General features: G+C 50.5%; 104 protein-coding genes (2 of these 104 running past the window's edge). 74 read left to right on the plus strand and 30 right to left on the minus strand.

Annotated features, from left to right (window positions below; all coding sequences use genetic code 11):
- From AC1VOR_RS11630 to AC1VOR_RS11665, 8 genes are all read left to right on the plus strand, one after another.
- Positions 1-687, plus strand: the 3' end of a protein-coding gene (locus tag AC1VOR_RS11630) for a DUF2339 domain-containing protein (RefSeq protein WP_482617966.1). The gene continues 1899 nt to the left of window position 1, outside the view; 687 of the gene's 2586 nt are visible here — the last part of the coding sequence; the start codon falls outside the window, past its left edge; it ends in the stop codon at positions 685-687.
- Positions 688-775: 88 nt separating this feature from the next.
- Positions 776-1828 (plus strand): dual-specificity RNA methyltransferase RlmN, encoded by a 1053-nt coding sequence (rlmN, locus tag AC1VOR_RS11635; RefSeq protein WP_482617967.1) that lies wholly within the window; start codon positions 776-778, stop codon positions 1826-1828.
- Positions 1829-1840: 12 nt separating this feature from the next.
- On the plus strand, positions 1841-2530 hold the full coding sequence (locus AC1VOR_RS11640; RefSeq protein WP_482617969.1) for a copper homeostasis protein CutC: 690 nt from the start codon (positions 1841-1843) through the stop codon (positions 2528-2530).
- 101 nt (positions 2531-2631) lie between these two features.
- Positions 2632-3081, plus strand: a complete 450-nt coding sequence (locus tag AC1VOR_RS11645; protein ID WP_482617970.1) for a MarR family winged helix-turn-helix transcriptional regulator — start codon at positions 2632-2634, stop codon at positions 3079-3081.
- Positions 3082-3189: 108 nt separating this feature from the next.
- Positions 3190-3588, plus strand: a complete 399-nt coding sequence (locus AC1VOR_RS11650; protein WP_482617972.1) for a DoxX family protein — start codon at positions 3190-3192, stop codon at positions 3586-3588.
- 39 nt (positions 3589-3627) lie between these two features.
- Positions 3628-4260: a nitroreductase family protein gene (locus tag AC1VOR_RS11655; protein WP_482617974.1), complete on the plus strand. Its 633-nt coding sequence runs from the start codon at positions 3628-3630 to the stop codon at positions 4258-4260.
- Positions 4261-4297: 37 nt separating this feature from the next.
- Positions 4298-5248 carry a ring-cleaving dioxygenase gene (locus AC1VOR_RS11660; protein ID WP_482617975.1) on the plus strand — a complete coding sequence of 317 codons (951 nt, stop codon included), beginning with the start codon at positions 4298-4300 and terminating at the stop codon, positions 5246-5248.
- The gene (locus AC1VOR_RS11665) at positions 5245-5868 is read left to right on the plus strand and encodes an alpha/beta hydrolase (RefSeq protein ID WP_482617976.1); all 624 of its coding nucleotides are present in this window, start codon (positions 5245-5247) and stop codon (positions 5866-5868) included. Before AC1VOR_RS11660 ends, AC1VOR_RS11665 begins: the two co-directional genes overlap by 4 nt.
- A 58-nt stretch (positions 5869-5926) precedes the next feature.
- Here the strand turns inward: AC1VOR_RS11665 and AC1VOR_RS11670 are convergent, their stop codons facing one another.
- The 4 genes from AC1VOR_RS11670 to AC1VOR_RS11685 form a co-directional block, all read right to left on the minus strand.
- Positions 5927-6559, minus strand: coding sequence for a polysaccharide deacetylase family protein (locus tag AC1VOR_RS11670; protein ID WP_482617977.1), 633 nt, complete (start codon positions 6557-6559; stop codon positions 5927-5929).
- A 144-nt stretch (positions 6560-6703) separates the two neighbouring features.
- Positions 6704-7534, minus strand: a complete 831-nt coding sequence (locus AC1VOR_RS11675) for a carbohydrate ABC transporter permease (protein WP_482617979.1) — start codon at positions 7532-7534, stop codon at positions 6704-6706.
- A complete protein-coding gene (locus AC1VOR_RS11680; protein ID WP_059050158.1) occupies positions 7534-8412 on the minus strand; it encodes a carbohydrate ABC transporter permease in 879 nt (292 codons plus the stop codon). The genes AC1VOR_RS11675 and AC1VOR_RS11680 overlap by 1 nt, the downstream gene beginning before the upstream one ends.
- A gap of 75 nt (positions 8413-8487) precedes the next feature.
- Positions 8488-9810, minus strand: a complete 1323-nt coding sequence (locus AC1VOR_RS11685) for an ABC transporter substrate-binding protein (protein WP_482617980.1) — start codon at positions 9808-9810, stop codon at positions 8488-8490.
- Between the two features lie 224 nt (positions 9811-10034).
- On the opposite strand from AC1VOR_RS11685, the gene AC1VOR_RS11690 reads away from it, so the two are divergent.
- Positions 10035-11789: a cache domain-containing sensor histidine kinase gene (locus AC1VOR_RS11690; RefSeq protein ID WP_482617982.1), complete on the plus strand. Its 1755-nt coding sequence runs from the start codon at positions 10035-10037 to the stop codon at positions 11787-11789.
- A gap of 15 nt (positions 11790-11804) precedes the next feature.
- Positions 11805-13355, plus strand: coding sequence for a response regulator (locus AC1VOR_RS11695; protein ID WP_482617983.1), 1551 nt, complete (start codon positions 11805-11807; stop codon positions 13353-13355).
- Positions 13356-13365: 10 nt separating this feature from the next.
- On the opposite strand, the gene AC1VOR_RS11700 is transcribed toward AC1VOR_RS11695, so the two are convergent.
- Positions 13366-14376, minus strand: a complete 1011-nt coding sequence (locus AC1VOR_RS11700) for an LLM class flavin-dependent oxidoreductase (RefSeq protein ID WP_482617984.1) — start codon at positions 14374-14376, stop codon at positions 13366-13368.
- Between the two features lie 161 nt (positions 14377-14537).
- On the opposite strand from AC1VOR_RS11700, the gene AC1VOR_RS11705 reads away from it, so the two are divergent.
- The 6 genes from AC1VOR_RS11705 (at position 14538) to AC1VOR_RS11730 (ending at position 23995) form a co-directional block, all read left to right on the plus strand.
- Positions 14538-16274 carry a sensor histidine kinase gene (locus AC1VOR_RS11705; protein ID WP_482617985.1) on the plus strand — a complete coding sequence of 579 codons (1737 nt, stop codon included), beginning with the start codon at positions 14538-14540 and terminating at the stop codon, positions 16272-16274.
- 103 nt (positions 16275-16377) lie between these two features.
- Positions 16378-17952: a response regulator gene (locus tag AC1VOR_RS11710; protein WP_482617987.1), complete on the plus strand. Its 1575-nt coding sequence runs from the start codon at positions 16378-16380 to the stop codon at positions 17950-17952.
- A 400-nt stretch (positions 17953-18352) separates the two neighbouring features.
- Positions 18353-19273 carry an ABC transporter permease gene (locus tag AC1VOR_RS11715; protein ID WP_482617989.1) on the plus strand — a complete coding sequence of 307 codons (921 nt, stop codon included), beginning with the start codon at positions 18353-18355 and terminating at the stop codon, positions 19271-19273.
- 22 nt (positions 19274-19295) lie between these two features.
- A complete protein-coding gene (locus tag AC1VOR_RS11720) occupies positions 19296-20231 on the plus strand; it encodes a carbohydrate ABC transporter permease (protein WP_482617991.1) in 936 nt (311 codons plus the stop codon).
- A gap of 92 nt (positions 20232-20323) precedes the next feature.
- The gene (locus tag AC1VOR_RS11725) at positions 20324-21898 is read left to right on the plus strand and encodes an ABC transporter substrate-binding protein (protein ID WP_482617993.1); all 1575 of its coding nucleotides are present in this window, start codon (positions 20324-20326) and stop codon (positions 21896-21898) included.
- A gap of 12 nt (positions 21899-21910) precedes the next feature.
- Complete coding sequence (locus AC1VOR_RS11730; RefSeq protein WP_482617994.1) at positions 21911-23995, plus strand: beta-galactosidase; 2085 nt, start codon at positions 21911-21913, stop codon at positions 23993-23995.
- A 136-nt stretch (positions 23996-24131) separates the two neighbouring features.
- On the opposite strand, the gene AC1VOR_RS11735 is transcribed toward AC1VOR_RS11730, so the two are convergent.
- Genes AC1VOR_RS11735 through AC1VOR_RS11750 form a run of 4 tightly spaced genes read right to left on the minus strand, consistent with a single transcriptional unit; the run spans position 24132 to position 27916 of the window.
- The gene (locus tag AC1VOR_RS11735; protein WP_482617996.1) at positions 24132-24965 is read right to left on the minus strand and encodes a carbohydrate ABC transporter permease; all 834 of its coding nucleotides are present in this window, start codon (positions 24963-24965) and stop codon (positions 24132-24134) included.
- Entirely contained in the window at positions 24962-25936 is a 975-nt protein-coding gene (locus AC1VOR_RS11740; protein WP_482617998.1) for a carbohydrate ABC transporter permease, read from the minus strand. Before AC1VOR_RS11740 ends, AC1VOR_RS11735 begins: the two co-directional genes overlap by 4 nt.
- A gap of 35 nt (positions 25937-25971) precedes the next feature.
- The gene (locus AC1VOR_RS11745) at positions 25972-27444 is read right to left on the minus strand and encodes an ABC transporter substrate-binding protein (protein ID WP_482617999.1); all 1473 of its coding nucleotides are present in this window, start codon (positions 27442-27444) and stop codon (positions 25972-25974) included.
- 28 nt (positions 27445-27472) lie between these two features.
- A complete protein-coding gene (locus AC1VOR_RS11750; protein ID WP_482618000.1) occupies positions 27473-27916 on the minus strand; it encodes a helix-turn-helix domain-containing protein in 444 nt (147 codons plus the stop codon).
- 356 nt (positions 27917-28272) lie between these two features.
- Here AC1VOR_RS11750 and AC1VOR_RS11755 point away from each other — a divergent pair, with 356 nt between their 5' ends.
- On the plus strand, positions 28273-29292 hold the full coding sequence (locus tag AC1VOR_RS11755; RefSeq protein ID WP_482618001.1) for a LacI family DNA-binding transcriptional regulator: 1020 nt from the start codon (positions 28273-28275) through the stop codon (positions 29290-29292).
- Between the two features lie 20 nt (positions 29293-29312).
- On the plus strand, positions 29313-30017 hold the full coding sequence (locus tag AC1VOR_RS11760) for a histidine phosphatase family protein (RefSeq protein ID WP_482618003.1): 705 nt from the start codon (positions 29313-29315) through the stop codon (positions 30015-30017).
- Positions 30018-30079: 62 nt separating this feature from the next.
- On the opposite strand, the gene AC1VOR_RS11765 is transcribed toward AC1VOR_RS11760, so the two are convergent.
- Positions 30080-30979: a sugar phosphate isomerase/epimerase family protein gene (locus tag AC1VOR_RS11765; RefSeq protein WP_482618005.1), complete on the minus strand. Its 900-nt coding sequence runs from the start codon at positions 30977-30979 to the stop codon at positions 30080-30082.
- A 238-nt stretch (positions 30980-31217) separates the two neighbouring features.
- On the opposite strand from AC1VOR_RS11765, the gene AC1VOR_RS11770 reads away from it, so the two are divergent.
- Both AC1VOR_RS11770 and AC1VOR_RS11775 read left to right on the plus strand, forming a co-directional pair.
- Positions 31218-32168, plus strand: a complete 951-nt coding sequence (locus tag AC1VOR_RS11770; RefSeq protein WP_482618008.1) for a helix-turn-helix transcriptional regulator — start codon at positions 31218-31220, stop codon at positions 32166-32168.
- A 64-nt stretch (positions 32169-32232) separates the two neighbouring features.
- Entirely contained in the window at positions 32233-32601 is a 369-nt protein-coding gene (locus AC1VOR_RS11775) for a VOC family protein (RefSeq protein WP_482618010.1), read from the plus strand.
- Positions 32602-32698: 97 nt separating this feature from the next.
- Here AC1VOR_RS11775 and AC1VOR_RS11780 read toward each other — a convergent pair whose 3' ends face one another.
- The 4 genes from AC1VOR_RS11780 to AC1VOR_RS11795 all read right to left on the minus strand — a co-directional run bounded on the left by AC1VOR_RS11780 (position 32699) and on the right by AC1VOR_RS11795 (position 36234).
- Entirely contained in the window at positions 32699-32866 is a 168-nt protein-coding gene (locus tag AC1VOR_RS11780) for a Spo0E family sporulation regulatory protein-aspartic acid phosphatase (RefSeq protein ID WP_482618012.1), read from the minus strand.
- A gap of 51 nt (positions 32867-32917) precedes the next feature.
- On the minus strand, positions 32918-34312 hold the full coding sequence (locus tag AC1VOR_RS11785; RefSeq protein ID WP_482618014.1) for a helix-turn-helix domain-containing protein: 1395 nt from the start codon (positions 34310-34312) through the stop codon (positions 32918-32920).
- 204 nt (positions 34313-34516) lie between these two features.
- Positions 34517-35347, minus strand: a complete 831-nt coding sequence (locus tag AC1VOR_RS11790) for a carbohydrate ABC transporter permease (RefSeq protein ID WP_482618016.1) — start codon at positions 35345-35347, stop codon at positions 34517-34519.
- Positions 35347-36234, minus strand: a complete 888-nt coding sequence (locus AC1VOR_RS11795; RefSeq protein ID WP_482618017.1) for a carbohydrate ABC transporter permease — start codon at positions 36232-36234, stop codon at positions 35347-35349. The genes AC1VOR_RS11790 and AC1VOR_RS11795 overlap by 1 nt, the downstream gene beginning before the upstream one ends.
- 189 nt (positions 36235-36423) lie before the next feature.
- On the opposite strand from AC1VOR_RS11795, the gene AC1VOR_RS11800 reads away from it, so the two are divergent.
- From AC1VOR_RS11800 to menA, 12 genes are all read left to right on the plus strand, one after another.
- Complete coding sequence (locus AC1VOR_RS11800; RefSeq protein ID WP_482618318.1) at positions 36424-38253, plus strand: cache domain-containing sensor histidine kinase; 1830 nt, start codon at positions 36424-36426, stop codon at positions 38251-38253.
- On the plus strand, positions 38246-39895 hold the full coding sequence (locus AC1VOR_RS11805) for a response regulator transcription factor (protein ID WP_482618019.1): 1650 nt from the start codon (positions 38246-38248) through the stop codon (positions 39893-39895). The genes AC1VOR_RS11800 and AC1VOR_RS11805 overlap by 8 nt, the downstream gene beginning before the upstream one ends.
- Positions 39896-40044: 149 nt before the next feature.
- On the plus strand, positions 40045-41373 hold the full coding sequence (locus tag AC1VOR_RS11810; RefSeq protein ID WP_482618021.1) for an ABC transporter substrate-binding protein: 1329 nt from the start codon (positions 40045-40047) through the stop codon (positions 41371-41373).
- A 95-nt stretch (positions 41374-41468) separates the two neighbouring features.
- Positions 41469-43574 carry a glycoside hydrolase family 36 protein gene (locus tag AC1VOR_RS11815; RefSeq protein WP_482618319.1) on the plus strand — a complete coding sequence of 702 codons (2106 nt, stop codon included), beginning with the start codon at positions 41469-41471 and terminating at the stop codon, positions 43572-43574.
- Between the two features lie 144 nt (positions 43575-43718).
- On the plus strand, positions 43719-44696 hold the full coding sequence (locus tag AC1VOR_RS11820) for an aldo/keto reductase (protein ID WP_482618023.1): 978 nt from the start codon (positions 43719-43721) through the stop codon (positions 44694-44696).
- 139 nt (positions 44697-44835) lie between these two features.
- Positions 44836-45402, plus strand: a complete 567-nt coding sequence (locus AC1VOR_RS11825) for a TetR/AcrR family transcriptional regulator (protein ID WP_059050136.1) — start codon at positions 44836-44838, stop codon at positions 45400-45402.
- A gap of 201 nt (positions 45403-45603) precedes the next feature.
- The gene (locus AC1VOR_RS11830) at positions 45604-47100 is read left to right on the plus strand and encodes an MDR family MFS transporter (RefSeq protein WP_482618024.1); all 1497 of its coding nucleotides are present in this window, start codon (positions 45604-45606) and stop codon (positions 47098-47100) included.
- Positions 47101-47325: 225 nt separating this feature from the next.
- A complete protein-coding gene (gene hemH / locus AC1VOR_RS11835) occupies positions 47326-48360 on the plus strand; it encodes a ferrochelatase (protein ID WP_482618026.1) in 1035 nt (344 codons plus the stop codon).
- A gap of 126 nt (positions 48361-48486) precedes the next feature.
- Positions 48487-49035 (plus strand): hypothetical protein, encoded by a 549-nt coding sequence (locus AC1VOR_RS11840; RefSeq protein ID WP_482618028.1) that lies wholly within the window; start codon positions 48487-48489, stop codon positions 49033-49035.
- A gap of 144 nt (positions 49036-49179) precedes the next feature.
- Positions 49180-50037, plus strand: coding sequence for a helix-turn-helix transcriptional regulator (locus AC1VOR_RS11845; RefSeq protein ID WP_482618030.1), 858 nt, complete (start codon positions 49180-49182; stop codon positions 50035-50037).
- A 131-nt stretch (positions 50038-50168) separates the two neighbouring features.
- Positions 50169-51041, plus strand: coding sequence for an SDR family oxidoreductase (locus AC1VOR_RS11850; RefSeq protein WP_482618031.1), 873 nt, complete (start codon positions 50169-50171; stop codon positions 51039-51041).
- A gap of 238 nt (positions 51042-51279) precedes the next feature.
- Positions 51280-52224, plus strand: a complete 945-nt coding sequence (gene menA / locus AC1VOR_RS11855; protein ID WP_482618033.1) for a 1,4-dihydroxy-2-naphthoate polyprenyltransferase — start codon at positions 51280-51282, stop codon at positions 52222-52224.
- A gap of 93 nt (positions 52225-52317) precedes the next feature.
- Here the strand turns inward: menA and AC1VOR_RS11860 are convergent, their stop codons facing one another.
- On the minus strand, positions 52318-52827 hold the full coding sequence (locus tag AC1VOR_RS11860) for a hypothetical protein (RefSeq protein WP_082672984.1): 510 nt from the start codon (positions 52825-52827) through the stop codon (positions 52318-52320).
- A 213-nt stretch (positions 52828-53040) separates the two neighbouring features.
- On the opposite strand from AC1VOR_RS11860, the gene AC1VOR_RS11865 reads away from it, so the two are divergent.
- Complete coding sequence (locus AC1VOR_RS11865; protein WP_482618035.1) at positions 53041-53217, plus strand: hypothetical protein; 177 nt, start codon at positions 53041-53043, stop codon at positions 53215-53217.
- A 74-nt stretch (positions 53218-53291) separates the two neighbouring features.
- Here AC1VOR_RS11865 and AC1VOR_RS11870 read toward each other — a convergent pair whose 3' ends face one another.
- A complete protein-coding gene (locus AC1VOR_RS11870; protein ID WP_482618036.1) occupies positions 53292-54116 on the minus strand; it encodes an aldo/keto reductase in 825 nt (274 codons plus the stop codon).
- Between the two features lie 194 nt (positions 54117-54310).
- Here AC1VOR_RS11870 and AC1VOR_RS11875 point away from each other — a divergent pair, with 194 nt between their 5' ends.
- Together AC1VOR_RS11875 and AC1VOR_RS11880 are read left to right on the plus strand one after the other, a co-directional pair.
- Positions 54311-55093, plus strand: a complete 783-nt coding sequence (locus AC1VOR_RS11875; RefSeq protein ID WP_482618320.1) for an ABC transporter ATP-binding protein — start codon at positions 54311-54313, stop codon at positions 55091-55093.
- 3 nt (positions 55094-55096) lie between these two features.
- Complete coding sequence (locus AC1VOR_RS11880) at positions 55097-56734, plus strand: hypothetical protein (RefSeq protein WP_482618038.1); 1638 nt, start codon at positions 55097-55099, stop codon at positions 56732-56734.
- Between the two features lie 79 nt (positions 56735-56813).
- Here the strand turns inward: AC1VOR_RS11880 and AC1VOR_RS11885 are convergent, their stop codons facing one another.
- On the minus strand, positions 56814-57836 hold the full coding sequence (locus tag AC1VOR_RS11885) for an ABC transporter substrate-binding protein (protein WP_482618039.1): 1023 nt from the start codon (positions 57834-57836) through the stop codon (positions 56814-56816).
- A 313-nt stretch (positions 57837-58149) separates the two neighbouring features.
- On the opposite strand from AC1VOR_RS11885, the gene AC1VOR_RS11890 reads away from it, so the two are divergent.
- The 7 genes from AC1VOR_RS11890 (at position 58150) to AC1VOR_RS11920 (ending at position 67175) form a co-directional block, all read left to right on the plus strand.
- Positions 58150-59559 (plus strand): cytochrome ubiquinol oxidase subunit I, encoded by a 1410-nt coding sequence (locus AC1VOR_RS11890; RefSeq protein ID WP_482618041.1) that lies wholly within the window; start codon positions 58150-58152, stop codon positions 59557-59559.
- Positions 59546-60562 (plus strand): cytochrome d ubiquinol oxidase subunit II, encoded by a 1017-nt coding sequence (gene cydB, locus AC1VOR_RS11895; protein ID WP_482618043.1) that lies wholly within the window; start codon positions 59546-59548, stop codon positions 60560-60562. The genes AC1VOR_RS11890 and cydB overlap by 14 nt, the downstream gene beginning before the upstream one ends.
- A complete protein-coding gene (cydD, locus tag AC1VOR_RS11900) occupies positions 60562-62298 on the plus strand; it encodes a thiol reductant ABC exporter subunit CydD (RefSeq protein WP_482618045.1) in 1737 nt (578 codons plus the stop codon). The genes cydB and cydD overlap by 1 nt, the downstream gene beginning before the upstream one ends.
- Positions 62295-64127: a thiol reductant ABC exporter subunit CydC gene (cydC, locus tag AC1VOR_RS11905; protein WP_482618047.1), complete on the plus strand. Its 1833-nt coding sequence runs from the start codon at positions 62295-62297 to the stop codon at positions 64125-64127. The genes cydD and cydC overlap by 4 nt, the downstream gene beginning before the upstream one ends.
- A gap of 292 nt (positions 64128-64419) precedes the next feature.
- Positions 64420-65331 (plus strand): glutamate biosynthesis transcriptional regulator GltC, encoded by a 912-nt coding sequence (gene gltC / locus AC1VOR_RS11910; RefSeq protein WP_482618048.1) that lies wholly within the window; start codon positions 64420-64422, stop codon positions 65329-65331.
- Positions 65332-65547: 216 nt separating this feature from the next.
- Positions 65548-65982, plus strand: coding sequence for a DUF1641 domain-containing protein (locus AC1VOR_RS11915; protein ID WP_482618050.1), 435 nt, complete (start codon positions 65548-65550; stop codon positions 65980-65982).
- 14 nt (positions 65983-65996) lie between these two features.
- Positions 65997-67175, plus strand: a complete 1179-nt coding sequence (locus AC1VOR_RS11920; RefSeq protein WP_482618053.1) for an NAD(P)/FAD-dependent oxidoreductase — start codon at positions 65997-65999, stop codon at positions 67173-67175.
- An 83-nt stretch (positions 67176-67258) separates the two neighbouring features.
- Here AC1VOR_RS11920 and gdhA read toward each other — a convergent pair whose 3' ends face one another.
- Together gdhA and AC1VOR_RS11930 are read right to left on the minus strand one after the other, a co-directional pair.
- Positions 67259-68635 (minus strand): NADP-specific glutamate dehydrogenase, encoded by a 1377-nt coding sequence (gene gdhA, locus AC1VOR_RS11925; RefSeq protein WP_482618055.1) that lies wholly within the window; start codon positions 68633-68635, stop codon positions 67259-67261.
- Positions 68636-68956: 321 nt separating this feature from the next.
- On the minus strand, positions 68957-69607 hold the full coding sequence (locus tag AC1VOR_RS11930) for a nitroreductase family protein (RefSeq protein ID WP_482618057.1): 651 nt from the start codon (positions 69605-69607) through the stop codon (positions 68957-68959).
- Between the two features lie 476 nt (positions 69608-70083).
- On the opposite strand from AC1VOR_RS11930, the gene AC1VOR_RS11935 reads away from it, so the two are divergent.
- Complete coding sequence (locus AC1VOR_RS11935) at positions 70084-71058, plus strand: Gfo/Idh/MocA family protein (RefSeq protein ID WP_482618059.1); 975 nt, start codon at positions 70084-70086, stop codon at positions 71056-71058.
- Positions 71059-71281: 223 nt separating this feature from the next.
- On the opposite strand, the gene AC1VOR_RS11940 is transcribed toward AC1VOR_RS11935, so the two are convergent.
- Together AC1VOR_RS11940 and AC1VOR_RS11945 are read right to left on the minus strand one after the other, a co-directional pair.
- A complete protein-coding gene (locus AC1VOR_RS11940; protein ID WP_482618061.1) occupies positions 71282-71965 on the minus strand; it encodes a CidB/LrgB family autolysis modulator in 684 nt (227 codons plus the stop codon).
- Positions 71962-72333: a CidA/LrgA family holin-like protein gene (locus AC1VOR_RS11945; protein ID WP_482618321.1), complete on the minus strand. Its 372-nt coding sequence runs from the start codon at positions 72331-72333 to the stop codon at positions 71962-71964. The genes AC1VOR_RS11940 and AC1VOR_RS11945 overlap by 4 nt, the downstream gene beginning before the upstream one ends.
- A 330-nt stretch (positions 72334-72663) precedes the next feature.
- On the opposite strand from AC1VOR_RS11945, the gene cidR reads away from it, so the two are divergent.
- From cidR to AC1VOR_RS11975, 6 genes are all read left to right on the plus strand, one after another.
- Complete coding sequence (cidR, locus tag AC1VOR_RS11950; protein WP_482618063.1) at positions 72664-73563, plus strand: cidABC operon transcriptional activator CidR; 900 nt, start codon at positions 72664-72666, stop codon at positions 73561-73563.
- Positions 73564-73704: 141 nt separating this feature from the next.
- Positions 73705-75120 carry a branched-chain amino acid transporter BcaP gene (bcaP, locus tag AC1VOR_RS11955; RefSeq protein WP_482618065.1) on the plus strand — a complete coding sequence of 472 codons (1416 nt, stop codon included), beginning with the start codon at positions 73705-73707 and terminating at the stop codon, positions 75118-75120.
- A 142-nt stretch (positions 75121-75262) separates the two neighbouring features.
- A complete protein-coding gene (pdaA, locus tag AC1VOR_RS11960; RefSeq protein ID WP_482618066.1) occupies positions 75263-76039 on the plus strand; it encodes a delta-lactam-biosynthetic de-N-acetylase in 777 nt (258 codons plus the stop codon).
- 434 nt (positions 76040-76473) lie between these two features.
- On the plus strand, positions 76474-76950 hold the full coding sequence (locus tag AC1VOR_RS11965; protein ID WP_059050117.1) for a MarR family winged helix-turn-helix transcriptional regulator: 477 nt from the start codon (positions 76474-76476) through the stop codon (positions 76948-76950).
- A 20-nt stretch (positions 76951-76970) separates the two neighbouring features.
- Entirely contained in the window at positions 76971-78704 is a 1734-nt protein-coding gene (locus AC1VOR_RS11970) for an ABC transporter ATP-binding protein (protein ID WP_482618070.1), read from the plus strand.
- Positions 78701-80602 (plus strand): ABC transporter ATP-binding protein, encoded by a 1902-nt coding sequence (locus AC1VOR_RS11975; protein ID WP_482618071.1) that lies wholly within the window; start codon positions 78701-78703, stop codon positions 80600-80602. Before AC1VOR_RS11970 ends, AC1VOR_RS11975 begins: the two co-directional genes overlap by 4 nt.
- A gap of 190 nt (positions 80603-80792) precedes the next feature.
- Here AC1VOR_RS11975 and AC1VOR_RS11980 read toward each other — a convergent pair whose 3' ends face one another.
- Positions 80793-81506 (minus strand): Crp/Fnr family transcriptional regulator, encoded by a 714-nt coding sequence (locus tag AC1VOR_RS11980; protein WP_482618073.1) that lies wholly within the window; start codon positions 81504-81506, stop codon positions 80793-80795.
- A 322-nt stretch (positions 81507-81828) separates the two neighbouring features.
- Between AC1VOR_RS11980 and AC1VOR_RS11985 the strand changes: the two genes are divergently transcribed.
- On the plus strand, positions 81829-82284 hold the full coding sequence (locus AC1VOR_RS11985; RefSeq protein WP_482618076.1) for a V4R domain-containing protein: 456 nt from the start codon (positions 81829-81831) through the stop codon (positions 82282-82284).
- A gap of 637 nt (positions 82285-82921) precedes the next feature.
- On the opposite strand, the gene abc-f is transcribed toward AC1VOR_RS11985, so the two are convergent.
- Entirely contained in the window at positions 82922-85027 is a 2106-nt protein-coding gene (gene abc-f, locus AC1VOR_RS11990; protein WP_482618077.1) for a ribosomal protection-like ABC-F family protein, read from the minus strand.
- Between the two features lie 517 nt (positions 85028-85544).
- Here abc-f and AC1VOR_RS11995 point away from each other — a divergent pair.
- From AC1VOR_RS11995 to AC1VOR_RS12010, 4 genes are all read left to right on the plus strand, one after another.
- A complete protein-coding gene (locus AC1VOR_RS11995) occupies positions 85545-86393 on the plus strand; it encodes an amino acid ABC transporter substrate-binding protein (protein WP_482618079.1) in 849 nt (282 codons plus the stop codon).
- Between the two features lie 92 nt (positions 86394-86485).
- Positions 86486-87154 carry an amino acid ABC transporter permease gene (locus AC1VOR_RS12000; protein ID WP_482618081.1) on the plus strand — a complete coding sequence of 223 codons (669 nt, stop codon included), beginning with the start codon at positions 86486-86488 and terminating at the stop codon, positions 87152-87154.
- 13 nt (positions 87155-87167) lie between these two features.
- Positions 87168-87923: an amino acid ABC transporter ATP-binding protein gene (locus AC1VOR_RS12005; protein ID WP_482618083.1), complete on the plus strand. Its 756-nt coding sequence runs from the start codon at positions 87168-87170 to the stop codon at positions 87921-87923.
- A 121-nt stretch (positions 87924-88044) separates the two neighbouring features.
- Positions 88045-88512: a hypothetical protein gene (locus AC1VOR_RS12010; protein ID WP_482618085.1), complete on the plus strand. Its 468-nt coding sequence runs from the start codon at positions 88045-88047 to the stop codon at positions 88510-88512.
- 106 nt (positions 88513-88618) lie between these two features.
- Here the strand turns inward: AC1VOR_RS12010 and AC1VOR_RS12015 are convergent, their stop codons facing one another.
- Genes AC1VOR_RS12015 through AC1VOR_RS12025 form a run of 3 tightly spaced genes read right to left on the minus strand, consistent with a single transcriptional unit; the run spans position 88619 to position 90517 of the window.
- Positions 88619-89572, minus strand: a complete 954-nt coding sequence (locus AC1VOR_RS12015) for a DUF4097 family beta strand repeat-containing protein (protein WP_482618087.1) — start codon at positions 89570-89572, stop codon at positions 88619-88621.
- On the minus strand, positions 89559-90194 hold the full coding sequence (locus AC1VOR_RS12020) for a DUF1700 domain-containing protein (RefSeq protein WP_482618088.1): 636 nt from the start codon (positions 90192-90194) through the stop codon (positions 89559-89561). Before AC1VOR_RS12020 ends, AC1VOR_RS12015 begins: the two co-directional genes overlap by 14 nt.
- Positions 90191-90517 carry a PadR family transcriptional regulator gene (locus AC1VOR_RS12025; RefSeq protein ID WP_482618090.1) on the minus strand — a complete coding sequence of 109 codons (327 nt, stop codon included), beginning with the start codon at positions 90515-90517 and terminating at the stop codon, positions 90191-90193. The genes AC1VOR_RS12020 and AC1VOR_RS12025 overlap by 4 nt, the downstream gene beginning before the upstream one ends.
- Positions 90518-90752: 235 nt before the next feature.
- Here AC1VOR_RS12025 and AC1VOR_RS12030 point away from each other — a divergent pair, with 235 nt between their 5' ends.
- From AC1VOR_RS12030 to AC1VOR_RS12070, 9 genes are all read left to right on the plus strand, one after another.
- Positions 90753-91142 carry a Fur family transcriptional regulator gene (locus tag AC1VOR_RS12030; RefSeq protein ID WP_059050105.1) on the plus strand — a complete coding sequence of 130 codons (390 nt, stop codon included), beginning with the start codon at positions 90753-90755 and terminating at the stop codon, positions 91140-91142.
- On the plus strand, positions 91124-91948 hold the full coding sequence (locus AC1VOR_RS12035) for a winged helix-turn-helix transcriptional regulator (protein ID WP_482618093.1): 825 nt from the start codon (positions 91124-91126) through the stop codon (positions 91946-91948). Before AC1VOR_RS12030 ends, AC1VOR_RS12035 begins: the two co-directional genes overlap by 19 nt.
- 148 nt (positions 91949-92096) lie before the next feature.
- Positions 92097-93347, plus strand: a complete 1251-nt coding sequence (locus tag AC1VOR_RS12040) for a methyl-accepting chemotaxis protein (RefSeq protein ID WP_482618094.1) — start codon at positions 92097-92099, stop codon at positions 93345-93347.
- A gap of 58 nt (positions 93348-93405) precedes the next feature.
- Positions 93406-94242 (plus strand): uroporphyrinogen-III synthase, encoded by an 837-nt coding sequence (locus AC1VOR_RS12045; protein ID WP_482618096.1) that lies wholly within the window; start codon positions 93406-93408, stop codon positions 94240-94242.
- An 877-nt stretch (positions 94243-95119) separates the two neighbouring features.
- Positions 95120-96568 carry a DEAD/DEAH box helicase gene (locus AC1VOR_RS12050; protein WP_482618322.1) on the plus strand — a complete coding sequence of 483 codons (1449 nt, stop codon included), beginning with the start codon at positions 95120-95122 and terminating at the stop codon, positions 96566-96568.
- Positions 96569-96779: 211 nt separating this feature from the next.
- On the plus strand, positions 96780-97715 hold the full coding sequence (locus AC1VOR_RS12055) for a M15 family metallopeptidase (RefSeq protein ID WP_482618098.1): 936 nt from the start codon (positions 96780-96782) through the stop codon (positions 97713-97715).
- A gap of 231 nt (positions 97716-97946) precedes the next feature.
- Positions 97947-98807: an ABC transporter ATP-binding protein gene (locus AC1VOR_RS12060; RefSeq protein WP_482618100.1), complete on the plus strand. Its 861-nt coding sequence runs from the start codon at positions 97947-97949 to the stop codon at positions 98805-98807.
- A gap of 36 nt (positions 98808-98843) precedes the next feature.
- Positions 98844-99647 carry a (2Fe-2S)-binding protein gene (locus tag AC1VOR_RS12065; protein WP_482618102.1) on the plus strand — a complete coding sequence of 268 codons (804 nt, stop codon included), beginning with the start codon at positions 98844-98846 and terminating at the stop codon, positions 99645-99647.
- 152 nt (positions 99648-99799) lie between these two features.
- Positions 99800-100621 (plus strand): formate/nitrite transporter family protein, encoded by an 822-nt coding sequence (locus AC1VOR_RS12070; protein ID WP_482618104.1) that lies wholly within the window; start codon positions 99800-99802, stop codon positions 100619-100621.
- 134 nt (positions 100622-100755) lie between these two features.
- On the opposite strand, the gene AC1VOR_RS12075 is transcribed toward AC1VOR_RS12070, so the two are convergent.
- Positions 100756-101079, minus strand: coding sequence for a hypothetical protein (locus AC1VOR_RS12075; RefSeq protein WP_482618106.1), 324 nt, complete (start codon positions 101077-101079; stop codon positions 100756-100758).
- Between the two features lie 215 nt (positions 101080-101294).
- Here AC1VOR_RS12075 and AC1VOR_RS12080 point away from each other — a divergent pair, with 215 nt between their 5' ends.
- From AC1VOR_RS12080 to AC1VOR_RS12090, 3 genes are all read left to right on the plus strand, one after another.
- Positions 101295-102515, plus strand: a complete 1221-nt coding sequence (locus AC1VOR_RS12080; protein ID WP_482618107.1) for an MFS transporter — start codon at positions 101295-101297, stop codon at positions 102513-102515.
- Positions 102516-102576: 61 nt separating this feature from the next.
- Entirely contained in the window at positions 102577-103065 is a 489-nt protein-coding gene (locus AC1VOR_RS12085; RefSeq protein WP_482618109.1) for a GNAT family N-acetyltransferase, read from the plus strand.
- Between the two features lie 101 nt (positions 103066-103166).
- Complete coding sequence (locus AC1VOR_RS12090) at positions 103167-104948, plus strand: glutamine--tRNA ligase/YqeY domain fusion protein (protein ID WP_482618111.1); 1782 nt, start codon at positions 103167-103169, stop codon at positions 104946-104948.
- A gap of 106 nt (positions 104949-105054) precedes the next feature.
- On the opposite strand, the gene AC1VOR_RS12095 is transcribed toward AC1VOR_RS12090, so the two are convergent.
- Positions 105055-106272 carry an MFS transporter gene (locus tag AC1VOR_RS12095; protein WP_482618113.1) on the minus strand — a complete coding sequence of 406 codons (1218 nt, stop codon included), beginning with the start codon at positions 106270-106272 and terminating at the stop codon, positions 105055-105057.
- 416 nt (positions 106273-106688) lie between these two features.
- Between AC1VOR_RS12095 and AC1VOR_RS12100 the strand changes: the two genes are divergently transcribed.
- From AC1VOR_RS12100 to AC1VOR_RS12135, 8 genes are all read left to right on the plus strand, one after another.
- Positions 106689-107384: a TorD/DmsD family molecular chaperone gene (locus tag AC1VOR_RS12100; protein ID WP_482618115.1), complete on the plus strand. Its 696-nt coding sequence runs from the start codon at positions 106689-106691 to the stop codon at positions 107382-107384.
- A 387-nt stretch (positions 107385-107771) separates the two neighbouring features.
- Entirely contained in the window at positions 107772-109280 is a 1509-nt protein-coding gene (cls, locus tag AC1VOR_RS12105; RefSeq protein WP_482618117.1) for a cardiolipin synthase, read from the plus strand.
- Between the two features lie 15 nt (positions 109281-109295).
- Positions 109296-110324, plus strand: a complete 1029-nt coding sequence (gene fni, locus AC1VOR_RS12110; RefSeq protein WP_482618118.1) for a type 2 isopentenyl-diphosphate Delta-isomerase — start codon at positions 109296-109298, stop codon at positions 110322-110324.
- Positions 110325-110396: 72 nt separating this feature from the next.
- Positions 110397-110954 carry an ECF-type riboflavin transporter substrate-binding protein gene (locus tag AC1VOR_RS12115; protein WP_482618120.1) on the plus strand — a complete coding sequence of 186 codons (558 nt, stop codon included), beginning with the start codon at positions 110397-110399 and terminating at the stop codon, positions 110952-110954.
- Positions 110955-110983: 29 nt separating this feature from the next.
- A complete protein-coding gene (locus AC1VOR_RS12120) occupies positions 110984-111463 on the plus strand; it encodes a GNAT family N-acetyltransferase (protein ID WP_482618121.1) in 480 nt (159 codons plus the stop codon).
- 82 nt (positions 111464-111545) lie between these two features.
- Entirely contained in the window at positions 111546-112646 is a 1101-nt protein-coding gene (gene ychF / locus AC1VOR_RS12125; protein WP_059050085.1) for a redox-regulated ATPase YchF, read from the plus strand.
- Positions 112647-112766: 120 nt separating this feature from the next.
- Positions 112767-113111: a TM2 domain-containing protein gene (locus AC1VOR_RS12130; RefSeq protein ID WP_482618323.1), complete on the plus strand. Its 345-nt coding sequence runs from the start codon at positions 112767-112769 to the stop codon at positions 113109-113111.
- Positions 113111-113536 (plus strand): NINE protein, encoded by a 426-nt coding sequence (locus AC1VOR_RS12135; RefSeq protein WP_482618123.1) that lies wholly within the window; start codon positions 113111-113113, stop codon positions 113534-113536. The genes AC1VOR_RS12130 and AC1VOR_RS12135 overlap by 1 nt, the downstream gene beginning before the upstream one ends.
- Positions 113537-113590: 54 nt before the next feature.
- Here AC1VOR_RS12135 and AC1VOR_RS12140 read toward each other — a convergent pair whose 3' ends face one another.
- Positions 113591-114868 carry an MFS transporter gene (locus AC1VOR_RS12140; RefSeq protein WP_482618125.1) on the minus strand — a complete coding sequence of 426 codons (1278 nt, stop codon included), beginning with the start codon at positions 114866-114868 and terminating at the stop codon, positions 113591-113593.
- A 96-nt stretch (positions 114869-114964) separates the two neighbouring features.
- Positions 114965-115343 carry the 3' portion of an isochorismatase family protein gene (locus AC1VOR_RS12145; protein WP_482618127.1) on the minus strand. It continues 374 nt past the right edge of the window, so 379 of the gene's 753 nt are visible here — the last part of the coding sequence; its start codon lies beyond the right edge, outside the window; it ends in the stop codon at positions 114965-114967.

Consider the following 115343-nt stretch of genomic DNA (forward strand, 5'->3'; position numbering starts at 1 on the left):
AGAATGCTGCTGATTGCCGGGGTCACGATGGGAATGGCGTATGGACTGGCCAAAATCCCACTGCTCTATGACCGTTTTGTCAAATATTACGCTTTGTCTTTGCATGGTCTAAGCCTGTTATTGAACTTTGCTATCACGGTGGGTCTGCCGACCTTGGCCGAGCAGTCGGCTCATAATGGCGCAGCAGAATATATCGCTCTGATCGTGCTGATTGCCTTCAACATCGTCGCCTTCTTTAGCGGCCGTGACTTACTATTTGCCGCGCTTAACCGTAATTACCAGAGCACTGAGTTATATCCACTCATTCTGGGCGTGTATCTACTTGCGGTAATTACGGCCTTTCTCGGCGTTCAGTTCCAGCTTGGAGATGTGGGGCTAGCGTTCAGTCTCGTGTACTTACTGCTGGCCGTAGGTTACATTGTGTATGGCTTTAGCCGCAGATATGTGAAGATTCGCTGGATGGGCCTTGGCCTGACCTTATTCTCAACGGGGAAAATGTTGCTGTACGACCTGTCCTTGCTCACGCTCGGCAGCAAAATTATCGCTTATTTCTGCTTTGGCGTGCTGCTATTGGGCATTTCCTACATGTACCAGCGGGTATCCAATCGTCTGGACGAACGGGACCGCGCGTCCGATCAGAAGCAACCTCCGGCTCAATTGCCAGAAGGGCAAGATGTGACGGAATAAGCGTGCGCTTTTTTACCTGTGGCAATCAGGTAATCAGGTTCTGTATAATGAGAGGATAAATTCAAGATAGGCTAGAAAGAGGACTTGCATGAACACACAACAATCAATTTATGGATTAACAAGGGATCAGCTTGCTGCATGGCTGCTGAATCATGGACATAGAAAAGGGCGGGCCGAACTGCTGTGGGATAGCCTGTACCGCAAACGGCTGACGACGTTCGGGAAGATGGATGAGGTTCACCCGGACTGTCTCCGGCTGGTGGAGGAGCATTTTGCCATTGAAACGCTGGAGGAGCACGTCCGTCAGGAGTCGGTGGACGGGACGATCAAATTTCTGTTCCGGCTACAGGATGGCAATCTCATCGAAACGGTGCTGATGCGCCATAAGTTTGGTCTGTCCGTTTGCGTAACGACGCAGGTCGGTTGCAATATTGGCTGTAGCTTCTGCGCTAGCGGGCTACTGAAGAAGAGCCGGGACCTGACTAGCGGTGAGATTGCGGAGCAGGTGATGAAGGTGCAACTGCATTTGGATCGCCAGGGTAAAGACGAGCGGGTCACTCATATCGTCGTCATGGGTATCGGTGAACCCTTCGACAACTATGAGAATGTCACCGACTTCCTGCGCGTAATTCAAGATCCCAAGGGACTGGCGATCGGACCGCGTCATATCACGGTATCGACGAGCGGCCTGGCCGACAAGATTATAGAGTTTGCGGATTCTGATCTGCAAGTGAATTTGGCCATTTCGCTTCATGCTCCCAACAATGAGTTGCGCACGCGAATCATGAAGATTAATCGGGCTATCCCGCTGGAGAAGCTGATGGCTGCGATTGATTATTATCTGGATAAGACCCGGCGCCGGTTAACGATTGAGTACATTTTGCTCAAGGACGTTAATGATGGCCAGGAACAGGCTCTCGAACTGGCAGAGCTGCTTGGCGAACGCTTCGTCAACGTTAACCTGATTCCTTATAATCCGGTCGATGAACATGGACAATATCAGCGGAGTGAACATAGCTCGGTGTTGGCCTTCTACGACGTGCTGAAGAAGCAGGGGCTTAGCGTCAGCGTACGGCTGGAGCATGGCGCCGACATCGATGCGGCTTGCGGTCAATTACGGAGTAAGCAGCTTAGCAGCTAGGAGTGTGAAAGTATGATTTTGGAGGTCATTGCAACCTGTGCGGAGGATGCGGTCGTCGCGGAAGCTCATGGAGCGGATCGATTGGAACTGATTACGGCGATAACGGAGGGCGGTTTGACGCCCGGCATCGGCTTGGTGCGCCAAGTTGTCAAGTCCGTAAATATCCCGGTTCATGTAATGGTGCGGCCGCATAGCCGCTCCTTTGTATACAGTGAAGCAGATATCCAGACCATGGAGGAAGAGGCTCGGGCGGTGGAAGATGCAGGAGCCGCGGGTATTGTGTTTGGAGCTTTAACGGAAGAACGACAGATCGATGAGGTTGCCTTGGCAAGAATATTGGCAGCAGCGGGGGGCCTGAATGTGACGTTTCACCGTGCCTTTGACGAGTTGAAGGATCTCCCGGAAGGTTTACATACCCTGTTGAAATACCCCCAAGTGAACCGGGTGCTCACCTCAGGTGGACCCTTGCCTGCACCGCAAGCGACTTCCGAGATCAGGCAATTGGTGGAACTGGCCGACGGCCGCTCACTGACCATCTTGGCAGGTTACGGCCTGACACTGGAAACGGTGGACCGTTTCATTACCGATACACAGGTCACGGAAGTTCACTTCGGTTCAGATATCCGCTTCGGGGGAAAAGGCTTGTCTCCCATCGACACGGATAGACTAAGTGCGTTGTCCAGTCGGTTGAAACTTTACTAGATATTTTAAATGGCGACTTGACAGTCGCTTGATTTTGAATTATCTTAATATAAAGATAAATTAAATCGAGATAAGTGAATGGCCACGGAGGTGAGTAATTGATGAGCCGCGACCGAGACAAGAATGATGCACTTCATCTGTTCGTTGTATTGTCCCGAGCCAGCGAGTGGGTTCATGCCCATAGCGATCAGGCGATTCGCAAGTATGGATTAACCCGAACCGAATTTGGTGTGTTGGAGCTGCTCTACCATCGAGGACGCCAGCCGATTCAGCAAATTGGCAACAAAGTGTTGATGAGCAGTGGTAACATTACGTATATTGTTGACAAGTTGGAGAAGAAGCAGTTTGTAACGCGCCAATCCTGCGCAGAGGACCGCCGTCTGGTCTATGCCGAGATTACGGAGAAGGGCAGAGAATTTATTGAAGAGGTATTTCCACAGCATACCCAAGTGATTGAGCAGGCGGTTAGCGGACTATCCCCTGAGGAACGGGAGATTACCGCAACTCTATTGAAGAAACTGGGTAGGTCAGCTCAGGAGGGATATAAATAGCCCGGGCAAGTTCACATAGCCGAAACAGGTTCGGGCGGCCGCTTTTTACGACTAATATCTTAATTTTAAGAATCTTGATATTATATTATAATAAAGGAGTTTATGGAGATGAGCATAGATACTGGATTACTTATTATTCGTTTGGTGTTAGGCTTGACGATGATGGCGCATGGTGCGCAGAAGCTGTTTGGATGGTTTGGGGGTTACGGTCCCAAAGGTACGGGGGGCTGGATGGAATCACTGGGCATGAAGCCAGGAGTGCTTATGGCCGTGATGGCCGGATTGTCCGAATTTGGCGGTGGATTGCTGATTGCTGCGGGCTTGTTCACTCCATTTGGAGCCGTATTGCTTATGCTGACCATGTTGGTAGCGATCTTCACCGTGCATGCCAAGAACGGCTTCTGGTCGACGGGCAACGGATATGAATATAATTTACTCATTATCGCCGTGTCTCTTGGCTTGGCCTTCACCGGAGCAGGCAGCTATTCCCTTGATGCGTTATTGTAAGAAATATACTAGCTACCATATCCCAGGAGGAATCAGAACATGAATCAACATGACTTTACCGCTATTGTGAAATCCCGTCGCTCAGCCAACAAATTTGTGACCGGCGTAGAGATTGAAGATCAGGAACTGAATGAGATTTTCAATCTCGCCAAATTCGCCCCCTCCGCCTTCAACTTGCAACACACTCATTATGTCGTGGTTAAGGACCCCGGGATGAAGGAACGGATCTATGAGGCTGCAGCCAAGCAATATAAGGTTCGCACCGCATCGGCAGTTATTCTCGTCTTAGGCAAGCTGGATGCACATAAAGACGTGGCTACGATGAATGAGGGACTGCTGAATTTAGGCATCCTTAGTAAGCAGGAATACGACGCATTGGTTACAGATACCATTGGTTTCTACGAGAGCCGCGGAGCGGAATTTATGCGGGATGAAGCCATACGCAGTGCAAGTCTCTCTGCCATGCAGATGATGTTGATTGCCAAGGACAGGGACTGGGATACTTGTCCAATGATTGGCTTTGATCCAGAGGCGATGAGCCAACTGCTGCATGTACCGGATAATTACGTTCTGGCGATGATGATTGCCATTGGCAAGGAAGACAATTCCAGCCCGCGCCAGCGCGGCTACCGGAAGCCGGTTGGCGAATTTGTCAGCTATAACCGCTTCTAATATACATTCATGGTTTATATAAAAAGGAGGAATCCAGATGATACGGCCAACTTCGGGCATTCACCATATTACGGCGTTTGCTTCTGACCCTCAAGCTAACGTGGATTTCTATGCGGGAGTGCTCGGGTTACGATTAGTGAAAAAAACGATAAATTTTGATGCTCCCGAGGTGTATCATCTCTATTTTGGCGACGAGTCCGGCAATCCGGGCACAATTATCACGTTCTTTCCATCACGGGGGGCACGCCGTGGCCGGGTCGGAGCAGGTCAGGTGGGGATTACCACCTACGCTATTCCTGTAGGAAGCATGGATTTTTGGCGTGACCGTCTACAACGATTCGGCATCTCGACAACGGAAGTGGAGCGGCTAGGAGAAGCTTATCTACATTTCCGGGACCGCGATGGCTTGCAACTTGAACTCGTTGAGCGTAGTGAAGGACCTCTCAGCACCTGGAGCTTTGGTGGCGTATCTCAGAGTCATGCAATCAAGGGCTTCGGAGGTGCTGTTCTATACAGCGCCGCGCCAGAGAAGACGACACATTTGCTGGAGAAGGTGCTGGGCCTGAACAAGCTTGCTGAGGACGAATATTATGTCCGCTTCAAGGCCGGGGGTGAACTTGGCGATATCATCGATGTGAATGTGAAACCCATGGAATACGGAGCTGGGGGAGCAGGAACTGTTCACCATATTGCCTGGCGGGCACAGGACTTTACCGAGCATGAGGCTTGGCGGGAGCATGTGGCCGGGTATGGCTATCGTCCGACGCCAGTGGTCGACCGGCAATACTTCCACGCCTTATATTTCCGGGAAGAAGGCGGAATCTTGTTTGAGATTGCCACAAATCCCCCCGGCTTCGCCAATGACGAAGCACCGGAGCATTTGGGCGAGAAGTTGATGTTGCCTGCGTGGTACGAGCCGCATCGTCAGGCCATTGAACAAAATCTGGACCCGTTTGAAGTACGGGTGCTGAAGGAGGATTTGTCATGATGCAGCATTTGTTTAGGTCGGCAGCAGAAGGGGATGCTTCCAAGCGGCCGATATTGCTGTTGCTTCACGGTACAGGTGGAGATGAGCGGGACTTACTGCCGTTGGCTGAGTTAATCGCTCCTTCATCCACTATCCTCAGCGTAAGAGGAAATGTACTGGAGAACGGTATGCCCCGCTTTTTCCGCCGCTTTCCTAACGGAGCATTTGATGAAGAAGACTTGTTGTTTCGGACCTCGGAGTTGCATGGTTTTCTGGATGAAGCAGCAGCCCAATATGGCTTCGACCGAAATCACATCGTAGCTATTGGTTACTCCAACGGGGCAAATATTGCGGCGAGTCTGCTATTTCATCATCCCGGCACTTTGCGGGGAGCCAGCCTGCATCATCCCAAGGTACCGCGCCGTGGGATAGAGTTGCCTGAAATGAAGGAACTCCCGGTATTTATCGGCGCTGGACGGCAGGACCGAATCTGCCCTCCTGAAGAGACTGAGGAACTGGATCAATTGTTAAGCGCGGCAGGCGCCCAGGTAGAGGTACACTGGGAACCTTACGGCCATCAACTGACCGAGACGGAAGTCCAGGCTGCAGCGAATTGGTTTGAACGGAATTTTTCTAAATAAGGTAGCAATATTAGATCGATAGCAGCATGTGCATTGAGCTGCGGCACTAGGTATAAAGCTAATTCATACCTGCCAACTTTAACAACTCGCTGACGGTTACCAGCTTATAGCCTTCGGCAGTCAAATCTTCCGTCAGGATGCGTACCGCCTCAATCGTTTGCGAACGATCGCCGAAGCCGTCGTGGAACAACAAAATGCTTCCGGGCTGGATTTCCTCCCGAGTCTTCTCAACGATATGCTGTACACCAGGCATCTCCCAGTCGGTAGCTGCGCCGTTCACGGCTCCGATAGCTGGATAACCAAATTCCCCTCGGCTAATGGCTGCAACTTGCTCACTGAAAGCCACATAAGGGGGACGAAATACATGAGGCTTGCTTCCGGTCACTTGAGTAATCAGGGATTCTGTCCGCTGCAGTTCCTCGCGGCATTGCTCGGGGGAAATCTCCGGTAAGCTGGGGTGAGAGTAAGTATGATTGCCGATTTCATGGCCCTGGATATGGACGGCTGCTGCTGTGTCCGGGTTCTGCTCGATCTGTTGACCAATCATGAAGAAGGTCGCTTTCCCTTGGCACTTTGCGAAGATATCCAGCACCTGTGGGGTATACAGTGGATTAGGACCATCGTCAAAGGTGAAAGCCACGGCCTTTTCAATAGTGGGCACACGGGTAATAACATCGTAGCTCGAAGACATACGGCTGCAACTCCTTTTAATATGAATGGATTCGTAGTCTTGTCATAGGTGGTTTGCTTCATCTTATCATAGGTATTTAATAAATTATGCCAAAAACGCGGGTCATGAAGATTTCTCCATGACCCGCGTTTCTTTACAAATTGATTATCCCTTCACCGCACCCGCGGTCAAGCCGCTGACGATGTATTTCTGTCCGAACAGATACAGAATAAATACCGGCAGCGAGGTGAGCACGAGGTTGGCGAAGATGAGATTCCAATCCCGGCTGTATTTGCCGTAGAAATTATAAATCGATAACGGCATGGTCCAGGTGGAGCTATCCGTTAGGAAGTACAAAGGAATCGTGATGTCGTTCCACACTGACATGAATACCATGATGGCTACCGTAGCATTTACCGGCAGAATCAGTGGTGTGACGATGCGGAAGAATACACTGAACACATTCGCTCCTTCCAGGAAAGCGACCTCGTCGAGCGCTTTCGGAATCGTCTTGATGAATCCGCTATACAGGAACACGCTGAATGCGGTGTTCAGGGAAGCGTAGATCAGAATAACGCTGGACATGCTTCCGTAGAAGCCCAACCATTGCACGATGCGAATCGTGGTAATCGTCGACATGGGAGCAATCAGGCCCATGAAGAAATACATGTACAAGGTGTTGGCAAATTTCGTATCCCGGCGAGCCAGAATAAAGGAAGCAGCCGAAGAGGCGATAATGTTGATGATCGACGAAATCCCGGTAATGATTAAACTGTTCATGAAGGCCCGGGGAATACCCCCTTCTTCAAACACCCGTGCATAGTTGGAGAACATCCATTTCTCCGGAAGTGCCAGGGAGAAGCTGAGTACCTCGGCGCTGGTCTTGAAGGAGCCAAAGATCATGATCAGGATGGGAAAGATAATCAGTAGTGAAGCCAGCAGCAGCAAGGCCTCCACGATATAGTTGCGTATTGCCAGTTTGCGTGTGAATCCCATTATTCAGAGACCTCCTTACGTCGCATGAAGATCAGCAGCGGGATAGCGATGATGGTCACGGCTACGAACAAGAGCGTGTTGATCGCAGTCCCAAGTCCCCAACTGCCTTCGCCAAAGGAACGCAGGATAATCGTACCCACGACCTGTGAGGCATTTCCGGGTCCACCGCCCGTCAATACGAATACTTCGGAGAAGACCTTGAGCCCGCCGATTAAGGTAAGCATCAAGTTGATATTGATAGCCGGCAACAGTAGCGGCAACGTGATGTTCGTAAATTTATTCCAGGAGTTAGCCCCGTCAATGGTGGCGGCTTCGTAATAATCCTGGGAGATGGATTGCAGTCCAGCCAGATAGATAGCCATTTGGAAGCCCGCATGTTGCCAAATGGAGATGATAGCAATCGTCCAGATAACAATCGCTGGATTGGTTAGCCAGGCCTGGCTAAGTCCATGCAGCCCAATAGCTTCTAACAGGCGGTTAACCGTACCTTCAGTACGCAGCATCGGGGTGAACACAATCCCGATTACCAGAATACTCAGAATAGAAGGGGAATAGAAAATAGCACGCAGCAGGTTTCTCGTCTTCAAACGCATGTTCAATCCGACGGCCAACAGTATCCCGATCAGATTTTTGCCTAGTACGGTGACTACGGCAAAGATCAAGGTGTTCTTCAGTGCGAGCGTAAGCGTCTTGTCATTGAAAATCTTCGTGAAGTTCTCCCAACCGATAAAATTGATGGTCAGACGATCGAGCCGCCAGTCGGTGAAGGAATAGTAAAAGCCCGCAAATGCAGGAATGACGAAGAAGATCGAATAGATCAACAACGCTGGCAGCACGAGGTAATAGGAATACAAGCTTTTGATTGATTTTGTCTTCATGTCTCACACTCCATTATAGCTTGGGGCAGCATAAGGTTTGATCACCTCATGCTGCCTGCTATGTTTCCTTCCGATTTAGAAACCGGCGATTTCTTTATCTTTCATCAATTGAGCAAACTTCTCATCCCAGTTCTTCAATACTTCTTCCGGTGTCAAACCGCCGGCAAATTGGTCTTGCAGCAAGCGGTACAGTTCACTGCGGTCAACCAGCATGAAGGCATCCGTCGTAAGCACGGTCTTCTTAGGCGTAATGTAGTTGTCTACAATTTCTTGCTTGTGTTCTGGCAACTCCGGTGTAGTCACGTCGCTCAGGTTCGATACATAACCCTTCGAGTCTACAATTTTCTGAGCTACTTCTTTCTCAGCCAGGAAGTTCAGGAACTGCTTGGCTTCTTCCAGATGTTTCGCTTTTTTAGGAATGAACAACTGACCGCCCAGTGGGCTGGCACCAAGTCGTGCATTCTCGACTGCAGGAATCGGGAACACGCCCAGTTTCATGGATGGATCTTGCTCAGCTACCCCTTCAATTAACCAGTCGCCCATGAACATCATGGCTACTTCCTTGTTCAGGAATTTACCCACGGCCATATCGTAGCTGTCGCTCAGCACGTCCGCATTGGTATAGCCTTTCTTGTACACATCGTATTGCTGTTGCAAGAAGGTTTGGAACTCCGGAATATCGGACCATTTCCGCTTATTACTGTTCAGTTCGTCGAAGTAGGTAGGTTCAACGGTTGTGATGAAGTCAGCGAATGCGGCGGCTGGCCAGATATTTGCTGCCCAGGCATCCTTGTAAGGCATGAATACCGGTGTAACGCCGCTGGCTTTAATCTTCTCACAAACTTCAAGGAACTCTTCGTAGCTGTTCGGAATAGTCAAGCCCAGGTCTTCGAAAATTTGTTTGTTGTACACGACCCCTTGCATCCCGGTATCCTGGCTGACATGGAAGCTGTACACATGTCCGTAAGCCGACAATACCTCTTTGTTCTGAATCCGGCTTACCCATTCCTGGTCGTCAAGAATTTCGAAATTCCGTTCCAGGTTCAGGTCGGTAGTTGCACTAGCCAGGTTGTACTGAATCAGGTCAGGCGTTTCTTCTACCGCCAGCTTGGTTTGCAGAACCGTGGTGGTTTGCTCGGCTGGAATCAATTGCAGGTTAACCTTGATGTTGGATTTTTGTTCGAACTCGTCAAGAATGTCTTGTTGTATGAATGCGGAGTCCTGAGAGCTCTTGGAAATAGCCAGCTCGATGGTCACCTTGTTTCCCTTGGCGGCACCCCCGTCTTGTCCATTGCTTGCGCCGTTGCCGGATTTGGAGTTGCCTCCACAGGCAGCCAGCGATACGGCTAATAGACCTGTAATGACCAGCGTAGCCGTTCTCTTGATTTTGTGATTCAAGGTAAATCCCCCCGTCTTTTTGTGTGGTTTTTGAATCCGTTTACAACTAGATTATAGAATGGGTGACACGTAAGGTACATGTCTGAGCATGACTCCTTCTGTGTAAAATTCTGAACTTGAAACCGTTGTCATCCAGTAAACGGAAATGGTACAGTTAGAGCATTAAGTCTGTATCTGAGTGAGACACGGCATTCAGGCACAGCAAGGAGGCGCTTAACCCTGCGATGAAACCCTACATCTTGGGCAAGGCTCAGTTCAGCTTGCAAACGAAAGTATTTCTAACCTTTATTGCCTTGCTGTTATTTATACTTGGCTGTTTTGTCGTCTACGTCAACTGGGTCGTAGTCAAGCCACTCAAGGAGCAGACCGTCGAAGACAAGATCGCGGCGGCGGCCAAGGTAAGCCAACAGCTCGACGATTTTATTGATAGTCAAAATCAACTGTCCCAGCGTATTTTGTCGAGTAAGGATATTTTCTCTATTCTGGATCGAGGTTATCAATCTGACCCCAACATTGAGCGGTTGAATCAAAGCCGCAAACTCAAGGAATTGATGTTCCAGGCTATCGGACCCCGAATGAATATCAAGGATATGATTATATACGATCCACAGGGACAGCAGATCGTCTCTTATCTGGGAGAGCCGACCCCTTCGTCGTCGCTGCAGCCCTTTCTGGACGCAAGACGATCAGAGGGGAACGGCAACGGATTTGTTCTGGGGCGATATGGGGGCGCCCTGTCATTTGTCAGACCTATCAGCAATCAAAATGGCAAAGTGTTCGGTTATCTGTCGATTGTCATGAATCAGGTAGACCTGCAAAGAATCACGGGAGGCGGAGGTTCGGGCAAGATGTATGTGCTGGATGCTGAATCTCATCCCATTGCCGGACATGACCAAGATGTTGAATCTGCGGAACTCGGTATCGGCGAATCCGCTGAAGGGATGTATACCGACAGCTTTGACAACTATGTGGCCTACGTTAAATCCGAGAGCACAGGATGGACAACCTATCTGGTCACGCCAAAGCGGGATGTGCTCGGCTCCGTTAACTCGGTACAGTATATCTCCATGCTGTTGATCAGCTCTTTGCTGTTAATCTCGTTTGTCTACATTTATCTGACCACACGGAATCTGCTACTGCCAATTCGTAAGCTGCGCAGCCAGATTTGGCGTATCAGCTATAGCAATATGAATATCAAGATGGAGAACCGGACGCAGAACAATGAATTGATCTTGCTGAACGAAGCCTTCGAGGATTTGATGGAGCGACTCCAAGAATCGATTGATCGGGAGAAAATAGCACTCCATGAGGAAGTCAAGGCGCGGAACTCTGCTCTTCAAGCGCAAATTGCTCCGCATTTCATCCATAATGTGCTCTATCTGATCAGCATTGCTGCCCAGGAAGGGAAGACGCAGGTGGTATCGGATATGTGCAAGCATTTATCGGACAGCCTGCGCTATATTGTGTCTTCTCCTTATGCGCATGTCACACTGGCAGATGAACTGGAGCATACACGGCATTACCTGGCCCTGGTGCAACAGAAATATGAAGAGGATCTGGTCTGGGAGATCGAGGCGGACGAGCTTGCTCATAGCATTCAACTGCCCAGGCTGGTCCTGCAGCCCTTTGTCGAGAACTGTATCGAGCATGCCTTCGAGCATAGCGATCCACCATGGCGAATCCACATTACGGTGAAGCAGTTTAACGGACTTTGGGCCGTGGAGATCAAGGATAACGGGGCGGGCTTTCCGCCAGACAAGATCCAAGAAATTATGGAGAAATTGCACGAGGATGGACCGGAGAGCCGGGAACACCGCGATGAGCATACCAAGCTGGGGAATATGGGCATCGTCAATAGCGTGAACCGGTTGAAGCTGATGTATCAGAATCGGCTATTCTTTAATATTTTCAACCACGGGGAAGGGGAGACGGGGGCTACGGTGCAAATTATCGGGTCGCTGACCCAGGACTTCTATTAAGGGAGGGGGAGAGTCATGTACAATGTCATGATTGTCGAGGACAGCAAGCCGATTCTGCGGAATATTAAAACGCTGCTGAATTCGCTCGGGCTTCCTATCAAAATAGTAGCAACGGCTGGGAACGGAGAAGAGGCCCTGGAGCTCCTGCAACAGCAGTCCGTTGATCTGGTCCTGACCGATATCCGCATGCCGAAGATGGATGGTCTGACCCTGATTGAACGAATAAAGCCGATTCGGCCCAATTTGCTCTTTGTGTTAATCAGCGGCTACAACGATTTTGAATATACACGCAAGGCCCTTAACCTCCAGGTATTTGATTATTTGCTCAAGCCAGTAGAGATTAAGCAATTGTCGGAGGTCATGGATCGGGCCATGGAACGTCTGGAACAGAAAACCTCGGGCGGGACGGAATTGCTGAAGGATATCGTCGATCCGAAGTATTATGCCAGTCTGCGGTTGGACGACCAGTTCCACCATTATGGGAAAATGATGCTCTTGCTCCGGAAGCAGCCCTTCACGGCAGAGGGAGAAGGCTGGACACGGGATTTCATTCAGCAGGTCCTGAATGAAACGCTAGCTCCCCATCCCTGCTGGGTATTCCCTACCCGGACGTCCAAGGAATATCTTGTCCTGGTGCATAAAGCGGCCCTGGAGACCTATTCTTCCGTCCATAGCTGTCTGGAAGCGATCCGCCGCAGCCTGGGGGAACGTGAACTTCAAGTGGCCGTGGGAGGACAGATGCAACCTGCGGACCCGGGTGGCTTGCTGGAAGCCTATCACCGGATATCCGGTATTCTGGATGAAGGACAGCGTATTCACCAGCCAATCGTTGTTGACACGGAGGTATCGCTTCCGCTAATTCACTCCGAATCTCCTGGACTGGACCGAGCGACCGGCGCCCTATTCGTTGAGTTAATTCGTAACAAGCGTAAGGAGCAATTCTTGCTCAAGCTGAACGAATGGTTGGGCAAATGGCGGGGGGAGCCTATCCGGCTCTCCGAGCTGGAACGATTCATTGGCTTGCTTACGGGCGCCTTTGCTCAGACGGGGGTAGAGCAGGATCATCAATTCCGCATAGATCTGGAGGCTTCTGCCGCCCGCCTGCTGATGGAGAATAGCTATGATGGATTTTGCAGGGAGTTTCAGGAATGGGCCAAGCAGAGCTTCGACCAGGTGCAGTCACAGAATCGGAAGAGCGCGGAGGAGTTGTTTCGGCAGATTGAAGAGTATGTCAGAATGAATCTTTATTCTTATTTGTCAATTACCGATGTAGCGTTGAAATTCCACGTCAGCCCGTCCTATATCAGTCGAATCATGAAGAAATATACGGAAAGCACCTTTGTCCAGTATTATACGGAATTGAAAATCAAGGAGGCTTGCCGGCTCATGGCCAGCAAGCCGGATATGAAATTCAGAGAAGTGGCTGATATTTTATCCTTCAGCGACCAGCATTACTTCTCCAAGGTGTTCAAGGAATACACAGGGTATAGTCCTACGGATTACAAGGAGAAGGTCTTGCCAGCCTTGCCTCAGGAGAAGCTGCCGGGACAAGAACATGAAGATTAAGCGGCTCCTTTTATCGCTTCCCCCCAAACAGATTGGCCAACAGCTCATAGGAGCGTAAGCGGGCCTGATGATCATAGACTTGAGCAGACACGATAATCTCGTTCGCTCCCGTGCGCTCGATCATTTGCTCCAGTCTGGCAGCGACCGTATCCGGTGAGCCAATCGCTGAATAGCCTAGTTGGCGCTCGACCAGAGCTTGCTCCTGCGGCGTCCAGTCCAGCCGGTCTGTGGGTGGGCTAAGCTGTGCGGTGCGCCGCCGAATCAGATTCAGGAATTGCTGGTGCTGCGATGTTGCCAGATATTGAGCTTCCTCGTCGGTATCGGCGACAATAACATTGATGCCGATCATGGCATAAGGCTCAGTAAGCTCGGCAGAAGGCCTGAATTGCGAGCGGTACAAGTCCAGCGCAGGCATCAGATAATCCGGCGCGAAGTGGCTGGCGAAGGAGAACGGCAATCCGAGCTGACCCGAGAGTTGAGCGCTGAAGCCGCTGGAGCCAAGCAGCCAGATCGGAACGTTAAGCCCTTCCCCGGGAATGGCTCTTACCCGCATCGTCGAACTGGATGTAGGCTGGAAGTAGCCACGCAGCTCACTCAGCCGATCAGGGAAGTCCTGGCCATCGCTGCCTGGGCCGCGACGAAGCGCCTGCGAGGTAAGCGGGTCGGAGCCGGGCGCCCGCCCCAGGCCAAGATCAATTCGCCCAGGGTAGAGGGACTCCAGCGTGCCGAACTGCTCAGCAATAATTAACGGCGAATGGTTAGGCAGCATAATGCCGCCCGAGCCGACGCGAATCGTCTGGGTACCTCCGGCTACATAGCCGATGGCGACTGCGGTCGCGGAGCTGGCGATTCCAGGCATACTGTGATGCTCGGCCAGCCAGTAACGGTGATAACCCCAGCCTTCGGCATGGCGAGCCAGATCCAGTGTATTGCGCAGGGACTCGGTGGCCGTGCTGCCGATCGTAATTGGTGCCAGATCAAGAATGGATACAGGGATGTCTATCAGATGCGAATTAGTCATATATCTAATCTCCTTTTTGAACTCGCAATTTTATAAAAGCTGAAAGTTTAAGGCACTGAGTCATCAGGGACCCATTCAATTTATTATAATCCAAATTTGAACAAGAACGAAGCGATACGCTTTGTCTTGCCTCAATCTACTCCCCAGGGGGGATTGTTCGGATGAAGAAATATATCCCGTTCACCTATAAAATGCTGATTCCATACCTGCTATTGGCGTTATTAACAGATGTTATTATCGGTTATGTTTCCTACTCTATGCTGGTGGATTCCCGCACGGAAATGGCCGAGACAAATATCCGTACCGGGATGGAGCAGGCCCGAAATAATATTCGGTACCAGATGGACGAGATTCAGCGGATGTCGGATACCCTGTTCGGCGACCTGGCATTTCAGCGTGCCATACAGAACCGGGGAGAACCCTACGATATTTACCTGGTCATGATGGATGTGATTGTGCCCCAGGTTACGGCGCCCCTGAAATTATTCGGCAATGATATCCGTCTGATGCTTTATACGCTGAACGATGATCTGAACATGGTAGCAGGCGATCACCTGGAGGAGCCGATTTATGAGAGTGATTATTATATCCTTCCCTTTGAGGAAATGGAGAATGCTCCCTGGTACCGGGAACTGAAAGAATCGGGACAGGACAACACCTGGGTACAGGTCGACACGGATGGTCAGCTTGGCAATATCTCGCATATCCGGCGCCTGATTTCGTATAACGGCAATATGGCCCTGATTGGCTACCTTCGGATCACCGCTTCGTTGGATGATCTGTTTGGTGATTTCTCCACCTTTCCAGTAGAGGAGGGCATTACGGTAAGGCTCATAAATAAGGCGCAGGATAACAATTCGCTTTATCAGCGGGGAAGTGCGGTGATAGGAGCCAGTAGCGAGGGGTATTTGAGCCTGTATGAGCCTATTCCGGGCTCGGATTTCGTCATTGAAGCGCTGGTGCCGCAGGCTTATCTGAAGAAGGATGCGGGCCGAATGCAGCAGGTAGTCGTGACGGTGTGTGGCATTAGCTTTGTGGGCATGACCGCGATTGGACTGATTGTAGCCCGCTTGTCCGGCCGGAAGATGAATCGGATTGTGCGATTGGTTCGTTCATTTCAAGAGGGGAACTTTCAGAAGCGGATTCGCTTCTCCGGCAATGATGAGTTCGTGCATATCGCTGATTCCTTTAATTTGATGGCCGATGACATTCAAAAGTTAATTAACAGTGTATATGTACAGGGTATTGAGAAGAAGCAAGCTGAGCTTATGGCGCTACAGGCGCAGATTAATCCTCATTTTCTCTACAACACGCTGTCCACGATCAGTAGCTTGGCCAATTTGGGGGAGACGTCCAAGGTGACTGAGATGGTGCAGGGCTTGTCGCGATTCTATCGGCTGACCTTGAACCAGGGGCATGTGATTACGACGCTGCAAAATGAGTTAAAGCAGGTGGAGACCTATCTTGAGATTCAGAGAGTCAAGTATGCGGGGGCATTTACGGTGCATATTGATGTTGCTGCTGAAATCCTGAACATACCGGTGATGAAGCTCATTCTTCAACCGTTCGTGGAGAATACGTTCAAGCATGCCTGGTTTGGAGAGACCATTGCCATTGTGATCACAGGGCAACGGGTGGGAGATTACGTAGAGCTTAAGATCATCGATAACGGAATTGGTATGAAGTCGGAGACGGTTGCCCGTTTAATGGCGGGACCTGCTCAGTCGGGGGGGTATGGGGTCAAGAATGTTCATGAACGAATCAGGCTCAGGTATGGTGAACCTTACGGAATCCGTATCGCCAGTATCTTTGGCGCAGGAACAACGGTACAGATAAGAATTCCGTCAAAGCCGGAAGCAGACTCCACACCAGCACCTGTTTTCCAGGAAAACTACTAAAATCGGTGGATTTGTACGCCTTTTCATTGAATACCGCTATGTTCAGGGCCAGGAAGGGCCAGTATGCTCAGAATGGGAGTAATTTAGCGCGGAGGAATGCGTGATGAATGTCAACGTATTATTGGTTGATGATGAAGCGGTTGATCTGGAATGGCTTCGACGTAGAGTGGCTGGCAGTGGTCTGGACTTGCAGGTCATTGCGGCCGTGAACAGCGGGTTTAAGGCACTGAAGGTAATGGAACATGAGCAAGTCGATCTAATCCTGTGCGATATTCGCATGCCGATTATGTCGGGCATTGAATTTGCACGAAGGGCTAAGGAGTATCATCCAGGCGTCAAAATTGTATTTATCAGCGGGCATGAGGATTTCGAATATGCCAAAGAAGCGATTAGCATAAGCGTATCAGGATATCTGCTCAAGCCGGTAGACGATCAGGAGCTTTATGATATGGTCAGCGGCTTGTGTGAAGCCATCACACGGGAGCAAGAGCAGGACCGCACCTATACAGAGGCCTTGACCCTGCTGGGCGAGGGCATGCTGCTACGGTGGCTGAACGGGATATCCCCGGAGCAGGTAGCCGAACATGTACAGGGACTATTAACCCCAATGCTTCAATCGGGGACGGTGGCCGCTATCGTGGAAGTGGATGATGTGCAGTGGAAGGCGGGGGGGCTGACTGAAGAGGAGAGGGATCGTCAGCTTCATAAGGTGTTTTCATTTGTGCAGTATTTTACCGCCGAAATCAAGCTGGGCACGTTCATCATGGATCAACCGGCGCGGTACGTGCTTCTAGCTGGCATGCCGGAGCATCTGTTCCTCGAATGGCTGGAGGAACTGGTCCGTGCTGTACGTCAAATCTCACCGTTCTCCGTAACGATTGGGTTAGGTGGAGAGGCCAGAACGGAAGAGGATCTGCGCGATTCCTATCGGCAGGCTCAGGCTGCGTTAAGCGCGAAGTGGCTTGTGGGCAAGAATCGCTTGATTCGCGAGAACCGGCTGCTCACCACAGAGAACCGGCTGGTCTCGGAGCAAACGGATGACATCGTGAAGCGGCTGCTCAAGGCCATCCTGAGCTATGACCTGGTAGCCATTGATGATGGCTTGGTGGAGCTCTTCTACCATGGTAGGCCGCTGGCTTACAAGAATGATGCGTACGATCTGATTATCCGTATGACCGGGAAGCTGCACGCCGGGCTACGCGAGATTCACGAGGATTTGTATGAACTGCTGAGGTGGGATTCGCATCAGCCGGAGCTTCTGTTCCAGTTCGAGACCATTCATGATATCGTCTCCTGGCTGCGCAAGAGACTCTTTGAATTATCGGAGCTGCTGTATGCCAAGAAGACCAAGCAGAAGCGCCGGGTCATCGAGGAGGTCATTCAATATGTTGAGGATCACCTGGAGCAGAAAATTACGTTGAAGGAAGTTGCGAGCCATTTCGATTTCAGCCCCAACTACCTGGGCCATTTGTTCAAGGAAGAGACCGGGGAGCATTTCAGCGAATTTCTAAATGAGCTCCGAACCCGGCGGATTTGCACGTTGCTACAAGATCCGGGGTTTCGGATTTACGAGATTGCCGAGCGAATGGGGTACAGGAACATCATCTATTTCAACCGTCAATTCAAGCAAGCGACCGGCATGACGCCAGGGGAATACCGTAAAGCCCTTCGAGTGTAAGGGCAAGCTACTACACTACTGCATGTTGCTAGAGGACGCGTAAGGTCTGTTTTCAGACCGGACGGGTCCTTTTGTTGTAGATACTGGGAACTCCGGCGTGATCGTAGAATTAGTATTAGGATTAGTTGTTTTGCTGAATCCCTTTAGTAAGCGCTTAACTTTATACTATTTACTATAAAGAAAATCATCTATATAAATTGAATTAAAGAAAAGGCAAAATAAGCAAGCGAGAAAAATGATTCTGAAGAAGTGGAGCGTTCGCCTTTGGGAATGGATTTCTACCTTATAAGAATTTATTGAATAAAAGAAATCTGTGAGCAACAGCGATCGTAAGAACATTTTCTCGTCTGCTTCTTTGCGTTAAACATAAGTTCAACTTATATAAGGGGGAGTTCGAACCATGAAGCGAGGCGGGCTTTGGAACGATATCAAGAAATACAAAATACTGCTGCTGATGCTCACACCAGCGGTGTTATTTTTCCTGCTGTTCGCTTATGTACCGATGGCGGGGATTGTATTGGCATTCAAGCAATACAACTACACGGGAGGGGTGTTTGGCAGCCCGTGGAATGGACTGGACAACTTCCGCTTCTTCTTTGACTCGGGGGATGCCTGGCGAGTCACGCGCAATACCGGTCTCTATAATCTCGCCTTCATTATAGTGAACAACGCGCTCCAGATTTTCGCCGCTATCTTGTTGTTTGAGGCGGCGGGTCCATGGTTCCGCAAGATTACGCAAACGGTAATGTTCTTGCCTTATTTTATCTCATGGGTCGTCGTTGGGGCTATTGCCTACAATCTGTTCAACTACGATTATGGCACCATTAACGTACTGCTGGGTGCCCTCGGGCTGGAGCCTCTTGATATCTATAACACAGCTTCCTACTGGCCACTGATTCTCATTGTGGTATCCGCGTGGAAGGCACTGGGGTATGGCACGATTATGTATTTAGCCGCGATTACCAGTATCGATACGGAGATGTATGAAGCCGCGGAAATTGATGGGGCGAACGTCTTCCAACGCATACGCCGCATCACGATTCCGAATCTGTATCCTACGGCAATTATTTTAATGCTTTTGGCCATAGGCAATATTTTCAGGGGAGACTTCGGCATGTTCTACAATATGGTCGGCAACAACGGGCTACTGTTCTCCTCCACCGATGTCATAGATACGTTCGTCTTCCGCTCGCTAACGACTTCAAATGAAATTGGCATGTCGGCAGCCGCAGGATTTTATCAATCCATATTGGGTTTTGCCACGATTATGCTGGCCAACTATGCGGTACGCAAATATGATTCGGATCGCGCCCTATTCTAACACGCGGAGGTGAACTAAATAGATGAAGTTGATCGTTCCCAAGCTTACACCAGCACAATCATCGGTGGGGAAAAAACGTATCGCCACGGATCGCTTGCTCCTGCAACTACTGGGATACACTGTGCTGACGGTACTGACCGTCTTCTGCCTGTTTCCATTCATCCTGGTGATCTCTTCGTCTCTGACCAAGGAGAGCAGCATCATCGAGCACGGGTTTCAGCTTGTTCCCACCTCCTTCTCCTTGGAGGCTTACGCCATCCTGTTTAAATACCCCGAAGAAATGCTCAAGGCGTACGGAATTACCATGACTGTTACTCTGCTTGGCACTTTGTTTGGCTTGTTCTTGACCTCCATGACGGCCTATGTGTTATCCAGAAAAGATTTTAAATGGCGGAACCGCTTCTCGTTTTTCTTCTTCTTCACGACTTTGTTCAGTGGAGGGCTGGTTCCGTGGTATTTGCTGATCGTTAACTATCTGCAATTGAAGGATACACTGCTTGTGCTTATTTTGCCGATGCTGATGAACGTCTTCTATATCATTGTCATGAAGTCGTTCATGAGCAGCATACCGGAGGCCATTATTGAATCGACCAAGATGGACGGAGCGAATGATTTTCAAATCTATCTCCAGTTCGTTCTACCGTTATCAAAGCCAGCACTGGCGACCATCGGGCTATTTATCGCGCTGGGTTACTGGAATGATTGGTACAACGCGCTCTTGTTCATTTCCAACTCTGAGCTAATGCCGCTGCAATATTACCTGTACCGCCTGCTCGGCAATATGGATGGGATGCGCAAGGCCATGATGGCCGCCGGGGCAGTTATGTCCTCGGATATCCCGACAGAGAGCCTGAAGATGGCCATGACGATTGTGGCTACGGGACCTATTATGATCGCCTATCCTTTTATTCAGCGTTACTTCGTGCAAGGGTTGACGATTGGGGCAGTGAAGGGGTGACCACAGGGTAACCTGGTTACTAGGGGGTGTCTGACACGCCCAGGATAGAGGCATCAAAGGCAATTTATTATCTATTAGGGGGAATTCCAGTCATGAAACAAAACAAGAACTTCATGTTACTGTTAGCCGTCATCTGTGTGTTGGTTGCTGTGCTCTCTGCGTGTGGAGGGGGTCAGGGACCAGATGCCAATCAAGCGAAGGAACCAGCTTCGCCAGGTAATACCGGAGCGCCCGAAATCTCTGAGGGAGCGGTGGATGTCTCCAAGGAAGTGACGCTTAAGCTACTGATGATCGGTAGCAAGCCAACGGATTATGATGAAGTGTTCGGGGAATTGAATCGCCTGCTTAAGGAAAAGATCAACGCCACCGTAGAGACTGAATTCCTGGACTGGGCAGATTGGACGCAGAAATATCCACTGAAATTTGCCGCCAACGAAGATTTCGACATTGCTTATACGGCGAACTGGGCTTTCTATAACGATCAGGTGTTAAAGGGCGGGTTTCTGGAGTTGACTGACGAGATGCTGCAGCAATATGCCCCAAAGACTTGGGAGGCGTTGCCTGAAGCTGCATGGGAGCAAGCGAAAGTTAATGGTAAGCTATACATGGTGCCTAATAACAATCAGGAAGTCACGGATAAGGTGGTGTTAGTCCGCGAGGATTTGCGCAAGAAGTATAATCTGGACCCGGTAAATAGTCCGGAGGCTTATGCTGCATATTTGAAGGCGATTGCTGCTGGCGAGAAGGGCATCAGTCCATTTGGGGCCAAACCCGCAGATGGCTGGAAGTGGCATGAGTTGGATCAGATCCTGCTGGAACAGCAAAATGAGTGGAACTTGGTTGATTATAATTTTCCGCTGGGCTACAAGTTGGACGATTCTTCCGGCAAAGTGTTTAATGTGTATGATACCCCGGAATTTACACAGCTCATCGAGTATTACAAGGATTTGGCTGATCAGGGCGCCTGGTCCAAGAACATTGTCAGCAACAAAAATGACGTCTACCAGGATATCAAAGCTGGTAAAATCTCTTCCTATGCGCAAAACCTGGGGACGATCTCCAGCAATGTCGGCGAAATCCGCCGCGATAAGCCGGAAATGGAGGTGGGCGTGGCCGACTTAACGCCAGACAAGAAAAAAATCGGAGCAATCTCGACGCAAAACGGTATGAGCATTCATGCGACCTCCAAGCAACCGGAACGTTCGCTGATGCTGATTGATTTGCTGCAAAATGATAAGGAAATTCATGATTTGACAATGTACGGAATTGCCGGCAAGCATTATGAGCCTGTTGGCGATGATAAATACACTCCCGGCCCCAGCTACGCGAATTACAATCTATCGGGCTTCTCCGTATGGGGGTGGAACTCGCTGCTGAACCGTACGGATGCTTCTTATCCTGAGGAAGGTACAAAGATGCTGGAGGAGTGGCAATCCAAGGTACACCACTTCCCGCTGGAGACCTTTGTATTTGACGACACGAAGGTGAAGAACGAAGTAGCGAACGTAGGTAATGTCATGCTGCGCTATGCGATTCCATTGGAATATGGCCTCATCAAAGACTTGGAGAAGGGGCAGGCCGATCTGATCAAGCAATTGCAGGCAGCGGGGCTAGATGTCATTCAGCAGGAACTGCAAAGTCAAATTGACGCATTTCTTGCCCAATAAGAGGAGGATTCCATGAGTGCAAGAGTAATGAAACATCCGCCAATCAGCGATAAGCTTCCCGTATTGATGCATGGAGCCGATTATAACCCTGATCAATGGCTGCACGATCCACAGGTTCTTGCCGAAGATATACGCCTGATGAAGCTGGCGAACTGCAATGTGATGGCCGTAGGGATCTTCTCTTGGGCGACGCTGGAGCCGGAGGAAGGAATCTACCATTTTGAATGGTTGGATGGGGTGCTGGATTCCTTTGCTGCTAACGGTATTTATGCCTGGCTGGCTACGCCCAGCGGCGCCCGGCCTACCTGGATGTCGGAGAAATATCCCGAGGTGCTGCGCGTAGAGAAGAACCGCGTGCGCAATCTTCATGGCATGAGACATAACCATTGCTTCAGCTCTCCGGTCTACCGCGAGAAGGTGGCGCTGATCAATAGCAAGCTGGCGGAGCGTTATTCCCATCATCCGGCTATTGTGGGGTGGCATGTGTCCAACGAATACGGCGGGGAGTGTCATTGCGATTATTGTCAGGAAGCATTCCGCTCCTGGCTCAAGCGCAAATACGGTTCCCTGCATGCTCTGAATCGTGCCTGGTGGACGGCCTTCTGGAGCCATACGTACACCTCGTGGACACAGGTGGAATCTCCAGCCCCACATGGGGAGACGATGGTACACGGGCAGAACCTGGATTGGCGCCGGTTCGTCTCGGATCAGACCATTGATTTTTGCAAACATGAGATGCTTCCCTTACGTGAGGTCAATCCAGATTTGCCTTGCACTGTGAATATGATGGATTTGTACGAGGGCTTGGATTACCGCGAATTTGCCAAGGTGGTGGACGTGATCTCCTGGGATGCTTATCCGACCTGGCATGATGCGGAATCCGATGCCAGGACGGCCTCCTGGTTTGCGTTCAATCATGATCTGTTCCGCTCCTTGAAGCAAAAGCCGTTCATGCTGATGGAGAGCACACCATCCTTAACCAATTGGCAACCTGTCAGCAAGCTGAAGCGGCCGGGGATGCACAAGCTATCGTCTTTGCAGGCGGTAGCTCATGGCTCGGATACGGTGCAGTATTTCCAGTGGCGCAAGAGCCGGGGCTCCAGCGAGAAATTCCATGGGGCAGTGGTGGATCATGCCGGGCATGAGCATACTCGCGTGTTCCGTGATGTAGCGTCGCTTGGGGAATCGTTGTCCCGGCTGAAAGCTGTTGTTGGCACTTCAGTTCCGGCAGAAGCAGCTATTATATTTGATTGGGATAATCGGTGGGCTATCAAGGACGCTCAGGGTCCTCGTAACCAGGGGATTCATTACGAAGAGACGGTAATGCAGCATTACCATGCGTTATGGGAAATGGGTGTACCGACCGATATCATAGGATCATTTGATGATTTTGACAGCTATAAGCTTATTGTCGTTCCTATGGCTTATCTGCTTCGTGTAGAAACGGGTGATAAGTTGGAGCAGTTCGTGAGGGACGGCGGGACGCTACTCGCAACCTATTGGACGGGAGTCGTTGACGAGAACGACCTTTGCCATCTAGGCGGATTCCCTGGCCCTCTGCGTAAGACTGTTGGCGTGTGGGCTGAGGAAATCGATGGTTTGCATGATCATGACCGTAATGCAGTCATCATGGCAGAGGGCAATCCACTCAACCTGACTGGAGTGTTCGAGATTCACGAGCTTTGTGAGCGTATCCATGTCGAGGGTGCCGAGGTCATCGGGGTGTACCAGCAGGATTTCTATGCTGGCGAACCGGTGCTGACCGTCAATGAGCTGGGTAAGGGCAAGGCTTATTACTTGGCGGCACGTGTCAGCGATTCCGCCTTCTATGATGAGCTATATGGGCGACTGGTTCAGGAGGCAGGAGTAAGGCGTGCCCTTGATGCCAAGCTGCCACCGGGAGTAACAGCCGGACTGAGAAGCGATGGAGAGCACGAATATATATTCGTGCAGAATTTCTCAGGTCAAGCGGCTCTTGTTGAACTGCCTGGAACAGAGTATGAGGATGCCGAGAGTGGCCATACTTTAACTTCTAGCTCCATCCAGCTATCGGCGAACGGTATCTGTGTTTTGAAGCGCAAGGTGAGCCGCGTTTAGCAGCTTAAGCTTAAATTCCGCATAGTTGTAAGAGCAGAAGCAGCCGCCCCGTTGAGGGGAGCGGCTGCTTCTGCTTGATGAACCTATATATGCTATAACTTAAGACTTACTGCTAAGTCTCTCATTATCCTGGCAACTAGCTTTTTACTGATCCCGAAATCCCTTCGTAGAAATACCGCTGCATGAAGATGAAGATTAGCATGACCGGAACAAGGGAGATGACTGCTCCGGCCGCCATGCCGGTCCAGTCGGTTGCGTTCAATGTCTCAAAGGATTGCATACCCACCGACAATGTTCTCAGTTCCGGCTTATTAATGGTCAATACGAGTGGCATGAGGAAGGAACTCCAAGTCCATATAAATTGCATAATACATACCGTTGCGATGACTGGACTGGCATTTGGCAGCATCACCCGAGCGAAAGTACCCGTGAACCCGTGACCGTCTATCTCGGCAGCTTCGCCTAGCTCCTTGGGGATCTTCGCGAAAAAGGCGGCGAACATCAAGATGAACAGCACGTGGGCACCTGATGATTCTGCAAAGATGACCCCTGTCATGGAATTGGTCAAGCCCAGCGCCTTCACCAGTTGGTACACCGGAATAACGGTATATCCTTTGGGAATGAACTGTAGCGCAATAACTGCGCCAATTAACATATTACGTCCGGGGAACGACACCGTACCAAGGGCATAGCCGGTCATACAACTAAGTACAAGCACGATCAGCACCGTCGAGACGGATAAGATAACAGAGTTCAGGAAGTAGCCAGAGAAGTTAGCCACCTCCCATGCGCGAACGTAATTATCCCAGTGTAGTGCAGACGGAATCGGATTGACTCCCGACGTATAGAAAGAATGGTTGTCTTTCAGAGATGAGGATGCCATCCAGACAAACGGATAAATCCAGAAAATACCGAACACGATAAGCAGGCTGTGTGTCATGAAATAGTAAAAGCGTCTGACCGGCTTCATACGATTCCTCCTTTACGGGATTTCCGGACCTTCCGGCTATCGCCGCTCGACCAAGCCATCCAGCCGAAGATCAAACTGATGATCAACGTGAATAGCCCTAACAGTACGCCAGCGGCAGAAGCATAGCCGACCCGTGCGCCACCCATGCTGGAGGAGAATGCGTATTGATAAATAAACAGCTCAAGCGTCTCCGTCTTGTGATACGGTCCGCCGCCCGTCAGCGTAGTGACCAGATCAAACACATGCAAACTGCCTCCGACGGTGAGCAACAAGATCGTTGCCGACACTGGCTTTAACAGCGGCATGGTGATATGTATCAGGATTTCGCGACTGTTGGCACCGTCAATACGTGCCGCTTCGTACAAGTCGTTCGGAATAGTTTGCAGCCCGGCCAGCCAATAGATCATCACCACGCCGATTTGCTTCCAGGAACCAATCACAATCAGCAGCAGCATGGCCAGAGAGGGCTCCAGCCAGAAGCGGACCGGCTCGGATGCAAGACCCGTTTGCAGCAACAATTCGTTAACAAAGCCTTGCAGACCGAAGATGTTGTTCATGATGATACCGATGATGGCCGATGTGGTGACAACCGGGAGAAAGTATAGTGTCCGGTAAAAATTTCGCCCGGCTAGCAAATGATCGTTCAATACGAGAGCTAACAGCAAGGCTACAACCACCGTAATCGCCGACGAGCCAATTCCGTAGATCGTGGTGTTCTTCATAGCATTCCAGAACATATTGTCTTTCAGTAATTCGGCATAATTAGCCAAGCCAATAAATTGGGTCAGCGACTGCAACCCGTCCCATTCGTAAAACGAATATACATAACTCATAATGATCGGATACAAGGACGACCCAAGGAAATATAGAAATTGCGGCAAAATGAACAGGTAAGCCCATATATACTTCCGGCGATGATGCGTTATCCTGAGTCGAAGCAATGGCTTCCTGATTCTCTGCGTTTGTTGCACGGTTATCCTCCTCGTATTCGCCTTCTCTCCGCCGATTAATTGTTGTAAGGCTGGCCTGGAATCCAATCCTCGAATACAAAATCGTTGCGGGTGACCTTGCCGCCAGATTCTTGCAGCGCTTTGTCAAGCGCTTGATTAAAGTCATCAGTCAGTTGTTGTAATGACTGATCCAGGTCTTTAATCTGTCCGGTCAAGTAAGCATGGAAAATGGACCCTACATTGTCACGCGGCACGTAGCCGTTGAATTTATCCATCACTTCGGTTGCATTTGGGTTTTTCTTATACACACTAGGTGTCAGTGTTTTGGATTTCTCCATAATGCTGGCGATCGCTTGATCATGTGGTGTTGCCGAGACATCTTGCAGGTTATCTATCTTTTTGGAAGGCAACGAATAGCCCTTCTCAGCAACGTCTTCATAAATATGATCTTGCAAATAATTCAGGAACAGTTCGACTTCCGGCCAATGCTCAGTCGTCTTGGACACCATGATTGACTCACCCGAACCGCCTTCGAAATAGCGGAATGAATCGTTACCGTCTCGGGTCGGTAGTGGAACAACTCCCCAGTCTTCGGAGGAGAACTGCTTAACGTCGTTTTCATCGGGTTTATTCAAGGTCACTCCGCCCCAGTTGCCCTGAATCATGAAGGCGGCTTCCCCGTTCTTCAACACGGCATATGCTTTCCCTGTATCAGCATCAAGTGTGGCGGGAGCCAATACCTTCTCATTGTACAAGTGTTCAAAGAGCGTGATCGTCTCCTTGATTCCTTCCGTGTTCCAGTTGTACTGGCCTGTTCGGTAATCCAGCCCCGATTCCGGAGAAATTGGCGTAGACAGTTGATTCACCATATCTGTTGCCATGTAGTTGGTCTTGGCTCCCACGACCAGCGCATACGTTTTACCGCCGGACTTGTCGTAAATTTGTTTGCCTATTTCAATAAGCTCGTCCCACGTTGTTGGAATATCTGCTTCACTAATGCCGAGATCCTTGAGTACATTTTTGTTGTAATACATCATCAGAGAGCCATGCAAGGAGGAGAACAGTGGGAATTGATACACCTTGCCATCGATCATGCTAACGCCTTCTGCAAATGTCCCGGCAGTATACTGGTCATAGCTGTCCGCAGGGAACACGCTGTCCAACTCATGTAGCTTACCCAACCCGACTAACTGAGGCAAATTGTAGGCCGTTGGCTTTACAAATAAATCCGGTAGCTCGTCCCCGGCGATAGCCGCCTGAAACTGTGCCACCTCTTGCCCGGCTTCAGGCAGGGCAGTCATCTCAATCTTAATGTTCGGATATTCTTGCTCGAAGCCCGCGATGGCCTCATCGAACATATCTCTCTGGATTCGATTCCATAACTTGAGCGTTACTTGTTGCTCTGAACCGGTCTGCTCCGTGTCGGCACGGTTGCCGCTTTCCTGGACGGCCCCGTTCTGTGAACAGGCGGAGAGGAGTAAGCTTGCGGCCAACATAGCGCCAACTGCTATTTTTAACATAGGTTTCATTCGTTTGTTTGCCTCCTGTAATGTCGAATTAAATTTTGGGTGGGTAATAGTCACATTGCTTGCGATATGCCGTAGGAGTTACACCGTACTCCCGGTTGAACTTCCTTGTGAAAAATGAAAGTGAATTGAAACCAACAGCAAAGGCGATGTCTGTGACCTGCATGGAGGTAGAGTGAAGCATTGAAGCGGCTCTCCTCAATCGGATTTGGGACAAGCTTTCCGTGATGGTCTGTCCCATCTGTTCCTTAAAGAGATGAGACAGTCGGGACGTGGACAGTGACACCAGACGCGCCAATGCTGTAATTTCAATGTTTTCTGCATAATGGCGATTCATGAAAACTAATACATCTTGAATGCGATCGTCGGGAGGGCGGAGTGCATAGTCTGACAAAGCGAACAACTTATTGAGGGGCCTGGCACCACTAACAATTAGGGGAGCCGTGGTAACCAGGGACCTATGCGATGTATCCATGTCTGTCCCACCTCTTCGTCATTGTGATAACTAATTCATATGTTCGCTCGTATAGTAACCCCTTTCTTTTGTCGTAATAGAACAATCCATATAAAACAAGGGAATTTCATATTTTTTTAAGATTTATTATGATACCCCTTACAGTCCTTATATTAAAGTCCGTCTCCTAAACATTCTACCGATAAATGCTAACGGAACGTTAAATCTTCGTAAAATCTCAAGAAAACATGCGTTTTATTCGGTGTATCTCAATTGAGAAGGTTATGATATACTGATTGAGATTGTTACAAAACACAGCATTGATGTAAGAGGTTACATACCTCGAAAGCGACTACAGATTGTTGGAGGTGACCTACATGAACAAAAAAGGCATCAGTATTTACGACATTGCGAAAGAGGCGGGGGTATCTATCGCCACCGTATCACGGACGATCAACATGCCCGAAAAGGTGAATGAGCAAACCCGTGAGAAAGTTCATTCCATTATGGAGTTGCTGAATTACACCCCCAACGCACTGGCCCAGAGTCTGGTATCGCGTTCGACTCGAACTTTCGGAGTTATCATCTCTAATATTAAGAATCCGTTCCACGGTGAGTTGCTTCGTTCGATCGAGGTGACGGCTGCAGAACTGGATTATTCCATTCTCCTTGGTCATACCGCCCGAAATTTTGAGCGCGAGCAGAAGTACGTTGAAAATTTTAAGAAGAAAAAGGTAGATGGTATCATCCTCTCCGGTGGCCGATCGATTGGTGAGGACTACATTCGGCACATTGAGCGTACTGCGGAATCGGTTCCGGTGGTATTAACTAACCACCTGCTGAACAAGCCCAATGTATATTGTGTTGTAACCGATGAAACGACGGGCTCTTACCAGGCCGTGAATCATTTAATCGAGCGCGGAAGCACCAAAATTGCTTACATTAATGGTTTCCGGCACACTTACACGAATGTTGTCAAAGAAGAAAGCTACATTCGATGCTTAAGTCAGCATGGCCTGTCCATAGACGAGAAGATGATGGTTAATGTGCAGAACGACGATATGGAGGGTGGATTTCGCGCTTGTGAGGAATTGCTAAGCCGGGGCGTCAGCTTCGACGCTATATTTGCAGCCAACGACTTGATGGCAATCGGGGCGATGCGAAAATTGATCTCCATCGGTGTGCGCATTCCTGAGGATGTCGCTGTGGTAGGTTATGATGATATCGATATTTGCGGGTATATGTCTCCAACGCTGAGTAGTGTAACGCAAAATTTGACCGACATGGGGAGAATTGCGATCGAATTGCTGGATCGCCTGTCAAATGACCAGCCAGTAACCAAAATTACATACCTGGAGCCAAAGCTCATCATTCGGGAATCCAGCATGAACAGCTAAAGAGAGGAGCTTCACTTATCATGCGTTTGTACATTATTAGGCACGCTGACCCGGATTATCCCGGTAATACAATTACGCCGGCAGGCCACCTGGAGGCCCAGGCTCTGGCCCAACGGTTGGCTGGCTTGAACATTGGTAGCATCTTCTGTTCGCCGTTGCCCAGAGCCGTTCACACCGCTCAATATACGGCGGAGCTTATAGGGCTGGAACCTGCCATTCAGCCGTGGATGGCTGAGCTTGAAGGCTGGGAGGGGGATGACCGATCCGGACGTCCGGTTGCCGCGTGGAATGTGGACGGGGAGGTAACCCGTCAGCAACAGCGCATGCCGGAGCAAGCATTGTGGAGCGAATGGCCCCATTATCGGTCCCGGCAGTTACAAGATAAATACGACCTGTTAACAGAACAATCCGATCATTTTCTAGCGTCACTCGGCTATGTAAGAGAGGGTGGCAGCTACCGGATAGTCCAATCTAATCGCGAGAATATTGCCATATTTTGTCACCTCGGGTTTGGTCTGACCTGGCTCTCCCATTTGCTGGAGTTCTCCCTTCCCATGGTCTGGTCCGGCTTCTGGCTGGCACCGAGCTCGGTCACAACCATTCTTATGGACGAACGTTCCGAGCAATGGGCCACGCCGAGATGTCTTGGATTAGGGGAGACATCTCATCTCTATAAGGCCGGATTGCCTGTTAGCAAGCAAGGAATTATCACTAACTTCGACTGAAGCTCCTTCTACCAATAGCAAACATCCCGGACTGCGTGCACAGTCCGGGATGTTTGCTATATTTAGCCCAAGGTATTCGGCGATAGTGGGATCGATGTTACATAGCGACCGATCTTGGCCGCATAAGCCAGACCCTCGTCCTTCAGTTCATCCGGCAACACCCGGATTGACATGTGCGCTTCATACGTAAAGTCGCCTTGATAATGAACGGCGTTCAAGGCGCCCATCACATCTTCCCAGGAGATATTCCCGTGAAAAGGAAGCAAATGCTGATCTGTCAGTGCGTTGTTATCCTGAATATGCAGAGCTTTCAGTCGGCTGCCGATCAGACGGATGGATTCCCCCTGGCTCAGGCCTTGCATATGGGCATGTCCCGTATCCCAACACGCTCCAAACAAAGGATGGTTGAACGAATCGATCAGTTCGACCAGCTCTTCAGGCACAGTTCCGTATATACGCGGTTTTTCCGATTGTGTCCGCTCACCAGGGTTGAACAAGTTCTCCAGTGCGATCCCCACGCCTGTCTGCTCCATGGTCGGCAACAGGTTCTCATAGAACTTCTGATTGTAGGCTCTGTTGGCTTCGGTCGTTTCGCGCCCATGTTCGGAGATGTTAGAGGGGTGGAATACAACCCAAGGGATACCCAGAATAGCAGCCGTTTGAATCGACCGCTTGGCAAGGGATACAAAACCATCCAGTTCCAGACCATCCACCAACTTGTCAAATGAATGTCCGTGGACCGGCCCATGCATTTGGGTGAAGGGAATACCGTATTTCTGCGCGGCTTCAGCAGCAGCGTGAGCCCACTGTTCTTCCTCGTCCCACGATAGTTGTCCCATTCGCGGCTGATGATCCCAATAATTCATGTCCAGAGCATCGAAGCCAGCTTTTTTACAACGGCTGATCATGGCATCGACGGGCTCGTCAATTTCAAACACATTTAACGACATAGATATTCTCATGCACAGACACACCTCCATAAGTTTCGCAATCCTTCCCATTCATTTTATCGAAAGGAGGCAGACAATTTTGTCACTGTACTGCTAAACATTAGCACAATCCTGCTATTTTGAACCAGAGGGGATAGGTTTAAAATACACCTGACATTCAGTTGTCGGTTGTGTTTTTGTATAATCTAAATATCAGAAAGCCAAAGATGATAAATAACCGTTCAATTCGAACAAGGGAGTGCAGCTTCAATTGAATAAAACAGAGCGTCTTTTAGCGATTGTAATGGAACTCCAGCGAAGCAAATTGCTGACGGCCGATGCCTTAGCAGAGGTCTTGGGCGTCAGTGCAAGAACGATCTATCGCGATATGCAGGCTTTGAGTGAAGCCGGTGTTCCCGTCATGAGTGAGACCGGATCAGGATATTCCTTAATGGAAGGTTATTTTCTGCCCCCGATTAGTTTCACTGTGGATGAGGCTGTATCGCTACTTCTGGGTGCTGAATTCATAGAAAAACGCTTTGATCCTGCTGTTCGCCATAGCGCGCGATCTTCCCACAGAAAAATTGAAGCCTTGCTGTCTCGTCCCATCCGTGAGGAGACAAGCCGCATACAAGGGAGCATCCGTCTGCTCCAAAAAGATGAATTGGATATCCTGACAAAGGAGAAAGTAAATCTGGGAAGCATTCGCGAAGCTATGCGGGAGGGGAAGAAAATACGGTTCACCTATCACAAAGGGGTTGCTGGAGCGGATGGAAACCGGGTTACGGTGCGAACGGTATCGCCATTCGGATTGGCACATGATGAGCTAAATGGCTGGCTGTTACTTGCTTTTTGTGACCTGCGGGAGGACATTCGTCATTTTCGAGTCTCTCGGATCAGTGATCCTATCCTGACGGGTGACACGTTTCAACTTCCGGATAACTTCGATCTTCATTCTTATCGGCCAAAGGATAACCGGAGCGTTCAGGTCTGTGCCATTTTTAATCCAGAAGTCATCGATAAAGTTGAAGAAGCCAACAACTATTACATGGAGACTACCGAGTTTAAAGAGGATGGTTACCATGTCACTTTCCGTGTTCGTCAACCGGAGGAATTGCTGTCCTGGATCCTAGGATGGGGGGCAGATGTGGTAGTTACGGAACCTGAATCCTTCAAACACCGAGTAAAAGAAGAAATTGCAAAAATGAAAGAACGCTACTGACATACTGTTGGCAATAGGGGTCTTGTACAATCAAGATATACAAACAACAAGGAGGACATTTATTATGTCAGCAATTGGACCGGATTTCATCTCACTTCAAGTGAGTGATCTTGAAGGCTCTGCGAAATTCTATCAAAACTATCTTGGACTGGTCCGCTCACAGGCGGGTCCCCCTCATGCCGTGGTCTTCGACACCAAGCCTATTGCCTTTGCACTTCGTGACCTGATCCCGGGAACAGAACTTGGTTCAGGTATTCAGCCTGGACTTGGTGTTGCTCTGTGGCTTTATGCCCCGGATACGCAAGAAATTCATGACAAGCTTGCAGCAGCAGGCGTAAAGATTACATCCGCACCCATCGACGGACCCTTCGGGCGAACCTTTACCTTTGCCGATCCGGACGGTTATCTGATTACCCTTCATAGTAAAGCCTAGTTACACATGATGTAGCCAGTTCCCCATACAGTAGTCAGGTGAAATAATAATAACCTGTTGCGGTGAGGGGAGCTTTTTTATGTTGACCAATTAGCGATCAATTGAATTTCTTGGTGAGTTGATTGTATTGATTAATGAGCTTATCCAGCCGTACAGATTGACGGATGACATGAGGATGGCTTAATTGCCCATGATATTTTTCTGTCAGTACATGGAGTTTTTTTCTGGCTGCTTCAATACGATCTTGGAGCCTTTGTAATTCCATATGAACACCCTCCCCATGTCATATTTTAGGGGATTATGTTTATTTTTCAGGCTACTGATTAATGGCAGAATCTTGTAATCCAATGTTGCCCTCATTCAAAAATGCTGTTTTTAGTTGCACAAACCTCTGTCTTTCTTGATTACTCGCATGTTTACCATATTCCTCAAATAAAACAATGCTATTGATAATATTTCTGACGCTGCTCGTTCTAACTGATAGTTGTAATGCCTCTAGTATTAGGTTTAATGCAATCTTGGGATTAGTCTTGCCTCTATAGGCAGCTAAATCACAAAAAAATTGTGCCATTTTCTCTGCCATCACGGTTTCGTTATATACGCCGTAATTAGCATTTACTGTGGATGAGGAAGGAAGGTGTTCAGCAAACCTCTCTAGTATAGGATCAATATTATAGTTATACTGATTTGCTGCCTGGATGATATGAGTCAAAGCAACAAAAATTTCATCAGGTCTTGCTTCTATATATGTCGCATATTCTGTTAAAGCTTCCTCGTCCCCTGATAACACCCTATACAAATATGTGTTAGCCGTGGCCCATTCTGTGAATTGAGAAATGATGCGCTCTGACGTCTCGTCTTGCTCTCGAATCCAAGCTTTACCATCTGCATAAAGGGCTACAAATTTCAAAGCCATGTTATAGTCACCATAATGTTCATAGACGGTAGCACGGGCCAGATATGCGTAAAGGATGTAATAATATACGGGTTGTGCTGTTTGAATTAAGGGTTCCTCTGCACGACGAGACTGACCTTGTAAATGATACAAGGAGGATGCAAGTTGTTGTAGTTGCACAGCTAGCGCTTCAACCTTGGACCATTTATGGACCATGCCAAAAATGTGCATAAGCTGCTTAAGGGCATCTAATTGTTCCATTTCAGGAAGGCGATTCGTATAAGGTTCAAATTTTGTAGCTGCTGCTAAGTTTTCTTCTAAATCTGCTCCTAATTGAAGAGTGAACAAGCGGTATCGACAAAGAGCCAGCCGTTCAGAATGCTGGTATCGTTCAGATTCAGCAACCTGACTATAAATCAATGAGGCTGCTTTTAATTGTCCTTGATTATAAAGTTGCTCCGAGATGTCAAACAAGGCTCCGTTGTACTGACGATCCTCTGCTAACCTTCCAACAACCTCTTCTATACAATCCAACCGATCTAGTTCAGCACAACGTATAATAAAGGGACGTATTCGACGTAAATTACTGGATGAAGCAAAGCATTCCTTAATGTATTCTTGAAATAAGCTATCCTCCGGTAACTTCATACCCATCGTAATTCGTTGTAGTTGCCCTAGGGAGATGGGCTTTAACCCCTTTAGAATCCGACTTAACGTTCCTGTGTTAATTGTGGATAGCTGCGAGAACCGGGATATAGACAACTGCTCTTCTTGCATATATTGTTCTAAAATTTCACGTATCAATCGCTGCCGCAAATTAAGACCTCCATCCCCTAAAAAACCATATATTAGGATGTCTATTAGATTTACAGTATACTTAAAGTTGAATATAGGTCAACTATAGATGCTTAGAGAATACGGAATAGAGATTTTTAGCTCTGTAATTAAACAAGCAGCCACCGCATCAAACGGTTGGCTGCTTTTGTATTTTGGCTTGTAGTGATGATTAATTTCTAAATCTTACCCCTTCACCGCTCCGGCCACTACGCCTTTGACGATGTACTTCTGCAAGAAAATGAAGACGATAATTGAAGGCAGGACTGCCATCACCATGGCGGTCATTGCGTATTGCCAGTCGGAGGTATATTGTCCGACGAAGGTGTAGGCGGCCAAGGTCAACGTCTTGGTGGCTGGTGAGCCGTTCACCATCAAGAGTGGGAGCAGGAAGTCATTCCAGATCCACATTACATCAATAATGATGATCGTGGTGGTCACCGACTTTAACAGCGGGAAGATCACGCTGAAGAATAAGCGGAAGCCGGAGGCACCATCAATGGTGGCACTCTCGTCAATTTCCCGTGGGATGCCCTTCACGAAGCCGTGGTAAATGAACAAGGCCAGCGGAGCACCGAAACCCCAGTACAGGATACCCAGTCCCCAGGTGCTGTCCGACAAGTGGAAGCTCTTGGCCATCTGTAGTACGGTCAGCATGATGGATTGAAACGGAATGAGCATCGGCATGATACAGATGAAATAAATGATTGAACTGACCTTGGATTTGGTCCGAGCCAGTTTGTAGGCCGCAATCGATGAGATCAGTACGATACCAGCCAGCCCCAGCACGGTAATCACCGTATTGTTCAGGAACAGCCGCGGGTAGTTGATGAACTCCCAAACGTAGCTGTAATTCTCGAAAGCTAACTTCTTCGGCAAGGCAATGACGTCGGTCATGACCTCGGAGAAGCTCTTGAGCGAGTTGTTGATGGTCAGGAACAACGGGTAGAGGAACAGGATGGACAGCAGCACCATGCCGATCTCTAAAATGATGCGGCCCACTTTGTTTTTACTCATTATGCCTCAACCTCCCTGCGTTTGAAGATGGTAAGCTGAATAATCGTAATAATCAGCACTGCTACGAACAGAATCAGCGCTTTGGCCGTACCGTAGCCGTACATATTGTTCTGGAAGGTATCGCGGTAAATGTCATACGCTACGCTGTAAGTAGTTCCGCCCGGACCACCGCCCGTCAGAGATAGAATCACGTCGAACACCTTAATCGAGTTGGTTAGCGCCATGAAGACGGAGATCGTAATTGAAGGAGCCAGCAGCGGCAACGTGATATTGAAGAAGCGGCGAATCGGTCCCGCGCCGTCTACGGTAGCAGCTTCCTTTAGATCATCCGGCACCGATTGCAGGCCGGCGATATAGATCACCATATAGAAGCCGATGGACTGCCAGATGGAGACGAACAGGACAGATATGAAGGCTAGACCTGGCTCGCCGAGCCAGCTTAGGGCAAACATTCCCCATCCGGTGCTCTCTCCAAGCGATTCGAAGCCCTGCATGAAGATGAACTTCCAGATGAAGCCAACAATGACGAGACTGAGAATATAAGGGATGAAGAAGGCGGCTCTCAGCCAGCTCGTCGTCTTCAGCTTCATATCCAGGACCAGCGCCAGCAAAATGGCGAGGACATTGACCAATACGATGTAAAGAATGGCGTATTTGATCGTGAACCAGGCGGCACTTGTGAAGTTGGCGTCGCCCATGAAGATCTGCTTGAAGTTATCCAGTCCGATAAAGGTTGGATTCTTGGAAATCCCGTTCCATTTGGTCAGGGAATATCGAATCGTCATCATGAACGGATAATAAAATACGGCAACAATTGCGATCAGAATCGGCAAAGTGAAGACGCCAAACTCCAGTTTTTCGGCTCGCTTTCTCCCTAGTTTGGACATAAAGCACCTCTTTTTCATGACGTTTAGTGGATATGCATGGTGTTTGCTTGTTCTACACACATCGCCCTTTTGGGCTATAATGTAATTATAAAACAGCGTTTACATTGCCAAAATGGATTTAAGAAAACAGTTAAGGGTAAAAAGGTGAACTGGCTGCACGGAGATGGACAGGCCAGGAACGGGGGCAGTATGTTGAACTGGATCAAGCGATTAGGGATAAGGCTTAGGGACCGGGTGTCGCGCCGATTGGTCAATAAGCTTATTCTGTTATTTACGGCAATGATCGTGCTGGTCGTTGGTTTGTTGACCGTTATTTCCTACCAAATGCTGCAACGGGAATCGGTGAACCATAGCATTGATAGTACGACCAGCAACCTGAAGCTGGTGAATCAGAAGCTGGAGGATTACATGCAAGGCGTTGAACAGCTTTCCTTGCCGCAAATCAGGTATGAAGAGATTCTGCAAGCCGTTGTCAGCGAAGAGACGGAATATGCATCCAAGATGTATCTGGAGGATTACCTGCGGGAGTTGTTTTACTCACGTAATGATCTGGAGAGCATTTATATCTATCTGATCGACCAGGGTAAATATTATTCGATTACCAAAGAGGCCTATAATATCACCGTGCGATCCGGCTTTCGTGAAGGCATTCCGGAGCAAGCATGGTATCAGCGGGCGATGGAGAGCTCGCGGAACCGTTCCTATCAGTCCTTTATCGTGCCTGGTAGCGAGTCAGGATATGGTATGAACGAGGAGCCCAGCTTCATGGGCTATCACCGTGTACTTCGCTCGCTCGTCACGCGAGAACCCAAGGCGGTAGTCTCTTTCTACCTTAAGCCTACCGTGAAGGATCAAATCTTGAACGATGTACCGTTTGAGGATGGAGAGCATCTGTTGTTCCTCGGACCTGATAATGAGCCCTTCCATGTGGATAATCTCGCATTTCTGCGGCAGCTTGAGCAGGCTCCCTGGTTGGACCATCTGGGAGAGGACCCATTCATGAAGCCCCTGACCTGGACCAACGAAGAGGGACACAAGTATTTGGTAGTTTACAATGTGGAGGATACGGAGGGCTGGAAGCTGGTTAAGCCGATTCCCTACAGCAATATCTATGCGGCGGCCAATGCTACTCGGAATCTGGGGTATCTGATTGGACTCGTCTTTCTTATCATTTCCATCATTCTCGTCACCTTGATATCCAATGCCATTACGCGTCCCCTGAAGGATTTGTCCCTGCAAATGCGACGGTTCAGCGAGGGGACCTTCGACGCGGAGATTCCCGTCCGGGGCAGGGATGAACTGGCGTATTTATCCCGGCATTTCAACCGGATGGTAAGGCGCACCCATGACCTTATTAATGAACGCTACAAGATGAAGCTGGTTGAGAAGAATGCGATTCTCAAGGCGCTGGAGGCGGAGATTAATCCCCATTTCCTCTATAATGCGTTGCAAGCTATTTCCACCAAGGCACTGAAGAGCGGCGACGAAGAGGTGACCGATATGGTGGATGCCCTGGCCTTAACTCTACGCTATTGTATCAGCGGCAAGGACATCGTGAACGCCCGGGAGGAATTGCGGCATATTGAGCGCTATTTGGTCCTTCAGCAAGCCAGATTCGGCAGTCGCTTGCAGGTGGAGGTGGAATGGGACGATTCTCTGAAGGACCTGCAAATTCCCAAGCTGTCTATACAGACGTTGGTGGAGAATTCAATTAAGCACGGCCTGGAGAAGGTATCGACGGGCATTGTCATCGTCATTCGGGCGGAGCTAAGTGAGACCCATGCGGTTATCTCTGTGAAGGATAACGGGCCGGGCATTCCTCCCGAGCGATTGGAGCAAATCAAGCAGTCGTTCGCTATCGTTTGGGACGAGCAGGAGGGGGACAATATCGGGCTCAAGAATTTGTATACCCGGCTAAGACTACTCTATGGAGAAGAAGCCGAGCTGGCGATCCGCAGTGAAGGGGCCGGAACCGAGATGATTATGTTAATACCACGAGGGGGCAGCAGTCATGTATAAAGTATTGATTATCGATGATGAGGAGCCGCTTCGGGAAGCGATACGCATCTTAGGCAACTGGCAGGAGCTGGAGATTGAAGAGGTGCTGGAGGCGACGGATGGCAAGGCGGGGCTGGCCATGCTGGAGCAGCATAAGCCGGACATCGTTATGGTCGATATGAAGATGCCGGAGATGAATGGGGTGGAATTCCTCAAGATCGTAGAGCAGGCCTATCCCGAGCTACTGACCATCGTCATCAGTGGCTATAATGATTTTGAGTTCACTAGACAGGCTATTCACTCCAAAGTAGTGGATTATCTGCTTAAGCCGGTCAACCGTCAGGATTTGAATCAGGCCTTACGTAAAGCCATCGACGTGCTCGCGGCCAAGCGGCAGTTGCAGAGCGAATCTATCACAAGGAACATTACCTTCAATCTGTCGCTACCCAAGTTGAAGGAGAAAATTTACTTATCCATTATCGACCGTAGCTTCAAGAAGCAGAGCAATCAGGGGTTCCTCCCCTTAATAGGGGCCGATGATCCAGATAATCGCTTCGGGGTGCTGGTGTTACATATTTTAAATATGGTGGCCATTCGAGATAGTCGCTTCAACCAGGATACGGAGCTGTTGTATTTTGCCGTGGCGAATGTCATGAATGACGTGGCCGGAAATAACTTGATCTGCTTCAGCTTCGCCAACCCGAAGCAAGAGCGGGAGATTATCGCCGTCTATACAGCGCATGGCGGTTACCCGCAGGAAGTTGACTTTCGCTCGGGAGAACTGATGAAGAAGGTGGTGTCGACCTTAAGCGACTTGTTTGGCATTCTGTCAGCGGGGGGCGTCGGACCTGTCTGTGAGGATGTGCTCACCTTAGCAGATTCCTATAAGGAAGCTGTAGCCAGGATTGAAGGGATTGATCTGCTCAAGCTAAAGGGCAAGGCCATTATAGGGAATGGAGGTAACTCACCTGTGCAGGATGGCTTCTCCTTCACCAGCCGCTTGCCCATTCTTCGCAGCACCCTGGAGGCGGGGAACCTTAAGGCTGCCAAGACGGTGATGAGTGAATACGCCAAAAAAATCAAGTCCGGCGAGTCCTTCACCTTTGGCCAGGCGGACCGAACACTACGCGAAATTATCGTTCTATTGAACGATACGGCGACTGAGCTTGGTGTTCCCGCAGACCGACTTCCTGGTGCTGGGGGAGAGCGGGCACTGCGCGCAATAGGATTGTCTACCGACTATGCTACCTTCGAGCAATACGAGGAGCTGCTCTGGCGGCTGACGGCCTATTACAATGAGCAGATTCGCCGTTCGTTGGCAGGGAACAAACCATTTAACGTGGATGATATCAAGGCCTACATCGAAAATCATTATTTTGAAGACATCAAGATTTCAATGTTCACCGAGAAGTATTTTCTCAGCAGGGAATACTTGATGAAGCTGTTCAAGCAGCAATATGGCCATGGTATCCATGAATACGTCCAGAAGGTGCGGATGGAGAAGGCCACGGAGCTGCTGAACGATTCTTCCCTGAAGATTCAGGAAATTTCCGAGATGCTTGGCTATAAGGATAAGAACTATTTCAGCAAGGCGTTCCGGAACTATTACGACTTATCCCCCTCCGAATATCGAGCGCAGCAGGAGGCAGGGGTTAAAAAGTGAACTCGCCAATGATTCCACTTTTTTACCCTCAAATCACCACATATCTACATTTTGTCCGTTAGACCGATTCATTAGAATAAGGGCATAGCAGGTCAAGCATCACTGCTGTAAGGATGTTAACAACTTCAAAGAAGTGGGGGCGTTATGAAATGAAGAAAAAAATCCTTGCCCTGTCGTTCAGCCTCGTGCTGATTATGGGGCTGCTGTCAGCTTGTGGCGGAAACGGCAACAACGCTGAGGGTGGTGGAGCCGGAGGCGCCAATGCGGGAGGCAATAATGCAGCCGCTGACGAATCCAAACCGGTTACCATTAACATGTTCACGGCTTCGCCCGAATACACGGATGCCTTCAACGCCTACATCAAAGAATACAAACAAGTGAAGCCCAATGTAACTATTAATCTGGAGATCATGCAGGCGGACTACAATACCGTCCTCAAATCAAGAATTGCTGCCGGTAGCACACCGGACGTCTTCCAAACTACGGCGGGCGGTGATATCGACACCTTTGCCGAATACAGCGCTGATCTGACCAACGAGCCACTGGCCGCAGCCATGACAGATGCTGTTCGCGCCAATATGAGCTCTACGGACGGCAAGGTGCTGGGTCTGCCAGTCAAGGGCAACCTGTTCACCTTGATTTATAACAAGGAATTGCTCGATCAAGCAGGAGTGACCACCTTCCCGAAAACAACGGCAGAACTTGATGATGCCATTGCCAAGCTCGAAGCCAAGGGAATCACACCATTTGCCAATGCCTATAAAGAATGGTGGGTATGGAAGCATGTCTTCCAACATTTCGTGAATGCGGCGGCTCAAGATGCAGGCGTAACTTCACAGGAACTAGTAAGCGGATTCATTGCCGGAGATGTCAAAATCAAGGATTATCCGGCGCTCTATAACAACTTCTTCAGCTTCATCGACACCACGGTCGAGCATGGTACCGACAAGCCGCTGGAGCGTGACAGTAATGCCGAAGTCAGTGATTTTGCTTCCGGCAAAGCCGCCATCATGACAGGTAAAGGGGCATGGGACGAAGAATCGATTAAGAAAATATCCCCGGACATCAAGATTGGCATCGCCGGGTATCCGGTCAGCGACAAGCCGGAACAAGCGACGATTATTACCGGTGCAGACCAAGCTCTGCGCATTAACAAAGATTCCGCCGTCGTCAAGGAAACGGTTGAATTCTTCAACTGGCTGTATACTTCGGATTATGGGAAGAACTGGTTCTCTGGCGTAGCCAAGGTTATTCCTCCAATCAAGGATGCTCCAATGCCAGAACTGGATATGCCGCAGCAAATGAATGAAATATTGGCTTCTGAGCCATCGGGCGATCTGTCCGTGAACTACTCACTGGATACGTTCCATCAAAAATTCGGTGAAATTATGCAGGCCTACATTGGCGGCAGCAAAACAAAGGATCAGGCTGTGACTGAAATTGAACAGGCCTGGGTGCAACTGGGTTCCGCTCAATAACCATACTGTTCCTTGGAATGAACTCAGCACCACCCTCGGTGCTGAGTTCATTTTTTGCCATCATCAAGATCATAACAAGTTGAGGAGGAAGCATGATGTCTAAGCTTATTCAATTCATGGAGAACGGTCTTCATCTGGTCCTGGAAATCACCTCGGAGAAGGATGTGCGTCTCCTGCATTTCGGCACGGAGGAGTGGGTGAACGAGCTGCTGCATGAAGAACAGAAACCTGGCTTCCGTCTAATGGAGCTACAATTGACGGGCGAAGACCGGGCGGAATACCATGGGCGGACGCACCGCGCGACCTACCCGGGTCTGCGCATGGTTTATGACGGCCATACGGACGCCAGAAATGAGCTTGGACGCAAGCTGGAGTTCACTCTACTTGATCCAGTGACTTCCTTGCAGGCCGTGCAGCATATCCAGTTCTTCGATGGACTGCAAACGATTCGTTCCTGGGTTACTTTGCTTAATAAGGGGCAGGCTACGCTGGGCGTGGAATATGTATCTTCATTTGCCTTAACTGGTCTGGATAAGGAAGGACGGACGGATCGTGATGAGAAGATGCTTCTGTCCATTCCACATACAGGATGGCAAAGCGAACTGCAATGGCGGACATACCGTCTGCCGGAGCTTGGACTTTCCCATATGACGGACCGCAGCTCCAAGCGGATTGCCTGTAGCAATACCGGGTCCTGGTCAACGGCGGAGCATGTGCCGATGGCTGTTCTGGAGAATCAGGAAGCCGGGAGCAGCCTGTACTGGCAGATTGAACACAATGGCTCCTGGCATTGGGAGATCATGGACCAGAACGACTATTTGACGCTGCTGATCAGCGGACCCACCGAGCATGATAACCACTGGTGGATATCGCTTGCACCGGAGCAGTCATTCGTGAGCGTGCCTGTGGCCGTTGGTGCGGTGGCGGGTGGTTTCGAGCAGGCCGTAGGCCAGCTAACCGCTTACCGTCGCCGCATTCGTCGGCCCAACGCTGACAATCGGGAGTTGCGGATTATATTTAATGATTACATGAACTGTCTGTGGGGCTCGCCGACCACCGCCAAGCTGCTTCCGCTTATTGATGCTGCTGCAGAAGCGGGTTGCGAATACTTTTGCATCGATGCTGGCTGGTATGCGCCGGGTGAATGGTGGGATGGCGTGGGCGAATGGCTACCTTCCTCTGAGCGATTCCCTGAGGGCATCAAATACGTCTTGGACTATATACGAGGCAAAGGGATGGTCCCAGGGTTGTGGCTGGAGCTTGAGGTGATGGGCATCCGTAGTCCGAAGCTTGCGGAGACAGATGATAGCTGGTTCTTCATGCGGCATGGCAAGCGGGTGATGGACCGCAGCCGCTATCAGTTGGATTACCGCCATCCGCAGGTGATTGCCCATGCGAATGAAGTCATTCGCCGCCTGGTGGAAGACTATGGTGTAGGCTATATCAAGATGGACTATAACATCAATGCCGGAATTGGCACCGAACGGGCGGCGGATAGCTTCGGAGATGGATTGTTGCAGCATAACCGTGCTTATCTGGCTTGGCTGGACGGAATTTTTGCGCGTTACCCCGATTTAGTTATCGAAAATTGTTCCAGTGGAGGCATGCGCATGGATTACGCCATGCTAAGCCGGTATAGCATCCAATCGACCAGCGATCAAGAGGACTATGTGAACTATGCAGCGATTGCCGCAGCTTCGCCTTCGGCGCTGGCACCGGAGCAATCGGCCATCTGGTCCTATCCGCTGCGAGAGGGCGATGATGAAGAGGTTGTGTTCAACATGGTCAACGCCTTGCTCCTGCGGGTGCACCAGAGCGGCCATCTGGCCGAGCTAAATCCTCGCCGCCGCGCGCTGGTGAAGGAAGCGCTGGACTATTATAAGTTGATCCGCAAGGATATTCCTGAGGCCTTTCCTTTCTGGCCGCTCGGCTTACCTAAACGGGAGGACCACTGGATGAGCCTGGGGCTTCGCCGTACGGAGAAGCCGATCATTTATTTGGCGGTATGGCGGGTCGGTGGGGATGCCTCTTCGCAAGTGCTGTCCCTTCCCGAGCTTCGGGGGGAAGAGTTATCCATCCGCTGTGCCTATCCGCAAAACTTTGAGGGGACCTGGAACTGGGATGCCGAAGCCGGAGAACTGAAAGTAACGTTGCCACAAGCCCGCTCGGCGCGATTATTTGAGATTCGGCGCGGGTTGTGATGTTAGGCCAATTGTGATAGGGGGAGCCGGGCTTTTATCCAGAGGCCCATCTGGTATATAATGGTTGTGGACTTCATCCAGACAAGTTTTGGGCAATAGGTCAAGTTAAGTACCTGATATCAAAACGTTGAGGAGGCTGCAGTCATGAAGTATACGAGCTTGGGAAGAACCGGGCTAAAGGTAAGCCGTCTGTGCTTGGGAACGATGAATTTCGGACCTACCACCGAGGAGAAGGAAGCATTCAGAATTATGGATGCGGCGCTTGATGCAGGCGTCAACTTCTTCGATACAGCCAATGTGTACGGCGGGACACCGCATCGCGGCTGGACCGAGGAAATTATCGGACGTTGGTTCGCCCAAGGTGGCGGACGAAGAGAGAAGGTCGTGCTGGCCACCAAGGTATACGGCGGCATGGGCGACGTGGAGACGGACCCGAATGGCGGGGCGGGGTTATCGGCCTATAAGATTCGCCGTCATTTGGAGGATTCACTGCACCGGCTAGGCACAGACCATATCGAACTGTATCAGATGCATCATATTGACCGGAACGTAAGCTGGGACGAGCTATGGAATGCATTTGAAATCGCCCAGCACCAAGGAAAGATCGGTTACGTCGGGTCTAGTAACTTCGCTGGGCGCGACTTGGTGAAGGCTCAATACGAAGCCAAGGCCGGGGGACGGCTCGGACTAGTCTCCGAGCAGCATAAGTATAGTCTGCTATGCCGTTTGCCTGAGCTTGAGGTATTGCCTGCTGCCGAAGAGTTGGGCATCGGCGTTATTCCGTGGAGCCCGCTGGACGGCGGTGTTCTCGGTGGGAACCTGAATCCGCAGCCAGGCTCAAGAACGGCCAAGCAAGCAGAGCGGGTGGAGAAGCTGCGCCCGCAGCTAGAGAAGTTCTCCAAGCTGTGTAAGGAGCTGGGAGAGTCTGAGGCGACGATCGCCTTGGCTTGGACGCTGGCTAATCCTGCGGTAACTGCACCGATTATCGGGCCACGTACGCTGGAGCAGTTCGAGGAATCTTTGCGGGTAGTTGAAGTCGAATTGACTAGCGACACACTGCAAGCCATCGATGAAATTTTCCCGGGACCAGGGGGCGAAGCTCCAAGAGCTTATGCCTGGTAAGCTGATGTTTCAATCGCTCTGCATGATATAAATATTCCATAAACTGTAAGGCGGGGGAGTGTTGACACTTGGCCCGCCTTTCGTTTATCATCATGTAGACTGATCGGTCTAATTCCACGAAAGAAAGAGGAAGAGCGGTATGTCCACTGAGAACCCAACGCGCCGGCTATTGATCGAAACGACGGCCAAATTGTTGCAAAATCAAGGCTACAACGCGACCGGCTTGAATCAGATTACTCAGCTTAGCGGCGCACCCAAAGGATCATTATACTACCACTTTCCTGATGGCAAGGAACAATTGGCTTGTGAAGCCGTGAGCCATACGAAGAAGGTAACGCTAGCTGGCCTGAGAGACGCGCTGGATGCCTCGCCTGACGCGGTGGTCGCCGTACAAGGGTTATTTACCTTCATTGCCGACAATTATGATCAGGATGCGGACCTGGGCGTTCCGATTGGTATTGTGGCGCATGAGACGGCGAGAAGCAACGAGAACATTCGTCAGGCTTGTTGTGGTGTATACCACGCCTGGATTGGCGAGTTCGAGAAGAAGTTCAAGAGCTGTGGTTATGAGGCTGAAGAGGCGGCCGATTTGGCGGTAGTAATTAACGGCATGGTGGAGGGCGCGATTATTATGTGCCTGACGCAAAAGAGCAGTGTTCCGTTGCGTACGACGGCGAAGCTGATTCCGCGATTGTTCAAGAGGTAGATCGGTCTGGTATAATTTTTAAATTTTATATATAGAACGGTCTAATAAAGAACGAATTAACAGGGCAAAGCCCAGGTACAGGTTGCTGTGCGATATATTTCGCTGGTGATCGTCCTGTTCATATACACACAGAGTAAGTAGAGAAATAGAGAGAACAGAGAGATTTAACTACAATAGGATAGTTTGGAGGTACCCTGTACAATGAATATGTCAACGCAAGCTGCACCACAAGGGGCGGGAGTCGAGGGAATCAAGCGTCTTCCCATTACAATTGCCCTGGTGATCGGGGCCTTCGTGTCCATTTTGAATGAAACCTTACTGAATGTGGCTTATACGGATTTAATGCACGAGCTTCAGGTTGGACCATCTACGATTCAGTGGTTGTCTACCTCTTATATGCTGGTAATCGGTATTCTTGTACCCATTACGGCGCTGCTGATGCAGTGGTTCACGACAAGACAGATGTTCTTATCCGCGATGCTCTTATTCCTGGTCGGTACCATTGTCTGCGGCATAGCCCTTTCATTTAATGTGCTGCTGCTGGGCCGGGTGATCCAGGCCATCGGTACGGGATTATTGCTGCCCGTGATGATGAATACAATTATTACAATCTATCCCCCGGAAAAAAGAGGCACAGCCATGGGCACCATCGGATTGGTCATTATGTTCGGTCCGGCTATTGGTCCTACGCTGTCGGGGCTCATTCTTGATTCCTTCAATTGGCGCTGGTTATTTTACATGGTCGTTCCGCTAGTCGTGTTCTCGATTCTGTTCGGGGCAGCTTACTTGCGCAACGTGTCCGAGCTTACGAAACCCAAGGTGGATATTTTCTCCATTCTGTTATCCACGGCGGGCTTCGGTGGTATCGTATACGGCTTCAGTAGAGCGGGTGAAGGTGAAGGCTGGTCTAGTCCTATCGTGTACACTTGTCTGATTGTCGGATTTGTATCCTTGATTTTGTTCGTGTGGCGCCAGATGAAGGTGAAAGAGCCTACACTGGATGTCCGAGTGTTCAAATATCCGATGTTCGCTCTATCGGCAGCCTTGCTGATGGTGATGATGATGACGTTGTTCTCTACGCTGATCATTCTGCCGATGTATCTGCAAGGAGCCTTGCTGATGGCTCCGTTCGTGGCGGGACTTGTCCTGCTTCCCGGCGGGGTAGTAAATGGATTGATGTCACCGGTAGCCGGGCGACTGTTCGATAAGTTTGGTCCACGGGCGCTGATTACTCCAGGGCTGATTATCGTGGTTACAACAATATGGTTCATGCGTGGCCTGGAGACGACAACACCTACGGGGACGGTAATCGGACTTCATATCGCCTTACTCGTCGGTATTTCCCTGGTCATGATGCCTGGACAGACAACCGGGCTTAATCAATTGCCGCGTAGACTATATCCGCACGGCACAGCTATCATGAACACGCTGCAACAGGTATCCGGTGCGATCGGGACCGCATTGTTCATGGGCATCTTCTCCAATGGGCAAATCCGTTATCTGGCCGGCGTGGCTGATCCCGAGTCGGTGACAGAGAAGGCGAATGCCTTGGTCTCCGGCCTGCATAGCGCATTTAATATTTCCATGTACGTCGGGATTGTGGCGCTCGTCATTGGATTGTTCCTGCGCCGCACCCAGGCGCCGGTAGAACCACCGCTGAAGCCGGAATTCAAGGTGGAAGTGAAGACAGAAGGCTAAGGCTGGCCGAATTCAAAGATTTTATAAGGGTTGCTTCTCAGGCCGTTGACAACGGCTTGAGAGCAGCCTTTTTGCGTCTGAATGCGTCTGCACAGATTGATTTGAATCCCAGATAAATCCCAGACTTTGTGAACATTTAGGAAATGTTGCCCAGGGGAGTTGAACATCTGCGGGGGAACAGGGATGATGATAGGAGGATTTTACAGACTGGAGTGAGCCTTGAATATGAAGAAGTCCAGCCCCATCGGCGTGCTGCTGGCACAGATTGGTACGCCCTCTGCTCCAACGGCTAAGGCGGTACGCCCTTATCTGAGCCGATTTCTCTCGGACCGACGAGTCATCGATTATTCGCCATGGCTATGGCAGCCGCTACTGCGCGGTATTATCTTAACTATCCGTCCGCGGAAGTCGGCCAAGCTCTACCGGGAGATTTGGACCGAGCAGGGCTCGCCTCTGCTGGTTCATTCGCTGCACCAGCAAGAGGGCTTGCAGCAACGGCTGGGTGACGGCTATAAGGTCGAGTTCGGCTTTGCCTACAGCAAGCCGGATATCCGTGAAGCTATGAGCCGTCTGGAAGCGGCGGGAGCGGAGCGCATTCTGGTGCTGCCGCTCTTTCCCCAATACTCGTCGACGACGACCGCCGCTGTCTATGACGCGGCCTGCTTCGCGGCGCTTGGCAAGAGCCGAAGACATGGCTCTTCGGCAAAGCGGTTCGTGCCAGCCCTGCGCCTGGCCGAAGCGTTCTACAATCATCCCGGCTATATCCGCGCGATGAGAGAGCATCTGGCTGAGCAAGCGAGGGGCCTGACGGAGCCGCCAGAGAGATTCGTGCTCAGCTTCCATGGTATTCCGCAGCGCTATGCGGATACGGGTGACCCGTACCCCGGGCAATGCCAGGAGACCGCACAGCGGCTGGCAGAAGCGATGGGCTGGGCGCCGGAGCAGTGGGGGATTGCCTATCAGTCCCGGTTTGGACCGGAGCCTTGGCTGGGGCCTACTACGGAGGAAGTGCTTCGCAGCTTCACCGAACGTGACGCAGCACGCACCATGGTATTTGCGCCAGGGTTTGCCGCTGACTGTCTGGAGACGATATATGAGCTAGGCGTGGAGGCACGCCATAATCTGATGTCCGAAGCGACCGGCAATCTGAACACCTCGTCTGCTGAGTTTCAACTGGCTCCCTGCTTGAACGACCACCCGGCATGGCTGGATTTTCTGGCCGACTTCGCTCGGGATAGCACCTCTGGCTGGGGAAAATAAAAAAATATTGTTACCCGCTTTAACCTGCGTGAGACCCTTTTAAGATTGGGTAATCATATAATAAGGATGCAGGGCATACTCTGAATTCTGAGTGCCTAAACATGCAGACAGGAAAGGCGGAGCATTATGAAGAACGGATTACTGGCGGTAGTTCCTTTGCTTCTTATCATGATGATTCCTTCGGTGGATGCCAGGCTGGCAACACCGGGATGGGTGCAGGCTGAGTCCGGAGTAGCGGCTGCCGCTCCATTCATAGAAGCCCCTGATTCTCTTACGCTTACTGTCTATCTGCATGATGTGCAGATGAGTCAGAGTGGTGGAACGCTGCTGGTAGACCCCATTGAGTGGTATGAAGGTGAGCAGGCGGATATAGTATTCGCAGAGCGCGAGCCGGATGCAGGCATTGATGGCCCACCTGACGGTTATTATATTGTGAATGACGAAGAAGAACAGGTGGCTTACCCCGTAGCCCCCGATGCCGAGGTGCGGCTGCAAATTTATGATCGGACCGGGCAAGGTGGAGATATGAATATCCAGTGGAATGAAGCGGTATCGCCGCAGCAGTTCAGCAAGCTGTTCCAGCACACGGACCGACTTGATTTGGGATGGTTCCCTTACCACTTGACCATAACCGATGGGCAGGTCGTGCGAATCGTACAGCAGTATGTTCCCTAAGGATGAAGAATTGAATTATAAATAGACTGACTAGGAACTGAAGGAATCTTCGGTTCCTTTTTGTATACATTTATATCCAAATGATGAGTCCTTCTTTTGATACTAACGTCTTTTATCAACTACAATGAACGTAGGAATAGAATTGTGAGAAAGGTGGAACTTTTTATCAAAACCTACCATTCATCCTTAGCACTTGGCGAGTTCATACGTTCCCGGCGGGAGCGCCTGCAGCCAGAAGAAGCCGGAATTCAACGAGTCCCGGGCCGTCGGCGTACTCCCGGACTACGCCGGGAAGAAGTCGCCTATCTTGCAAACATGAGTGTGACCTACTATACGTGGCTGGAGCAGGGCAAGGAACTTAATCCCTCGCAGGACATTTTGGTTAACATTGCCCGCGCACTTCAACTTAGTAATTCAGAACAAGAGTATTTGTTGTCACTGGCAGACACTTCTTCAATCACCGATCATGTCGCGGATGCCGGAAGTGATATTCTGCTGTTACAGAAGCTCGCGAGGCAGCTTCAATATCCTTGCTTCATCATCGACGAGAGTACGGATATTCTGGCGTGGAACCGCTCTGCGGAGTTGGTGCTTGCTGATTTTGAGTCGATGCCCGTTCAAGATCGTCATATTCTAAATTTAGTCTTTCTGAACAAGGATTTTCGCAATAGGCTTGTGAATTGGGACGAATTTGCCCGTTATACTGCAGCGTGGGCTCGAACTAACTTTGAGCGGAGTAAGAACAATCCCAAATATATAGAGCGATTTGAGCAGCTCAATAGGGATAGTGAGGATTTTCGGCGATGCTGGGACTTGTTCGAGGTAAAACAGAAACATGTTATGGACGTAACCTTTCGGCTTCCGGATGAGCAACTGCTGGAATTTGAAATTCACTCCGCTAGTCGGATTGACCAAGATCCTAGTCTGATTTGGTCCATCTTCGTTCCAGTCGAGGGCAGTGACACTGACGTGCGCCTTACAGAGCTGCTAGAAGGGAGCTAGGGCTTGCGAACAAATGAATGAACCCCAATGCCTAGCCTATTAATACGGTTACCTGTATCACCCTGCTCTGGTTGGACTTTTCGAATGGCATTATGCTGGACAAGAGTTTAATCAAGGGAAGGATGATCGAAATGCAAACTTGGTTTATCACGGGTGCTTCAGGCGGTTTGGCTGCACCGTTAACACGCAAATTACTGGAAAGGGGCGACCGGGTTGCTGCCACAATACGCAGACCCGGTGTACTCGACGAGTTGAAGGCCATTCATGGCGACCGACTGTGGATTTCTCATCTGGATCTAACGAATCCGCAGCAGATCGAAGAGGTTGTGCGCCGGGCTTTTGCCGAGTGGGGGACAATCGATATTGTTGTTAACAATGCAGTATACGGTCTTTATGGTGCGATAGAAGAAGCAAGCGATTCACAGATTGAGCATCAATTTGCTACTAATGTACTCGGTTCGCTTCGTGTTGCTCGTACTGCTCTGCCATTCCTGAGAAATCAGGGAGGAGGGCATCTGATTCAGATTTCTAGTTCTGCCGGGTATTATGCCATTCCAGGTATGGGACTGTACTGTTCAAGCAAATGGGCAATTGAAGCGGCCTTTGAGGCGTTGGCTAAGGAAGTGGCTCCATTTGGTATACAGACCACGATGGTGGAACCGGGGGGTATTCGAACAAACTTTCTGGGTGGGAATGCCGTATATGGTGAGCCACTGGAAGTTTACCATACACAAGCAGCGGGGCAGTTCACACGTATGATGAGGGGGGAAATTCCGGGTATGGATACAACAGAGGCATTTAACCGCGCTGTTATTGGTGATCCTGAGAAGATGGCCCAGGCTATTATAGACCGCGCCGATGCCGGAAGTGGACCGCTCCGCCTGGCACTGGGTAGCGATGCCTATGCGGTTATGCGGGAAGCGTTGCTGGAACGACTCGCCGCTCTGGAAGCCCAGAAGGAATTGGCATATTCAACCGATGCTGACGATGTACAACACGCATAAGGAGATATAATTTGAAATAGATCAAGGATCATTAATACTATAGAAGGCTCCCTGATAGAAGCTGGCTGTTTTTCATTTCGCCGCCTGCTTACTATACGGGGAGTCTTTTTTACTGACAAAGGATACTCAGTTTCAGTGGCAAGTGGATCAAAAATAAGATATTCTTTGTTAAGTGATGAACACATGACGTGTAGGACCCGCTCTTACACAAATTATATACAGAGGATGATGGTAAGACATGATGACCAAGTTTCTCAGGCTCGTCGAAATCCAGACGAAGGCGGCAAGCCTGATTCCGCTATTGATGGGGACATTATATGCGGTGTATCGGTTCCATACTTTTCAGCCCGTACACTTTGCCCTGATGCTGTTGTCCTTGCTGACCTTTGACATGACGACGACGGCTATCAATAATTACTACGATTATAAAAAAGCTGCTCGCAAGCACGGTTACGGGTATGAGACGCATAATCCAATCGTTAAATACGGGATGAACCCACGTGCGGTGCTAGCCTTGATCATCTTGATGTTCCTGATTGCGGTAGTTGCGGGCATTATGTTGTTCCTGCAGACAGGTTGGCTGCTGCTCTTGCTGGGAGGATTGTCGTTTGCGGTGGGCATATTGTATTCCTTTGGCCCTATTCCCATTTCCCGCATGCCGCTAGGGGAGATCTTCTCAGGCTTATTTATGGGATTTGTGATTATTTTTGTATCGGCCTATGTACATGCGGGAGACAAGCTGGCGTCCTTGACACTGGAGGGTGGGGCGGTCTCGCTGCAAATTCAGTTGCTTGAAGTGCTGCTCATCTTCCTGATCTCCATTCCGGCTATCTTCGGGATTGCCAATATCATGCTGGCTAACAATATCTGTGATATGGAAGAGGACATCGAGAACAAGCGTTATACCTTGCCCATCTATATTGGGAAGCCAGCGGCGTTGCTGCTATTTCGAATGCTGTATTATGCGGCTTATGCCGACTTGATCATTCTGGCGTTCCTGGGGGTCCATCCGTTAATTCTGGTGATTGTATTGGCAACCGTAATTCCGGTACATCGCAATATCAGGCAATTCTCCCAGCAACCGACCAAGCAGTTCACATTTCGACTGGCCGTCAAAAATTTTATTTTGACTAATATGGCTCGAATTGTCGCTTTAGGCATGGCTGTTATATTTTCTTTATAAAGAAAAACAACCTTCAAGACCACTTGCGTAGAAGTGGACGATGAAGGTTGTTTTGTTTGTTCTTACTGTGGATACGTTCTGCTGCAAGTTGTCTTAATTACGCTTTCTAGGCGCGAGCATGACGCCAGCACCGATGGCAATCAAGGCAATCGCAAGTACGGGTTGGCCGAAGATAAGCCGGTTATACAGCGATCCTAGCGAGAAGACGGCAAAGAACAGCAGAGAGAGCGCAGTCAAAATATTGATGGGAATCAGTAAGTATTTATTTCGTGTGCCGAACCAGTAGAATTCAAACAAGCCAACAGCCGGGGCCAGGATGAAGCCGGGCCACAGGTATTCCCAGCTATCAAATAGTGTGGCGATCTGGCAGACGAGGCCGACTGTAAATAGAATCCCTCCGGGAATCAGCAGTCCCGTAGCTCTGCGTTCCGACATGGAGAAATACATCCAGTGGAATAACAGGCCGAGTGGGATAATAAATATTGTGGCCCAGAAGGTGCCAAAGAGGGTGCCCGCACTGATCGCTTCCTTACGGAAGAACAGAAGATACACTCCTAATAGCATCAATGCGGGCCCAATCCATGCTTTCTTATTCAAGTTCATTGTTCTAGCTCCTTTGCGTATGTACTCACTTGCTAAAGCATACTATAAAAGCTGAAATACGGCTTCGGTCTCTGGGGAAGTCGCGAACTGGACCTAAGTCCAGTCTGTCCCAAGCATAAAAAAACAGACGACAAGAAACGCTAATGCGGAGGGAACGGAAAGCGCAGAATGGCGCAATCTATTCCCAAATTGACTTAGGAGGTTAAGCAAATCATGAAGCATGATCAGCATAAGCCAATCCCAGGCAACAGCAATAATGGCGATGTTCCCACAGAGGATAATGGTGGAGAAGCCAGGAATGGCCGAAAAGCCCAAATGAAGAACCACCGTAGCGAAAATGGAGAGACCCTTGATGAATTCATTACCGGAAAGGATTTGTACGAGGGATAGAAGTCTTGCTGGCGTGGAATAAAAAAACGGGCTGCCGGGGAATCATCCTCAGCAGCCCGCTTTGTGACTATGGATTAACGCACGTGCATATCGTTAGGGTGGGAGCCCTTGCGACGATTTTTATTCAAACCGTTGATTTGCTCCATGTCCTTGGCAGTCAACTCAAAATCAAAGACGTTGAGATTCTCTTGAATTCTAGATGGAGTCACGGACTTTGGAATAACGATGGTCTGATTCTGCAAATGCCAGCGCAGCACAACCTGAGCAGCCGTCTTGCCATGAGCCTTGGAGATTTGCTGAACCACTTCATCCATAAGCACCTCTCCGCCTTGATCGAGCGGGCTCCAGGCTTCTACGAAAATATCGTGCTTGGCACAGAAAGCCTTCAATTCGTTCTGCGCCAGATAGGGATGGCATTCAACCTGATTGAGTACTGGCTTGATTTCCGTTTCACTCATCAAACGCTCCAAGTGCTCAATCTCAAAGTTGCACACGCCAATGGCTTTGGTGCGTCCATCCCGGTACAGTTGCTCCAGTGCTTTGTATGTATCTACATACTGATCAAATTTTGGAGTAGGCCAATGAATCAGATAAAGGTCTACATAGTCCAGCCCCAGTCTCTCCAGACTTTCGTCAAAGGCGCGGAGCGTATGATCATACCCTTGGTCTGCATTCCATACTTTCGTCGTAATGAATAGATTCTCGCGAGCAATTCCCGAATCCTTAATGGCTTGTCCAACTCCGGATTCGTTACGGTAAATCATGGCTGTATCAATAGAGGTGTAGCCTGTTTCTAATGCTGTGCCCACGGCGGCAGCCGCTTCTTCATTAGGTACCTTCCATACACCGAAGCCGAGCTGCGGCATGCGAAGACCATTATTCAAAGTGACGAATTGCATATGCAACACTCCTTTTTATGTACAGAATTTACAGTGGATGGTTAAGACCCAGCGGTCCCCACCCATTTGCGATGTGAGTATAACACGGTCAATATCGGTTTGCAAATCATTCCAAACAGGAGTGAGCCTACCGAATTTGCTGACTTGATATGGTAAAATAGGAAGGACGAGAGGAGCTGAAAGACTTGACGAAGCTGAGTGGAGAACCGGTCATTCGCCTGGTTGATTTGCAAATGAGCTATGGAAGCAAGCAGGTGCTGAATGGCGTCGACCTTGAAGTGTATCCTGGACAAATTATCGGTTATATCGGCCCGAACGGGGCAGGCAAAAGCACGACAGTAAAAATTATGCTTGGCTTGGTGGAAGGGTACCGCGGCGAAGTGCTCGTGTTTGGGCAAAACCCTAAAGAGGGCGGCGTTGATTATAAAAAACGCATTGGTTATGTGCCGGAAATTGCGGAAATGTACGATACTTTGACGGCCTGCGAATATTTGACGTTTATCGGTGAGTTGTATGGACTAACTGCCGATGAAGCGGAGAGTAAGGCACGTCGTATGCTTCATGTCTTTGGTCTGGAGGATGTGTTCCACAGCCGAATTTCTACGTTCTCCAAGGGGATGCGCCAGAAGGTGCTGCTGACCTCCAGTTTGTTGCATAACCCCGACGTGTTGTTCCTGGACGAGCCGCTTAGTGGCCTGGATGCGAACAGTGTGATGGTCGTGAAGGAGATGCTGGCTTTATTGGCGGAGCAGGGCAAGGCTATCTTCTATTCCTCACATATTATGGACGTGGTCGAGAAGATCAGCAGTCGAATTGTATTGCTGGATGATGGGCGTATTATGGCGGACGGCAGCTTCGAGGAATTGAAGGAACGCAGCCAAGAGGGCTCATTGGAGCAAATCTTTAATCAGATGACGGGGTTCAACGATCATCAGGATATCGCCGCCCAATTAGTATCCATCGTTCAAGAGGTGTAGCGGATGAAAGAGATGAGAACGCTGCGTGTGCTTGATCGCTTTGCGGGTCTATTTGAGTGGATGGGTGTTGATTATACCGTCATGCGGCGCATACTTCAGGTCAAGTTGACCATGGATGCGCGGAGAGTCCCCGTCTTGTCTAACAAATCGAAGAAGAACCAGCAGGAGACACCAGATGACAGCAATCAATTCCTTCGCTCATTGTGGCTGTATGTGTTGTTCGGTGGGTTTAGCTCGGTACTGCTGCTGGCGGGGGATAATTATATTTTTCATACCAGCTTGTTGTTCGGTATTATGATGTTCATGATTATGACCTCGATGATCTCCGACTTCTCGACCGTGCTGCTGGATATCCGGGACCGCAATATACTGGCGACCAAGCCGGTAAATAGACGGACGATTACAATGGCCAAAACGATGCATATTTTTATTTATCTATTCTTTCTTACCGGAGCTATTGCTATTATTCCTCTGGCGGTAGGCCTGGTGAAGCATGGAATCTTGTTCTTCCTGATCTTTTTGCTGGAACTGTTATTGATGAATCTGCTCATCGTCGTACTGACGGCTTTATTGTACTTAACGGTACTGCGTCTGTTCGATGGGGAGAAGCTAAAGGATATTATCAATTATGTACAGATTGGCTTGACCATTACGATCACGATTGGCTATCAGGTATTAATTCGTTTATTCGACATCACCGCGATGGACATCACCTTTAAGCCTGACTGGTGGCAGATATTGCTACCGCCTGTCTGGACAGGTTCCGCCTTCCAGATACTCCTGCAACCGGGAACGGCTACGAATTCTTTCGTCTTCCTGGCTGTGCTGTCCGTGGTGGTTCCGCTGATCGCCTTCCTGGCCTACTTAAAACTGATGCCAGCTCTGGAGCGAAATTTGCAAAAGCTGGCGGAACCCGATTCGCGTAGCGGATCTAAAGGGGTAGGCATGGTAGGACGCATGGCTAGGTTGATATGCTCAACGCCCCAAGAACGCGCGTTTTTCCGGTTTGCCTGGACGATGCTGGGGACGGAACGGGATTTCAAGTTGAAGGTGTATCCAACGCTAGGTTTCTCAACGATTTTTCCCTTTATCTTCTTGTTCTCCGGTAATTTTGATTTGAGGGCTTTAAGCTCGGGAGGGTCTCGGATTTATCTGCTGATTTATTTCAGCGGTATGATGCTGCCAACGATTATCAAGATGTTGGGTTTCTCCAGTCAGTATAAGGCCGCCTGGATTTATCATACCGCTCCGCTGGAGAACATGGCTCCTGTCTACAAAGGCACGCTATTGGCTTGCCTTATTCGCTTGATGCTTCCTTTATTTATTTTGGAGTCTATTGTGTTCATGGTGTTACTTGGTGCGGATATTCTACCCGACCTGATTATTGTGGGAGTGGCTCTACAGTTTTATGCGATCATCAGCTTCCTGGTCATGGGCAAAAGGCTACCGTTCTCGGCCCCTTTCGAGTCCATGCAGCAGAGTGATTCGGTGCGAATTATCGGATTGCTGTTGTTCCTTGGGATTCTGGCCCTGCTGCATTTGGCAGCTCTGCAGATTCCTTACGGTGGTATCCTCTATGGTGTGCTGCTGATTGCTGGAACCTGGGTAGGATGGCATAAAGCCTTTGTGGTAGCCAATTAGCCGAAACTAATCCATATCAAAAATAAAACAGGCCCTACCGAAGCTTCTTTCGGTAAGGGCCTGTTTAACTTAATTCTTGCTATTGGGATATGATGCTGTCCAACGTATCATCGATAATCTGAGTGTTCGCAATTACACCGGTATAAAACCAGCTGGAATCTCTCGCCTTCTCATAGACATGTCCATTCTTGACGGCAGGGATACCCGACCAGATTGGATCGGCTTGCATTTGTTCCTTCGTAACCGCAGTATCATTGATAATAAATAAGTAGTCTGCGTCCAGCTCTGCCAGTGCCTCCTTGGCAATCGGGTTCCAGTTGGCTTCAGCGGCTTCAGAAATTTCATGCACTTGCGCCGGAACCTTCATACCCAAATCACGGTAGATGACATCACCACTGGACAACTTCTCGCTAACGATGAAGTTATTCTTCTCTGTCATCCAGATGACGGCAGCCGATACCTCGCCAAGTTCCTTCTGAATGCTCTCCTTGGCTTCTGTTGCTTTGGCTTCATATTCATCCAGTGCCTTCTGTGCTTCCTCGGATTTGTTCAACACATCTCCGATGGCCAGTAATTCCTTACGCCAGTCGTTGTTTTGTTCTGATCCAACGACATACGTCGGTGCGATCTTGGAATACTGCTCGTACTTGTCGCCGGAGGCCATTTCTGCGCTGTCCAGAATGATCAAGTCAGGATCAAAGCTCATAACCGCTTCAAAAGGAAGATCGAATGGAACCGGTGGAATGTCTTTGAGCGAACCTTGCAAATAAGCCTGCAAGGAGGTACCATCGCCAATGGACCATTGAGCTACAGGCGTAACGCCCAAGGCTACCAAGTGATCCTCCAGGTAAGAAGCTATGACGCGCTGCGGATTAGCAGGTACAGTCACCTTATTCCCGAGACCGTCGGTCACTTCACGTTCGGTAGCTTCTGGTTCAGCAGTATTCTGGTCCGCGTTTTGTTCCCCGGCAGTATTGCCGACAGAACTGGCTTCATTTCCGGTGGCTGGCGTATTTGCATCCTTACTTCCGCACGCCCCCACAATGAGAGTTAGTCCCAGCAGCAGGGCCAAGGCTAACGCATATTTCGCATTTCTCTTCATGACATAGTCTCCCCTATAATTTGATGATAATGATAATTATTATCAGATAAAAGGACGATTTATGCAAGCTTGTTTTTTAACGAACCATTTAGTTAGGTTTAGCAGGCCAACGAAGACAGGTTATTCACAATAATGTCATAAGTAAAAGCAGTCTGAAAAACGTTGGAATGGCGCGGCTCTCACGTAACTTCAGACAAGTGTGACATTTGTCATGTGATTTCTGTCACAAAATTATTGCAATTTTTGCGTTCGTTTTTATTGTCTGGTGATAGAATTCACATTAGATAATAATTATTAGAAAGTAGGGAAAGAAATGCTCGATCCGGTTATGCTTGCACGCCTTCAGTTTGCAGTCACCACGATTTTTCATTTCTTCTTCGTTCCCTTGTCTATCGGTCTGGTACTCCTGATCGCGATTATGGAAACGATGTATGTGGTGAAAGGGAAAGAACAATACAAACGGATGGCCAAGTTCTGGGGAAAACTGTTCCTTATCAATTTTGCGGTAGGAATCGTGACGGGGATTCTCCAGGAGTTCCAGTTCGGGATGAACTGGTCGGATTACTCCAGATTCGTAGGAGATGTGTTCGGTGCACCACTTGCGGTGGAGGCGCTGTTTGCCTTCTTTATGGAATCGACGTTTATTGGACTATGGATTTTTGGTTGGGACCGTTTGTCGAAGAAAGTCCATTTGCTGTGTATTTGGTTGGTAGCTCTGGGAACGATGATGTCGGCGTTCTGGATTTTGGCGGCTAACTCTTTCATGCAGCGTCCGGTCGGATTTGAGATCAATAATGGACGGGCGGAGATGAATGATTTCTTTGCCGTGATCGGTAACGGACAACTATGGGTGGAATTTCCACATACCGTGCTGGGGGCTTTTGCTACCGGGGCATTTATGATTGCCGGTGTCAGTGCCTACAAGCTGATGAAGCGTCAGGATGCTGACTTCTTCAAGAAGTCCTTCAACATTGCTATCATCGTAGCGCTTATCTCATCGTTTGCTACTGCGTTATTTGGTCATCAACAAGCACAATACCTTGTTGAGACACAACCGATGAAGATGGCTGCCACGGAAGGGTTATGGGGCGAGTCCGGAGATCCGGCACCATGGACGATTTACGCTCATATCGATTCGGATGGAGGGAAGAATGATTTTGAAATCAAGATTCCTTATTTGTTAAGCTTCTTGTCCTACAGCAAGTTCACGGGTGAGGTCAAGGGCATGAACGAATTGCAGGCTCTATATGAAGAAAGTTATGGTCCTGGAGATTATATTCCTCCCGTACGGACGACCTTCTGGAGCTTCCGCATTATGGTCGCAGCCGGTAGCTTGATGATCGTGCTGGGTATGTATGGAACGTATCTGGCTTGGCGCAAGAAGTTGGATCGTCCTAACAAATGGTTCTATCGCATTATGTTGTGGTCGATTTCGTTGCCGTTCATCGCTAACACATCGGGTTGGATTATGACAGAGATCGGGCGTCAGCCGTGGACGGTCTTCGGGCTGATGCAGACGAAGGATAGTATTTCGCCAGCGGTTACCGGAGGTCAAATTCTATTCTCGCTGATTGCCTTTACAGCCATCTATGCTGTGCTGGGTACTGTAATGACTTACTTGTTCGTCAAGGTCATCAAGAAAGGACCCAATGACGAGGAAGGTGACGGCTCCGAAACTTCGGAAGACCCGTTCGGTAAGGAGGGTTATCATGTTGTCTCTTAATGAGCTGTGGTTTGTGTTGGTGGCTGTGTTGTTTGTCGGTTTCTTCTTCCTGGAGGGCTTTGACTTCGGGATTGGAATGAGCACGCGTTTTCTGGCCAAAAACGACATGGAGCGCCGGGTACTTATTAATTCCATCGGACCGTTCTGGGATGCCAACGAGGTATGGCTGATAACGGCAGGCGGGGCGATGTTTGCCGCCTTCCCGAATTGGTATGCTACGATGTTCAGCGGTTATTATACGCCGTTCGTTGTGCTGCTGCTTGCCTTGATTGCAAGGGGCGTTGCCTTTGAATTCCGGGGTAAGGTGGGTAATCAGAAATGGAAGACCACGTGGGATGCCGCGATCTTCTTCGGCAGTCTGCTGCCGCCATTCTTGCTCGGCGTCGTGTTCTCCGGGATGCTCAAGGGCTTGCCAATTGGCGAAGATATGGAGATGCGCGCTGGCCTGTTCGATATGGTCAACCTGTATACGGTGGCCGGAGGGATTACCGTAGTTATGATGTGTCTCGTACATGGCTTATTGTTCGCCTCTTTGCGGACGACCGGCAGCTTGCAGCAACGGGCCAATAAATTGGCGGGCAAGCTGTTGATTCCACTGGCTGTTATTCTGGTTATCTTCGGAACGCTGACCTTTTTTGAGACCGATGTATTTAAAATTCGTGGCGTTTTGCTAAGTGTTGTGGCTATACTGGGAGTAGTAGCTTTTCTGCTGGCAGGTTACTTCATTGCCAAGCAGCGGGACGGCTGGGCTTTCGGGATGACTGGAACACTGATTGCACTCTCGATCTCGGCGGTATTTATCGGGTTGTTCCCGCGTGTGATGGTTAGCTCGATTAGCGAAGCCTTCTCCTTGACGATCCATAATGCTGCGTCCGGCCAGTACTCGTTGAAGGTCATGACCATTGTGGCCTTGAGCCTGTTGCCGTTCGTGCTCGGTTATCAGATCTGGAGTTACTTCGTATTTCACAAACGTGTACATGAGAAGGAGCATTTGGAATATTAATGGGCCGTGGTTTAATGAAACTTCAAGGCATCAAGCCGGTCATGGTGATCATGGCCTTGCTGACTCTGATTCAAAGTGTTGCCATTATCGGGCAGGCTAAATGGCTGGCGGAGATCATCTCCGCCCTGTTTGCCGGAGCCAAGCTGCAGGAGCAAGCCGGCGGGGCCGGTTTGTTCCTGCTTGCTTTTATCGTTAGACAATTATGCGGAATGATGCAGCAGAAGACGGCATATTCCTTTGCCGAACGGACGGGGCGCGACCTGCGCAAGCAGGTGCTGGACAAGCTGTTTGAGCTGGGCCCACGCTTTGCGGGGAAGGAAGGCACGGGGAATCTGGTTACGCTGGTACTGGAGGGCGTCACCAAGTATCGTAATTATTTGGAGCTATTCCTGCCACGAATGCTGGCAACCGGCATGACACCGGTATTGGTGCTGGCTTATGTGACTATGCTGGATGTGGGTTCCGGCATTATTCTATTGATTACGATGCCTATTCTGATTGTGTTCATGATTCTGGTTGGACTGGCCGCCCGCAAGCAGACGGAACGTCAGTTGAAATCGTACCGTACCTTGTCCAATCACTTTGTTGATTCGTTACGGGGGTTGGAGACGCTTAGATTCCTGGGTCGCAGTAAGGCTCATGAGGCTTCCATTGCGAAGGTGAGCGACTCGTACCGATCAGCAACGATGCGTACGCTACGTGTGGCCTTTCTCTCTTCCTTCGCGCTGGATTTCTTCACGATGCTGTCAGTTGCTTCGGTGGCGGTCAGCTTAGGGCTGCGTTTGGTAAATGGGGAAATGGTCCTGCTGCCTGCATTAACCGTGCTGATTCTGGCACCGGAATACTTCTTGCCGGTCCGCATGGTTGGTGCAGATTTCCATGCGACCCTGGACGGGAAGGAAGCGGGGGAAGCGATGAATGCGATTGTGGCGGCCGGGGTGGAGGAAGCAGTTCGTTCCTCGGCCGTGCCGCCGGAAGCCGTAACCGCATGGACGAAGGAGAGTGAGCTTCGTTTGCAGGGGATAGGCGTGATTCATGAAGAAGGCGGAAAGTCTTCTTTGGAGGAAGTAGAGCTTGCTTTTACCGGGATTGGGAAGATAGGTATCATCGGCGAGAGTGGAGCAGGCAAGTCAACCCTGATCGACGTTCTTGGTGGCTTCCTGCGTCCTAGCTCCGGTGGCTTTGAGCTGAACGGGGTACAACTTGGCGATCTGACTTCGACCGCTTGGCGGCAGCAAATCACCTATATCCCGCAGAGTCCCTACATTTTCAGTCATACGTTGGCCGAAAATATTCGCTTTAACGCTCCAGACGCTTCTCTGACGGAGGTAGCGCGTGCGACAACTGCGGCAGGGCTGGGAGGACTGGTGGATAGTCTGCCCAAGGGGCTGGATGAACCGATCGGTGGCGGAGGCCGTTCTCTGAGCGGCGGTCAGGAGCAACGTGTAGCCTTGGCTCGTGCGCTGCTAAGCCGCAGGCCGATTATTTTGCTCGACGAGCCAACCGCTCATCTGGACATTGAAACGGAATATGAATTGAAGAGCGAGATGTTGCCTTTATTTGAAGGGAAGCTGGTCATTCTGGCTACGCACCGGCTCCACTGGATGCGGCAGATGGACCGGATAGTGGTGATGGAGCAGGGGCGTGTGGCGGAGACAGGTACCCATGAGGAACTGATGGCCCGGCAGGGAGCTTATTATGCTATGGTCACAGCGCAGCGGGAGGAGATTATATGAACCGGCAATCCTGGATTCTGCCCTATTTTCGCATCTACAGCGGGCGCTTTGCCCTCTACTTGCTGCTGGGTACGCTAACACTGCTGGCGGCTGCGATGCTGATGTTTACCTCCGGGTTTCTGATTTCCAAATCAGCGCTACAGCCTTATAATATCTTGCTTGTCTACGTACCGATTGTAGGGGTTCGGACCTTTGGGATCAGCCGTGCGGTCATTCACTATGTCGAACGGTTGGTGGGGCATGATACGGTGCTGAGAATTCTGGCTCGGATGCGGGTACGCTTGTACCGTGTGTTGGAACCTCAGGCCTTGTTCTTGCGTTCGCGTTATCGGACGGGAGATATTCTGGGCGCGCTGGCTGACGATATTGAGCAATTGCAGAATGTATATATTCGTACCGTATTTCCAAGCGTAGTAGCGCTTATTCTATATGCGGCTGTTGTGATTGCCATGGGCGTGTTCGACGTTACGTTTGCTTTGCTACTGGCGGGTTATCTGTTCGTATTGGTCTTCCTGCTCCCTTATTTCTCGTTATGGCTGACACGTCGTTTGAACGAGGAAGTGAAACGGGAACGTAATGGGTTGTATCAGACTTTGACTGATGCTGTAATGGGCATAGGTGATTGGATGATCAGTGGACGCTCTGCGGAGTTCCTCGCCGCCTATGAGCAGGATGAGGCAGCGGTGGCTCGCAAAGACCGCCGTCTGCGGGCCTGGGCGCGTTGGCGCAGCTTGATAGGCCAGCTTATCGTGGGCCTTATCGCGGTGTCGATGGTGTATTGGGCGGGTGGCCAAGCGCTGGAAGGGCATATAGACGTTACGCTGATCGCTGCGTTCGTGCTGACCGTCTTCCCGCTGGCAGACGCCTTCTTGCCTGTCTCGGAGGCGGTGGAGCGCACGCCGCAATACCGCGTGTCGCTGGAACGCCTCGCGCGCATCGCGGGCGGGGGCGACGAGGCTGCTGCGGCAACGCGCGAGCCGGGCTTGGCAGGCCGTGGCGACGCGAGCTCGCCTGGCCGTCTTGACGGCGAGGTGGCACGTTCAGCCTCGCCGGGGCCCACCGCGGCGGGCCTGGCGGTCGCTGCGCCTGCACCAAGCGCAGCTACGCTGCGCCTGGATGGCGTACGCTTCGCTTACGCCGAGCAAGACGCCGCCTCCGTGGACGGCGTGTCGCTGGACATCCCGCAGGGCAAGCGGGTGGCGGTGATCGGGCGCAGCGGCGCTGGTAAATCGACGCTGCTGAAGCTGATTCAGGGGGCGCTTGCCCCAAGTGCGGGGACGGTGATGATTAATGGCTTATCCGCGTCCGCCTGGGGGGACCGGATGCCGGAGGTCATCTCCGTCCTGAACCAAAGCCCCCACCTGTTCGACACAACGGTGGCGAACAATATCCGCCTTGGCCGGGGCGAGGCCACGGACGAGGAAGTGCTGCAAGCTGCGGAAGCCGCGCAGCTTGGGCCACTGATCGCTTCTCTGCCGAAGGGCCTGGATACGCAGATGCGCGAAACAGGACAACGCTTCTCCGGCGGAGAGCGGCAGCGTGTAGCCCTGGCTCGCGTGCTACTTCAGAATACGCCGGTGCTGATTCTGGACGAGCCTACGGTCGGGCTTGACCCCCGTACCGAGCGTGAGCTGTTGTCGACGGTCTTCCGTACGACGCAAGGCAAGTCGCTAATCTGGGTGACACATCATCTGGTGGGTGCGGAGCAGATGGATGAAGTGATCTTTATGGAGCATGGCCGTATCGTCATGCGTGGCACTCATGCCGAGCTGTTGGAGAAGGAGCCAAGATACCGTAATCTCTACCGGTTGGACCGTCCTGAAGGCTAGGACGCTAGTGCTAAACGGGCGAATGGTTTAACTAGATACTTAATGATTTCTTTATCTTAAAAAGGCGGTGCAGGAAGGAAACCCTGCATCGCCTTTTTAACGTACTCATTTCCGCCAAGAAAAGGGAAATCGCTTTCTTGGCTTCCGTTTCCCGGATGAAGTCGATATAATGGTATTTAAACTATTTACATGCAATGTAAAGTTGTTTAGAATCCGAACGGACTTGGAATAATCCAGGAAGAGCTAGGGTCAGACCATAGATTAGTAAAATGAGCATGCGGGGGTGAAGGAAATGGAGCTACGGCAAATTCAATATTTTATCGAAACGGCCAAGCTGGAGCACGTTACGGAGGCATCGTATGCGCTGCATGTATCGCAGTCGGCGGTGAGCAGGCAAATCTTCAAGCTGGAATCCGAGCTTGGCGTAGACTTGTTCGTCCATGAAGGTCGCAAAGTGAAGCTGACACCGGTAGGTCGGCAGTTCCTGGGGCATATGGAACAGCTCATGAAGCTCATTGAGCATGCGCGTCAGGAGATCGATGAATATCTTGACCCGGAGCGCGGGACGGTGAGAATCGGGTTCCCCAGCAGCTTGGCAGCCAATATGGTCCCCTCCGTCGTGTCGGCCTTCCGCCGCCTTCATCCGCAGGTGCATTTTCAATTACAGCATGGATCATACCGTGAATTGCTCGATGGGGTGATTGGTGGTGAGATCAACCTGGCGATGATGGGGCCGGTTCCGAAGAAGGAGCCGCAGGTGAAGAGTGAAGTGCTCTTCCGGGAGAAGTTCAAGGCGCTCCTGCCTGCAGGACATCGCCTGGCTGGCCGAGCCTCCATCAAGCTTAGCGACCTGAAGGACGATGGTTTTGTACTGTTTCCGCAGGGATTTATTTTGCGGGAAATCGTCGTGGAGGCGTGTGAGCAAGAAGGCTTCCAGCCGAAGGTATCCTTTGAGGGAGATGATCTGGATGCGATTAAGGGGCTGGTGTCCGCCGATTTGGGGTTAACGTTGCTGCCGGAAATTGCGCTTGGTGAACATATTCCTTCCTCCATTGTGTCTTTGCCGATGCAAGAGCCGGAGGTCATTCGCGACGTCGGGGTCATTATCCCCATCAACCGGGAGTTATCGCCTACCGAAAAGCTATTTTACGAATTCTTAAAGCTGGTATCGCCGCAAGAACTGGGTCTTAATGCATACAAATAATATAAAAATAATTAGGTGCCGTGAAAAATATCACTTTCACGGTTCTTTTTTGTTAATTTTATGGTACAATTTTAAACGTGTTGTTACATGATTGTTGCGTTTTTAGATGTGCAATTTTTCACTAGCTTGCCACATTTTAGGATATATCGTAAGAAGAAGCATCTGATTCACGATTCGGCCAGCTAGTCCCTACACTATGTTAAAGGAGAATGGGATATGTCAGAAACGATTACAGAATCCAAGATCGAGCCGAGTGTAACCGCTACCGGCCAGCAGGAGTTGCTCGAGCAGCTCTTGAAGCCAGAGGTGCAGCAGTCGCTGAATGCACTGGTAGAACAGCTTCCCAAGATTAATGAGATGCTGGGCGCGCTGACCCAAACCTATGATTTTGCTAAATCGGTAGCCACCGATGAAGTGTTGAAGAATGATATCGTCGGCGGGTTTTCCGAAGTGGCCGGACCGGCTGTAGGCAAGGTGAAGCAAGTCGCGGCGAATGTTATCGAGGCCAAAGACCGGGCGGAAGCTAGTCAAGAGACAATCGGCCTGTTTGGGCTTATGAAGATGCTCAAGGATCCGCAAGCTCAGAAGCTATTTCGCTTTATGAACGCTTATCTGCAAGTGTCCGGTGAACGGGATAGCCAACAAAAATAACGGGGGATAAGACGATGTCAAAACATATTTTGATTTTGGGTGCTGGTTACGGCGGAGTGCTTAGCGCTTTGACCGTTCGCAAATATATGGATAAGTCACAAGCGCGGGTAACGGTAGTGAATCAATATCCGACGCATCAGATTATTACCGAGCTTCACCGTCTGGCGGCAGGCAGTGTGTCTGAACGTGCTGTAGCGTTGCCGCTGGAGAAGTTGTTCAAGGGCAAGGATATTGATCTGCGAATCGCCAAGGTAGAGAGCTTCTCTGTAGACAACAAGGAGGTTAAGCTGTCCGACGGTACCTTGTTATCCTACGACGCCTTGGTGGTTGGCCTGGGCAGTACCACGGCGTATTTTGGCATCCCTGGGCTGGAGCAATATAGTATGGTACTGAAATCGGCCAAGGATGCCGGGAAAATTCACAGCCATATTGAAGCACGTATTCGTGAATATGCGGTATCCGGCAATGAGGCCGATGCTACTATTCTGATCGGTGGCGGCGGATTGACGGGTGTAGAATTGGTCGGAGAGATAGCCGACAAACTGCCGGAGCTGACGAAGAAATACGGCGTTCCACGCGAAGCGATCAAGCTGTTGCTTGTGGAAGCTGGTCCGAAAATTCTGCCAGTGTTGCCGGATGTACTGATTCAGCGAGCAACGGCCAGTCTGGAGAAGCGTGGAGTTACTTTCCTGACAGGGTTGCCTGTAACGAACGTAGAAGGAAATGCTATCGATCTGAAGGATGGGCAGAAAGTAATCGCCAATACCTTTGTCTGGACGGGCGGCGTGCAAGGTCATCCGCTGGTAGGGCAATCGGGATTGGAAGTTAACCGCGGTCGGGCTTCGGTCAACGACCAATTGCAATCCATATCCCATCCTGACGTATTCGTGGCTGGCGATAGTGCTGTGTATATGGGACCAGACGGTCGTCCCTATCCACCAACCGCCCAGATTGCTTGGCAAATGGGCGAGCTGATCGGCTATAACCTGTTCGCCCAGCTTGAAGGTAAAGCATTAGAAGATTTCCATCCCGTAAACTCGGGCACGCTGGCGAGCCTGGGCCGTAAGGATGCCGTGGCAACGGTCGGTGCGAACAACACGCAATTGCGCGGGTTGCCAGCTACACTAATGAAGGAAGCGAGCAACATTCGCTATCTGTCTCATATCCACGCGCTTGATGCCTTGGCATATTAAGCTTATATCATTAAAGGGCCATCCTCCTGTAGTATTCATCTACATGGAGGATGGCCCTTATTTTGAACAAAAGGCTATATTAACTACACGATGCCGTGTGCGAGCATGGCATTGGCTACCTTCAGGAAGCCGGCAATATTGGAGCCGACTACGAGATTATCCACATGACCGTATTCTTCCGCAGCATTGACACTGTTACGATAAATATTTTTCATAATATCCTTCAACTTGTCGTCAACTTCCTCAAAGGTCCAGGAGAGTCTTGCACTGTTCTGGGACATTTCCAGAGCGGAGACAGCTACGCCCCCGGCATTGGCGGCTTTGGCAGGTCCAAAGTATACATCGTTCTTCAAGTACACCTCGATCGCTTCCAAAGACGAAGGCATGTTTGCGCCCTCGGCTACGTATTTGACTCCACCAGCTACAAGCTGCTTGGCTGAGGCTTCATCGATTTCATTCTGCGTTGCACAAGGCAAAGCGATGTCACAAGGAATGCTCCAGATGCTGCGACAGCCTTCCACATACTCGGCAGTCGGATGCTCATTCACATATTCCTTGATCCGTTTTCTTTCTACTTCCTTCAACCGCTTAACCGTATCGAGGTTAATGCCGTTAGGATCGTAGATATAACCGCCCGAATCACTGCAAGCTACAACTTTGGCACCGAATTGCTGCGCCTTCTCAATCGCATAAATCGATACGTTGCCCGAGCCTGACACAACCACGGTTTTGCCTACAAAGCTTTCACCCCGGCTGGCCAGCATCTCCGCTGTAAAGTAGACCAGTCCGTAACCCGTAGCTTCTGTCCGGGTCAGACTGCCGCCATAAGGCAAGCCCTTGCCTGTCAGTACGCCAGTTTCATTACCATAAAGGCGTTTGTATTGTCCGAACATGTAGCCGATTTCCCGGGCACCAACGCCGATATCTCCCGCAGGAACGTCGGTGTCGGGACCGATGTATTTGGATAATTCGGTCATGAAGCTTTGAGTAAAGCGCATGACTTCAAGATCGGATTTTCCTTTGGGATCAAAGTCCGAGCCGCCTTTACCGCCGCCAATCGGCAGACCGGTCAAGGAGTTCTTGAAAATTTGCTCGAAGCCCAGGAACTTGATAATGCTTGCATTCACGGAAGGGTGGAAACGAAGGCCCCCTTTGTAGGGTCCGATCGCGCTGCTGAATTGGACGCGGAAGCCACGATTGACCTGTACCTTGCCTTGATCATCGACCCATGGCACACGGAACGTAATCAATCTTTCTGGTTCAACGATACGCTCCAGAATGCCTTGCTCCTGAAATTTCGGATGCTTCGCGAACACAGGAACCAGTGAATCAAGAATCTCCTTAACGGCTTGATGGAATTCATGTTCCCCCGGATTTCTTTGTTGTACCGCTTGATACACTTGCTCTACATAATGGCGCGCGCTGTCCAAATTCACTTCGCGCTGCTGCGTAATCGACATGCCAAGCTCCACCTTTCTCTGTGCAAAATGAAGATGAGTACGTTCACCTTTTCACGATAATTATGACCTTTATTGTAATATCGATGTAAGCTTTAAACAAAGCTAAATTGAGATCAAGTTGATGATCTATTGAGATGAACTATGTAAAGTGCAAAGTCTATACTCTCTTAGAACAACTCCATCCTGGGAAGACGACTTCTTAAACAACCTCTAGAAGGATGCAAAAAACACCCCCAAGGCAGCCCCATATCGTAAGATATGGTGACGTGCCCTTGAAGGTGTTGAGTCAATAAAAGACTGAGCTCGTTGAGTGTGATTGGATTACTTATCGAAGGAATTCCAGTAGGTTACGTCATCTACGGAAAGGCGCGGCGAAGGGTTCGCCGGCTTGGCGGCCTTGCCGATTGCGATTAATATCGTTGGCTTCAGAGTCTCGGGAATTTCAAAGACTTCGGCAAATAGCTCGGGATTATATCCGCCCATAGGTACGGTATCGTATCCTCTGGATTTAGCGAGTAGCATAAGTTGCATGGAGACGAGTCCTGCGTCAAGCAAATTGATTTGATGCAGTCGCTCAGGTCCGATATCGCCATAATTTTTCTGTATTCGTTCAAGATTGGTCTTCTTGATCTCCTCCGTCATTACCCCAAGCTTCACGGTCTGACTATAAATAGTGTCTGCTTGTTCAAACGAACGAAGGTCACTCAGAACAGCGATGATTGCCGCAGAATTTACCACTTGCTGTTGGTTATTCGTGATGGGCAGCAGCTTCTGCTTGAGGTCTGGTTCATCGATAATCAGGAAGCGCCATGGCTGCAGGTTGGAGGAAGAGGGCGCAGATGTGGCAAGCTCTATAAGCTCCCGCAGTTCCTCGCGCGGAATTTTTACCGAGGGGTCATAGACACGTACAGCATGACGCTCTCGGAGTACAGTATGGAAGTCATTCAGATTGAGTTGATTTGTAGAGTTCATCTGGGTTCCACCCTTCTTTATATCTTTATCTAAGAGGTTATCCAACATTCAGTATAAATCCTAACGGTTGTTACAGCAAACGGGTGTACGAGTGGGAAATCCTCCTGCTAACTTGCCCGAATCGACTGATTTTCGAGGTTTAGCTGAAAAATCTCCCTATAAATCTGCGGATTAAACTTATTTCGGGCGATGAGAGCCACATTATATGGAGGAATTCCAGTTAATTGCTTGGAATCGTGAAACCCCAAAGTTTTAGCTGGAGGAATTCCTGCTAATGATTCAGAATTGCGCAAACCTAAATTCTGGCTCCCGAATTCCCCTAAACCAAGTAATTTTCAGCAAACTTGAACGCACATTCTACTTTTTCACTCTTCGCTGCAGTAATCAGGTTTAAGCAATAGAGGCTTGAGCTTCTGAGGAAGAACCGTTATCTTAAGGAGGTAAGAAAACGCAGTCATGAACAAGGAGGATGGCATATGGCACTACATATCGGAATTATTGGCACAGGCTGGTTCAGCAAGGTGCATGGAGATAACTTGGCCGCGATGGACGGGGTCCAGATCAAAGCTGTATGTGGAACGAGTGCAGCCAAGGCGCAGGCCCTGGCAGACCGTTATCCGGGAGCCATCGGCTTTGGCAACTTGGCGGATATGCTGGATGCGCAGAAGCTGGATGCTGTCTACATCTGTGTTCCTCCTATGGCACATGGCGAGATCGAGGCTCAATTGATTGAACGGGGCATCCCCTTCTTTGTTGAGAAGCCACTGGCTACGGATCTGGACACGCCTCTGAGCATTTTGAATAAGTTGCAGCAACAACCTTTGATCCATGCAGTAGGCTACCATTTGCGCTACAGGGAATCGATTCGCAAGATGAAGGAGACCTTGGAGGGGCGGACCATCGGTATGGCGCTGGGAACCTGGATGGGGGATATGCCGCAGGTAGCCTGGTGGAGAGATTTGCAAGGCTCGGGTGGTCAGTTCGTGGAGCAGACTACACATATCGTCGATCTGCTGCGCTATACGGCAGGAGAGATTGAGGAAGTATACGCCGCCTTTGGCAGCCGGTTGATGCATGAAGTGCATGACAACGTAACTGTTCCTGATGTGGGAACGGTGACGATGAAGCTGAAGAGTGGAGCGGTAGCGACAGTATCCAATACTTGCATCTTGCCGGGCGGAGTGCACGAGGTGGGACTGCATCTATATACGGATATGGGAATCCTGGACTGGAAGTCGCAGCAACTCGAAGTGACGGCTCCCGACCAGAAAACGACGTATCATATGCAGGACAATCCTTATGTAGCGGAGACGGAGGCATTCATCCATGCCTTGCGCACCGGGGATACGTCCAGAATCCTGTCGGATTACGCCGATGCTGTAGAGACGCAGCGCGTCACTTGTGCGGCGTTGGAGTCGGCTTCTACAGGCCTGCCTGTGAGATTGAATTAATAGAGAAAATGGGTGCATAACTACCACCAAGTCAATAATCATACAAGGCTCCTTTCCACTACGGAAAAGGAGCCTTGTTCATGCTGTTCAATCCAGTGCAGTTATAACCCAATATTCGTATAACAGTTACATTAACTGGACAATGACTTTAAAAAAAAGAGCCCCCAACACAAGGCGGGAGCCGAAGAGAAATCATCTATTTAAATTTAGGAGAAACCTGAAGTTAGAAATGCAACAACGATATCATCAGAGGTGCTACACCAAGCGTAAACAAAGCAGCCAGAATCATGGAGATACTGGAGATAGTGCCGGTGAGTGAGCTCAATTCGAAGGCGATGGAGGTACCGGTGCCATGGGCGCTGGTGCCGAACAGAACGCCACGTGCTACCTCTCCTTCAATACGGAACAGCTTCATTACCCAGGGTCCCAGCATGGCGCCAAGAAGTCCGGTCAAGATAACGAAGACCGCTGTAATATTGGGCACACCACCGATAACCTGCGATACGCTCATGGCAATTGGCGTCGTTACGGAGCGGGGAATCAGGCTGGTAATCAGTTCACTATCCAGATGCATCCATTCTGCCAGTAAGGCGGATGAGAACATGGCGACCATCGATCCGCTCAACACACTAATGAAAATTTCCACAGCATGTTTCTTCAATACGTTGTAGTATTTATAAAGCGGTATGGCAAAGGCAATAGTGGCGGGCTGGAGCATATTGCTCAGCCATTTGCCCCCGGAATGATAGGTTTCGTAAGGAATCTTTGCCCACAGCAGGACGACCACGAGTACGACAGGGGTCACTAGCAGGGGGGAGAAGTATATTCTCGGCCGGACTTTATACAAACGGGTGGACAAGCGGTAAACGACCAATGTAAAGATAAGGCATAAGAGACCGATAATCATGAGGTATGACGCTCCTTTCGTTTGGCGATGCGGGAGGCGATAAGCCCGGAGCTGACCATCACGATGACGGTGCTAGAGACCACAACGACCAAAATCCGCAGGCCCTCGCTTTCGAGCAAGGGAATATATTGCATCACGCCGACAGCGGAGGGGATGAAGAAGAGCAACAACTCGGCCAACAGCCAGTTGGCGCCTTTCTCAATCCACGACAGCTTGACGACCTTCGTCTTCAAGAGGAGAAATAATACGGCAATTCCCAGAATCGAACCGGGAATCGGTAAGTGGAGAAGCTCCGCTATAGCGTTCATGGCAATGGAGACAAAGAACAGGATGCTGACTTGCAGGATGATGTTGCCAATCATTTTCATTCGATGCATGGGAGCAACTCCTTTCTGTTTATGGTTGGTAATGAAATCTTACACCGATTGTTTTCATGAGTAAAATGAATATACCGAATGATTAGCATTCCATTTGGTTATGGGTACATAATACGTATATAGTGTGTGTTCAAAAAGTCGGGTTTTCAGGACCAAGAAGGTTGGATGAAGCTAGGGACTGAGTAGCGGAGCGTAGACAGATCTACGTGAGCAACGGAAGGCCCGGCTGAATTCAAGATTCGACGCCCGAATTTACTCCTCGAACTGCTTCGTTCTGGAAAGACGACTTTTTGAACAACCTCTATAAAGGAGTGCAAGGCTGTGGATATTCGGCAAATGCAATATCTAATTGAAGTGGCTCGGCTAGGAAGCTTTACGAAGGCCGCCCAAGCTTTGTATATCACTCAGCCAACCATTAGCAAGACGGTGAAGGCGATGGAAGAAGAACTGGGTGTGGTGCTGTTTGATCGGGTCGGCAAGAAGATCGAGCTGACGGACGCAGGACAGATTATCGTCTCGCAGGCTCAGCAGATCGTCACCTCCTTCCAGAATCTGATGGCAGAACTTGATGATTTGCGAAATATGAAAAAGGGACATATCCGCATTGGACTACCTCCTATGGTAGGCTCCAGCTTTTTCCCTAAGGTTATCGGGGAATTTCACCAGCGCTATCCCGAAATTACGATTCAATTGTTTGAAGATGGGGCGAAAAAGGTAGAGCAGGGGGTGGCCAGCGGAGCTCTTGATGTTGGCGTGGCCGTACTGCCTACCGTAGAGGAAGAACTAAGCTACTTCCCGTTTGTGGAGGAGAAGTTGAATCTGGTGGTACATCCTACTCACCCTTTGGCGGAGCAGGCCAGTGCAGATTTGGCCGAGTTAGCGCAGGATGGGTTTGTGCTGTTTCGCGAGGATTTTACATTGCATGACCGAATTATTAGCGAATGTGCCAAGGCCGGATTTCAGCCCCATGTTATTTATGAAAGTTCACAATGGGATTTGATCAGTGAAATGGTGGCGGTAGGGCTTGGCATTACCCTGCTGCCCGAGACGATTTGCCGCGAAATTGATGACGAGAATGTACGAATTATTCCGCTCGTCAAGCCAGTTATCCCGTGGAAGCTGGGCATTGTATGGCGCGATGATCGTTATCTTTCCTTCGCTACTCGGGAATGGATTCGCTTTGCCAGAGAAGTTTTGCTGCCCCGGGATGAGGAGAACTAAGTAGTTGTGACTGGGTGTGTCTGGCAGTTCTGTTTGAATATTGACATACAAAATGTGAGTTGGTTACTTGTACAATTCAGGAAGGGTGCCTATAATTAGCGAAATGACTTGCTAAAATTGACATTAGGGGACAGATATTTCATGAGCTTCTTACGAAAAAAATCGATTGCCTCCATGCTTATGGAGAAGCAGTCGGCCGGTTCCGGCGGCTTGAAGAAGGAACTGGGCGTGTTTGACCTCACCATGCTGGGAGTAGGCTGCGTGGTGGGTACGGGGATATTCGTACTGACGGGCGTCGCCGCGGCGCAGCATGCCGGTCCGGGACTTATCCTATCCTTTGCCTTGGCGGGAATTGTCTGTGCATTCTGCGCCTTGTGTTATGCCGAATTTGCTTCCATGGTACCGGTCTCAGGGAGTGCCTATACCTACAGCTACGCAACCTTCGGTGAATTGATTGCCTGGATTCTCGGCTGGGATCTTATCCTGGAATATGGCTTTGCCGCCTCTATGGTGGCCAGTGGGTGGTCCGGTTATTTCCAGGGATTGATAGCGGGCTTTGGCTTTACGATACCTCCGGCGATCAGCAGCGCGTTTGACCCGGCCAACGGGACATATATCGACCTTCCGGCTATTCTGATCGTGCTGACGTTAACCTTCATCGTCTCCCGGGGCTCCAAGGAGTCGTCCCGGTTGAACTCGATTATGGTTATCGTCAAGATTGCCGTTATCATTCTGTTCATTGTTGTAGGCGCATTTTACGTGAAGCCGGGCAACTGGCAGCCGTTTATGCCGTTTGGCTTCAGCGGGGTGGTGACGGGGGCAGCGACGGCCTTCCTGTCTTATATTGGTTTTGATGCGGTGGCGACAGCCGCCGAAGAAGTGAAGAACCCGCAGAAGGATTTACCCCGCGGTATTCTTTGGTCGCTGGTCATCTGCTCCATTCTCTATGTGCTGGTGACGGCTGTATTGACCGGGATTGTGCCTTATCAATTGCTGGATGTAAAGAATCCGGTTGCTTTCGCCTTGCAGTATATCAATCAAACCTGGGTAGCAGGCTTTATCTCACTCGGGGCAATGGTAGGGATTACTACCGTACTCTTCGTGCTCTTGTTCGGACAAACTCGGCTGCTATATGCCATCGGCCGTGACGGCCTGTTGCCTAAGCGGCTGGCCAAGCTGAATGCCAAGACCGGAGCGCCGTCGAGCAGCACCTGGGTGACGGGAATCGTGGTTGCGATCTTTGCAGGCTTGATTCCACTGAACAAGTTGGCTGATCTGGTCAGCATCGGGACGTTGTTCGCCTTCATTTCCGTTTCACTAGGTGTCGTTATCCTGCGTCGCACGCGGCCAGACTTGAAGCGTTCCTTCAAGGTGCCGTTGGTGCCGTGGATTCCACTGCTCGCCGTGGTAACCTGTGGTTACCTGCTAATCAGTCTTCCGGGTATTACCTGGATTGCCTTCCTGATCTGGATGGCCATTGGTCTGGCTATCTATTTTAGCTATGGTTATAAGCATAGCGGACTGTCAGGAGAATCCAGTCGCAAGGCTGGAAAATAAATGTGTATAAGTTGAATTAAGCGAAATCCTCTACCTGCCTTCGAGACTTGGGTTCCCGGCGGCGTGGCAGGGGATTTTTCTGCATATTTCAGTCCTCTCCTGCAAATAGTATGGGCGATATTATGTGAAGGGAGCGCCAACTTTGAAACTTGCTTTGATTTGCTCGTTGTTGGCCGGTTTGCTGCTTGGCCAGGGAGCTCCGGCTTCAGCCCTGGCTGATGTTGCTCACCATTTCGGATTCAAGAAGAGTGTCGAGGGACGGATGCCCTCCATTAACGAAGAAGGCTTCAAGGATATCATTGACAAGAACGGAGCTATCTTTCTTGGTGATACAACACGCAAGGAGCTCTTCCTTACCTTTGATAACGGCTATGAGAACGGGTATACTGCGCCTATTCTGGATACCTTGAAGGCCAAGAAGGTGCCAGCTATCTTCTTCGTGACGGGTCATTATGTCAAGACACAGCCTGAGCTGCTGAAGCGGATGAGGGCGGAAGGCCATCTGATTGGGAACCATTCGTGGAGTCATCCAGACATGACCACCATTTCGGATGAACAAATTCGGGAGGAATTGGAGAAAGTGAAGAGCGCTGCTGCCCAGGTTACGGGACAAACGGAGATGATCTATCTTCGTCCGCCACGGGGGATTTTCAGTGAGCGTACGTTGCAAGTCACTCGGGAGCTCGGATACATTAATGTCTTCTGGTCGGCTGCGTACAAGGATTGGGACGTTAACGCCCAGAAGGGTGCCGATTATGCCTATCAGAAGGTAGTATCCCAGCTCCATCCTGGGGCTGTTCTATTGTTACATGCCATATCGAAGGACAACGCAGAGGCCTTGGGCGCTATTATCGACGAAGCACACCGGCAGGGGTACGAGTTCAAGAGTCTGGATGCACTCGGACAGCCGCATTTATAGAGAGGTAGTCAAAAAGTCGTCTTCCCAGAACGAAGCAGTTCGAGGAGTAATTCGACATCGAATCTTGAATTCAGCCGGGCCTTCCGTTGCTCACGCTCTCATGCTTCCGAAGTCGTTTTCTTCGAAAACGTGTAGCTCCGCTACTCAGTCCCTGCCTTCATCGGGGCTCAAGCGTTTTGAAAAAACGCACATCGGAAGCATAAGCTTCGGTCCTGTAAACCCGACTTTTTGAACAAGCACTATAAGAATACGAAGTCGTGGGAGACCGCAGTCGTCAGGTTTTTTCCTGTGAACTGCGGTTTCTTTATGTCGATAATTGTCCAAATTTTGACGGCGCTTGATTTTGCCTATCTCACCCTCTTATAATTAGGGATGCGAAATAATAGCATAGCTAATTATTAAACAATGAAAATAAAAAAAAGGGGGTTTGCCACTTGTTTATCGGTGAGAATCCACAAGCACATAGATTGCTTAAGGCGTTCCACCGCTTCCGGAAGCTGGATATGAGGCAGATGATGTCGCCATCGGTGAAATATAAGCCCAGTGAAGTTCGGCTCTTATTCGTAATTGCCCATGGCTTGGAGATGGATGAGCGCGGTGTGAAGGTGTCAGAGCTAAGTGCGATGTTAGAGGTGGCTCCACCCACAGTGACGCCACTGATTCGCAGCCTGGAGGAACATGGACTGGTACTGCGACGCAACGATGAGGAAGATCGGCGGGCGGTAAGGGTCCTGTTATCCGACCAGGGTCGGGCCGTACTCCACGAGACGGCCAAGAAGCGATCCGAGGAGCTTATGGGCCTCGTTGAATATTTGGGGGCAGAGAAGAGTACCCAGCTTAGCGAGCTGTTGGAGCAAGTCTATACGTATATGGAAATACAAGTGAATGGCAATCAAGCAGACAAAGACTAGAACATGTGGAGTGATGGGAAATGATTAAACTTTTCCGTAATTTGAAACCCTACCGCTGGGTGGTAGCGGCCGTACTGGTGTTGGTCTTCTTCCAGACCTTATCCGAACTCTATTTACCAACACTGATGGCCGATATCGTTGACAAGGGGGTAGTGACTGGAGATACGCCTTATATCTGGCGTGTTGGCGGCTTGATGCTGCTTGTGGCGCTAGGTGGCATGATCTGTTCCGTAGCGGCGAGCTTCTACTCATCCAAGGCAGCCACCGGCTTCGGGAAGTTACTGCGGGGCAAGGTCTTCAAGCACGCGTCCAACTTCTCCTTGGAGGAGTTCGACAAGATTGGCACTGCGTCGTTAATTACACGCACTACCAATGATATCAATCAGGTCCAGCAGGTGCTCATTATGATGCTGCGGATGATGGTTATGGCACCGATGATGTGTCTGGGCGGCATTCTGATGGCTGTGTCCAAGGACGCTACACTGTCCTTAATTCTTGTAGTCATCTTGCCAGTACTGGCCTTGACAATCTGGCTCATCGCCAGAAAAGGTCTGCCGTTATTCAAAGCGATCCAGAAGAAGATAGACAAGTTGAATCTGGTCATGCGCGAAAGCTTGACCGGCATTCGGGTCATTCGTTCGTTTAACCGTACTGATTATGAGAGCAAGCGCTTTGACGAAGCCAACTTGGACTTGACCGATACCTCGATCAAGGTCAATAAAATCATGGCGTTCATGATGCCGGTGATGATGCTGGTTATGAACTTATCTTCCGTAGCCATTATTTGGTACGGAGGGTTACGTATTGATGCGGGCCATATGCAGGTAGGGGATCTGATGGCTTTCCTGCAATATGCGATGCAAATCATGTTCTCCCTCGTGATGGTATCCATGATGTTCGTCATGATTCCACGGGCCGCAGCTTCGGCTGTGCGGATCAATGAGGTATTGGACATGGAGCCGGGCATCAAGGATATGGTTACTGGGAAGAAGCCATCCCAGGCAGGGCAACGTGGTCTGGTGGAGTTCGACAATGTTTCCTTTAGCTATCCGGGTGCTGAACAGCCTGCGATACAAAACATCTCATTCACCGCTAAGCCGGGGCAGGTAACGGCGATTATTGGCGGAACGGGTTCCGGTAAATCCACGCTGATCAGCTTGATACCACGGTTCTATGATGTGCAGGAAGGGAGCGTTCGTGTAGGTGGTGTGGACATTCGTGATCTGACGCAGGAGGAACTGCGGAGCAAAATCGGCTTTGTACCACAGAAGGCGGTGTTGTTCTCCGGAACCATAAGCGAAAATATCCGATATGGCAAGGAGGACGCCAGCGACGAGGAAGTACGTCATGCTGCACAAACTGCCCAGGCCAGCGAATTTATTGGCAATATGGAGGAAGGCTTTAATTCGTTGATTGCTCAAGGCGGGACCAACGTATCGGGCGGTCAGAAGCAGCGTTTGTCCATTGCTCGGGCGCTGGTGCGTCCTGCGGAAATTTACATCTTCGACGATAGCTTCTCAGCACTTGACTTCAAGACTGATGCCAAGCTGCGCGCGGCGTTGAAGCAGGAGACCCAAGAGTCCACGGTAATGATTGTGGCTCAGCGGGTGAGCACGGTGCTGGATGCCGATCAAATTATCGTTATGAACGAAAGTCAAATCGTAGGCATCGGCAACCACACCGAGCTGATGGAGACCTGTGAGGTTTATCAGGAAATCGTCCGTTCGCAGCTTTCAGAGGAGGAGATCGCATGAGCCAGGAACAAAAACAAAGAAAACGCGGATTTGGTGGACCTGGCGGCAGACACGGCGGTCCTGGTGGACCAGGTGGACCTGGCATGGCTATGCCGGTAGAAAAGGCCAAGGACTTCAAGGGCACACTGAAAAGGCTGATTCAGTATTTGAAGCCACATCGTTTTTATTTATTCGCCGTTCTGGTGATGGCAATCTTAAGTACAATATTCAGCATTCTTAGCCCGAAAGTCATGGGGAAGGCGACAACCAAGCTGTTCGAAGGCATTGTGGCCAAGTTCCAGGGAGTTCCGGGGGCGGAGATTGATTTTCAATATATTTGGCAAATTATTATGGTTCTGATTGGACTTTACGTGCTTAGTGCTCTCTTTGGTTATATTCAGCAGTATCTGATGGCCGGTGTGGCCCAGAAGACAGTATACGATTTGCGGCGGGACGTGAACACGAAATTAAACAAGCTGCCGCTGAAATATTTTGATGCCCGGACCCATGGGGATATTTTGAGCCGGGTTACGAATGATGTGGATAATATCAGCACAACGCTTCAGCAGAGTTTAACCCAGTTGATTACGTCGATTCTGACGATTATCGGGGTTATTGTGATGATGCTGTCGATCAGCCCACTGTTGACCCTGATCGCTGTGTTGACTTTGCCCATAAGTATTGTTGCTATTACGTCTATTGCCAAGCGTTCACAGAAGCAGTTCGTTCGTCAGCAGAAAGAGCTGGGGCAACTGAATGGTCATGTAGAAGAAATGTATACGGGACACAAAATTGTGAAAGCCTTCGGCCGGGAAGGGAAGTCGCTGGAGCAATTTGATGAAATCAATGAACGGCTGTATGAATCGGGTTGGAAGGCCCAGTTTATCTCCGGGGTAATCATGCCGATCATGAGCTTTATCGGTAACATTGGCTACGTGTTAATCTCGGTGGTTGGCGGTATTCTCGTGACCAAGCGTTCCATTGAGATTGGGGATGTGCAGGCCTTTATCCAATATGCACGTCAATTTACGATGCCGATTACGCAAACGGCGAACATTGCCAACATTATTCAATCCACTGTCGCTTCGGCGGAACGCGTATTCGAGATTCTGGACGAAGAGGAAGAGGTTCCTGAAGCAGCTAAGCCTGCTGTGCTGAAGCAGCCTCAAGGCAACGTTATCTTCGATCACGTGCGGTTTGGGTATGACAGCGAGAAACCGCTCATTGAAGACATGAATATCAACGTCCATCAAGGACAGACCATTGCTATCGTAGGTCCAACCGGGGCGGGGAAAACGACGCTGATCAATCTGCTCATGCGCTTCTATGAGCTTAACGCAGGCTCCATTACCGTGGATGGTGTGAGTATCGCGCAGATGAAGCGCGGAGATTTGCGCAGCCTGTTCGGCATGGTGTTGCAGGATACCTGGCTGTTCAATGGCACCATTCGCGATAATATCGCCTATGGCCGGGAAGGGGCCACCGACGAAGAAGTTGTCAGTGCAGCTAAGACGGCGTACGCCGATCACTTTATCCGCACCTTGCCGGGCGGTTATAATACGGTGCTGAATGAGGAAGCCTCTAATATCTCGCAAGGGCAAAAGCAGTTGTTAACCATTGCTCGCGCCATCTTGGCTGATCCAGCCATCCTTATTCTGGATGAAGCAACCAGTAGCGTAGACACGCGGACGGAGCTGCATATCCAGCAGGCAATGAATGAGCTGATGAAGGGCAGAACCAGCTTTGTTATAGCGCACCGTTTGTCGACGATCAAGGATGCCGATCTCATTCTGGTGATGAATCATGGCTCGGTCATTGAACAAGGTACGCATGAGGAATTGCTGGAGTTGGGCGGCTTCTACGCCGACCTGTACAACAGCCAATTCACCCATGGTGAATTTGAACCCGAGGCAGGTTAAGCTACAGACATACTGTTGCGGGCCGGATACTGCTGGCTTGATCTAACTTCACGGCAGACCAGAAAGAATAGCTCGTAGCCTAGAAAATGAGATGGAATTACAAGAAACGGCGATGCAAGGGACATTATGTCCTTGCATCGCCGTTTGCTGCTATTTATGGTTGGTGATATGCTTGCACCTAGTCTGGCGTTTAGCCCTCCCCGGCCAAGCGGTGTAAGGCAGGCTCATCAAGGAGACGGAGCTCGCGACGCGCGACCGAGAGGACACCACCTTCACTAAGCTGACGCAGCTTGCGGCTGAGCGTCTCCGGCGTAGCGCCAATCAATCCGGCTAATTCTTTCTTGGACACAGGTAGCGTGAAGGCATCAGAGGTGGGAGCAGCTTTCTGGCGGAAGTACAGCAGCATCTTGGCCAGTCTGCGGTCAGCTTCCAATAGCGTCAGCACCGCGGCCCAAGCATCAGCTTCCTCCAATTGTGTACTGAGAGCGGTCATAAAGCGGGCGGACGTGTCCGGGTCCCGACGTAAAATATCGAGAAAGTCGCTCCGATGTATCCGGCAAACACCGGTAGTATCGGCAGCATAAGCACTGGCATAGTGTGGCTTCTCTTGCAAAAGAGCAAATTGCCCGAAGAAATCGCCAGGGAACAGCAGCCGAATAATATGCTCCTTGCCGTTGTCCTCCAGCTTGGTCAGCTTAATGATGCCTCGATTGACAACGTACAGCGATTCAGAACGGTCCCCCTCCCGAAAAATCAGCTCTCCCTTGCGGTATTGGGCAGTCTGCATAACCGAATGAAGCAATTCTACCTCGCTGCTGCGTAGTCCGGTAAATACCGGGACATGGGCCAGGCAAGAGGGGGTATTTTGATGAGTCGTATGGGTTTGGCAAGCACAGGCTTTCACGCTGTTCCCTCCTTCCGGGTTATCCAGGTTACGTTAATTTAACCCTATCAGTGGCTAGGACCCCTTCAGGTGATTTATATCACAAAACAAGTGTCCAATTCTTGATATGAGTCAAGATGGGGTGCAGCTCTATATAAGCTAACTCAAAAAATAGGCAGAACAAGCCAGCGGGAAAAATGATCCTGAGGACGATTATGGCATTCTGATAAGAAGGATATTACCGGTGAAGCTTGATTCAAATCAAGGCTCGTTCCAGAGAAGTATGGAAAAATGAACCTATCATATGATCCGGACTCATACGGACAGATAGGGGGAACTAACTATGAAGAGCTTCACATTTGAGGATTTGCGTCATATTGACCGGGCTACGCTCGGGGGTGAGGTACCGCTGGAACTGTTTCGGGCCATCCGGCTGATTGGGATGCAGCAGGGCTTGCCGATGGAGGGCAAGGGGACAACCGCTTCCATTGGCCGCAAGATTGGAGAAAACCTGCCCGTGAGTACGTTAGAGGAACTGCTTGCTTTATTTGCAGTGCTACGTATTGGACTGCCACGTGTGGTGGAGCGCACCGAACGATTGATTACAATCGCCGTGGATGACTGTTTCTGCAAGGGACTTCCTCTGATTGAAGAGAAGAAAGTCTGTGATCTGGAAGGAGCCATCTTGGAAGGAGCACTGGGGCGCATTCTGAACCAGAAGGTCAGCGTGCGGGAGACCAAGTGTAATGTATGTGGGGATGAGCATTGCGAGTATGAAGTCCGAATCTACGCTCAGTAGATTCTGAGTTGGGTAGGAAGGGCAGCAACCGTTATAAATGTGGTGAAAAAGTGTGTAAAAAAATGTGGCCAAAAGCGTGGTAACCAACTGTGTGAACCAAGTATCAAAGTGTGTGAACAAGTAAATAAACAAGTAAATAAACAAGTAAATAAACAAGTAAATAAACAAGTAAATAAACAAGTAAATAAACAAGTAAATAAACAAGTAAATAAACAAGTAAATAAACAAGTGTGTTAAACAAGCTACCGCTAGCCAGTGGGGGAAGATGCAGAAACGGGGAGTGTAAGTCCGTGCCGAGCGAGTATCAATCCGTACCAGATATGAATGAACGGGAAAAACTCCCTATAATTCGTATGGCATGGGGCGTTTAGAGAACTTAACTGGAAATGCTCCCTATAAATCAGCGAGTATCGGCATTTACGGCTGAAACAGGTAAATTAACATGATGATTTCCCGCTAAATGGAGAAAAATTGGGATTTTCGGGAAATTAGCTGGGGGATTTCCCGTTAGCTGGGGGATTACTAGCCCAGCTACGCTGGGGAAAAAAGAAGAAGGTGGCATCCAAAGCTATACACGCTTTGGGTGCCACCTTCTATGGGGTTGACTAGGGTGAGCGGGGGATGGAATCCGCTCGCCCTAGTCATCCAGCAGCGCTACGTACTGCGTAAGTAGCGCATCCACGCGGAGCTGCCAGCGCTCACGAAGCTCCAGCAGCTCCGCGAGCCGCGCGGCGTCGCAGGCCACCTCCGGGGCCTGCATCGCCGCCTCTGCCGCCGCCAGCTCCGCTTCGGCGGCGGCGATGTCGGCCTCCAGCTTGCGCACGGAGGCCGGATTTGCGGGCGGGCGCGCCCCGCTTGCCGCGCGCCCGCCCGGGGCCTCGCCGCCTGTGGCCCGCGCCACAGGCGAAGGCGTGCCCGGCGCAGCAGCCGCTGGCGTGCTGCGCCCCTCTGGTGCGGCGCCTGCATCGCCGGCGCCGCCGAGCCTTGCCGCCTGGCGTGCGGTTCCAGGCGGCTCCCCGCTCTGCCTGGCCGGTTCGCTTCCGGCTCGGCCAGTCTCCTTCCGGGCCAGCTCAGCCCGGAAATCGTCGTACCCGCCCAGGGTGACGCTGAGGCGCCCACCCTCCAGCGCCCAGACCTGACTTGCTACTTTGTTAATAAAGTAGCGGTCATGGGACACCGCCAGCAACGTGCCGGGGTACTCCTCCAAGGCCTCCTCCAGCGCTTCGCGGGCATCGATATCCAGATGGTTCGTCGGCTCGTCGAGTACCAGCAGATTGGGCTTCTGATGCATCAGTACAGCCAGGCGCAGCCGGGTCCATTCGCCACCTGACAAGCGGCTGATCTTCTTGAATACGTCCGCGCCGTAGAACAGAAAGCGGGCCAATTGACCACGAGCCTCGCCGGTCTCAATACCGATGTGGCCCCGGAAGAATTCCAGCACGGTCTCTTCATGACCGGCAGGTGTGGCCTGTTGGGCCAGGTAACCGGGTTCCACGCGGGAGCCTAACTGGACTTCGCCTTCCTGCGGGGGCTCGGTCCCCAGAATGTTTTTTAAGAGCGTACTTTTTCCCGTTCCGTTATCTCCAATGAGCACAGCGGCATCGCCATAACGAAGGGTGTGGGTCAACTCACGGTACAGCCAGCGGCCACCTCTCTGATCACCAACCTCGCGCAGGACGATGGCATCCTTGCCTGAGCGGTCTCCTTGTTGGAGTTGCAGGTCAATGCGCTGCCGCTCCAGAATGGGCTTCTTGAGCTTGGTCATACGATCCAGCGCTTTTTGCATAGAAGCAGCCCGGCGGTGAAATCCAGCGTTCGGTGGATTGGAACGATTGCCCCATTCAATCAACTGCTTGATGGATTCCTGCATCTTTTTGATCTTCTTTTGCTGCTCCTGATAATCTGCGAATTGTTGCAGCAGCCGTTGCTCTTTCTCTTCCTTGTACGTACTGTAATTGCCGAAGTAGGTGAAGGCTTCACCATCCTCAAGTTCAATGATCTTCTCAGTCACCGCATCCAGGAAAAATCGATCATGCGAGATAACCACCGTAGTGCCGGAGAAGCTGCGCACAAATCCCTCCAGCCATTCCGTAGCAGCCATGTCAAGGTGATTGGTTGGTTCGTCAAGCAGGAGCAAATCCGGAGTTCTTAGCAGCATGACCGCAAGGCCCACCTTCGTCTTCTCGCCGCCAGAAAGGGAGGCGAAGCCGCGGGCGAACTGTTCCTCCGTAATACCAAGGCCCCCGGCAATCCGCAGAATGGAGGCCTCCATCTCATATCCGCCCTCACGCTCAAAGATTTCTTGCAGCATGCCGTATTGGTGCAGAAGTTCATCCAGCGAGAGAGAAGTTGAACTGGAAGCCCCACCAGGCTTAGCGGCCATCTCCCTGTTGTCTTCGCTGGATTCAAGGGACAACCTGGACATTTCAGCTTCCAGTTGCTTCATCTCAGCCTGTACTTGGCGCAAGTCGTCGTACGCTCCAAGCAGGACATCATAGACGGTATCCTCCCGGCGGTAATCCGGAATTTGCGCCAAGGTACTGATGCGGGCATTCCTGCGAATGTGGATTTGTCCTTGATCCGGCGGCTCGCTTCCCGCTAATAGTTTCATCAGGGTCGTTTTGCCTGTACCATTACGGCCGATAAGGCCTACGACCTCACCACTTTTAATTTCAAATGTAACCTCACTTAGCACCAGCTCGGCGCCATAATATTTCTGAACATGCTGACATTGGATCATCATGGGTATATTCTCCTTCATTTCCCATGCCGTCCAGCCCTGATCCTGTCGTTAGTTGAACACAAGCAAGTGCCGACAGAGGCGGCGAATGCTCTTATGTGTCTGTATAAAAATAAAGAAGGCAGCAGGAAATCCTGCTGCCTTCTTGGGTTCACGGACAGTGAAGTTTAAGGTAGGAGCGGCATTTCGCAATTTGTTATGGATATCGAGTTTGTAAAAATGGACAGACTTCTCCCGTGATGAGCTGTCACATGAACAATGCCAAACATTGCCAGCGGCAGTTGGCTCACTCGATTCCACGCAAATTTGCGATCCACACTCCTCACCTCCTTCACAAATAGTTAGTTTGATTATAGTAGGTAAGCGTAGAGAAAGCAAGCAATCGGGAATAGGGCTGGCCCGTTCAGCGAGGCTATTTGTCAGAAAAAGGATTGACGAGTGTAAGTGCAAAGTGTAATATTCAACTATCCCGAGGTAAATTGTGGGGAATAAAGAGTAGAGATGAAGGGGATGGATGTACATGAAAAAGTGGAGTTTACTGGTGTTAACGCTGGCGCTGACGGTTTTGGTCGCGGCTTGCGGCAACAATACAAATAGCGATGCGACATCCGGCCAAGGGGCCAATACACAGAAATCAAACAATGGAGGCAATGAGGCGGCTCCAACCAATCTGCTCGAATCAGTTAAGGCCAGCGGCAAGCTGCGGGTAGGTACGGAAGGAACCTATGCACCATTCACGTACCACGACAAGGATGGGAAACTGACAGGCTTTGATGTAGAAATTGCCGAGGAAGTGGCCAAGCGTCTTGGTGTGGAGGCTGAGTTTATTGAGACGCCTTGGGATGGTATCTTCGCCGGTCTGGATGCCAAGCGGTTTGACACAGTGTTCAATCAAGTAACCATTCGTGATGACCGTAAAGAGAAATATGATTTCTCTGATCCTTATATCGTATCCCGGGCTGTGCTGATCGTAAACGACGACAATGAGGAGATCAAGGCATTTGCCGATCTCAAAGGGAAGAAAGCTGGACAATCCTTAACCAGTAATCTGAGTGATATTGCCAGAGAGAACGGGGCGGAGATTGAAGCGACAGAAGGCTTTAATCAAGCCATTGACCTACTATTGTCCAAACGAATTGATGCGACCGTCAATGACGGGTTATCGTTCTTCGACTTGAAGAAGCAAAGACCTGATGTGAAGCTGAAGATCGTGGATGAGCTGCCGGATGCGGCAGAAAGTGCGGCGTTGTTCAATAAAGGCAACGAAGAACTCATTGAGGCAGTTAATCAGGCGCTGGCGGACATCAAGAGCGATGGCAAATACCTGGAGATTTCCGAGAAATACTTCGGAGAGGATGTTTCCAAGTAAAGAGCGGCACAAAGTTAAAATAGAAACAAGCTCAACATGAATTAGAAGCGGCCCATTTAGGGGCCGCTTCTATATGGAAAAGGATGCTTACGATGGATGAAAGAATCTGGAACATTATCGTAGATTCATTTTGGCCGCTTCTGCGAGCAGGGGTTGCCTTTACAGTTCCGCTGACCCTAATTTCCTTTGCGCTTGGCTTGCTGCTGGCGGTGTTGACTGCACTTGCCCGGCTGTCAGCCTTATGGCCGCTGAGGCAGATTGCGAAGTTTTATGTTTGGATTATTCGCGGAACGCCGCTATTGGTGCAATTGTTCGTCATTTTTTACGGACTACCATCCTTGGGAGTGACCTTGAACCCGTTCCCGGCAGCGGTGATCGGGTTTACACTGAGCGTAGGCGCGTATGGATCGGAAATCGTACGCGCGGCTATCTTGTCCATTCATGCCGGACAATGGGAAGCTGCCTATTCGGTGGGAATGACCCGTATGCAGGCCTTGCGCCGCATCATTTTGCCACAAGCCTCCAGGGTATCCGTACCACCACTCGCCAATTCCTTCATCAGTCTCGTTAAGGATACGTCACTCGCGGCGACGATTACGTATACGGAAATGTTCCGCACAGCACAGCAGATTACGGCTACCACTTATGAACCGCTCGTTGTTTATGCAGAGGCTGGCTTGGTCTATCTTTTCTTTAGTACCCTGCTTTCTTCGCTGCAAAATCATTTGGAGAAACGGCTCGACCGTTTTTCCGCCCGATAAGGAGGGGTCTTATATGATACAGGTGCGCGGTCTGCACAAATCATTTGGAGCGCAGGATGTGCTGAAGAACATTGATCTGCAAATCGACCCAGGCAAGGTGCTGGTTATCATTGGCCCTTCCGGCTCGGGGAAAACAACATTATTACGCTGCCTCAACCTGCTGGAGACGCCGGATGGAGGAAGCATTCAGATCGGCGACATTAGCCTTGCGTTTGGCAAGGGTCTGAAGCACAAGCAAAGCGAAGTTCTGGCGCTCCGCAAGAAGTCGGGTATGGTGTTCCAAGCCTATTATCTGTTTCCGCATATGACTGCATTGCAGAATGTAATGGAGGCCCAGGTTCAGGTGCAGAAGAAGAGTAAGACGGAGGCTCGTTTACGCGCCGAGGATTTACTTGACAAGGTGGGGCTGGCTGACCGCAAGGACTTCTACCCACACCAGTTATCCGGTGGACAACAACAGCGGGTAGGTATCGCCCGGGCCATGGCGGTTAGTCCCGAATTGCTGCTCTTTGATGAACCGACCTCTGCGCTTGATCCCGAACTGGTTGGGGAAGTGCTGAAGGTGATGAAGGAGTTAGCCCGCGAAGGCCGTACCATGGTGGTAGTGACCCATGAGATGAAGTTTGCGGCTGAAGTGGCGGACCGGGTCGTTCTGATGGACGACGGGAAGATTATCGAGTCCGGCACTCCTGAACGGGTACTTGCGCACCCCTCCAGTGAACGGGCGCGCGCCTTCCTGAACCGGATCGCCCAGAAGGATTTCGCTTAAGATTAACCGGGGCAAGGAGTGTCCGCTTGCTTGCTTTTGATTTCAACGATGCTGCTCTATAATAAATGGCAGAGGAATGACGTAGAGGCCTCGTATTCTTACTCAAAGCAAGGGGAGTTACGTGAACAGAAGGAAAGCACGACAAATTATCCGTGAGCTGCTCAACCGCTCGGATGCTGAGGTTGTAGTTCGCTTGCATAACCATTACCCAGGGCCGCGCATGATCGGTGGCAAGTATAGTATGGGAGATCGTTCAGTAACGATGTACCTTGGGGAAGTAAGGAAGCAATGTCGGTTGTTGTTTGGTTCGGCTGAAGGCTGGAGAACGTTCTTTGCTATCGTATTTGCTCATGAACTGGGGCATGCCAGAGACCCTGAGCTCCCGGCGTTATGCGAGTTGCTGGATTCCTGCGCAAGTGAGCGGGAACGTAGTGAGACGGCATTGCGGATCGAAGAGAACGCGTGGAATTATGCGCGAACCTTGATCCCGGACATTGATCCGGGGATGCTGGAACAAGTCATTGACAATTCGCTGCTGGCATACCGGCAAGCAGTGGCTGATAAGTTGGAGGGCTCACTCGAGGTATAGAAGCAGAAGCGAAAATGATTTCAGGTGAGGCGAAAAAATAAACAAGCGAGAGGCGGGAGTGCGCTGGCAGCTCCCAAGCTCTCGCTTGTTTTCGTTTACCCGAATGCTATTTGATCCGAATATCACCGGCAAATGCCCGGACCTTGATGATATCGTCAGTTTGTCGCAATGATTCAGGTGCGGTAATCTCACCCGCCCCGGTTTGTAAATCATACCCCCCTTTGAACGCCGCATCTGTGGATAGCCTGATCCCCCCAAACTGAGTGGTGATATCCAAATTGTCTGCCCGTTGATTAGTAAGCCTGATATCCCCGCTGGTGGTCGTCAAGACGCCATTGCCGGTAAAGTGGTCCAATCTGATATTACCCGCTCCCGTGCTAGCCTGGATCTTGCCTGCCATATCCCGGCTAGAAATATTGCCTTGCAGTGTCTCAGCCGTCAGGTCACCTTGCAAGCTGTCCACCTGAATTCGCCCGGAGCCGACCTTAATCTCCGTATCGGCCTTGATTTGCTTGGTAATGATATTGCCCGCCTCAGTTGCCAATTGCAAGCGCCCAGCGGTAATGGCTTCAGCCTTCAGATTGCCGCTAGAAGAGGATAACGTGATGTTGTCTGCCCGCAAGTTGCGAAACTGTCCATTAGCTGCATGTGCTGAATAGCTGATGTCTTGGAGTGAATCTGAACTTGCAAGTGCTACCGTAATCTGTTGCTGCGTGGATTGAAAGTTAATAGTAAGGAAGCTCCATTTTGGCGAATGTTGCAGTATGAGCTGCAGGGTGTCGCCCGATATATCCGTACCGATCAAGTGATCAATCACTTCCTGATCCATGTTGCCGCTAATTTCCACATAGTTGGTTCCATCCGGGCTATCGATGAACCGTACGTCTGCACTATAGGAGCTGTCGATCGATAATTTCTTCAATTGCCCTGCTTCAAAGGTCCACCTTTGCTGATGGGAGGGAAGGGTATCGCCAAATTCAAACCTTTGCCAAACCATCCCTGCAAATCCGACAAGAACCAGTGCCAGACCTAGAAATAACCATTTCTTAGTGCTTTTCATGGCCAGCACCTCCTTTCACCAATCGCTTATTCCACTTGTAATAGGAACTGCTTAAGGTAAGCATGTTAAGGAACAACATCCGAGTGGGTAGGAATACAAGGATACCCAAGCCCACCATCGTCACCGAAGCAAAGAGCTTGCCTAGATGGAAAATGTCATGCACCGCGTATTCCAGACCGACCAGCACCGGGCTCAGGATGAAGCTCAAGGCGGCGAGCCCGAGACTCACAATCAAGGCCCAAAGGGTTAATAAGAAGGGGAGTCCAACGATATTCAAGAAGAACAGACCCACATAGACGAGTGCCTGAGTGAAGGCGTTTCTCCGGGCAGTCGGGATGGCTCCAGTCGACATTCCGGTAGCGTTATAGCCTTGTTGCCCACCAGCATGAGCTGACCCGCCATACCAATATACGGGTTCGTCAGGTACATACCGGTTACCCAGTGCTTCCTTAGCCAATTCTGCCGGATTGCCAAGTTCGGCAACAATCTCTTCTTCTGTTCTACCGCTTTGCAGCCCGAAGGCAAAATGGGATTCATAATCCTCCAGCAGCTCTTGTTGTTCTTCTGGCGGAAGAGGGGATAAGTGGACTCTGAGGAGTGCTAAAAACTCACTTCTATTCATATCGTGCTTCCTTTCTCGATTAGGGTTGATACGTTATGCACAAATTGTCTCCACTCCACCACTAGTTTCTTGGTATGAGCCTGGCCGGAGTCCGTAATCTTGTAATATTTGCGTGGAGGGCCGCCCGTTGATTCTTGTAAATAAGTAGTACAATAACCTTCGGCCACGAGTCTTCGAAGCAGTGGATATAGCGCACCTTCGGCGACTTCGATATGCTTCGAGACGGACTGAGCCAGTTCATAACCATACCTGTCTTGCTCGCGAATCAGTACCAGGACGCAAAGCTCCAAGGCGCCCTTCTTAAACTGAATGCTGATATCCAAGGCTGCTCCGACCCCCATATTGTTTATTAAATGCTGGCTTAATATTTCAGAACTGATGTACCTGAGGTACTGAATAATGATTAATACCGTATCTATACAGTATCACACACTACTGATCAATGCAAGGTAGTGAAGACCAAATGCTAGTTGACCATCCGACCCCAGGCAGTTCCGTTGACTTACTCTAAAATAAGACTTATACTAATTCTAAAAAAAAACAAGGATATGATCATATATGAAATCATTAAATCTTACGACCCAGCGTCAAGCCGTGTACGATGTAGTTCGCAATGCGAATGACCATCCGACCGCCGCGGAAGTGATGAACCGTCTGGTGGAGAAGGGTTATAATTTTGCCTACGGAACGGTGTATAATTCGCTGCGTTATTTAACGGATAAAGAAATGATTCGCGAGCTCAAGCTGGGGGAAGCCGCCAGCCGTTATGACGCGAAGCTGGATGACCATCAGCATATCCTGTGCGAGGTGTGCGGACGGGTGGATGAGGTAATGAGTGGCTTGCCGCCGGAATGGAGCAGTACCGTTGCTAAAGAAACCGGGTATGAAGTTCATCATGCCCATGTCGTATTCGGGGGGGTGTGCCCGGCATGTCAGCAGAAGAGATGACATCTCGCAACCTGGTTAACGAGGCCGCATCTCGCGGGATTTCCTCCGCTACGGATATAGCATCCCCGGAAGAAGAGCAGACAGAAGGAAGAATGGCTTGTCCGATTACCCAACGGGTCATTCTCATCAGCCCGTTCCCTCGGGACGTACATGAACTTGTCCGGGACTTGTCGGAGGAGTGCTTCGATGTACTGGTGTTCCATCACTGGGAACAAGGCCTGCGCAACTCGCTGCACGCCGACCTATTGATCTTTGACGTGACCTCCTGCCGGGAGGGCGAAGAGATCGAGACGTTGGCGTCCTTAACAGAGCAAGAGACGGGTGGAATTCCCTCGTTGTTGTTAGTTCACGAGAAGATGTTATCCTCCTTGGGCCAAGGACTGACCAATCAGGAGTTGCTGGTCTGGCCTGCTCGCCCGAAGGAAGCGGTGTATCATGTCCAGCGGATTATACGGGCGCATGGAACTCGCCCGCGGCCAGTCGCTTCACAACTTCTCCCCGGCACCTCCCCGGCGATCTATAAGGACCTGTGGGTAGACCGGAAGAAGATGTCTGTCTACCGGAGTGGTGCCCGAATTGAGCTCACGAAGACGGAATACGAGCTCCTGGTGAAGCTGTTGGAGCAAGAAGGGGCTGTCCTCTCCCGGGAAGAGCTACTCGCAGAGGTATGGGGAACATCCTTCCTTGGCGGAAGCAATGTGGTTGACGTGCATATTAAGAGCTTGCGCAAGAAGCTGGGGGACAATGCGGCACGACCGATGTACATTACTACCGTTCGGGGCGTCGGATATCGACTGGCCGATTAAATTATCGAAGAGCAGTTTGGCTAGATACACAGCCGCTTTTCCTTTAGGGAGGGCGGCTGTTTTGCATATTTCAAACCAGAGAAGGAACGAGTATAATTAGGAAGATAGACCTACTAAATATTTCTAATAGAGAAGGGATCAGAAGACGATGAAAAAGCGTGTAAGGCTGTCTCTATTATCAACAACGGTTATTGCCGCTCTTATTCCATGCATCTTGGATTTGCTGCTGAACGGCGAAGTGGGAGGAACCTGGTTCCTGATTGCTGGAATATCCATCGTACTTGCCGTAGTAGCGGCATCGGTGAATATTTGGTTGGTGGTTGTGCCGCTGGATCGGTTAGGCGAGACGACAAAGAAGATTAGTGAAGGCGATTTGACAAGACGGGTGGATTATTTACAGCGCAGAGATGAGATCGGAACGTTGGCCAATCAGGTACAGCGTATGGTGGACAACCTTCATGACATGATCACAAGCGTCCAGAATACAACGAATCAGGTTACGCTATCGGCCGGGCAGCTCTCTGCCGGAGCGGGTCAAACCACGAAAGCGATTGAGCATGTGACGGTAGCCATTCAGGAAATGGCTACGGGCAGTGACCAGCAGTTGCAGCGGGTAGAGAATGGTGCGGGCGGTGTGGAAGACATGTCGCGTCAGGTCGTGACGATGTCAGAGCAGATTAGAGCAGTGACCGAGACGATGGAACAAACGACAGGGGTAGCTGAAGAAGGTAACAGCTCGGTGCTTAGCGTAGTGGAGAAGATCGAGCACATTCAACAAACAGTGGATCAATTGGGTACCGTTATTCAAACGCTGGGCGAGCATACCGACAACATTGGGAATATTGTTGAAGTCATTACAGGGATTGCTCAGCAGACAAATCTACTCGCTTTGAATGCTTCCATTGAAGCTGCCAGAGCAGGTGAAGAAGGCCGGGGCTTTGCCGTTGTGGCCTCCGAAGTACGCAAGCTGGCTGAAGGCTCCGAGCAGTCCGCTCAGCAAATCGCCGACCTGGTGGAAGGCATTCAGACGGAGATGCAGCGGGCTGTCGCTTCGATGGAGGAAGCCAAGCAAGGCGTTTATGACGGCATCCTGGCTGTCGATACGTCAGGACGCTCGTTCTCCCGAATTCGCAAGGCCGTTCGCGGCGCTGCAGTGAAGATGGAGGACGTGGCCAAGGCTGCTGCCGAACTGGCTGTTGGGGCCGGTAAAGTTACGGAGTCGATCAAGGACATTCGTTCCATATCGGAAGAAACGGCTGGCAACACACAGACGATTTCGGCAGCCGCCGAGGAGCAGCTTGCTTCTATAGAGGAAATAGCTTCTTCCTCTACAGACCTGTCTCGCATGGCCGCAGATTTGCAGCAATTGGCCAGCAAATTCAAGGTTCACCAATCATAGGGGGATAAGGTGGGTTACATATAATAAGGTGGACGATACCTTGCTTAGGAGGCACGATATGGCACGGAGACTGGAAGGAAAAAGAATTGCACTCACAGGTCCGCGCCGGGCGGAAGAATTGGGCAAGCTGGTGGAGAATATGGGCGGTATTCCGCTGTACCGGCCTGCACAAGGAACGGTGCTGCTGGATGATGAGGATTTGCGCAGCGGGCTTGTTCATTGGATTCAGCATCCCCTGGACTGGTCGATTTTTACGACAGGCATGGGGCTGGAAGCGATATTCAGTATGGCTGAGAATATGGGGATTGCTGAGCAACTCGGGGACCATTTGCGGTCCTGCTCTATTGCAGCGCGGGGGTATAAGACCGTGAATGCCTTGAAGAAACGGCAACTGATTCCCATTGTTCGCGACGATGACGGCAGTACGGAAGGCTTGATTCGTGGCTTAGCCGAGCACCAGTTGCAGGGTCAGGAAGTTCTGCTCCAATTGCATGGCGATCCCGCTCCGCGGCTGGTGGCCTGGCTGGAGGAGCAGGGAGCGGTGTGCCGGCAAATTTTACCTTACCGTCATATTGCTCCAGCGGACGAGCAATTGGCGCGGCTGCTCTCGGATCTTCTCGGTGGACAGGTGGATGCGGTTACGTTCACCAGCGCCCCGCAGGTGCGTTTTCTTATGGAACACGCCGAGAAGCAAGGTCAACTGAACGAACTGCTGGCTGCCCTTGAGGGGCCGGTTCTGCCCGTGGCGGTGGGGCGGATCACGGCCATGGGTCTCTATGAAGCAGGAGTGCCGCGAGTCCTTGCGCCCAAAGAGGAACGCATGGGCAGCATGATGGTGGAACTGGCCCGTTATTATGCGGGAGAAGCTCAGCCGCTCATGCGCACGGCAGACTAGGGTATGTTTGAAAACCCTGAGGGGGACCTGGAGTTTATTTGCTGGCGGGAGCGGGATTCTTTCTTGGCCTTGCAGCCTTGCGCTGTACCCCCTCGCGGGGTACTCCCTTGAACGATACCTCACTTGCACCCTGACCATGTGCTTTAACCTAGTGAACTAACCCTGAAGGTTTTTTGCACTTGGGTGGAAAATAGTCCCACTAATCTGTGGGTTTGGACTAGTTTTTGAATTAACGGGAAATCCTCCCGCTAATTTACGTAAATTCGCTGTTATCTCATATTTAGATGGAAAACCTCCATATAAATCTTTGTATTTGGCCCATTTGTAGTGTTTTGGGCAAAATTATATGGAGGAATTCCTGATAATTACCTCTAATGGTGAAATAAATAGAATTTAACTGGAGGATTTCCTGTTAAATAAGGGATTCACTGCTGTTCTAAACGTAAACGTGCGCTCCGCTACTTTCCTCGAAAGATTCTTTTTTGAAAACCTATCTTCAAAAGTTTCTCCTCAGAGGGTTTATTCTTAAAAGGTTATATTCGAAGGTTATATTGAAAGCCTATAACTAAAGTCTATCCCAGTTCAGCGTTTTGAAGAAGGCACTCCGGGGACTGTACTTGTGAGCTGCAACTTAACTTTTGGGACAGTCTAGAAAGTTAAGGAAGTCGGGCAAGTCTGGTTGAAGGCGTGCGCTGGTCCAGAGAACTTCCAGAACTCTTTCAAATCTCAAATTATGCATCCATCCGTAACTGATTGCCCCTGGGTGAGCCGTAATTCTTTTGAAACTTGGAGGGGTTCTGTTACAATAAGAGGGCCATTTCCTTAATAATAATATTGAGTGGACAAACACGAATTGAGATAGGTTGAGGTGAACTTGTTGACAACTTTTGAGAACATGGGTCTGTCGCCAGCCGTATTGGGTAAGCTGCAAGGGCAAGGCATTACGACGCCAACTCCGGTTCAGGAGGCATCGATTCCGGTGCTGCTATCCGGAGAAGATGTAATTGTACAGGCGCAAACTGGGACAGGCAAGACACTTGCATTTTTGCTTCCCATTCTGGAGAAGATCCGTCCCGACCGGGCTGATGCCCAGGCGCTAATTATTACGCCGACGCGCGAACTGGCAATTCAGATTACAGCAGAGGCTCGTAAGCTGGCGGGGGCCCTTGAAGGGTTGTCTGTTCTGGCTGCTTACGGCGGTCAGGATGTGGAGCGCCAACTTCGCAAGCTGAAGAATGGAACGCAATTGGTCATCGGCACGCCGGGCCGACTGCTGGACCATTTGCGCCGGGGCTCGCTGACGCTGGGCTCGGTCCGCATGTTGGTGCTGGATGAAGCGGATCTGATGCTTCATATGGGCTTCCTGAAGGAAGTGGAAGAAATTATTTCACTCGTTCCGCGCAGTCGGCAGACGATGTTGTTCTCGGCGACGATGCCAGACAATGTGAAACGGCTGGCACGAGCTTATATGAAGCAGCCGCGTGACATCCGTATAAGGGAAACAGCGCGGGTAACGTTGGACAGCATCCGCCAAGTCTTGGTGGAATGTACGGATCGCACCAAGCAAGCGGCGTTACTGGAGATGATTCGCCGGGACCGTCCTTATCTGGCAGTGATTTTTTGCCGGACGAAGCGCCGCGCCAGCACGCTGAACGAAGCACTTCAAAGCGAGGGATTCAAGTCGGCCGAGCTGCACGGTGACTTGTCGCAGGCGAAGCGCGAGCAGGTGATGCGCGCCTTCCGCGACGCGAAGCTGGAACTGCTGGTAGCCACGGATGTGGCGGCGCGCGGGATTGACGTGGAAGGTGTCACCCACGTGTTCAATTACGATATTCCGCACGATGTGGACAGCTACATTCATCGCATCGGGCGGACGGGCCGCGCGGGAGAAAGCGGCGTGGCGGCGACGTTTGCAGCGCCGAAGGATGTTGAGGAGCTGCGCCTGATCGAGCGGGGCATCGGCCGCAAGCTGGAGCGCCTGCAAGTTGGGAAGCCGGGCGCAGGCGATGGCGCTGAGCGGCGGGCGACCGCCGGCCGAGGCGAAGACGGCGGCACAGATGGGGGCAAGCCGCGCCGCAGCGGCCGCGATGAGCAACGCGGCCGCGCGAAGCGTCAAAGCGGCCGCAGTGGCGATGCCGCCGGCGGGCGTGGCCGCTCGGCTGGCGCCGCTGGAGCGCCAGCCAAGGGAGGCCGCGGCGGGAACAGCCGCCGCGGCGAGGATGCGCGCGCTCAGCGCGGCTCCGCCGGGGGCGCCTCGCGCTCGCAAGGGCAAAGCCGTCGTGGCCGTGATGACGGCGGCGGTGGACGCGGGCGCCGGGGAAGATAACCCGGCGCAGCGCAGTTGCCCTGCGGGAGCGTGAGCCTTGGGCCTGACGTTGCTGGCCTGGGGGCCAGCCCGCAGGGGCCGGAGCATACGCTCCCGCATTTTACCATGCAACATCCTGGACGGCGATCGTCGTCTAAGGGATGTAAAGCACAACAAGAACCGGTCACCCCTGGCCGAGGGATAGGGGCGAGCGATCAGGGAGGAACGAGAAATGCATAGCAGGAAGAAGAGTACGTTCGCTGCAGTGGTCGTGCTGATGCTCCTTACCGTGATATGGATTGCAGGTTGTGGTGATAAGCAAGCTGAATTACCGCCGACACCGAATGAGAATGGGGCTAATGTATCCGGTGAGAATCAAGCAACACAGGAGAATGTTAATGACCAGGCAGATCCCGAACAGACGGGAACCGACGACGGAGATCATGCCGAGGCTCCGGATGACGCTGGGGAAGAGGAGACAAATCCGGACGGTGCTGGGGTGCAAAACCCAGGGCAGGATAGTCCCGGGGACGGAGGCAATGCCGGTAATCATGCAGGCCCCGATCAAGCGGCAGCGGCCGACCCACAGAGCGTTGCCGTGCTGATTAACAAGCAATTGGCGTTGCCGGAGGATTATGAGCCGAAGGATCTGGTCTATCCAGATGTGCGCTTTACGTTCAAGGAGCAGATCGAGAAGCGTATGATGCGCAAGGAAGCTGCAGCAGCACTTGAGGAGCTGTTTGCCGGAGCGGAGAAGGACGGCATTTATTTGGCCGGAGTATCAGCCTATCGTTCCCACAAGACACAGACCGCATTGTTCAACCGTTACGTGGCCAAGGATGGGGAAGAACTGGCGAAGACCTATAGCGCCGTGCCTGGTCACAGTGAGCATGAGACCGGGCTGGCCATCGACGTTTCGGGCAGCGATGGCAAGTGTGCAGCGGAAAGCTGCTTCGGTGATACCAAAGAAGCGGCTTGGCTTGCCGATCATGCGGTAGATTACGGCTTTATCATTCGTTATCCTGAGGGCAAAGAGAGCATTACTGGTTATAAATATGAGCCGTGGCATCTTCGCTACGTAGGCAAGGAAATTTCTACCGATATCGGTGAACGTGACATTACGTTGGAAGAGTATTACGAGGCAGTTCCAGTGTCCGGACAGCCTTAATCTCTGCGGAACGCGTGTAGACATCCTAATAGCAGCAGTGGGAAAGGAAGGCTTGGCAGATGCCAACGGCCTTCCTTTCTTTTTTATCCCATGGGAACAAGGTCTTGCATCCGGCAAATTAACGGTTGACATCTGATAATGATTATCAGTATCTTTAGTTGTAGATGAAAAATAGATTGCACTTGAGTCGATTATTAGCTGTATAGCCGTATTACGGAAAGGAAGAGTGGTATGGGTTCCTTAAAAACTTCCCATTTAGATATTGCTTATGAAGATCGTCTGATTGTTAAGGATTTAAATATTTCTATCCCGCAAGGAAAAATTACTGCACTGGTAGGAGCCAATGGCTCCGGGAAATCAACGGTGCTGAAGACGATGGCCCGGATTCTGAATCCCAAATCAGGCAGCGTGCTGCTTAATGGGAAATCAATTCATAAGCAGTCGACAAGGGAGGTTGCCAAGCAACTGGCGATTCTTCCTCAGAACCCTACGGCTCCGGAGGGATTGACGGTCTATGAGCTGGTGTCCTATGGCCGATTTCCTCATCAGAAAGGATTTGGGGGCTTGAAGGCTGAAGATCGCCAAGTGGTAGAATGGGCGATTGAAGCTACTCGCATGGAAGAGTTTAGTGACCGTGCTCTGGAGCAGCTATCCGGTGGGCAACGGCAACGGGCCTGGATCGCGATGGCGTTGGCGCAGGAGACGAGCATCCTGTTCCTTGACGAGCCAACAACCTTCCTGGATATGGCGCATCAGTTGGAGGTTCTGCAACTGTTGGAAGAATTAAATGCCGATTCCGGCCGTACCATCGTGATGGTGGTGCATGATTTGAACCATGCGGCCCGCTATGCTCATTATATGATTGCCATTAAGCAGGGGCAGGCCGTCGCTTCGGGAACTCCGGAGGAGGTCGTTACTTCTCCTGTGTTGCGGGATGTGTTCGGTATCGAGGCGGATATCGTGACTGACCCACGCAGCGGTGTGCCGCTGTGTCTTCCTTATGAGTTGTACCGTGCGGCTACAGGGGGCAAGGTGCGCAAGAGTAACAACGATGGTCCAGAGATGCCGCCAGTGGCGGCCTCATCTCAATGATTTGGCAGTTCGCGATCAGCGGCAGGAGGGAATATTATGCAGGTTGAGGCTCAGATGCTGGAGCAACAACTAGGAATCGTAATGAAGGAACGTACAGATGCGCTGTTCACCATTCCGGCCGCTGATTTGCTGGATCGTGAGCAGCTTGCTGCTTTTCTGGAAATCTATCGTCAGCAGATCAAGGGTCGGGACTTGCAAGTCGCGGCATCGTATTTTGCTTCCAGTTGGCGGGTGGTGTGCGCGGCGCTGCACTATGCACTTGCAGTAGCTCCCGGCAAGTTCAGGTTCTCGCTGGACCAGCTTACAGTTCAAATGGTTATGGTGAACCAGTTCCCGTGGGTGTATTATGTTATGAATGCTGAATCCGGTGAGCCTTGGCCGCTGCAGGAGCATCAGGGAGCGGAGGAGCTTGAGCTTACAGGCTTCTACAGTGAAGTCTTGCGGCCCGTCCTGGATCAGCTTGCTGCTGTCTCAGGCTTACCAGTGACCCAGCTATGGGGGCAACTGCCCCTGGGGGTGCGGTATTATGTCCATGCGCTCTCCGAACGGCTAGAGAGTGCTGAGCAGCGTGCCCGATTACTGGCCAAATACGAGCTTAGCAAGCAATTGCCAGGGGCGAGCTTTGGTCTGAAACGAAATCCATATCTCATTAAAGAGATCAAGCTGGATGATCCTTACCGGCCAGGAGAGAAGACAACGATGAAGCCGACATGCTGTCTTGCCTACCGGACCGAAGGAGATCATGGGTATTGCTATGGCTGTCCGAAGCTAACGAAGTCGGAGCGTGAGACCAAGCGTCAGAGCATTGTCGAGAGATTAGCAGCAGCCAAAGCGACGTAAACGCGCAGTTCCTGTGGGAGCAGCGCTTTTTTTCTGCCAATGCTTTCTTGGCCGAGATTGTGATTTATGTTACTTATCCAGAAAAACTGGCGGGCTACAATAGATTGGACTGAAAGAAACGAAACTTTTAAATGGATAAAGGAGATTGGATCATGGCGTATTATAAACCTGCGCAAATTGCTGAAATTACCGTAGAGAACGGAATCAAGAAGGCGCATAACCCGCTATTGACCGTGCTGATTCTCGGCTTTCTGGGTGGAGCATTTATTGCCCTCGGCTTTTTGCTTGATATTCGCGTTATCAGCAATACCCCGGCAGAGTGGGGGAGTATGGCCAACTTTGTGGGGGCAGCGGTGTTCCCGGTTGGGTTGGTACTTGTTCTATTGGCAGGAGGAGAACTGCTGACGGGCAATATGATGGCTGTGCCGCTTGCCCGGATGGCGAAACGGATTACGACCCTAGAAATGTTCAAGAACCTGGTGCTTATCACACTCAGTAACTTCGCAGGTGCTTTGTTCGTTGCTTATTTCTTCGGCCATGTTGTTGGCTTGACCGCAGAAGGACCTTACCTGGAGAAATTGGTCGATATGGTGGCTCATAAGCTGGATGATGGTTTCCTGCAAGCCTTTATTTCCGGGATCGGATGTAACTGGCTGGTTGCTTTAGCCGTATGGCTGTCTTATGGGGCTGATAATATGAGTGGGAAAATCATGGGCATCTGGTTCCCGACGATGGCCTTCGTAGCTATTGGCTTCCAGCACGTCGTGGCCAATATGTTCTTGATTCCTGCGGCAATCTTTGAAGGCTATTATTCCTGGGGCGATTACTTCCGTAATTTCGTTCCGGTATGGCTGGGCAACCTGACTGGAGGAGCGATCTTTGTAGCGGGAGCATATTGGGCTTCTTACCTGAAAGATAAGGGACATGCGCCGGCTGCTGGACAGTCTGCGGATTCGACCTCTATTAGCAAATAGCATCCCTGTTCGGACAACAAGACAAGCGAATCAATACTTGCACAAACAGCGCAAGCTCTACGGCCTATTTTGGCGGGGAAGCTTGCGCTGTTTGTCTCGTAAGGAAGGCTCTTGGAAGCCGGAAAATAATTTGATTATCGCGTAGACCGATACTTCTGTTCCAGGTTTTCCACGTAGGTTTTGGCTTCAATTAGCGACATACCGGTGGCTATCCTAACCTCTTTGATAGCCCTAATGGTTTGATTCTCCATAATAAGGGCATGAAGCTTTTGCTCCAGATCGGGGTTGAGAGCTGTAGCTATAGATGAGGGCGCATATGATGCATTTGCGGTAGTGCCCGATTGCCACTTCAGCGGGCTTAATTCCTCTTTGAGCGAATTCAACTTGCTTTCCAAACTAGATAAACGAATCCACAGCACAACAACGAGTAGTATAGCTACAATTCCAATATACTCCATGCCAGCTTTCAACCTCCAATATTTCAGTTCATTATTTAATATCTACCTTAGCATGTTATAACTGTATGGTAACAGGAACTAACGTCATGGCACCGTAGTCACATGCGTTCCTGGCGATGAATGTACTTGCCTGCTCTGTCGTTTTAAGCGATACTATTCTAATCTGTTTCTTATACACGGATACACTGAGGTTGATGCAGAAGGGAGTGGATAACATGAAATGGCTGCAATCCTATCCACGTGAAGTCAAAATTTTTCTGGTTGCCAGCTTGATTAGCTCGGCCGGGGGCTCATTAATGTGGCCTTTGGTGACGATGTTTGTATTTAAGGTACTCGGCCGAACCGTTACAGACGCAGGTCTGGTTATTTTGGTCATGTCCGTTGGGGGGATTGCCGGACAATTGCTGGGAGGCGCACTCTACCACCGCTTGGGCGTGAAGCGCTTGATTGTGGGCGGTATCGGCTTCAATGCGCTGTTTCTGTTGCTCCTGCCTTATGGAAGCGGTCATTGGCATCTCTTCATGCTGCTGATGCTGCTGGTAGGTTTCTTTAATGCGACATCGATGCCGGCCATTCAGGCATTTATCGGCTTTCGCTTTGCCGAGCGTCGCGGAGAACTATTCAACGTGATCTATGTTGCCAACAATATCGGCGTTGCTCTGGGGACGGCCATGAGTGGCTTCCTGGCGCAAATTTCCTATAATTTGAGCTTTGTGTTGAACGGCCTGACTTCGGCGGCATTTGCTGTTTTCTTTTGGATTTATTTGAACAAAGTTCAAAAAGACGAGGGCGAATTGCATGTGCAAAAACGCAAAAATACCGTTGAGGGCGAGAGCGTTAAGAAATTGCTACGCCGTTACCCCGTTTATCTGTTTATGGGGATCGGTTCGTTTTTCTTATGGCTTGGCAACTGTATCTGGAATAACGGGGTGTCGCCGTTTACCATATCTCAGGGGATGCCAGAATGGAATTATAGTATATTATGGACATTAAACGGGATATTGATCTTCTTGGGACAACCATTCATTCTGTGGGTGAAACGGGTGTTTGCCGGCTCTGCTCAAGCGCAGATGACGGTCAGTGCCTTATTCTATATGATGGGCTATGCCACCATTCTTGGTTTTCATAATTACCCGAGCATGATCGCGGGGATGATCTTTGCGACCTTTGGAGAAATGTTGATCTCTCCGGCCATTCCGGCCTTTGTCTCTGATCGGACAGGCAAGGCGGCGCCATTTTACCTTGGCGTGGTTGGCGGGATGGGGGCAGCAGGCCGTGTAGTTGGACCGTACGCGATGGGCATGCTATTTGACTGGAATGGACTGATTCCCGTGGCCTGGCTGGCCGTCGGCATTGCTGGGCTATCGGCGTTGTCCTTCCTGATTCATGCTGTGATGAACCGGGATGATGATCAACCGGTCAGCCTCACTTCCTGACCCGGGTTCATAAGGGACCGTACGGATATCTATTGAAGTTAGATTAGAAGGGGTTGATCGGATGAAGCACGAATTCAGTACGCGATTGTCAGAGATGCGTGATGCGGCTGCGCTCATGGACATCGACAAGCTAACTTGGGATCGTCATAATACGCCCGCTGAAGTATTAAGCTGGAATTCGCGCGAGCACTATTTGAAGAACTGTCCTCCCGGCAGTCAGATTGTAGCTTGTCTGGGAGAACAGATATGCGGATATATCGGCTTTAAGTCCCCGACCTCGTTACCCAGTAATCGCCATGTGCTTGATTTGAATATCGCTATTCATCCAGCTTACCAGCGACAGGGTGTGGGTCGCCTTCTGATGAACGCGTTGCTTGAATGGGCGGCCATGCAGAATGTAAGCAAGCTGTCACTCCGCGTATTGTCCAGTAACCCAGGGGCGATTGCCTTTTACGAGAGTTGTGGGTTTACGGAGCAGGGACGGTTGATTGAGGAATTTCTTATTCAGGGTCAGTATGTGGATGATGTTCTGATGTGGCGAAGAGTATAGGCAGCCAGGCATTGAACTATTGGAAATATATCGGTATATTTAGAAGAAGAAAAATCGGGGAAGCATAAACCAATATTTATTGTACGCAGGTTTGAACTTCTATGAATAGAAAGGTGATACCCGTGGAGAACAAATTTACTCCTCCCAATTTCATTAAGAACATCATTTCGGAAGATTTGAAGAGCGGGAAGGTCAAGACGGTTGTAACCCGCTTTCCGCCGGAGCCGAATGGCTATTTGCATGTGGGACATGCCAAGGCGATCTGGATTAACTTTGCGCTGGCCGATGAATTCGGTGGCCGCACCCATCTGCGCTTTGACGATACGAATCCGGTCAAGGAGGACGTAGAATACGTTAACTCGATCAAGGAAGACGTCAAGTGGCTTGGTTTCGAGTGGGAAGAGCTTCGCTTCGCTTCCGATTATTTTGAAGAAATGTACCATCGTGCTACCGTATTGATCAACAAAGGCAAAGCTTATGTGGACGACCTGAGTGCCGAGCAAATTCGCGAGCTACGCGGAACGTTAACCGAGCCGGGCAAGAACAGTCCTTACCGCGATCGTTCTGTTGAAGAGAATCTTGATTTGTTTGAACGGATGCGGGCAGGGGAATTCCAGAACGGAGAAAAAGTGCTTCGGGCCAAGATTGATATGGCTTCGCCGAACATTAATTTGCGCGACCCTGTCATTTACCGGATCGTTCATACGTCCCATCATAACACCGGGGACAAATGGTGCATTTATCCGATGTATACCTTTGCCCATCCGCTGGAGGATGCCATTGAGGGCGTGACGCATTCGCTTTGCTCTACGGAGTTTGAAGATCAGCGTCCGTTCTACGACTGGGCTATCGCTGAGACCGAGATGCCGAATGTCTCTCATCAATATGAATTTGGACGGCTCAATTTGACTCAAACGGTGACCAGCAAGCGTAAGCTGAAAAAGCTGGTGGACGAGAAGATTGTGGATGGCTGGGACGATCCGCGTATGCCAACCATATCCGGATTGCGTCGCCGTGGTTACACGCCAGAGGCAATCCGGTCGTTCGTGTATGAGACCGGGATTTCCAAGGCGTACGGTAGTATTGACGTGAAGATGCTGGAGCATTTCATCCGCGAAGATTTGAAGATGAAGGCCCCGCGCACGATGGCGGTGCTTGATCCGCTTAAGGTTGTAATCACCAACTACCCTGAAGGCCAAACAGAAATGTTGGAGGCCGAGAACAATAGTGAAAATCCGGAGATGGGTAATCGTCAAATTCCCTTCTCGCGCGAGATTTATATTGAGCGGGAAGACTTCATGGAGAACCCGCCAAATAAATATTTCCGCTTGTTCCCGGGGAATGAGGTGCGCTTGAAGCATGCTTATTTCATCAAGTGTAATGAGGTTATCAAGGACGAGCATGGCGAAGTGGTGGAAATTCACTGCACCTATGACCCGGAAACCAAGAGTGGTAGCGGCTTTACCGGACGTAAAGTAAAGGGAACGATTCACTGGGTGGAAGCAAGCCAGGCGGTACCGGCAGAATTCCGTCTCTTCGAGCCATTGATTCTGGAAGAGGAAGAGGTTGAGGGAGTAGCACTGGACGAATCACCAGCAGGCTTGCTGGATGCCGCCGAAGGTCTACTGGATGAATTGGACCCGGCAACTGCGAATCTGGAAGAGTCGGTTGAGGAGAAGACATTCCTTGACCTGATTAATCCGAATTCCTTAACCATTGCTCAAGGCTTTGTAGAGCCTGGGATGAAGGATGCCGCGCCGCAGGATAAGTTCCAATTCTTCCGTCACGGTTATTTCAATGTGGATACCAAGTATTCCGCGCCGGGGCATCTGGTGTTTAACCGGATTGTATCGCTCAAAAGCTCGTTCCAACTGCCTAAATAAACCGAGCTGAATTTAAAAGACCAATAAAAGGGCCCCTCGCCTTCAAGCTATGCTGGACACCAGATAGCATGGAGAACGAAGGGCCCTATTTGTATTGTATATTGATCTATGGTTCGCCTCGAAGGATGACCGGGGAATACCCGTGGCGTCGGATACGATACCACATAGCTGCCAGACCAAGCGCTCCAATCAGTGTCAAGGCAACTCCTGAACGGTACATGATGACGGCTCCAAAGTTCTGGAACATCCAACCGCCGTAAAAACCAGCAAAAATACCGGCCAGACCGCTCACGGCAAAGGCAAAGGCAGCCTGTCCGGCTGAGCGCAGTGGTCTTGGCAGGAACAGGCCAATCAACCGGGTGCCTACATAGAAGAACCCGGCAAACGTGACCGAATGAAGCAGTTGAATAAACAGCACCTGTCCTGGACGGGTGACCTCTGACATGAGATCCCAACGCACGGCTGACAGTATACTGACGATGGTGATACAGGCCATCAGCACAGTCATTTTCTTTTTTAGATATCGATTCATCAGAAGGAAAATCAGCATCTCAAAGGCAGTGGACAGGAACACAGCTCCCCCCACCTCAAGGCGCGACCCTCCCAAATCGACAATAAATAAAGGCATGAAGATATTATTCATAAAGTTCGGGATGGCTACCAGTGTGCCGAAGATAACAAAAGCGACAAAATATTTATATTGCATCACCTGCCCGAGTTCCTTCTTCCCGAACCAGGGGGTGTGGAGTGTTTGGCGAATGGATGGCAAGAGTAGCGTTGAGCCGATAGCCAGCATGAGCGTGCTGCTGAACAGCAAGGAGATTCCATGATGTCCAACCGAATCGATGATCGGTCCGGCGGCCAAGGCAATCAGAGTCCATCCTAACGAACCAAAGAGACGGTAGAGGCCAAATTTCCGTTCCGTATTCTCCGTATAGCCCAATATCAGCGTGTTACTTTGCGACAGGATGGGGCTCTGGAAGAAATATAGCAACAGAATCGTCAGGTACAGCATCGAGAATGTCGTTGCCTTGAACATGAGATGGCCCATCAGCAGCATACCTAGCATCATTACCAGCAGCACGGCCCGAGGATTCTGCCGTTGATCACCCCAGTGGCGCCAGAAGGGGTGGGCCAGCAAGGAGACTAAGGGGCCGATTGCCATCAGGCTGCCAATCTCCAGCTTGTCCATACCGATATCCTGTAGATAGAGCTGGAAGAAGGCAGCAAAAATAACCATAGTGCCATATATGAAAAAGTTAAGAAGCCCTAGCGGCATCAACGAAAAGGACGAATGTCGTTTTGTATCCTGCAAACGCGCCATTCCTTTCTATCCGGTCCTGATTCGTCACAATTGCGCATGTGACTATGATCCCAATGTAACACACAGATGAAAAGGGATACAAACCAAGTTTTAATTGATTTACCATTATTTACAGTTTGCTTGCGGGAAATGTCCGTATCCTTACAGGTTTGTACGTGAAGACTGACACATACTGTTCAAGTATATGTCAGCCGCTTGTGCGATACAATGAACTAAGGGATGAGTTGTAACAAAGATCACATTAAAGCGCTTACATTTAAGGGTATAATGCAGTTAAGCGATACGTGATCCCCCTTAATCATGTGTCGGTATATGCATCTAAGATGATTTCCGGCAGGACTTAAGGAAGTCATCTTTTTTTAACCCTAAGGCAATAAGCAACAAGGAAGCGCGACAAATTAAGGAGATGAATTCAGATGGCTATGCTGTTCAAACCTTTGGTCTACACACAGGAGCAGGTAAGGTGGCTGGAAACTCGCGGATTAGTGTATCATGTGCTGATGGATTTCTTGAGCCGTCCTCCGCGAATGTCCCTGATCGCTCAGTGGAGACACAAACTGGGATTGAACCATAGGATTGAGGGTAGCGAAGGCTGGAGTAAGCTCAAAGCGTATCTGGAGAGTATTGATGAAGACGGCTTCCGCCGCGTATGTCATCAGGAAGCTGAAGAATATATCCGCCTGTTCACGGGTCATGAAGCGGTTGTCCCGGCGTGTGAAAGCATTTATCGCTCCCGTTTGGAAGGGGTAAGTGCCTTTGCCTGCATCGCCAAGGTGAGCAAGAATTACACGGACAATGGCATCGTGTTTAACAAGCTGAACGGAGAGCGCGATGATCATATTGCGCTTGAACTGGAATTTATGGCCGTACTGGCCGAAGGGATGCTGGCGAAGGCTAATCTGCAACAAAGTTGCCTCGCTTTGGCTGATTCGCAAATCAGCTTTCTAAGATTGCATCTGCTAAGATGGGCTCGTCTCTTCTCCAGAGAACTGTTGCAAGCGACGAATAGTCCCTTATACGTAGCGGTGGCTGAACTGATGGATGACTTCCTGATAGCCGATTTGAACGCACTTTGTACCTGGCGGAACAACCAACAGGAAGCAGAGCAGTAATCAACGATATTCTCCCTCTTTCTATAAGAGGTAGTTAAAAAGTCGTCTTTCCAGAACGAAGCAGTTCGAGGAGTGGATTCGACATCGAATCTTGAATTCACCCGGGCCTTCCGTTGCTCACGTAGATCTGTCTACGCTCCGCTACTCAGTCCCTGGCTTCATCCAACCTTCTCGGTCCTGTAAACCCGACTTTTTGAACTCGAACTTAAAAAGCTTCTCATGCTGATTTAACATAGCGTGAGGAGCTTCTTTGTGCTTGGCTATATATTGAGGAAGCGGGACATCATATTCCTGGACATTTTTCATCTACCCAGCTAGGAAGAACGCAATCGATCATGTAGAATATAGACAAGCTATTCTCGCGAAAACCATACAAAGGAGACAACAATGAGACGAGGACTACAAATCATTATCATCGCCCTAGTTCTATTTGCGTTCTACTTCCTTGGATTTGGCGTCTTCGGTAAGTTCGGGGGGACGCTGCTTAGTATATTTCAGACACTTACAGTCATTACTATCGGCTTGGCTATATTTATGGAGAACCGCAATCCTTCCAGCACACTGGCCTGGATCATGGTATTAGCTTTGTTGCCGGGGGTTGGGCTTGTTCTTTACTTCCTGCTGGGGCAAAATTACTTCCGCCGGCGGAAATTTGATAAGAAAGCCGAGCAAGACCGCTTAAGTTATGAACGAATTGACCGGGGTGGCAAATTATTGCCTCGCGATCTGTCCCAGTTCAGCCCGGGGCAGCAACGGTTGCTGCATCTATCCCAGCGGCTGGCGCGGACGCCCTTCTCCATGGCTAGCCGTACGCAGGTGCTTACCAATGGAGAAGAGACCTTCTCTACGCTGCTTCGGGAGATGAAGAAGGCCAAACATCATATCCATATGGAGTATTACATTTACCGTGCGGACGACATCGGCCGGGAGATTCAGAAGACGCTGATTGCGAAGGCTCGTGCCGGGGTTGAGGTTCGCTTTATGTTTGATGCTGTGGGCAGCATTGGATTGCCTAAGGCGTTTATTAACGAACTGAGCGAGGCAGGTGCCAAGATTGGTATCTATGGGGAAGTCCGTTTTCTCGCCTTATCAAGCCGGGTCAATTACCGAAATCACCGCAAAATTGTGGTGATTGATGGGAATACCGGCCTTATTGGTGGGCTTAACGTAGGCGATGAGTATCTAAGTCGCAGCACGACCTATGGATTCTGGCGGGACACGCATATGCTTGTGAAGGGTGAAGCGGTTCGCTCATTGCAAATTATCTTTCTTCAGGACTGGCAATACGTCACGGGTGAGAGGATTATGGACCCGGCTTATTTGTCGCCGGAATTGGAGCAGGGGTGCAGCGGGGCTGTGCAGATTGTACCTAGCGGTCCTGATAATGAAAGTCGTACTCTCAAAAATATCTTCTTCGCCATGATTACTTCAGCCAAAAAATCGGTATGGCTAGCCACGCCGTATTTCATTCCGGATGAGGATATTATGACGGCACTGCGAGTGGCGGGGCTGGCGGGAATCGACGTCCGCCTTCTGTTCCCAGCCAAACCGGATAAGCGTCTTCCTTTCCTGGCTTCACATTCTTATTTCCCCTCATTACTTGAGGTAGGCGTAAAAATTTATGAATACGAGAAGGGGTTTCTCCATTCCAAGCTTCTTATCGTCGATGGAGAGATGGCCACGGTGGGAACGGCAAACATGGATATGCGGAGCTTCCATCTGAATTTTGAGGTGAATGTGCTGCTAGTGCATGACGATAGCATCGAGAAGATGGTCAAGGATTTCGAACGGGATTTGCTGTCGACGAAGCTGATCGACAAGGATGAGTTCATGAAGAAGAAGCTTATGGTTCGTGTGGCGGAGTCGGCAGCGCGGCTGCTGTCCCCGCTGTTATAGAGGAGGGAAGCTTAGATGAGTCATACATCCGAACGCAAGGCGGAGCATATCAGGCTTTGCCTGGAGGAGCAGGTCAATGCAGAGGGGATACGTTCCGGATTTGAGCAGTACCGATTTCGTCATCAGGCATTGCCTGAGCTGGATTTCGCTGAAGTCCATATGAAGACCGTATTCTTAGGAGCCTCTCTGCGAACACCACTCCTGATCAGCTCCATGACCGGTGGCAGCAAGCTGGCAGGCGAGATTAATGCAAGGCTGGCGGAGGCCGCTGAGCGGCGCGGTTGGACGCTGGCCGTCGGGTCCGTGCGAGCAGCTGTTGAGCATGGTGACCTGGCGCCTACCTTTAACGTCAGACGGTTAGCACCATCCATCCCTATCATTGCTAATCTGGGGGCGGTGCAGCTTAATTATGGATATGGGCCTGATGATTGCCGCCGGGCGGTGGAGATTGTCGGTGCGGATATGCTGGTCCTGCATCTGAATAGCTTGCAGGAGGTGTTCCAGCCGGAGGGGAATACGAACTTCAGCGGCCTGTTGAGCCGTATTGAGCGTGTGTGCCGAGAGTTGCCCATTCCCGTAGGCATCAAAGAGGTCGGCTGGGGCATTGACGGTGTGACGGCCAGAAGGCTGCGTGAGGCGGGAGCGGCCTTTATCGATGTTGCCGGAGCCGGAGGCACCTCGTGGAGCCAGGTCGAGAAGTTCCGCGGTAGCGATGCCGTTCGCCGGGCCGCGGCTGAGGCCTTTGCCGATTGGGGGATCCCTACGGCTGAATGTATTCGCGAAGTGCGGGCGGTTTTGCCGGATGCTGCATTAATTGGCAGCGGGGGGCTTAATACAGGCGTAGATGCAGCCAAGGCTCTGGCCTTGGGGGCGGATCTGGCCGGTTTCGGCAGAGCCTTGCTGGAGCCTGCGGTGCACTCCGAGGAAAGGCTGGACATGCTGCTGGAGCGTGTGGAGTTGGAGCTACGCACAGCCATGTTCGGTATCGGTGCTGGAAGCATTGGCGAGCTGAAGAACACGTCAAGGCTGATCCGCAGAGAGTAGCGGTGGACAAAGTTCGTATTTGGTCCAAACTCGCAGTGAAAGGGTTTGGGTGGTTTATAAGGAGGGATGAGTATGAAACCTTCATGGTGGGTCTGGAGTTCGAGAACATGGGTCATTACGGGGCTTGGAGCGCTCTTGTATTGGGCGACAAGCTGGATAGGTATTCCCATTACATCGACCGTTGAATTGAGACCGGGAATTGCGTTGCTGTCCGTACTGGGGGCGTTATTTGGCCCGGTAGTCGGTTTTATTGCAGGGTTTGTGGGACATGCAATGAACGACTTGATGATGGATGGAACCGTATGGTGGGGATGGGCGCTGGGATCAGGGATGACTGCAGCGTTCATGGGGCTTATTTTCCTGTACAATGACTTCGATGCGCATGAGGGAATGATGGAGAAGCGACACCTGATTCGGTTTGTCCTTTATGGTACAGTGGGCATTTTCGTGTCACTCCTGTTCTCCGGGGTATTTGATGCCTTGGTGCTGAGGGAACCGCTGGGTAGTCTCGTAGAGCAGGTCATTTGCGCCGGGGTTGCTAATGTGGGGGTGTTTCTGATTGTAGGTCTGCCCGCCGTTTGGGCTTATGCCAAGCGCAATCGTGGACATATCCAGTCGAGCCCAGAATAGATATGACAAATCAGGAAGCAGGGGACAGAATGGTTAAGCTGAATCGCATGAACGAATTGGAATACCAATTATTTCTTGATCGTTCCATACAAGATTACGCAGAAGATAAAGTAACAGCGGGTACCTGGAAGGAGGAAGACGCCCTTAGACTCGCCCGGGAAGCCATGGAGCAATATTTGCCGAATCAACAGCATACGCAAGGGGCGCATCTGTTCACGGTACGGGTCGCAGATAGCGATACGCCCATCGGACACCTGTGGTTCAATGTAGTGGAGAAGGAAGGCACCCGCTACGCATTTATTTACGATATTCTAATCGATGATCCCTTTCAGGGCCAAGGTTATGGTCAGGCGACGATGCAGGCGTTAGAACACGAGGTTCGCGCACAGGGATTGGATCGGATCTCCTTGCATGTGTTCGGACATAATGAACGGGCTTTTCGTTTGTACCAGAAGGTGGGATACGTGATCACAGACATTACCATGAGCAAATATCTGGATGATGTCTAAGTATCCTTGAAATATATTCGATGTATCGTTACTATGGTTGAAGGAAGAATGAGCAATTACATGAATAGGAGTTGTCAAACATATGGCTTTAAAAGCAGGAATAGTTGGGCTTCCCAACGTGGGCAAGTCTACACTGTTTAACGCGATAACCCAGGCGGGGGCTGAATCCGCAAATTACCCGTTCTGTACGATTGACCCTAACGTGGGTGTGGTTGAGGTACCGGATGAACGGCTTGATAAACTGACGGAACTGGTTACGCCTAACCGTACAGTGCCCACGGCTTTTGAATTTGTTGATATCGCAGGTTTGGTACGCGGGGCAAGTAAGGGCGAAGGACTGGGCAACAAATTTTTGGCTCATATTCGCGAAGTGGATGCAATCGTCCATGTGGTTCGTTGCTTCGAAGACGAGAACATTACTCATGTTGATGGACATATCGATCCGATCAGCGACATCCAGACGATTAACCTGGAATTGATCTTGGCTGATGTGGAAAGTGTCGAGAAGCGGATTGAGCGCTCGCGTAAAAATATGAAGGGCGGCAATAAGCAATACGCACAGGAAATTGAGGTACTCGAACGGATCAAGGACGCTTTGTATAATGATCAGCCAGCGCGAAGCGTGGAACTGACCGATGATGAGAAGCAAATCGTACGCGATTTGCATCTATTAACCTTGAAGCCGATTTTGTATGCGGCCAATGTGAGTGAAGAAGGCGTGACGGATGCTGATAACAATCCGTATGTACAGAAGGTGAAGGAATTTGCTGCTGCCGAAGGGGCTGAGGTTGTACCTATCAGCGCCAAGGTGGAAGCGGAAATTGCTGAGCTTGAAGGCGAAGACAAGGCGATGTTTCTGGAAGAACTGGGACTTAGCGCTTCGGGTCTGGACCGTTTGATCCAGGCTGCTTACCGTCTGCTTGGATTGTATACGTATTTCACGGCGGGTGTACAGGAGGTTCGCGCCTGGACCATTCGCAGAGGAACCAAAGCTCCGGGAGCAGCCGGTGTTATCCACACGGACTTTGAACGTGGCTTCATTAGGGCTGAAGTTGTATCTTATGAGGATCTTGCGGCAGCCGGGTCCATGAATGCAGCACGTGAGCGTGGCCAACTGCGTCTTGAAGGCAAAGAGTATGTGGTGCAGGACGGCGATGTCATGCACTTCCGTTTTAACGTCTAGTTCGGAAGTCGCGATATTTCCATTCGTCCGATGATTGGTAATAAATTTCTTGTTTTTTCTGTAAAATCATGATTATACTTAAGCAACTTAGTACACTTTTTAGGGGGAGTTTTAGTGAGTATGGATTACGCATTATCCCGCAAGACTCAATTGGATACCCGCGAATTATTGCTGCTGGATTCCGAGGTTAAGAACTATGGCAAGAACATGGTAGTAGCCTACATCTTGTGGTATTTCCTGGGCATGTTCGGCGGACACCGCTTTTATATGGGTCGCACCGGTTCAGCGGTAGCTCAACTCGTATTGTCGATTACAGTAATTGGTATGATTGTTACTTCTATCTGGTGGATCGTGGATGCCTTCCTGGTGCATACCTGGGTGAAGGATCACAATGCTCAATTGGAGAACCGTGTAATTGATCGCATCTTTGCTGACCGGGGCAGATCTCCGGAGTTCCCTATTTAATGACGTATAGCAAAAGCGATTTATCCACCACTGAGATGATGCTGTTGAACTCGGAGATGAATAAGCGGGAGAAATCTCTGGTTCTGGCTTACTTGATGTTATTGGCCGGTCACTTGGGGGTACACCGTTTCTATATGAAACGAATTGCCTCGGGAATTCTACAACTTTGTTTATTTGTGTTGGTCCTTGTTTTCTATTTTATCTTCCTGATTACCTTCGAGATTGAGAGTTATAATTCGCCTGACACGATGTATTTCATGGTTTGGATGGTTGCCTTTCTCGTAATGGGGTTGGGTTTGACGGTTTGGGTCATCGTAGATGCTTGTCTGTTGCCACGCATGGTACGAACCTGGAACGAGCGATTGGAGCAATCGTTAGTCTCACAAATCATATCCCACCGTACGGGGGCAGACAACAAGATTTAATCGATTTGCTGCGGGATTGTAAATAAGGATAGAGGGATGCCGAGAGCTTCAACATTATGTTGAGGCTCTCGGCTTTTTGTCGTGGTAAGGTTCAGGCGAACGTGGTGATCGCTCGGCGGAGAGGTGAAGCTGTACGGTGAATACACAGCAGGCGAGCAGCAATGCGCCGACTAGCAGGAAGGAGGCTTGCAGACTCACAAAGGCGGTGAAGAAGCCAAATAACAGAGGGTCCATCAACTGGGCGGCCCGGTTAGACATCAGCCGCAGGCCAATGCCCAAACCGCGCTCCTCTGGCGCGGTGGAATGAGCGATCATCGATAGGGTTAACGGCTGGTTGATGCCCAGAGCGAGCCCTGTGATGAACACAAGTGCTGCGATGCCGTAGAAATTGCTAAGTAATGGGGCGATGAACAACAGCAGCAGGGAGACGGCATAGGTCAAGGTTAGCATCCAGCCAAAGCTCAGTCTGGCCATAAGCCGAGGATAGAGGGGGCGGACAAATAAGGCGGACACTGCGCCGATGGATATGAGCAATCCAACCTTGGTGTTGGAGATACCTAGAGACTCCAGGTGCAGCGGCAGATAGGCTGTACGCACATCGACGATGAATAAAGAGATGAAGGTTGTTAGCAAAATAACGGCGAAGCTACGGTTGCGGAGCAGTCCGAGACACTGGCCGAGCCAGCGCCGGATTTTCTCAAACGTGTTCTCCAGCGGCAACAGATAGGCGCTTTGCCCTACTCTGGAAGACAGAGTCGAAGGTGCTTCATCCCGGCATTGCCAGGATGTGAAGATGAGCAGTACGCTGGTCAGGATATATCCGGCAAACACCATTTTATAGCCGAAATGGTCAGCCAAATAGCCAGAGAGGATGGGTGCGAGCATCTGGCCAATCGCCATGTACAAAGAGAAGGTAGCGAAGCGGCTTTCATTGCCTTGGACAGGCCCCTCCGTAATTAGCACCTGTACGGCCAGCCAGACCGCCATCTGACCAAGACCAGCCAGCAGTTGAGCTAGGGCCAGTGTCCAGGGGCCACCTGAAATCCAGTACAATAAGCCGCTGCCCAGCATCATAAACGAACCGACGCGCAGAACATTGGACCGGCCAAAGCGGTCAGCAATGAATCCGCCGGGAATAGCGGCGAGCATAGGTAGCAGGGCATAGACGGCAAGCACAATGCCAATGGATAATCCCTGCAAGCCCAGCGAGGCGGCATACAAGGTGATGATGGGTCTGGTTAGCGAGAACGCGAACCAGTATAGGCCGCAGGAGATGGATACCCAGATGAAATTACGGTGATTAGCGGGAACGGGTGATGTTGGTTGCAGCATATAAGCGGCCCCCTTGGCGAATTGACGTTATGGGATAACAAAAGCGGAGTTCCCAGGGGCTCTGGGCTCCGCTTTGCTTCCTTCCTTGGACTTGGGTTACACGGTGGCATTGGACTGGCTGGCCGGGAAGTCGATCTTGCTGTCATGCAGTCCTTTCTCCGTTTGCTTCAGATAGTTCACAGCTTCCTCGGTGCTGACCATGTCGGCATACTTGGCATTCATGTCGAACAGGTTGATGGCATGGGACGCTTCCCCACGGTCAAAGGTACATTCTTCAACGACGCCGACATAGTAGTTATAAGAGAAGGCGTCGATGACTCCGGCCCTTACGCATCCACCCGTCGTAGTACCGCAGATGAGCAGGGTGTCGATGCCAAGGTCGGTGAGATATCCGATCAGTGGCGTACCATGGAAAGGTGAGGGCTTCAACTTCTCGATGACGATGTCTTCTGGCCGAGGCGCAATCTCGCGCACG

It is taken from the genome of Paenibacillus sp. 1SOY10, assembly GCF_056836745.1.

Coding starts and splice junctions, on each gene's coding strand:
- rlmN (WP_482617967.1), top strand. CDS start 776: ATGAACACACAACAATCAATTTATGGATTAACAAGGGATCAGCTTGCT.
- AC1VOR_RS11640 (WP_482617969.1), top strand. CDS start 1,841: ATGATTTTGGAGGTCATTGCAACCTGTGCGGAGGATGCGGTCGTCGCG.
- AC1VOR_RS11645 (WP_482617970.1), top strand. CDS start 2,632: ATGAGCCGCGACCGAGACAAGAATGATGCACTTCATCTGTTCGTTGTA.
- AC1VOR_RS11650 (WP_482617972.1), top strand. CDS start 3,190: ATGAGCATAGATACTGGATTACTTATTATTCGTTTGGTGTTAGGCTTG.
- AC1VOR_RS11655 (WP_482617974.1), top strand. CDS start 3,628: ATGAATCAACATGACTTTACCGCTATTGTGAAATCCCGTCGCTCAGCC.
- AC1VOR_RS11660 (WP_482617975.1), top strand. CDS start 4,298: ATGATACGGCCAACTTCGGGCATTCACCATATTACGGCGTTTGCTTCT.
- AC1VOR_RS11665 (WP_482617976.1), top strand. CDS start 5,245: ATGATGCAGCATTTGTTTAGGTCGGCAGCAGAAGGGGATGCTTCCAAG.
- AC1VOR_RS11670 (WP_482617977.1), bottom strand. CDS start 6,559: ATGTCTTCGAGCTACGATGTTATTACCCGTGTGCCCACTATTGAAAAG.
- AC1VOR_RS11675 (WP_482617979.1), bottom strand. CDS start 7,534: ATGGGATTCACACGCAAACTGGCAATACGCAACTATATCGTGGAGGCC.
- AC1VOR_RS11680 (WP_059050158.1), bottom strand. CDS start 8,412: ATGAAGACAAAATCAATCAAAAGCTTGTATTCCTATTACCTCGTGCTG.
- AC1VOR_RS11690 (WP_482617982.1), top strand. CDS start 10,035: ATGAAACCCTACATCTTGGGCAAGGCTCAGTTCAGCTTGCAAACGAAA.
- AC1VOR_RS11695 (WP_482617983.1), top strand. CDS start 11,805: ATGTACAATGTCATGATTGTCGAGGACAGCAAGCCGATTCTGCGGAAT.
- AC1VOR_RS11700 (WP_482617984.1), bottom strand. CDS start 14,376: ATGACTAATTCGCATCTGATAGACATCCCTGTATCCATTCTTGATCTG.
- AC1VOR_RS11705 (WP_482617985.1), top strand. CDS start 14,538: ATGAAGAAATATATCCCGTTCACCTATAAAATGCTGATTCCATACCTG.
- AC1VOR_RS11710 (WP_482617987.1), top strand. CDS start 16,378: ATGAATGTCAACGTATTATTGGTTGATGATGAAGCGGTTGATCTGGAA.
- AC1VOR_RS11715 (WP_482617989.1), top strand. CDS start 18,353: ATGAAGCGAGGCGGGCTTTGGAACGATATCAAGAAATACAAAATACTG.
- AC1VOR_RS11720 (WP_482617991.1), top strand. CDS start 19,296: ATGAAGTTGATCGTTCCCAAGCTTACACCAGCACAATCATCGGTGGGG.
- AC1VOR_RS11725 (WP_482617993.1), top strand. CDS start 20,324: ATGAAACAAAACAAGAACTTCATGTTACTGTTAGCCGTCATCTGTGTG.
- AC1VOR_RS11730 (WP_482617994.1), top strand. CDS start 21,911: ATGAGTGCAAGAGTAATGAAACATCCGCCAATCAGCGATAAGCTTCCC.
- AC1VOR_RS11735 (WP_482617996.1), bottom strand. CDS start 24,965: ATGAAGCCGGTCAGACGCTTTTACTATTTCATGACACACAGCCTGCTT.
- AC1VOR_RS11745 (WP_482617999.1), bottom strand. CDS start 27,444: ATGAAACCTATGTTAAAAATAGCAGTTGGCGCTATGTTGGCCGCAAGC.
- AC1VOR_RS11750 (WP_482618000.1), bottom strand. CDS start 27,916: ATGGATACATCGCATAGGTCCCTGGTTACCACGGCTCCCCTAATTGTT.
- AC1VOR_RS11755 (WP_482618001.1), top strand. CDS start 28,273: ATGAACAAAAAAGGCATCAGTATTTACGACATTGCGAAAGAGGCGGGG.
- AC1VOR_RS11760 (WP_482618003.1), top strand. CDS start 29,313: ATGCGTTTGTACATTATTAGGCACGCTGACCCGGATTATCCCGGTAAT.
- AC1VOR_RS11765 (WP_482618005.1), bottom strand. CDS start 30,979: ATGAGAATATCTATGTCGTTAAATGTGTTTGAAATTGACGAGCCCGTC.
- AC1VOR_RS11775 (WP_482618010.1), top strand. CDS start 32,233: ATGTCAGCAATTGGACCGGATTTCATCTCACTTCAAGTGAGTGATCTT.
- AC1VOR_RS11780 (WP_482618012.1), bottom strand. CDS start 32,866: ATGGAATTACAAAGGCTCCAAGATCGTATTGAAGCAGCCAGAAAAAAA.
- AC1VOR_RS11790 (WP_482618016.1), bottom strand. CDS start 35,347: ATGAGTAAAAACAAAGTGGGCCGCATCATTTTAGAGATCGGCATGGTG.
- AC1VOR_RS11795 (WP_482618017.1), bottom strand. CDS start 36,234: ATGTCCAAACTAGGGAGAAAGCGAGCCGAAAAACTGGAGTTTGGCGTC.
- AC1VOR_RS11800 (WP_482618318.1), top strand. CDS start 36,424: ATGTTGAACTGGATCAAGCGATTAGGGATAAGGCTTAGGGACCGGGTG.
- AC1VOR_RS11805 (WP_482618019.1), top strand. CDS start 38,246: ATGTATAAAGTATTGATTATCGATGATGAGGAGCCGCTTCGGGAAGCG.
- AC1VOR_RS11810 (WP_482618021.1), top strand. CDS start 40,045: ATGAAGAAAAAAATCCTTGCCCTGTCGTTCAGCCTCGTGCTGATTATG.
- AC1VOR_RS11815 (WP_482618319.1), top strand. CDS start 41,469: ATGTCTAAGCTTATTCAATTCATGGAGAACGGTCTTCATCTGGTCCTG.
- AC1VOR_RS11820 (WP_482618023.1), top strand. CDS start 43,719: ATGAAGTATACGAGCTTGGGAAGAACCGGGCTAAAGGTAAGCCGTCTG.
- AC1VOR_RS11825 (WP_059050136.1), top strand. CDS start 44,836: ATGTCCACTGAGAACCCAACGCGCCGGCTATTGATCGAAACGACGGCC.
- AC1VOR_RS11830 (WP_482618024.1), top strand. CDS start 45,604: ATGAATATGTCAACGCAAGCTGCACCACAAGGGGCGGGAGTCGAGGGA.
- hemH (WP_482618026.1), top strand. CDS start 47,326: ATGAAGAAGTCCAGCCCCATCGGCGTGCTGCTGGCACAGATTGGTACG.
- AC1VOR_RS11840 (WP_482618028.1), top strand. CDS start 48,487: ATGAAGAACGGATTACTGGCGGTAGTTCCTTTGCTTCTTATCATGATG.
- AC1VOR_RS11850 (WP_482618031.1), top strand. CDS start 50,169: ATGCAAACTTGGTTTATCACGGGTGCTTCAGGCGGTTTGGCTGCACCG.
- menA (WP_482618033.1), top strand. CDS start 51,280: ATGATGACCAAGTTTCTCAGGCTCGTCGAAATCCAGACGAAGGCGGCA.
- AC1VOR_RS11860 (WP_082672984.1), bottom strand. CDS start 52,827: ATGAACTTGAATAAGAAAGCATGGATTGGGCCCGCATTGATGCTATTA.
- AC1VOR_RS11865 (WP_482618035.1), top strand. CDS start 53,041: ATGAAGCATGATCAGCATAAGCCAATCCCAGGCAACAGCAATAATGGC.
- AC1VOR_RS11870 (WP_482618036.1), bottom strand. CDS start 54,116: ATGCAATTCGTCACTTTGAATAATGGTCTTCGCATGCCGCAGCTCGGC.
- AC1VOR_RS11880 (WP_482618038.1), top strand. CDS start 55,097: ATGAAAGAGATGAGAACGCTGCGTGTGCTTGATCGCTTTGCGGGTCTA.
- AC1VOR_RS11885 (WP_482618039.1), bottom strand. CDS start 57,836: ATGAAGAGAAATGCGAAATATGCGTTAGCCTTGGCCCTGCTGCTGGGA.
- AC1VOR_RS11890 (WP_482618041.1), top strand. CDS start 58,150: ATGCTCGATCCGGTTATGCTTGCACGCCTTCAGTTTGCAGTCACCACG.
- cydB (WP_482618043.1), top strand. CDS start 59,546: ATGTTGTCTCTTAATGAGCTGTGGTTTGTGTTGGTGGCTGTGTTGTTT.
- cydD (WP_482618045.1), top strand. CDS start 60,562: ATGGGCCGTGGTTTAATGAAACTTCAAGGCATCAAGCCGGTCATGGTG.
- cydC (WP_482618047.1), top strand. CDS start 62,295: ATGAACCGGCAATCCTGGATTCTGCCCTATTTTCGCATCTACAGCGGG.
- gltC (WP_482618048.1), top strand. CDS start 64,420: ATGGAGCTACGGCAAATTCAATATTTTATCGAAACGGCCAAGCTGGAG.
- AC1VOR_RS11915 (WP_482618050.1), top strand. CDS start 65,548: ATGTCAGAAACGATTACAGAATCCAAGATCGAGCCGAGTGTAACCGCT.
- AC1VOR_RS11920 (WP_482618053.1), top strand. CDS start 65,997: ATGTCAAAACATATTTTGATTTTGGGTGCTGGTTACGGCGGAGTGCTT.
- gdhA (WP_482618055.1), bottom strand. CDS start 68,635: ATGTCGATTACGCAGCAGCGCGAAGTGAATTTGGACAGCGCGCGCCAT.
- AC1VOR_RS11930 (WP_482618057.1), bottom strand. CDS start 69,607: ATGAACTCTACAAATCAACTCAATCTGAATGACTTCCATACTGTACTC.
- AC1VOR_RS11935 (WP_482618059.1), top strand. CDS start 70,084: ATGGCACTACATATCGGAATTATTGGCACAGGCTGGTTCAGCAAGGTG.
- AC1VOR_RS11940 (WP_482618061.1), bottom strand. CDS start 71,965: ATGATTATCGGTCTCTTATGCCTTATCTTTACATTGGTCGTTTACCGC.
- AC1VOR_RS11945 (WP_482618321.1), bottom strand. CDS start 72,333: ATGAAAATGATTGGCAACATCATCCTGCAAGTCAGCATCCTGTTCTTT.
- bcaP (WP_482618065.1), top strand. CDS start 73,705: ATGAGCTTCTTACGAAAAAAATCGATTGCCTCCATGCTTATGGAGAAG.
- AC1VOR_RS11970 (WP_482618070.1), top strand. CDS start 76,971: ATGATTAAACTTTTCCGTAATTTGAAACCCTACCGCTGGGTGGTAGCG.
- AC1VOR_RS11975 (WP_482618071.1), top strand. CDS start 78,701: ATGAGCCAGGAACAAAAACAAAGAAAACGCGGATTTGGTGGACCTGGC.
- AC1VOR_RS11985 (WP_482618076.1), top strand. CDS start 81,829: ATGAAGAGCTTCACATTTGAGGATTTGCGTCATATTGACCGGGCTACG.
- abc-f (WP_482618077.1), bottom strand. CDS start 85,027: ATGATGATCCAATGTCAGCATGTTCAGAAATATTATGGCGCCGAGCTG.
- AC1VOR_RS11995 (WP_482618079.1), top strand. CDS start 85,545: ATGAAAAAGTGGAGTTTACTGGTGTTAACGCTGGCGCTGACGGTTTTG.
- AC1VOR_RS12000 (WP_482618081.1), top strand. CDS start 86,486: ATGGATGAAAGAATCTGGAACATTATCGTAGATTCATTTTGGCCGCTT.
- AC1VOR_RS12005 (WP_482618083.1), top strand. CDS start 87,168: ATGATACAGGTGCGCGGTCTGCACAAATCATTTGGAGCGCAGGATGTG.
- AC1VOR_RS12015 (WP_482618087.1), bottom strand. CDS start 89,572: ATGAAAAGCACTAAGAAATGGTTATTTCTAGGTCTGGCACTGGTTCTT.
- AC1VOR_RS12020 (WP_482618088.1), bottom strand. CDS start 90,194: ATGAATAGAAGTGAGTTTTTAGCACTCCTCAGAGTCCACTTATCCCCT.
- AC1VOR_RS12030 (WP_059050105.1), top strand. CDS start 90,753: ATGAAATCATTAAATCTTACGACCCAGCGTCAAGCCGTGTACGATGTA.
- AC1VOR_RS12035 (WP_482618093.1), top strand. CDS start 91,124: ATGTCAGCAGAAGAGATGACATCTCGCAACCTGGTTAACGAGGCCGCA.
- AC1VOR_RS12040 (WP_482618094.1), top strand. CDS start 92,097: ATGAAAAAGCGTGTAAGGCTGTCTCTATTATCAACAACGGTTATTGCC.
- AC1VOR_RS12045 (WP_482618096.1), top strand. CDS start 93,406: ATGGCACGGAGACTGGAAGGAAAAAGAATTGCACTCACAGGTCCGCGC.
- AC1VOR_RS12055 (WP_482618098.1), top strand. CDS start 96,780: ATGCATAGCAGGAAGAAGAGTACGTTCGCTGCAGTGGTCGTGCTGATG.
- AC1VOR_RS12060 (WP_482618100.1), top strand. CDS start 97,947: ATGGGTTCCTTAAAAACTTCCCATTTAGATATTGCTTATGAAGATCGT.
- AC1VOR_RS12065 (WP_482618102.1), top strand. CDS start 98,844: ATGCAGGTTGAGGCTCAGATGCTGGAGCAACAACTAGGAATCGTAATG.
- AC1VOR_RS12070 (WP_482618104.1), top strand. CDS start 99,800: ATGGCGTATTATAAACCTGCGCAAATTGCTGAAATTACCGTAGAGAAC.
- AC1VOR_RS12075 (WP_482618106.1), bottom strand. CDS start 101,079: ATGGAGTATATTGGAATTGTAGCTATACTACTCGTTGTTGTGCTGTGG.
- AC1VOR_RS12080 (WP_482618107.1), top strand. CDS start 101,295: ATGAAATGGCTGCAATCCTATCCACGTGAAGTCAAAATTTTTCTGGTT.
- AC1VOR_RS12085 (WP_482618109.1), top strand. CDS start 102,577: ATGAAGCACGAATTCAGTACGCGATTGTCAGAGATGCGTGATGCGGCT.
- AC1VOR_RS12090 (WP_482618111.1), top strand. CDS start 103,167: ATGAATAGAAAGGTGATACCCGTGGAGAACAAATTTACTCCTCCCAAT.
- AC1VOR_RS12095 (WP_482618113.1), bottom strand. CDS start 106,272: ATGGCGCGTTTGCAGGATACAAAACGACATTCGTCCTTTTCGTTGATG.
- AC1VOR_RS12100 (WP_482618115.1), top strand. CDS start 106,689: ATGGCTATGCTGTTCAAACCTTTGGTCTACACACAGGAGCAGGTAAGG.
- cls (WP_482618117.1), top strand. CDS start 107,772: ATGAGACGAGGACTACAAATCATTATCATCGCCCTAGTTCTATTTGCG.
- fni (WP_482618118.1), top strand. CDS start 109,296: ATGAGTCATACATCCGAACGCAAGGCGGAGCATATCAGGCTTTGCCTG.
- AC1VOR_RS12115 (WP_482618120.1), top strand. CDS start 110,397: ATGAAACCTTCATGGTGGGTCTGGAGTTCGAGAACATGGGTCATTACG.
- AC1VOR_RS12120 (WP_482618121.1), top strand. CDS start 110,984: ATGGTTAAGCTGAATCGCATGAACGAATTGGAATACCAATTATTTCTT.
- ychF (WP_059050085.1), top strand. CDS start 111,546: ATGGCTTTAAAAGCAGGAATAGTTGGGCTTCCCAACGTGGGCAAGTCT.
- AC1VOR_RS12130 (WP_482618323.1), top strand. CDS start 112,767: ATGGATTACGCATTATCCCGCAAGACTCAATTGGATACCCGCGAATTA.
- AC1VOR_RS12135 (WP_482618123.1), top strand. CDS start 113,111: ATGACGTATAGCAAAAGCGATTTATCCACCACTGAGATGATGCTGTTG.
- AC1VOR_RS12140 (WP_482618125.1), bottom strand. CDS start 114,868: ATGCTGCAACCAACATCACCCGTTCCCGCTAATCACCGTAATTTCATC.